General features: G+C 50.7%; 90 protein-coding genes and 5 tRNA genes (2 of these 95 cut by a window edge). 74 read left to right on the plus strand and 21 right to left on the minus strand.

Going from position 1 to position 115,343, the window contains the following annotated elements; translation table 11 throughout:
• The 9 genes from AC6ESO_RS01530 to AC6ESO_RS01570 all read left to right on the plus strand — a co-directional run.
• A protein-coding gene (locus AC6ESO_RS01530) for a hypothetical protein (protein WP_497089864.1) crosses the window boundary here: on the plus strand, positions 1–746 show its 3' end. Its footprint begins 3,700 nt before the window's first position; 746 of the gene's 4,446 nt are visible here — the last part of the coding sequence; its start codon lies beyond the left edge, outside the window; the stop codon is at positions 744–746.
• 29 nt (positions 747–775) lie between these two features.
• Positions 776–1,402, plus strand: a complete 627-nt coding sequence (locus tag AC6ESO_RS01535; protein ID WP_497089865.1) for a CIS tube protein — start codon at positions 776–778, stop codon at positions 1,400–1,402.
• A gap of 3 nt (positions 1,403–1,405) precedes the next feature.
• A complete protein-coding gene (locus AC6ESO_RS01540; RefSeq protein WP_497089866.1) occupies positions 1,406–2,506 on the plus strand; it encodes a phage late control D family protein in 1,101 nt (366 codons plus the stop codon).
• A complete protein-coding gene (locus AC6ESO_RS01545) occupies positions 2,503–3,216 on the plus strand; it encodes a phage baseplate assembly protein V (protein ID WP_497089867.1) in 714 nt (237 codons plus the stop codon). Before AC6ESO_RS01540 ends, AC6ESO_RS01545 begins: the two co-directional genes overlap by 4 nt.
• Positions 3,217–3,246: 30 nt before the next feature.
• Positions 3,247–3,645, plus strand: coding sequence for a GPW/gp25 family protein (locus AC6ESO_RS01550; protein WP_497089868.1), 399 nt, complete (start codon positions 3,247–3,249; stop codon positions 3,643–3,645).
• Between the two features lie 25 nt (positions 3,646–3,670).
• Positions 3,671–6,754: a baseplate J/gp47 family protein gene (locus tag AC6ESO_RS01555; protein WP_497089869.1), complete on the plus strand. Its 3,084-nt coding sequence runs from the start codon at positions 3,671–3,673 to the stop codon at positions 6,752–6,754.
• Positions 6,755–6,803: 49 nt separating this feature from the next.
• Entirely contained in the window at positions 6,804–9,080 is a 2,277-nt protein-coding gene (locus tag AC6ESO_RS01560) for a putative baseplate assembly protein (RefSeq protein ID WP_497089870.1), read from the plus strand.
• A gap of 84 nt (positions 9,081–9,164) precedes the next feature.
• A complete protein-coding gene (locus AC6ESO_RS01565; protein ID WP_497089871.1) occupies positions 9,165–11,231 on the plus strand; it encodes a phage tail protein in 2,067 nt (688 codons plus the stop codon).
• Positions 11,232–11,281: 50 nt separating this feature from the next.
• Positions 11,282–12,970 (plus strand): hypothetical protein, encoded by a 1,689-nt coding sequence (locus AC6ESO_RS01570; RefSeq protein WP_497089872.1) that lies wholly within the window; start codon positions 11,282–11,284, stop codon positions 12,968–12,970.
• A gap of 374 nt (positions 12,971–13,344) precedes the next feature.
• Here the strand turns inward: AC6ESO_RS01570 and AC6ESO_RS01575 are convergent, their stop codons facing one another.
• Complete coding sequence (locus AC6ESO_RS01575) at positions 13,345–15,261, minus strand: MORN repeat-containing protein (RefSeq protein ID WP_497089873.1); 1,917 nt, start codon at positions 15,259–15,261, stop codon at positions 13,345–13,347.
• Positions 15,262–15,266: 5 nt separating this feature from the next.
• Positions 15,267–15,653, minus strand: coding sequence for a DUF4280 domain-containing protein (locus AC6ESO_RS01580; protein ID WP_497089874.1), 387 nt, complete (start codon positions 15,651–15,653; stop codon positions 15,267–15,269).
• A gap of 306 nt (positions 15,654–15,959) precedes the next feature.
• On the opposite strand from AC6ESO_RS01580, the gene AC6ESO_RS01585 reads away from it, so the two are divergent.
• The 3 genes from AC6ESO_RS01585 to AC6ESO_RS01595 are packed head-to-tail and all read left to right on the plus strand — an operon-like array spanning position 15,960 to position 22,265.
• A complete protein-coding gene (locus tag AC6ESO_RS01585; protein ID WP_497089875.1) occupies positions 15,960–18,641 on the plus strand; it encodes an adenylate/guanylate cyclase domain-containing protein in 2,682 nt (893 codons plus the stop codon).
• A gap of 20 nt (positions 18,642–18,661) precedes the next feature.
• Positions 18,662–19,192, plus strand: a complete 531-nt coding sequence (locus AC6ESO_RS01590) for a GNAT family N-acetyltransferase (protein ID WP_497089876.1) — start codon at positions 18,662–18,664, stop codon at positions 19,190–19,192.
• 37 nt (positions 19,193–19,229) lie between these two features.
• Complete coding sequence (locus AC6ESO_RS01595) at positions 19,230–22,265, plus strand: HEAT repeat domain-containing protein (protein WP_497089877.1); 3,036 nt, start codon at positions 19,230–19,232, stop codon at positions 22,263–22,265.
• A 59-nt stretch (positions 22,266–22,324) separates the two neighbouring features.
• Here AC6ESO_RS01595 and AC6ESO_RS01600 read toward each other — a convergent pair whose 3' ends face one another.
• Positions 22,325–22,948: a class I SAM-dependent methyltransferase gene (locus tag AC6ESO_RS01600; RefSeq protein WP_497089878.1), complete on the minus strand. Its 624-nt coding sequence runs from the start codon at positions 22,946–22,948 to the stop codon at positions 22,325–22,327.
• A 233-nt stretch (positions 22,949–23,181) separates the two neighbouring features.
• Between AC6ESO_RS01600 and fdhA the strand changes: the two genes are divergently transcribed.
• The 9 genes from fdhA to queC all read left to right on the plus strand — a co-directional run bounded on the left by fdhA (position 23,182) and on the right by queC (position 31,017).
• The gene (gene fdhA, locus AC6ESO_RS01605; protein ID WP_090977975.1) at positions 23,182–24,399 is read left to right on the plus strand and encodes a formaldehyde dehydrogenase, glutathione-independent; all 1,218 of its coding nucleotides are present in this window, start codon (positions 23,182–23,184) and stop codon (positions 24,397–24,399) included.
• Between the two features lie 850 nt (positions 24,400–25,249).
• Positions 25,250–26,173 carry an eCIS core domain-containing protein gene (locus tag AC6ESO_RS01610; RefSeq protein ID WP_497089879.1) on the plus strand — a complete coding sequence of 308 codons (924 nt, stop codon included), beginning with the start codon at positions 25,250–25,252 and terminating at the stop codon, positions 26,171–26,173.
• Between the two features lie 170 nt (positions 26,174–26,343).
• Positions 26,344–26,796 carry an effector binding domain-containing protein gene (locus AC6ESO_RS01615; protein ID WP_494817061.1) on the plus strand — a complete coding sequence of 151 codons (453 nt, stop codon included), beginning with the start codon at positions 26,344–26,346 and terminating at the stop codon, positions 26,794–26,796.
• Positions 26,797–26,847: 51 nt separating this feature from the next.
• Positions 26,848–27,792, plus strand: coding sequence for a DMT family transporter (locus AC6ESO_RS01620; RefSeq protein WP_497089880.1), 945 nt, complete (start codon positions 26,848–26,850; stop codon positions 27,790–27,792).
• A 52-nt stretch (positions 27,793–27,844) separates the two neighbouring features.
• A complete protein-coding gene (locus AC6ESO_RS01625) occupies positions 27,845–28,240 on the plus strand; it encodes a hypothetical protein (RefSeq protein ID WP_497089881.1) in 396 nt (131 codons plus the stop codon).
• Between the two features lie 8 nt (positions 28,241–28,248).
• A complete protein-coding gene (locus tag AC6ESO_RS01630; RefSeq protein ID WP_497089882.1) occupies positions 28,249–29,052 on the plus strand; it encodes a PhzF family phenazine biosynthesis protein in 804 nt (267 codons plus the stop codon).
• Positions 29,053–29,133: 81 nt separating this feature from the next.
• Positions 29,134–29,616 (plus strand): 6-carboxytetrahydropterin synthase QueD, encoded by a 483-nt coding sequence (gene queD / locus AC6ESO_RS01635; RefSeq protein WP_497089883.1) that lies wholly within the window; start codon positions 29,134–29,136, stop codon positions 29,614–29,616.
• The gene (locus AC6ESO_RS01640; protein ID WP_494817065.1) at positions 29,606–30,319 is read left to right on the plus strand and encodes a radical SAM protein; all 714 of its coding nucleotides are present in this window, start codon (positions 29,606–29,608) and stop codon (positions 30,317–30,319) included. The genes queD and AC6ESO_RS01640 overlap by 11 nt, the downstream gene beginning before the upstream one ends.
• Before the next feature lie 5 nt (positions 30,320–30,324).
• Positions 30,325–31,017: a 7-cyano-7-deazaguanine synthase QueC gene (gene queC / locus AC6ESO_RS01645; protein ID WP_497089884.1), complete on the plus strand. Its 693-nt coding sequence runs from the start codon at positions 30,325–30,327 to the stop codon at positions 31,015–31,017.
• 114 nt (positions 31,018–31,131) lie between these two features.
• Here queC and AC6ESO_RS01650 read toward each other — a convergent pair whose 3' ends face one another.
• Positions 31,132–32,331 (minus strand): GGDEF domain-containing protein, encoded by a 1,200-nt coding sequence (locus AC6ESO_RS01650; RefSeq protein WP_497089885.1) that lies wholly within the window; start codon positions 32,329–32,331, stop codon positions 31,132–31,134.
• Between the two features lie 150 nt (positions 32,332–32,481).
• On the opposite strand from AC6ESO_RS01650, the gene AC6ESO_RS01655 reads away from it, so the two are divergent.
• The 3 genes from AC6ESO_RS01655 to AC6ESO_RS01665 are packed head-to-tail and all read left to right on the plus strand — an operon-like array spanning position 32,482 to position 38,353.
• Entirely contained in the window at positions 32,482–33,624 is a 1,143-nt protein-coding gene (locus AC6ESO_RS01655) for a glycosyltransferase family 4 protein (RefSeq protein WP_497089886.1), read from the plus strand.
• 11 nt (positions 33,625–33,635) lie between these two features.
• Positions 33,636–34,988, plus strand: a complete 1,353-nt coding sequence (locus AC6ESO_RS01660) for a metallophosphoesterase family protein (RefSeq protein ID WP_497089887.1) — start codon at positions 33,636–33,638, stop codon at positions 34,986–34,988.
• Positions 34,985–38,353 (plus strand): AAA family ATPase, encoded by a 3,369-nt coding sequence (locus tag AC6ESO_RS01665; protein WP_497089888.1) that lies wholly within the window; start codon positions 34,985–34,987, stop codon positions 38,351–38,353. Before AC6ESO_RS01660 ends, AC6ESO_RS01665 begins: the two co-directional genes overlap by 4 nt.
• Positions 38,354–38,372: 19 nt before the next feature.
• Here AC6ESO_RS01665 and AC6ESO_RS01670 read toward each other — a convergent pair whose 3' ends face one another.
• The gene (locus AC6ESO_RS01670) at positions 38,373–39,413 is read right to left on the minus strand and encodes a YkvI family membrane protein (protein WP_497089889.1); all 1,041 of its coding nucleotides are present in this window, start codon (positions 39,411–39,413) and stop codon (positions 38,373–38,375) included.
• 65 nt (positions 39,414–39,478) lie between these two features.
• On the opposite strand from AC6ESO_RS01670, the gene AC6ESO_RS01675 reads away from it, so the two are divergent.
• Positions 39,479–40,810, plus strand: a complete 1,332-nt coding sequence (locus AC6ESO_RS01675) for an ArsB/NhaD family transporter (protein ID WP_497089890.1) — start codon at positions 39,479–39,481, stop codon at positions 40,808–40,810.
• On the opposite strand, the gene AC6ESO_RS01680 is transcribed toward AC6ESO_RS01675, so the two are convergent.
• Positions 40,784–41,503 carry a hypothetical protein gene (locus tag AC6ESO_RS01680; protein WP_497089891.1) on the minus strand — a complete coding sequence of 240 codons (720 nt, stop codon included), beginning with the start codon at positions 41,501–41,503 and terminating at the stop codon, positions 40,784–40,786. The two genes, AC6ESO_RS01675 and AC6ESO_RS01680, sit on opposite strands and share 27 nt — an antisense overlap.
• 189 nt (positions 41,504–41,692) lie before the next feature.
• On the opposite strand from AC6ESO_RS01680, the gene AC6ESO_RS01685 reads away from it, so the two are divergent.
• The 5 genes from AC6ESO_RS01685 to AC6ESO_RS01705 all read left to right on the plus strand — a co-directional run bounded on the left by AC6ESO_RS01685 (position 41,693) and on the right by AC6ESO_RS01705 (position 43,623).
• Positions 41,693–42,262 carry a xanthine phosphoribosyltransferase gene (locus AC6ESO_RS01685; protein WP_090978007.1) on the plus strand — a complete coding sequence of 190 codons (570 nt, stop codon included), beginning with the start codon at positions 41,693–41,695 and terminating at the stop codon, positions 42,260–42,262.
• An 89-nt stretch (positions 42,263–42,351) separates the two neighbouring features.
• Positions 42,352–42,672, plus strand: coding sequence for a hypothetical protein (locus AC6ESO_RS01690; protein WP_090978009.1), 321 nt, complete (start codon positions 42,352–42,354; stop codon positions 42,670–42,672).
• An 88-nt stretch (positions 42,673–42,760) separates the two neighbouring features.
• The gene (locus tag AC6ESO_RS01695) at positions 42,761–42,970 is read left to right on the plus strand and encodes a hypothetical protein (protein WP_494817074.1); all 210 of its coding nucleotides are present in this window, start codon (positions 42,761–42,763) and stop codon (positions 42,968–42,970) included.
• Between the two features lie 68 nt (positions 42,971–43,038).
• Entirely contained in the window at positions 43,039–43,428 is a 390-nt protein-coding gene (locus AC6ESO_RS01700) for a TFIIB-type zinc ribbon-containing protein (protein ID WP_497089892.1), read from the plus strand.
• 108 nt (positions 43,429–43,536) lie between these two features.
• Positions 43,537–43,623, plus strand: a tRNA-Leu gene (locus tag AC6ESO_RS01705).
• 72 nt (positions 43,624–43,695) lie between these two features.
• Here AC6ESO_RS01705 and AC6ESO_RS01710 read toward each other — a convergent pair.
• A complete protein-coding gene (locus AC6ESO_RS01710; RefSeq protein WP_497089893.1) occupies positions 43,696–44,559 on the minus strand; it encodes a helix-turn-helix domain-containing protein in 864 nt (287 codons plus the stop codon).
• A 157-nt stretch (positions 44,560–44,716) separates the two neighbouring features.
• On the opposite strand from AC6ESO_RS01710, the gene AC6ESO_RS01715 reads away from it, so the two are divergent.
• The 25 genes from AC6ESO_RS01715 to AC6ESO_RS01835 all read left to right on the plus strand — a co-directional run bounded on the left by AC6ESO_RS01715 (position 44,717) and on the right by AC6ESO_RS01835 (position 80,875).
• Complete coding sequence (locus tag AC6ESO_RS01715) at positions 44,717–47,041, plus strand: glycoside hydrolase family 95 protein (RefSeq protein ID WP_497089894.1); 2,325 nt, start codon at positions 44,717–44,719, stop codon at positions 47,039–47,041.
• 178 nt (positions 47,042–47,219) lie between these two features.
• Positions 47,220–49,517: a helix-turn-helix domain-containing protein gene (locus AC6ESO_RS01720; RefSeq protein WP_497089895.1), complete on the plus strand. Its 2,298-nt coding sequence runs from the start codon at positions 47,220–47,222 to the stop codon at positions 49,515–49,517.
• Between the two features lie 14 nt (positions 49,518–49,531).
• The gene (locus tag AC6ESO_RS01725; protein ID WP_497089896.1) at positions 49,532–51,181 is read left to right on the plus strand and encodes an extracellular solute-binding protein; all 1,650 of its coding nucleotides are present in this window, start codon (positions 49,532–49,534) and stop codon (positions 51,179–51,181) included.
• A gap of 224 nt (positions 51,182–51,405) precedes the next feature.
• The gene (locus AC6ESO_RS01730; protein WP_494817080.1) at positions 51,406–52,329 is read left to right on the plus strand and encodes an ABC transporter permease subunit; all 924 of its coding nucleotides are present in this window, start codon (positions 51,406–51,408) and stop codon (positions 52,327–52,329) included.
• Positions 52,330–52,344: 15 nt separating this feature from the next.
• Positions 52,345–53,244, plus strand: coding sequence for a carbohydrate ABC transporter permease (locus AC6ESO_RS01735; protein ID WP_497089897.1), 900 nt, complete (start codon positions 52,345–52,347; stop codon positions 53,242–53,244).
• 137 nt (positions 53,245–53,381) lie between these two features.
• On the plus strand, positions 53,382–55,079 hold the full coding sequence (locus tag AC6ESO_RS01740; RefSeq protein ID WP_497090470.1) for an extracellular solute-binding protein: 1,698 nt from the start codon (positions 53,382–53,384) through the stop codon (positions 55,077–55,079).
• Positions 55,080–55,161: 82 nt separating this feature from the next.
• Positions 55,162–57,618: a glycoside hydrolase family 27 protein gene (locus tag AC6ESO_RS01745; protein ID WP_497089898.1), complete on the plus strand. Its 2,457-nt coding sequence runs from the start codon at positions 55,162–55,164 to the stop codon at positions 57,616–57,618.
• Positions 57,619–57,675: 57 nt separating this feature from the next.
• Entirely contained in the window at positions 57,676–58,824 is a 1,149-nt protein-coding gene (locus AC6ESO_RS01750; RefSeq protein WP_497089899.1) for an SGNH/GDSL hydrolase family protein, read from the plus strand.
• Positions 58,825–58,920: 96 nt separating this feature from the next.
• Positions 58,921–59,007 (plus strand) — tRNA-Leu (locus AC6ESO_RS01755).
• 494 nt (positions 59,008–59,501) lie between these two features.
• Positions 59,502–60,938, plus strand: coding sequence for an ABC transporter substrate-binding protein (locus AC6ESO_RS01760; protein WP_497089900.1), 1,437 nt, complete (start codon positions 59,502–59,504; stop codon positions 60,936–60,938).
• A 100-nt stretch (positions 60,939–61,038) separates the two neighbouring features.
• The gene (locus AC6ESO_RS01765; RefSeq protein ID WP_497089901.1) at positions 61,039–63,990 is read left to right on the plus strand and encodes an extracellular solute-binding protein; all 2,952 of its coding nucleotides are present in this window, start codon (positions 61,039–61,041) and stop codon (positions 63,988–63,990) included.
• A gap of 20 nt (positions 63,991–64,010) precedes the next feature.
• The gene (locus tag AC6ESO_RS01770; RefSeq protein ID WP_494817770.1) at positions 64,011–64,919 is read left to right on the plus strand and encodes a carbohydrate ABC transporter permease; all 909 of its coding nucleotides are present in this window, start codon (positions 64,011–64,013) and stop codon (positions 64,917–64,919) included.
• 5 nt (positions 64,920–64,924) lie between these two features.
• Positions 64,925–65,797: a carbohydrate ABC transporter permease gene (locus AC6ESO_RS01775; protein WP_497089902.1), complete on the plus strand. Its 873-nt coding sequence runs from the start codon at positions 64,925–64,927 to the stop codon at positions 65,795–65,797.
• Positions 65,798–65,815: 18 nt separating this feature from the next.
• Positions 65,816–67,882 (plus strand): YIP1 family protein, encoded by a 2,067-nt coding sequence (locus AC6ESO_RS01780; protein WP_497089903.1) that lies wholly within the window; start codon positions 65,816–65,818, stop codon positions 67,880–67,882.
• A gap of 37 nt (positions 67,883–67,919) precedes the next feature.
• A complete protein-coding gene (locus AC6ESO_RS01785; RefSeq protein ID WP_497089904.1) occupies positions 67,920–70,523 on the plus strand; it encodes a DUF5696 domain-containing protein in 2,604 nt (867 codons plus the stop codon).
• 2 nt (positions 70,524–70,525) lie between these two features.
• A complete protein-coding gene (locus tag AC6ESO_RS01790) occupies positions 70,526–71,425 on the plus strand; it encodes a carbohydrate ABC transporter permease (protein ID WP_497089905.1) in 900 nt (299 codons plus the stop codon).
• 16 nt (positions 71,426–71,441) lie between these two features.
• A complete protein-coding gene (locus AC6ESO_RS01795) occupies positions 71,442–72,392 on the plus strand; it encodes a carbohydrate ABC transporter permease (protein ID WP_497089906.1) in 951 nt (316 codons plus the stop codon).
• 90 nt (positions 72,393–72,482) lie between these two features.
• A complete protein-coding gene (locus tag AC6ESO_RS01800; RefSeq protein WP_497089907.1) occupies positions 72,483–73,622 on the plus strand; it encodes a GntR family transcriptional regulator in 1,140 nt (379 codons plus the stop codon).
• A gap of 203 nt (positions 73,623–73,825) precedes the next feature.
• Complete coding sequence (locus AC6ESO_RS01805; protein WP_497089908.1) at positions 73,826–74,851, plus strand: carbohydrate-binding family 9-like protein; 1,026 nt, start codon at positions 73,826–73,828, stop codon at positions 74,849–74,851.
• A 6-nt stretch (positions 74,852–74,857) separates the two neighbouring features.
• Positions 74,858–77,476: a transglutaminase-like domain-containing protein gene (locus tag AC6ESO_RS01810; protein WP_497089909.1), complete on the plus strand. Its 2,619-nt coding sequence runs from the start codon at positions 74,858–74,860 to the stop codon at positions 77,474–77,476.
• Between the two features lie 15 nt (positions 77,477–77,491).
• Complete coding sequence (locus tag AC6ESO_RS01815; protein ID WP_497089910.1) at positions 77,492–78,550, plus strand: glycoside hydrolase family 18 protein; 1,059 nt, start codon at positions 77,492–77,494, stop codon at positions 78,548–78,550.
• Between the two features lie 110 nt (positions 78,551–78,660).
• Positions 78,661–78,747: transfer RNA gene (locus AC6ESO_RS01820), tRNA-Leu, on the plus strand.
• Between the two features lie 60 nt (positions 78,748–78,807).
• On the plus strand, positions 78,808–79,401 hold the full coding sequence (locus tag AC6ESO_RS01825) for a 2-phosphoglycerate kinase (RefSeq protein WP_497089911.1): 594 nt from the start codon (positions 78,808–78,810) through the stop codon (positions 79,399–79,401).
• 108 nt (positions 79,402–79,509) lie between these two features.
• The gene (locus AC6ESO_RS01830; protein ID WP_497089912.1) at positions 79,510–79,923 is read left to right on the plus strand and encodes an exosporium protein C; all 414 of its coding nucleotides are present in this window, start codon (positions 79,510–79,512) and stop codon (positions 79,921–79,923) included.
• Positions 79,924–80,056: 133 nt separating this feature from the next.
• Positions 80,057–80,875, plus strand: a complete 819-nt coding sequence (locus AC6ESO_RS01835; RefSeq protein WP_497089913.1) for a divergent polysaccharide deacetylase family protein — start codon at positions 80,057–80,059, stop codon at positions 80,873–80,875.
• On the opposite strand, the gene AC6ESO_RS01840 is transcribed toward AC6ESO_RS01835, so the two are convergent.
• Positions 80,843–81,601 (minus strand): N-acetylmuramoyl-L-alanine amidase family protein, encoded by a 759-nt coding sequence (locus tag AC6ESO_RS01840; protein ID WP_497089914.1) that lies wholly within the window; start codon positions 81,599–81,601, stop codon positions 80,843–80,845. The genes AC6ESO_RS01835 and AC6ESO_RS01840 overlap by 33 nt on opposite strands.
• A gap of 134 nt (positions 81,602–81,735) precedes the next feature.
• Between AC6ESO_RS01840 and AC6ESO_RS01845 the strand changes: the two genes are divergently transcribed.
• Positions 81,736–81,939 carry a YqzE family protein gene (locus tag AC6ESO_RS01845; RefSeq protein ID WP_494817098.1) on the plus strand — a complete coding sequence of 68 codons (204 nt, stop codon included), beginning with the start codon at positions 81,736–81,738 and terminating at the stop codon, positions 81,937–81,939.
• A gap of 13 nt (positions 81,940–81,952) precedes the next feature.
• On the opposite strand, the gene AC6ESO_RS01850 is transcribed toward AC6ESO_RS01845, so the two are convergent.
• The 4 genes from AC6ESO_RS01850 to AC6ESO_RS01865 all read right to left on the minus strand — a co-directional run bounded on the left by AC6ESO_RS01850 (position 81,953) and on the right by AC6ESO_RS01865 (position 86,799).
• The gene (locus AC6ESO_RS01850; protein ID WP_497089915.1) at positions 81,953–82,885 is read right to left on the minus strand and encodes a hypothetical protein; all 933 of its coding nucleotides are present in this window, start codon (positions 82,883–82,885) and stop codon (positions 81,953–81,955) included.
• 136 nt (positions 82,886–83,021) lie between these two features.
• The gene (locus AC6ESO_RS01855; RefSeq protein WP_497089916.1) at positions 83,022–83,960 is read right to left on the minus strand and encodes a YqhG family protein; all 939 of its coding nucleotides are present in this window, start codon (positions 83,958–83,960) and stop codon (positions 83,022–83,024) included.
• Positions 83,957–85,801, minus strand: coding sequence for a DEAD/DEAH box helicase (locus AC6ESO_RS01860; protein ID WP_497089917.1), 1,845 nt, complete (start codon positions 85,799–85,801; stop codon positions 83,957–83,959). Before AC6ESO_RS01860 ends, AC6ESO_RS01855 begins: the two co-directional genes overlap by 4 nt.
• Positions 85,802–86,013: 212 nt before the next feature.
• Positions 86,014–86,799: a hypothetical protein gene (locus AC6ESO_RS01865; RefSeq protein WP_497089918.1), complete on the minus strand. Its 786-nt coding sequence runs from the start codon at positions 86,797–86,799 to the stop codon at positions 86,014–86,016.
• A 148-nt stretch (positions 86,800–86,947) separates the two neighbouring features.
• On the opposite strand from AC6ESO_RS01865, the gene AC6ESO_RS01870 reads away from it, so the two are divergent.
• Positions 86,948–87,679, plus strand: coding sequence for a GNAT family N-acetyltransferase (locus tag AC6ESO_RS01870; RefSeq protein WP_497090471.1), 732 nt, complete (start codon positions 86,948–86,950; stop codon positions 87,677–87,679).
• A 21-nt stretch (positions 87,680–87,700) separates the two neighbouring features.
• Positions 87,701–88,120, plus strand: coding sequence for a DUF1284 domain-containing protein (locus tag AC6ESO_RS01875; RefSeq protein ID WP_497089919.1), 420 nt, complete (start codon positions 87,701–87,703; stop codon positions 88,118–88,120).
• 47 nt (positions 88,121–88,167) lie between these two features.
• Here the strand turns inward: AC6ESO_RS01875 and AC6ESO_RS01880 are convergent, their stop codons facing one another.
• Positions 88,168–89,055: a LysR family transcriptional regulator gene (locus tag AC6ESO_RS01880; protein ID WP_497089920.1), complete on the minus strand. Its 888-nt coding sequence runs from the start codon at positions 89,053–89,055 to the stop codon at positions 88,168–88,170.
• 106 nt (positions 89,056–89,161) lie between these two features.
• Here AC6ESO_RS01880 and AC6ESO_RS01885 point away from each other — a divergent pair, with 106 nt between their 5' ends.
• The 5 genes from AC6ESO_RS01885 to AC6ESO_RS01905 all read left to right on the plus strand — a co-directional run bounded on the left by AC6ESO_RS01885 (position 89,162) and on the right by AC6ESO_RS01905 (position 95,495).
• On the plus strand, positions 89,162–90,442 hold the full coding sequence (locus AC6ESO_RS01885; protein WP_497089921.1) for an adenylosuccinate synthase: 1,281 nt from the start codon (positions 89,162–89,164) through the stop codon (positions 90,440–90,442).
• A gap of 133 nt (positions 90,443–90,575) precedes the next feature.
• On the plus strand, positions 90,576–91,427 hold the full coding sequence (locus tag AC6ESO_RS01890) for a phytanoyl-CoA dioxygenase family protein (RefSeq protein ID WP_497089922.1): 852 nt from the start codon (positions 90,576–90,578) through the stop codon (positions 91,425–91,427).
• A 136-nt stretch (positions 91,428–91,563) separates the two neighbouring features.
• A complete protein-coding gene (locus tag AC6ESO_RS01895; RefSeq protein WP_497089923.1) occupies positions 91,564–92,457 on the plus strand; it encodes a cation diffusion facilitator family transporter in 894 nt (297 codons plus the stop codon).
• 133 nt (positions 92,458–92,590) lie between these two features.
• Positions 92,591–93,703: a hypothetical protein gene (locus AC6ESO_RS01900; protein WP_497089924.1), complete on the plus strand. Its 1,113-nt coding sequence runs from the start codon at positions 92,591–92,593 to the stop codon at positions 93,701–93,703.
• A gap of 121 nt (positions 93,704–93,824) precedes the next feature.
• Positions 93,825–95,495 carry an ABC transporter permease family protein gene (locus AC6ESO_RS01905; protein ID WP_497089925.1) on the plus strand — a complete coding sequence of 557 codons (1,671 nt, stop codon included), beginning with the start codon at positions 93,825–93,827 and terminating at the stop codon, positions 95,493–95,495.
• Between the two features lie 63 nt (positions 95,496–95,558).
• Here AC6ESO_RS01905 and AC6ESO_RS01910 read toward each other — a convergent pair whose 3' ends face one another.
• Entirely contained in the window at positions 95,559–96,389 is an 831-nt protein-coding gene (locus AC6ESO_RS01910; protein WP_494817110.1) for a helix-turn-helix domain-containing protein, read from the minus strand.
• A 180-nt stretch (positions 96,390–96,569) separates the two neighbouring features.
• Between AC6ESO_RS01910 and AC6ESO_RS01915 the strand changes: the two genes are divergently transcribed.
• On the plus strand, positions 96,570–97,961 hold the full coding sequence (locus AC6ESO_RS01915; RefSeq protein ID WP_497089926.1) for a HEAT repeat domain-containing protein: 1,392 nt from the start codon (positions 96,570–96,572) through the stop codon (positions 97,959–97,961).
• Between the two features lie 53 nt (positions 97,962–98,014).
• On the opposite strand, the gene AC6ESO_RS01920 is transcribed toward AC6ESO_RS01915, so the two are convergent.
• The 3 genes from AC6ESO_RS01920 to AC6ESO_RS01930 are packed head-to-tail and all read right to left on the minus strand — an operon-like array spanning position 98,015 to position 101,790.
• On the minus strand, positions 98,015–99,079 hold the full coding sequence (locus AC6ESO_RS01920) for a GerAB/ArcD/ProY family transporter (RefSeq protein WP_497089927.1): 1,065 nt from the start codon (positions 99,077–99,079) through the stop codon (positions 98,015–98,017).
• Between the two features lie 18 nt (positions 99,080–99,097).
• Positions 99,098–100,249, minus strand: a complete 1,152-nt coding sequence (locus tag AC6ESO_RS01925; protein ID WP_497089928.1) for a Ger(x)C family spore germination protein — start codon at positions 100,247–100,249, stop codon at positions 99,098–99,100.
• 32 nt (positions 100,250–100,281) lie between these two features.
• Positions 100,282–101,790, minus strand: coding sequence for a spore germination protein (locus AC6ESO_RS01930; protein WP_497089929.1), 1,509 nt, complete (start codon positions 101,788–101,790; stop codon positions 100,282–100,284).
• A gap of 222 nt (positions 101,791–102,012) precedes the next feature.
• On the opposite strand from AC6ESO_RS01930, the gene ilvB reads away from it, so the two are divergent.
• The 3 genes from ilvB to AC6ESO_RS01945 all read left to right on the plus strand — a co-directional run bounded on the left by ilvB (position 102,013) and on the right by AC6ESO_RS01945 (position 105,848).
• Positions 102,013–103,758 (plus strand): biosynthetic-type acetolactate synthase large subunit, encoded by a 1,746-nt coding sequence (gene ilvB, locus AC6ESO_RS01935; RefSeq protein WP_497089930.1) that lies wholly within the window; start codon positions 102,013–102,015, stop codon positions 103,756–103,758.
• On the plus strand, positions 103,755–104,246 hold the full coding sequence (gene ilvN / locus AC6ESO_RS01940; protein WP_497089931.1) for an acetolactate synthase small subunit: 492 nt from the start codon (positions 103,755–103,757) through the stop codon (positions 104,244–104,246). The genes ilvB and ilvN overlap by 4 nt, the downstream gene beginning before the upstream one ends.
• Before the next feature lie 144 nt (positions 104,247–104,390).
• On the plus strand, positions 104,391–105,848 hold the full coding sequence (locus AC6ESO_RS01945; RefSeq protein ID WP_497089932.1) for an amidase family protein: 1,458 nt from the start codon (positions 104,391–104,393) through the stop codon (positions 105,846–105,848).
• A gap of 307 nt (positions 105,849–106,155) precedes the next feature.
• Here AC6ESO_RS01945 and rbsK read toward each other — a convergent pair whose 3' ends face one another.
• The 4 genes from rbsK to AC6ESO_RS01965 form a co-directional block, all read right to left on the minus strand.
• Positions 106,156–107,073 (minus strand): ribokinase, encoded by a 918-nt coding sequence (gene rbsK / locus AC6ESO_RS01950; protein ID WP_497089933.1) that lies wholly within the window; start codon positions 107,071–107,073, stop codon positions 106,156–106,158.
• A gap of 176 nt (positions 107,074–107,249) precedes the next feature.
• Positions 107,250–107,326: transfer RNA gene (locus AC6ESO_RS01955), tRNA-Pro, on the minus strand.
• Positions 107,327–107,333: 7 nt separating this feature from the next.
• Positions 107,334–107,409 (minus strand) — tRNA-Thr (locus AC6ESO_RS01960).
• A gap of 63 nt (positions 107,410–107,472) precedes the next feature.
• Positions 107,473–107,934, minus strand: coding sequence for an N-acetyltransferase (locus tag AC6ESO_RS01965; RefSeq protein ID WP_497089934.1), 462 nt, complete (start codon positions 107,932–107,934; stop codon positions 107,473–107,475).
• A gap of 144 nt (positions 107,935–108,078) precedes the next feature.
• Here AC6ESO_RS01965 and AC6ESO_RS01970 point away from each other — a divergent pair, with 144 nt between their 5' ends.
• From AC6ESO_RS01970 to AC6ESO_RS02000, 7 genes are all read left to right on the plus strand, one after another.
• Positions 108,079–109,458, plus strand: coding sequence for an aspartate aminotransferase family protein (locus AC6ESO_RS01970; protein ID WP_497089935.1), 1,380 nt, complete (start codon positions 108,079–108,081; stop codon positions 109,456–109,458).
• 18 nt (positions 109,459–109,476) lie between these two features.
• Complete coding sequence (locus AC6ESO_RS01975) at positions 109,477–110,748, plus strand: M20 family metallo-hydrolase (RefSeq protein ID WP_497089936.1); 1,272 nt, start codon at positions 109,477–109,479, stop codon at positions 110,746–110,748.
• Positions 110,749–110,751: 3 nt separating this feature from the next.
• A complete protein-coding gene (locus AC6ESO_RS01980; RefSeq protein ID WP_497089937.1) occupies positions 110,752–112,095 on the plus strand; it encodes an NAD(P)-dependent oxidoreductase in 1,344 nt (447 codons plus the stop codon).
• Positions 112,096–112,121: 26 nt separating this feature from the next.
• Positions 112,122–113,396: an NAD-dependent dihydropyrimidine dehydrogenase subunit PreA gene (preA, locus tag AC6ESO_RS01985; protein ID WP_497090472.1), complete on the plus strand. Its 1,275-nt coding sequence runs from the start codon at positions 112,122–112,124 to the stop codon at positions 113,394–113,396.
• 5 nt (positions 113,397–113,401) lie between these two features.
• Positions 113,402–114,817: a dihydropyrimidinase gene (hydA, locus tag AC6ESO_RS01990; RefSeq protein WP_497089938.1), complete on the plus strand. Its 1,416-nt coding sequence runs from the start codon at positions 113,402–113,404 to the stop codon at positions 114,815–114,817.
• A gap of 9 nt (positions 114,818–114,826) precedes the next feature.
• Positions 114,827–115,048 (plus strand): hypothetical protein, encoded by a 222-nt coding sequence (locus AC6ESO_RS01995; RefSeq protein ID WP_497089939.1) that lies wholly within the window; start codon positions 114,827–114,829, stop codon positions 115,046–115,048.
• 155 nt (positions 115,049–115,203) lie between these two features.
• Positions 115,204–115,343: the 5' portion of a hypothetical protein gene (locus AC6ESO_RS02000; protein WP_497089940.1), read on the plus strand. The gene runs 100 nt beyond the window's last position; only the first 140 of its 240 coding nucleotides appear in the window; the start codon lies at positions 115,204–115,206; the stop codon falls past the right edge of the window.

Here is a 115,343-nt window from a genome sequence, read left to right on the forward strand (position 1 = left end):
CTGCCAGCTCCAGCCAAGCGGGACAACAAAGATCGCCGAACCAAGCTGCATCTACAGTATCGTCTCAGCGTTCAGTATCAGCGCCACCGGCGAGAATGCTTCAGCATCGCGCGATTGTACAAGCTCCCGGTGCGATCGGAGCGGGGGCAGCCGCGGCATCACGGAATCCTGCAGCACAGCGGAACGCAGGTTCGTCGAACTCGCCAACGGCTGCCTCGATACCGGCAATTACTGCATTGGCAACTGCAGCTCAACAAGCCGGCAATCCAATTCAGCGGCAAACTGCTGCACGTACGCAGGCAGCGTCGATGCCGTTCAAGCCTGCTAGTTTGCTAGTAAAGAATCAATCATCGTCGCAGCAACCGATGGCATCGACACAAGCTCCGTTCGTCCAGCGACAGGCGGACTTACAATCACAGAGTAATTCTATGAATCTACCGGCTCAGCCTACGCTTCATTATGCCGCAAAGCCTTCGAATCAGGCAGAGCCTGATTTCACGCGGAGCATCGCTTCTCCGGCAATGCAGCATCATGCTTCGAAAGCCGCAGCCGCTGCTGCTGCGGCGGAAACGGTGAGGCAAAGTGTTGCCGCGATGAAGCCGCCTGCTGCGCCGGCTATTGATGTGAAGCAAGTGCAGCAGATGCTGATGAATATGCCGCAGCTGCAGCCGGATGCAATCGCGGATAAAGTCTTTAAAGTATTCGAGAAGAAAATGAAATTCGAGCAGCGCAGAAGTGGTTACTAGCAGAATGGGTTAGGAGGAGCGAATACGGGATGGCACTGAAGAAAGCGAAAATCATCGTCACAAAGGGCACAGGACAAGAGCAGCTCGAAGTGCTGTTTAATCCTAGCGAGTATTCGCTGGAATCGGCCAACAATTTTGCATGGCAGACCATACCGGGGCTGCAAACTCCGATTGCCCAATTTATTAGCGGCGAAGCGACTACGCTCAGTATGGACCTGTTCTTCGACACGTACGAGAAGGCAACGGATGTCCGTTTACTGACAGCTAAGGTATCCAGGCTGCTCGATGTCGATAAAGATTTGCACGCACCGCCGAGCTGTCGTTTCGTATGGGGCTCGCTGGATTTTAAAGGCGTAGTAGAACGGGTGTCGCAGAAATTCACGATGTTTCTCGATTCGGGTCTTCCGGTTCGAGCTACTTTAAACGTTACCTTCCGCGCCCTGCAAAGTATGAAAGAGCAATATCAGAATATTCCGCGCCAGTCGGCAGACCGTACCAAGCAGAAGATGCTCAAGCAAGGCGACCAGCTCTGGATGATTGCTGCCGAGGAGTACGAGGATCCGGGTGAATGGCGAGCCATTGCGGAAGCAAATGGCATCGATAATCCAAGACAGTTGCAGACTGGCCGCAAAATTATCGTTCCGAGGTTGGACTAGCCTATGGCAGACGTAAAGTTTGATAACAGCACCTATCAATTTGACTCGCTGGAGCAGAAGTACCGCAATTTCTTTGCGCCTGCTTTTGAAATTGTGATCGATGGCAACAGCATGATTCGGCAAAGTGTCGCGATTTCGTCGGTCAAAGTGAATACGACGGTGAATCAGAAGGCCGATTCCTTTCATTTTACCGTTCAGAATGCATTTGACCCGGTCCGCCGTGAATTTCAATGGATCAATAGCTTCCTCGCTGTCGGCAAATACGTTGAAATCAAAATGGGCTATACCGATAAGCTGGAAACGGTGTTCTACGGCATCATTACATCGGTGGATCTGGAGTATCCGTCAGACGGCAATCCGACAGTAAGCGTTTCGGGCATGGATATTTCTTTTCTCATGATGAAGGGCTCCCACTCTAATTCTTGGAAGGAAAAGAAGGATAGCGACGTGGTGAAGGTGATCGGCGCTAAATATGGGGCGAAGCTGTCTGTCGATACAACGACGGTGATGAGGCCGATCATCGAGCAAATTCGGATGACGGATTACCAGTTTCTGAAACAGCTGGCCAAATCGAACGATTATGATTTTTTTGTGGTCGGCAAAACGCTATATTTCCGCGAATCGAAGAATTCCAAGACTCCGGTCATTACGCTGATGTACGGTAAAAACTTGCGCAGCTACTCCACCAGTGTCGATATATCCAATCAGGTGAGCCAAGTTATCGTCAGGGGGTTTGATCCGAAAACGTCCACGGCTATTGAAGCTACTTCCGGTCAAGTCGACATTATCGGCTCGAATTCCCGCACGGGGAAGGACATTATGCGCGCGCTCGCTGATTACACCAAGGAATATGTATACACCAATGCAACGACGATGCAGGAGGCGCAGGATCTTGCCGATGCCATGATGAATGAACGGGCCATGGATCTGGTAACAGGCTCAGGCGAGAGTATCGGGATTCCGGAAATCCGTGCAGGCCGCTATATCAAACTGGATGGGCTTGGCGCGAAATTCAATCAACCGATGTATTTGACCGAAGTCAGCCACTCCATCTCCGCATCCGGATATACGACTAGCTTTGAGGTAGGGGGAAATGCAATATGAGTAACGGCATGTACGGCGGCGGCTCCGGCGGTTCAGGCGGCATAGAAGGGGTTATGCTGGCAGTCGTCACGAATAATAAGGACCCTGACAAAATCGGCCGTGTGAAGCTGAAATTTCCGCATCGCGAAATTACGCAAGAGACCGACTGGGTGCGCTGCATTACCTTTATGGGCGGCAAAGACAGAGGGAGCTTGTTCGTTCCTGAAGTGAATGACGAGGTGTTGGTTGCATTTCACATGGGTGATTTCAATCAGCCGTATGTCATCGGTTCATTGTGGAACAAGAGCAACCCGGCACCGGCGGGTGATGAGAACAACAATATCCGCAAGATTAAATCGAAAGCGGGACATGAGTTTATTTTCGACGATACGTCCTCCAAAGAGAAAGTCACGCTGCAAACGAAAAAGGGCAGCAAGATCGAATTCACCGACAGCACCGAAGAGATCAAGCTGACGGATAAGAGCGGTAAGAACAATCTCACCATTGTGGGCAGCGGATCAGGGAAACTGACCTTAACGAGCTCGTCCACCAAGATCGAAATTTCCGGAACCGGCGACGTGACGATATTGAGCTCGAAAGAAGTCACCATTAAATCGACGCAGATCAAAATCGAAGCTAGTGCAGCACTGAACCTTAAAGGCGGTGGAACCGTCGATATCAAGTCCGACGGTATCGTCAATATCAAAGGCGCAATGGTCAAAATCAATTAAGCTGCGACAGGCAGAAGGGGGACGGCGGTTATGGCATCATTTCTGGGTAGAGGCTGGAAATTCCCCATAGAAGTCGACTCCACTACGGGACGAATCAAGACGGCGGAGAAAGAAGACGATATCGCGGAAGCCATTCGCATTATACTGTGGACGAATAAAGGGGAACGTGTCATGCGGCCTGATTTCGGCTGCGGCATTCACGAGTTCGTGTTCGAGACGACGGACGAAACGACGCTGCGATTATTGGAGACCAGCATTCAAGAGGCGATCCGAATCTGGGAGCCGCGCGTACATGAGGTCGAGGTTCACGCAGAGCATGACGGGGCTGGGGCCGGCAAGCTGCTGCTTCACATTTCGTATGTCGTCCGGAGCACGAACAATCTATTCAATCAGGTCTACCCTTTCTATTTGGAGGAAGGAACGAAGTAGATGACAAAGGGTGGAGCAGGAGACCATGATGAACAATACCCGAAGCGGGGCAGGCGCGCCGCAGGCAATTGATAAGCGCGATCTGGCTGCTCTAGCCCGCTGGATGAAGGAGACAGCTCCCTTCTATACCCCGGAGTGGCGGTTCTCGCCTGAAGATCCGGACCCGGGTACGGCGTTATTCTATTTGGCGGCGAACATGCTGCAAGAGAATGCGAAGCGACTTAACCGGACGCCTGAGAAAAACTTTATTGCGTTCCTTAATATGCTCGAAACGAAACTTCAGTCGGCGCGTCCTGCACGTACCCATGTTGTTTTTCGGATCAATGAAGGCGCCACTGAGCCGGTATGGATTCCGCGTGGGACGCAATTAACGGCTCCGTCACCAAGCGGAGGCGAGGAGCTTCTCTTCGAGAGTGAGCGGGCGATGCTCGTAACACCGGCTAAGCTGACGGATATTATCAGCATTAGTCCGGCACTCGATGCGATCGCATTATCTGCCGAATCGTACACGGAGAAACTTGCCGAAGGAAAAGGCGAAGTGCCGCTCTTCCAGGCAGCTTACGGCATTAACCTGCAGGAGCACGCCATTTACTTGCGTGAGGATGATCTGTTCTTAGCGACGCATCCCGCGACTATCCGTGTGAATCTGTTCCTTTCCGCGAAGAGGTACAAGCAACCTCAGCTGGCTGCTGCGATGGCAGATACGGAGCTGCTCGAATGGACGTATTATTCCGAAGGCGAATGGATGCCTTTTGACGAGATTACGAGTACGGGAAACACGGTTTCCTTACATAAAACAAGGGTTAGGCCGATTGATCCGGTGGAAGTAGGCGGCATTGAAGGCCGCTATATCCGGTGCAGGCTGAAAGTAACCGATACAAGCGCTAATCCGCTGTTGGCTCAAGATTTGGAGCTGGATCAGCTGTCGTTAACGTCAGCCTTCGACCCGAACCAAGGCGTCGACGGCATTGCGCCAACGATGCTTATCCATAATGATATGGAGCTGAGCAGTGATGGATTTTATCCGTTCGGTGAGCATTTTGCGCCATATTCTACGTTCTATATCAGCAGTGAGGAAGCCTTCTGCAAACGCGATGGCAGACTTGATTTAAGCTTTAGGATGAAAACATTGCCGAGTGCCCTGCGCACAGCGCCGGATCCGGAAATTCGCTGGCGCATGATTATGCGTCGTTCCGAGCTGGAGAAGAAAGATCCGCCGAAAATTCGGATTCAACGTGTCCTGTGGGAATATTGGAACGGAAGCGGCTGGGTTCGACTGCCCGGAAGCGAACGCTATGAGACATTGTTTAGCGAGCTGCCCGAGAATGAAGACTTGATCTGCAACGTTTCCCTGCATTGTCCGCAGGATCTAGAGCAAACGTTCGTCAATTCGCAGTTTGACTATTGGATTCGTGTGCGCGTCGTCGCGATGGACAACATGTATGCGCCGGAAATGATCTATGTTACGCCGTGGATGGACGAATTGAAGCTCAAGTACAATTACGAGGACCGTACATTCCCGGCTTCGTCCGCTATCGCATTTAATAATGCGGCGATGCGGGAAGTGACGAGAGAGGCGAGCGGCGGCGGCAAGCCTTTTCGCCCTTTCGAACCAATCGATTGCAGCTATCCCGCTGTTATCTTCGGATTCGATTCGCCTCCGCTTAAAGGACCGATTACGATGCAAGTAACGCTGCAGCCAGCGAAGTGGGACGCATCGAAGCGTCCATGGGTCGAGTGGGAAGCGCTCATTCGCCAAGGTTCATCGGTACATTGGAAGCCTTTATCCGTCATCGATGAAACGAACGGGTTCACAGAGAGCGGTATCGTTCAGTTTGCCGGTCCGCCGGAGCTGCATCAAACGCTGCTCTATGGCAGAGAACGGTATTGGTTACGCGCTGTCAATCGAGATGGCTGCTATGACCTTGAGGATCAATTGAAGCCTGCGGCCAAGCGGCTGGATATGAACGCCGTTCAAGTGCTGCAGCAACGAACCATAACCGGGGAAACGCCGGAACGAACGCGCGGCGTGTATCGATTATCCAGATCGCCGGTCATTGCAGAGGAAGTTTGGGTCGATGAGACTGAAACGATGCCTAAGCATGAACTGGAAGAGCAGCTCTCACAAGCGCCGGCGGATTTCGAAGTTTTATATGACAGCGAAGGGCAGGTACAGCGTGTTTGGGTCAAATGGAGCGGGGTTGAATCATTCCTCACTTCATCCGCAACGGATCGCCATTATGTACTTGACGGCTCTGCGGGAACGGTCACTTTTGGAGAAGGAATAAGAGGTCGCGCCGTCCCGGGAGGCGGACCGGACAGCATTCGCGTGAATTACAAAGTAACGGCAGGGGCAGACGGCAATGTTGGGGCAGGCGGGATTACCGGATTACTGCAATCTATAGCGTTCATAGCCGGTGCAACCAACCCAAGTGCAGCCGGCGGAGGCTGCTATACGGAAAACCTAGATGCAGCATTGCTTCGTGGACCGCAGCGATTGAAACATCAAGGTCGCGCCGTAACGGCAGAGGACTTCGAGTGGCTGGCAAGAGAAGCGTATCCGGGATTGGCTAAAGTGAAATGTCTGCCGAATCGAAACGTTCATCTGGAGCGCAGTCTAGGCTCGATTACGCTTGTTGCTTTATCGGAGCCCGGCGATTCCGGTTACGCGCTGTTTCCCGCGTTGAAACGCCAAATTGAGTCGTATCTGATTGAGCGTGCAGCAAACACGGTATCTCATCAGCCTTCGGTTCAAGTCATAGCTCCTGCATTTCTATACGTATCTGTTACTGTTTCAGTTACAGTTGATTCGCTTGAGGATGTGCTGCCTGCAGAGGCTGCATGTCAAACAAGACTTGCGCAATTTCTGGATCCGATACGCGGCAAGCTCGATGGACGAGGCTGGGAGATTGGCGAAACGCTGCATGAGTCACTCTTCTACTCCCTGCTTAAATCCGTTCGCGCCATTAAAAATATAGATAAACTCTACATCTCCATGTTGAAGGTGGAAGACGGGACGAACATCGAAATTGATCCGTCGAAACAATCCATGTACCCGCATGCTTTACTTTGCAGCGGCACGCATACCGTGAAAGTGACAACAAGCTAATACCTGCGTGCCTTCCGGCACTGATCGAACAAGAAAGGAGGTGCACGTCTTGCTGCCGATACCCAATTTAGACGATCGTCGCTTTCAGCAGATTGTAGAAGAAGCGCGTAAAGCGATTCCGAAGTTTATGCCGGAGTGGACGGATGAGAATGCGCATGATCCCGGCATTACGATGATTGAGCTGTTCGCATGGCTAAGCGAAATGCAGCAGTTCTATATCAATCGCGTACCGGAGCGCAACCAGCTCAAGTTTCTGAAACTGCTCGGCGCAAAACCTCAGCTCGCACATCGCGCGCATACGCAGGTCAGCTTCAAAGGCGCGGATCGGCCGCTGATGCTGCCGAAAGGCACGAAGCTGCAGGCGCAGGATCAGCCTTTCGAAACGACAGAAGCGATTCGGCTGCATCCTGCTCGGATTGACCGTATTATCGTGCGAACGGATAAAGAAGCCAATGATTACACATCTACGAACGATCATGTCGGTGTTTCGTTCTATGCTTTCGGCCCTGACTCACGCCAAGGCAGCAGATTGTATGTCGCCTTTGACCTTGAGCTGATGCCTGGGGATGAGCTGACCATGGCCATTTCCTTGTTCGATGATGGACTAGTTCCCCTGATTCCTATTGATGACGCGAGCAAGGCGATCGTACCTTCTGCTAAAGTGTCGTGGAAATTTTATGGAAATAGCGGTACGCCGCCTGAACTCACCGGTGGAGAGAACGGTCAACAAGACAGTGGGATAAGCGCAATTGGCAGCGGGCATTCCGCATGGATGCCGCTCGAGCTTGTCCATGATGATACGGTTCAGCTGATGTACAGTGGGATGATCACGTTCCGGGTACCGCATGAGATGAGGCCAGTGATGGTCCATCCGGCTAATGACAGAGGACGATACTGGTTCTGCTGCACGGTTGAGCAATCGGGTTACGAGAATCCGCCCCGCATCGAACATATTGCGTTTAATACAGTGAAAGCCGTCCAGCAATACACGTTCAGTGAACTGTTCCAAGCGGATCGGATCGGCGAGGAAAACAACGTCATGATCGTTTCGTCCTATCTTGCCGCTAACGGCTCCATACGCGTGCAATCCCGGCATGATTCGGGCGGCTGGGTCGATTTGACGGAAACGACAGACTTCAAATTGCATCAGAATATAGAAACGGGTGAAGCTGTCGTAACCTTGAATACCGGAGATGGCATTTCAAGCCGAGCAACAACGCTACGGATAATTGCCCAAACCGAAGCGTTCCGCGAGCAGAGTATCATTGGGCAGAGCAACGGATTGCCGAGACAAAAGCTTGTCGTTTACGACTACCCGCTGCAGAATAATCGATTTACGCTCCAGATCGGCCGAAAGCTGCAAGACGGGGGCTGGCTGTGGGAAGATTGGACCGAAGTGGACAACTTCGACAGCTCGACAGCCACGGATCGGCATTTCCTGTTCGACGCAGCGGAGCATGAGATTAAGTTTGGCGATAATGAGCGCGGAAGCGTGCCGCAAGCTTGCGACGAGCCGAATATATGGGTCATTGCCTGCTTGCTTGGAGGGGGAACTCGCGGAAACGTGAAGCCTCATCTGATCACTGAAATCGTCTCGCTTCTTGAGGAAAGCGAACAACTGCTGGGGCAGCTGTCCGTAACGAATCATCAGTTTGCGGTAGGCGGTTCGGAACCGGAATCGCTTGAAGCCTGCATTGAACGTGTTCGAAGAGAACTCCATGAACCGTTTCGGGCGGTTACGGCAGACGATGTTGAGCATATCGTTCGACATACGCCCGGGCTGCGCGTAGCGAGAGTGAAAGCACTGCCGCTCTATATGAAAGGGTTAAAGGATTATCCGCGCAACCAGGCACCGGGCCAACTGACCGTGGCGGTCGTGCCGTATAGTCCTGCAGTTACCCCAACTCCGAGCATCGGATTTCTGGAGAGCGTGAAGAGACATCTGGACGAACGAAGATTGATCACAACGGAAGTCCATGTCATTGCACCTGCATATATCGGGATTACGGTGCATGCGATCATTGTCGTCGAGCCTCATTTTGTCGATGAAAGCAAGCAGATCGTGATGGCGCTCAATAGGCTGCTAAGGCCGCTTGATGGTCGTGATGGATCGAAAGGCTGGCCATTCGGCAGAACGGTGTACAAAGGTGATTTGTTCGGGCTTATGAATGAAATGAAAGGTGTCGCCTATATCCAGGAGTTATGGCTGGATGCCGAAGGGCAAGGCTGGACCAAAACTTCCGGCGGCGATATCGAGCTTCCGCCTTATGGATTGGTATACTCGGCGGGGCATGAGATTGAATTAATCAGCAGAACAAACTTGTAAGTCTGTTTCGCAATTGGAACAGAACAGGACATAAGCACGCTTAAGGGGGGAGACGGGCTGGAGCAGGGGACGCTGTTTTTTTCAATGAATAAGGAAAGTGACTGGGCTGCGAGCAGCAAGGCTAACTTGGAATGGACAACGGCCGGGCTTCGCATTTCACAAACGCAAAAATTCGGCATTCGCGGCACGCTGCATCTGAACGAATTAGACGGCATACGCGATGTGCACGAGTTCGTCATCGGGCCTTACGGCAGACTTTATGTCCTGGATGCAGCCAGTGACGTGTGGCTCTATGACTCGGAATACCATCATTACGAGAAGCTGTTTCCGAGCGGCCATGGACTGTTTGGCATCCGGTCGTTGCTTGCGGTCATCGGCGATACGCTGTTGGTAGCGGATCCGGAGAGGCAGCAATGCTCCGCCTATGCCATTGGTAACTCCCAGACGTACTGGAGCTTAAGCGAATGTAATGGAGTCGACCTCTATCCCATCGCTGCGGCCTCTGATGATCATTATTTCTATGTGGTAACGCCGCTTGCAGTCCAGCGGAATCCGGAAGGAGACCTCATCGTTCCGGCAGGTACGGGGATTGGGATCGTAAAGCTCGATCGGAACGGAAAATGTGCCGGCATTGTCTCGGAGGAGAAATGGGTTCTGCCAACAGCTGTGAAGCTGCATTACTTGTATAAGCGCTTCTATATGGCCGTTTCTAAGGAACGAAGCGTGTATGTGTTCGATAGTGAGGCGCACACACTGCGCGGTTTTTCTCATGAAGGGGAGATGCTCTCTCGCATGTTTTTGCCATCCTTGAAATTTGCCGGGCTGGCTGTTGATTCGATGAACCAACTCTACATTGGCGATTCCAGACATATTGCCGATGAGGGCGAAGATGATCGATTCGTGCTGAACCTCGGCGAAACCGGTGAATTCATTACGAAGGTGCCGGGCTCGAGAGGCAAAGCGGACAAGCTGATGTTCGACGCGCGCGACCGTATGTATATTCTGAATGCCGAAGAAGGCACAGTCACGGTGCTCGAGCTTCAGCCAAGGACGATGGAGCGGATGGAAACGGGGGCTCTCGAAGGCATTTGTCTCACAACCGCATTAGACAGCACGGAAGCAGAAACGGTGTGGCACAAAATGGTGCTGGACGCGGACATTCCGGATGAAACGCAGCTGCGTATCTCGTACTTCTGCTCCGATCAGAAGCAGATGATTATTGGCGGCAGATTCATGGCGATGGATGATTTCATCAGAGATCCGAATCGCGACATGCTGGAGAAAACGAGAACGCTGGAGCCCTTCTGGTCTGCGCCGGTTACCAATCCGAAGGACGCGCTGTTCTTCGATGCCAAAGGCCGATACATGTGGCTTAAGATCGAATGGATCGGCAGCGAACGCAAAACACCGTGCCTCTCCAAACTGCGAGTTGTATTTCCGAGGACGACCTACTTGAGTCATCTGCCTGCCATCTATCAAGAAGATTCGACGGGGTTTACCGAACGATTCCTAGCTTTGTTCGGCACGATGTTCGATAGTATCGAGACGCAGGTACAAGATATTCCGCGTCACTTGGACAGCGAGCTGACGGAAGGGCCGTATTTGAAATGGCTGGGCAGCTGGCTTGGTATCGAGGTGGATGAGCATTGGAGCGATGAGCAAATCCGCCGATTCATCCGCGAGGCTCCGCAGCTGTACCGGTACAGAGGGACCCGTCGAGGCATTGAGAAAATGGTCGAGATTTACACGGGCAGCAAGCCATACATCGTGGAATATTTTCAATATAAAATGATGCGGGAATCCGCGGAGCTCCGCGAGCTGACCGATTTATTATACGGCATGCATCCCTGCAGCTTCTCCGTGCTCGTCACGACAGAACAGGCGAATACCGAGAAACAAAGACTCATGCTGGAGCGGATGCTGAATGAACATAAACCGGCTTTTACAGATGCGCATCTGATTGTGCTTCAGCCGTGGATGTACCTCGATATGCATACCTATTTGGAAGTCAATACACTATTGTCGGAGCCGTCGCTGCTGCGTATCGATCCGAACCGTTCGATGCCAAGCGATACGATTATCGTCGACGTCGACCGCGACAGGCGGCTTGATCTGCATACCCGCCTAGGCTTGGATTCAGAGATGGAATAAAGCATGAACAGCCGAATGATCCTCGACCATATTGATTAGGAGCTGATTAAGTGAAAAAAAGCAGATATTACCCGTTTGAACGGAATCGTTATTTTTATGGGAAGCTGCTGACGGTTCGGGATTTTGAATCCGAGCAGAAATATGTCGGCGACAAGCGCCGGCTGCTGAATCGGCTTCTTGTTGGAAGCGGGGTCGTGTCCGGCATGCATGTCGTGGCGGTGGATGACAAATCCGTTACGGTTGAGATGGGCGTAGCCATCGACTATGCCGGCCGCGAGATCGTTATTCCGTCTCCGACGACGCTAAAGCTGTCCATGATCGAAGGTTTCACGAACAATGAATATAAGAAGAACGTTTACCTCTATGCGGCTTATGATGAGAAAGGGAAAGAGCCGGTGCATGCGATTGCCAATTCTGCGGTTCGTTCCGAGGACGTGAGCGAGTATAATCGCGTACTGGAGAGCTACCGTTTATTTATCAAAGAAGAAGCGCCGGATCCGGCATCCTTCGAGCATGTTCGTCTATCTGAGGTCATCGCGCCAATCTATCAGGATGGACAAGTTCGTATCTATCAGCGTATGCCGAAGTATGCAGGGCAGGAAGCGGTAGTAGATGTAACATTGGTGGTTGAGAAAACGCTGCAAACACCCCGTATTTCACTTGAGTACCAAGTGGTATCTGACGGTCTGACGCCGGTTGGTCTGACGGAAGGTTTGGTTTCGTTCTCGGAGCCGGGGGATGGGCAGGATACCGAATATACCTACACGTATTCCGTGAAAGCGGCAAATTGGGCGAATGGGCGTAAAGCATCGCTTCGTATCGACAGCCAAAGTATCGTCCTAAATATCGGCGACCTGCGCGTGCCGATCGATACGAATCCGACACATGAAGTCGAGATCATTAGCGAGCCGGCTGTAGAACGCATCATGCGCGATTATTTTGACCGGACGCTGGATCAAGCCCTAGATGGCGTTGCCGAGCAAAGCATCTGTCTTGCGAAGATCAGTTTGCTTCAGATGGGACCGACCTACATGATCGAGGGCGTCGAGCGTGTGCCTTTCGGCGAATATGTGTACAACCCGTCATTGCTGCAGCGTGTAGGCGCATTTGGAACGAAGGATCAATTGTCCAAATTTTTCACGTCTTCGGAAGCTTTCACCGTGCCGTTCGGCGAGGAGCCGCTTCTGGATGTGGATTATAATCCGGAACGCAGCGAGTTCTCCTTCAAGCTTGGCGTGCCTCAGCCGCAGCATTTGCAGGATGAGATGGCTACCGGTACCGTAACGGTGGAGCTGGAGCCGAATGCCAAGAGCGGTCTGTATTTCTTCTCGCGCGGGCAGAAGAATTATGTCACAAGCGAGATCGAGAGCGGGCTCGGCGAAGGTCAGCTCTATGTCATGGTCGGCCTCGAAGATAAGGATGTTAACATTACGTCCGATCTGCTGCAAGCGAGCGATCAAGTATATTATGGGTCTTCCGATGTGTTCAAAGGAAGCGAATTCGAGTCACAGCTGCCTAACGTAACGTTTGGCACAGTGGTATATCCGAGCAAAGGAACGTTCCGCATCGGGATGAAGCTGGGCCAAGCGACGGAAGCTTCGGCGATTAAGCTGCGCTGGTGGGCGTTCAAGAAACTTCCGGGAACGGAAGCGGCTGTGGTGGTTGAATCAGCAGCAACGACAGCTGCGAAGGTGATCCAAGCGGGGATGAAGGAAGCAGCGGCATCAACTGATAAATAGATATGGAATGCAAAGGGAAGGGCTGTTTCAAAAGTACGATAGTGACTTTTGAGACAGCTTTTGTTTGGCATGGGATAGCGTGCTCCAAATGCTGCACAATTTGCAACATAATCACCTACCCAACAGCAATACAGCACAAATATTGCCCAAAAGGCAACATTCTCTTAGAATACGAGCCCCCAAAGGCTATAGAGAGCCTAAATGTTGCATATATTACGCAGCATATCTACCTTCTCTACCGTAAATAGTTACTTATGTTGCATTTCATGCAGCATTTATTCGACACGCATGTAATCAGCTGCCACTCCGATCAGTGGACAATAATAAAGGCGGTGCAGAGTTGAACTCTGCGCCGCCCTTTTGCCTTGGAGCTACTATTCGGTTTGCAGCATCGATTTCGTCACGCTGAGTCGGACCGGTATTTTCTCCGCTTTAAAATAAGTAAAGGTGAGATAGAAGTCGTCCAGCTTATAAACCATGATGGATTTGTCGGCATCGATGGTTTCTTTCTTGCCTTCAATCTTCAATGCTTGGACTTGTTTTAGGAGTTCGGCAATAATGAATTTGTTCCAGAGGTTAACCTCGGCTACATAGGCCTCTTCGGGATTCGCTTCGTCCGGCTCCAGCATGAAAGACAGCTGATAAGCGGCATAGGTCATTAACGATGGACCAGCTGATAATGTCGCCGCAGCATCGCCGGCAGGAAGCTCTTCCCTGGCGGTTGGCTGCTCAGTAGTTGAAGACTCTAAAGTGGAAGTCTCGATAGCCTTCGCAGTTTGCTCCGTTGTCGTCGACTTCTCGGCAGATGCCGTCTTCACCGGCTTTGATTTATCGCCATCTGTAGCTTTATCATCACTTACAGGAGGGGGGCTGGTTGCTTCTTTACTATCGCTTGCTTTCGCACCGGTATCTCCGCCTGTTCCTCCATCCGCATCAGCTCCCTTACCTGCTCCAGCGCCAGCATCTGTGCCGCTACCTGCAGTGCTTCCATTTGCATTATCTTGAGCCGTACCGGCACCGTCATCAGCGGGGGTCAGCTCTTCAACAGGAGGATCAACCACTGCTCCTGCTTCTTCGGCGCCTTCCGTGGCTGCTACTTCAGCCGGTGCATCAGCTTCGCCGAGCACATCTTGCAGCTTCTTGCGCGTCAGGCTGATGAAACCGGCCAGGTTGATTTTGCCGCCTTGGAAAAATCCTTTGTACACCGTATTGCCATCGGCATCATTGAGCGCGCCAACACCGTCATAACGACCGTTCTTGTACTTGCCTGCATAGAGCACGGTTCCCGAAGCAATATCGAATGATTGTCCATCGCCATGCTTCACGCCGCTGCTGAAGCCGCCGGTGTAAGCCATCATTCCCTTCTCGGTAAACAAAGAGCCGAGGCCGTTATATAAGCCGAGTTGGAACGTTCCTTTATATTTAACGACGCCATTCGGATAATATTCGGTTCCTTCGCCGGAGAGCGCGCCGTTCTTGAATTCGCCTTCAATCTGTACGGTTTGGTCCGGCCGCATCAGCTTCCCGGCGCCCTCGTACACGTTATTAGCCCAGTTGCCGTCATAAACGACAGCACCTTCTATATCGTACGATTTGCCAACGCCTGCGTAAGCGCCTTGCAGAAAACCGCCGGCGTACAGCATGCCGCCAAGCTCGTTAAAGAGCGTGCCGTTGCCCTCGAATTTGCCCCCGACAAAGTCGCCTTCATAGTGCGTTTTCCCATCGCTGAAGAACATGGTGCCGGGACCGCCATATTGGTCAAGGGCAAACGTTCCGCGATAGAGCAGCTTACCATCTTGATCAAACCGCTCACCCATGCCGTTCTTGAGTCCTTTGGCAAAGTCTCCTTGATAGATTAACTTGCCGTCCTTAGCGTAAAGCTTGCCAGTGCCTTCATATAAACCGGCAGCGATGCCGCCTTCATAGAGAAGGGCACCTTCGGCATCAACGATCTTGGCCGTACCCGTGAAGGAGGTCAAACTTGCTGAGGTCGCTTCGATCTTAGGTGTGCGCGCAAGCAGCTTATTCAGCATCTTCGGAGGCTTAATGAAGCCGAAATAGAAGATAACAAGGCCGACAATGACAATGATGACAACTAGTTTCTTTGCGATGAAGAAACGTCCGAACGGAATGTAATTTTTGACGGATTGTTCGGCTGGATTGAGGATTGATTTGACCCATTTGCCAATGAATACGAGCAGAAACTTAGGCAGCTGCTTGGCGTACTTCATGGGGATCATGAAGAGTTTCTTGAATGGTTTAATAAAAGGTTTGAGGAATTGCTCCAGCATCTTCATTAGGGCACCTGGATGGTGAACTGGCCGGGCACTGTAATTTGAATCATGCCGCCCCAGTTGCACAGACATTTGGAAGAGTTGTTTAATGCCGGCATATTGCCGATTAAGACAGTCGGCGAACCGGGCGCCCAAGGAGCAGCCGTGACCGGAATACAGGGCATTGGCGTCAATACGCCGAGTGCCGCAGCAGTAGCTGTCACAACCTGCGGATTCGCCATCGAGCTGCACATACCGAAGGGCATAATATTGACCATTGGCTTATTGTCCATAATGTTGGCAATCGGCATCGCAGTCATGACCCGATTCGCGGGCAAGACATTGAGTGCACTCGGTGCCAGACCGAATGAGCACTGCAGCATCGCGCCTTGACAAACAAGCTGACCCATAAACGTTCCCCTTTGTCTGATAGACTTTCAATCATGTCTTCCGAACTATAATCGCTCTAGTTAATAGTACTATAAAGCATTTCAAAGCTTCAATAAGAGATGTCGGTTCTTGGCGAATTTATGCAGTTTTTTGATGTCTCCGGTCGTACTTTGTAGTAGTATGGTAATAAATCGCTATTTTTCTCTCTGAAAGGGAGCGTCCTACAGATGAACCAGCAAAGGCCTATCAAATCCTCGAATAGAAGCAGCTACCCCCTTTTATGGTTGACTATACTTTTATGCTGTTTAATAGGGATATCGGTATATTTGTTTCTGCATCGAAACGAGCTTACTCAGAATCCAACGAAGGATGCGGCTTCCCTTTCGAATTTGTCGGCTATTACAGCGGGAACGAGCGGCGATGTCTACGTCATCAGTGATGCGAAGCAGCAAATTCAAGCCATTAACAGCGATGGCAAGCTCAAATATCGGATAAAACAATCGAGTAACAATCGGAGTAATTTTAGCGAATTGGCAGTGGATGAACAGGGCCGGGTTTATGCAATCAATACGATGCTCGATCAATACGGCCTATACGTGGAGTCCGAGGAAATTGTGCGCTATACCGCAGAAGGCAAGTTCGATAAGCAGCTCTTCATGTGGAAAGGCGATCAGACCAGCAAACGAATCGGACAGCTTAGAGCGCTTCAAATTAAAGCGAATCTATTAACCTTTTACATAAGTAAGCCCAATGAAGTGCAGCAGAAACAGCTTTCGCTCGACAACGGCAAGTGGACACAGCCATTTGCATTCAAGCTGCCGCCGAACCGGTTCCTCTCCGAGGTGTATGGAACAGAACCGGGCTCGATTTACTTCACAACCAAGCGAGGTGCTATCTACCAAGTCGCTGCGGATGGAACGAGCAAGTCCCTTTACCCGGTTGCAGGCATGGAGAAAACCCGCAAAAACTTTCCGGAGCGTCTGAAGCTGGACGGTAACGGAAATATCCTATTCATCGATCGATCCGTTAACGCGCTGACGAAGCTAACGCCTAACGCAGCGAAGCCGATCACGTTGCTTCTCGAAGAGCCAGCCTTAGCGGCAGCTGCTCCGGAAGCAGAGAGCCTAGAAATCGCGGATTTTGCCCTGCACGCAGATGGCAGCAGCGAGCTGCTGCTGGCCGACCGGATTATGAAACAGAGCAGCAATGGGGCAGTAACGCCTTCCTTTGCGCAGCTACATTACAGCGGTCAGGAACAAACGCAGAAATGGCTTGTCTGGGGTGCTGCCATTGCCGGCTTGCTGCTCCTAGCGGCAGCGGCACGGCTCGCCTACATCCATATCATGCGTCGACGGATTTCGTTCTTCCTCAAGCAAATGGTCGCCTTTGTGCCACTGGTTACGATTTCGATGGTGCTGCTTTCCAATTCCATCTACGACGGCTTCTCCGGCAAAATGGAGGAGGAAATGAAGCGGGAGCTGTCCGTTCTGGCGCAGAGCGGTAAATACATTATCGATGGCGATCGACTTGAGAAGCTCACCTCGCCGAACGATTTCATGAACGCCGACTATCAAGAGATTAAGCAGCGCATGAATGTGCTGTTCCAGCATGATAACAGCATTGACCGCAGAGGTTTATACAGCACGGTATACAAATACGAGAACGGCAAGCTCTATATCATTGCAGATGATGACGATGGCGTGAATATGTTTAAGCCGTTCCCTTTATCGGAGGACAACCTTCCGGTCGTTGAACAAGGGCAAGTCATGAGTGGCAGCTGGGTAGATGCGAATGGCCAATGGACCTACGCGATTGCTCCCGTATACAACTCGAAGGGCGAGATTGTCGGTATTTACGAGACCGGACGCGATTTGAACGTATTGCGAGCGGAGAATGCGACGATTAACCAAACGATTTTCAAAAATATTACGATCATTACTGTGCTCATCCTCTTCGTATTCATGCTGTCGTCCTACTTCCTGCTAGCGTCCTTAAGGAAGCTGCGCAAGAGTGTGACCGATATTACGAACGGCAACTGGGACGCGGAAGTCCATATTCGCTCGCGCGACGAGGTGGCTGATCTCGGCGAGCAGTTCAATCTCATGGTGCGTCATATCCGGCAATATATCAGCGACATCACCGCATTCAGCGAGGCATCGTTCCGCTTCGTGCCGCAGCAGGTATTCAAGTATTTGGGCAAACGAGGCATTCTCGATGTTCACTTGGGTGACCAGGTTCAACAGAACATGGTTGTTATGGTGACGAAGCTGCGGCAGTTCTATGAGATGTCGAAGGGGTTAACGCCTAAAGAGAATTTCAACTTCATGAACTCTTTCTTAAGCCGATTTGGGCCTCTGGTACGTAAGGAGAACGGTCTAATCAGCAATTACCTGGGGGCTGGGTTTATGACTTTGTTCCCGAGTCGAACCGAAGATGCGATTAAAGCGGCAATAGCCATCCGCAAAGAATTGCTCGTCTACAACGGTCACAGAGCCAAAGTGAACTATATCCCCGTCGAAATCGGGATCGCGATCCATAAAGGGCCGCTCATGCTCGGTATTATCGGCGAAGAGACGAAGATGGAGAGCAATGTCATATCTGACGATGTGACGTTGACCTCGCGCTTGGAGGAGCTTTCGGAGACGCTCGGTGTTTCCATTCTAGTGACCCGATCCGCTCTGGAGTCGATGGAAGCGCCGGAACGGTTCCAATTCCGCTGGCTTGGCCGCGTTCATATCGAGGGAAATCAAGAACCGATTGAACTCTACGATGTCTATGAAGGCGATACAGAAGCACTCCGCTCCGGTAAGGACAAGACGAAGAAGCTGTTCGAGCGGGGCATTCAGCTTTACCAGGAAGGGCGTTTCTTCGATGCGAGGGAAACCTTCGTTGAAGTCATCAAGTGGAACCGGCTCGACAAAACAGCGAAGCTGTACTTCTACCTATGCGATGAATATTTCCAAAGGGGCACTGCTGTCGATTGGAACGGCACGCTGGCCGTTTCATAAGGCAAAAGGAGGATTAACGAATGATGCGTCAAACGATCTTTCAGGTGCGACCGCTAAAATTGGAAGAAGAAGCAAGGGGAATCAGCTCGTTCTTTCTGTCGGATGACTCGTTCGACGATGTCAACCATACACCCGGTGAAATCCAGCATTATTTGACCAATCCGCTAAATGCGCTTACCTCCGATTATGAATACCGTTTCGTTCAAAATGAGCATAACGACATCATCGGTGTGATCGGCTATTTGCAAAATGAACAGCAGACCGGCGGCTACTACTTGGATTATCTCGTTGTCCATAAGAAGTACCGCAATCACGGCATCGCGTCACTCTTGCTGACCGACATGTTTGAGGTGCTGCGATCCAGGGCGGCTCGTTACATATTGACCTATACCTGCGATACGGATATGTATAAGCCTGTGCGCAGATTGTTTGAGCGACAAGGGTTTACATTGGCAGGCCGCTGTCCTGATTATTATTTTGAAGGGGAAGACCGTTTAATTTACAGCTTGAAGCTGAGCCGTGTACGTTACGAGGAAATTATCGGATCATGAGCATAAACAAATTCAGATGTAAAATGGTGCTTATACGATGAATGCAATGCTACTACGATGGATCGGCGTCAAATTCGAGGACCGGCGAAAGCTGGCCATGATGGCGCCTGTTTTTTTTCTGTGCGGGATCTCGGAGATGTTGAACTATAACGGTTATATGACGTTGTTCAACCAGCGCTTCGGAAGTGAATATTTGCCTTATGTGTACGGAGCGGAAGCGATTATCATGCCGCTCGAGGCGTGGTTTATGTCCTGGCTGACGAGCCGTCTCACCAAACCGCAGCTAATGCGCACGCTCTTTGCCATCATGGGCGCCATTATTGGCGTTAATGCTGTCGCTTTGCTTTTGTTTAACAGCCTGGACATCAATCCGCGAGCGTATTATCCGTTCCTGTTCTTAAGCTCGAGCTTCGTCGTGAGGCAGCAAACCATTCTGTTATGGAGTTTGGCGGTAGATCTGTGTCCGACTCAGCAAGCGAAACGGCTGATGCCTGTCTTTGTCTCTTCTGCCGCGCTTGGCGGTATTGCCGCTGGGGTGCTTGCGCAGCTTGTGAGCAAATGGCTTGGCGCAGATGCTGTCTATATGATAGCGCCTCTGTTCCTACTGGCTGGTGGAGTGAACTATTGGAAGTCTATTGCCCACTATCTTGTTCCCCTAACGTTGAAACAGGAGCGCAGTGTGGCATCAGGTGCCGCAGAGGGTGGATTGTCTTCCGGCGATTATCTCAAACGTTCCTTCACCACACCTTATTTGCTAGTAGCTATCGGCATCATGACGCTGATGCCGGCCCTGTATTTCTTGATGGAATATGTATTTCTGAATGTTACTCGTACCATCTATCAGACAGAATCGGAGTTTGCCTCTTTCTTCGGACTTGTAACTACGTTGCTGTTTACGGTTGCCTTGCTGCTCCAGTTAGTCTCGAATCGTTTGATGGCTTGGCTTGGACAAAGTAATATGCTGCCTGCGATCGCGGTTATTTTTACTTGCGGTTTTGTGGCAGCGGCAGCTGCTTTCGGAACATCGTTCATTCTCTACTCGTTGTCGATCGGGTATATGTTCCTCTATCTGTTACTCTATTATTTCGCAGAGCCTGCCAATCAGCTGTTCTTTAAGCTGCTGCCGATGCTCCAGCGAGATGGTTACCGCTATATTGCGCAAGGTGTCGCGGCATCGCTCGGCATTCTGATCGGTGCGCTCCTGCAGTCGCTGCATGCCGAGCTTGGCTTCAGTTTGCGGTTGCTTGCCTGGATCGGTGGGGGCGGTGGTATGCTGCTCGTGCTGCTGACCTACATCGGCAAATCCCTCTATATTCGGGAGTTGATTCGCAGCGTTCAGACGATGTCGGATACGAGACAGGATCTTGCATTAGCCTTCGATGAGTATATGCGCGAGAACAAATCGCCGCTGATGCTCGATCAACTCCTGGCGAACAGCAATGACTACGCCCGAGAGGTTGCGCTTGGGATGATTGGCCGTACGGGCGACGATACGTATTTGCCGAAGCTGCTGGCTTTGGTAGATGACCGCAGTGCTCGTATACGAATCGCTTCGCTAAAGGCGATGAACCTCGAGCGGGCAGAGCTCCAAGCTTTGGTTAAAGTAGCCTCATTTCTCGAAGACCCTGACTATGAGGTGCGAGCTGCCGGCGTCCGTTTACTGGGCAGAGCCGATCATATGCGGCATCAAGCCGTCTATTTTGTCAGGCTGAAGCTGCTGGATTCAAGTCCTAAGGTCGTAGCCGAAGCGGTCAAAGCACTCTATTATTTGCAAAATGAGCAAAGCTTTGAAGCCTGTTATGAGGTCATTCAGCGCTATTTGAAAGAAGGCGGGGAACAGACCGTCTACATCTGCCGGGTCATTGCTGAACTGGAAATGTACAGTTTTCTTCCGGATGTTGAGCAGCTGCTCGGCCATACGGACCCTGCCGTCCGGGCTGAGGCTATTGCCTGTATGGGAAAACTGCGGCATATCACAGCCATTCCGTGGCTGCTAGAGCAGTTGGAATGGGCGGAGCCGGCTTTATATGAAGTTACGATTGAAGCTTTCATTGCCATGGGAAGCGGCGCCATTGAACCACTGAGGGATGTTCTGCCGCAAGCACAGCCAAAGGTATGGAGTGCAGCGATCCGCGCACTTGCTGCTCTTCTGGATGAAGCAGAGGCTCAGTCCGTGCTGCTAGGTGCAGCTCTATTAAAGCTGGAAGAGCTGTGGAAGAGTCGCGATATTGAGGCGGCGCTGTACAAGATGGAGCTGAACACAAGAGCAGAGCTGGCGAGGATGCGATTGACCGAGCACAAGGCATTCCTGCTTGACGGAGTATGGACTGTCATGGAGCGAACCGCAGAAGGTGATGTTGTTATCGCGGTTCGCAAGGCGATCGAGGATGAGGACGAAGAGATCAGAGAGAGCGGTCTTGAAGCATTGGCGGAAGGATCGGCGGACAAACGGTTGACCGCCGCAATGCTGTCATTGTTCGAAGGCTGGAGCGCTCCCCATGCTGACATGCCTCATGATCAAGCTGTCCAGGTGCTGCGTTCAGCCGCCGGCTTACAGGATATGTGGCTGCAGCTGCTCGCTTCCGATGCGCTGCAACGAGAGGAGAACGAACCATTGAGTGGACAACTGGCGTTAATGGGGATGCTGGATAAAGTCGTATTTTTGAAGCAGGTGCCGTTCTTCAGTGATCTATCCTTGGAGGAGCTCGGTTATATTGCCGGCATTGCCGTGGAGGAGAAACATCCGACCGGTACTCGGTTGGTAGCTAGCGGCGAAATCAACAATAAGCTTGGTGTTATTGTGGATGGTTCGGTGCAGCTGCTGGCGGCAGGCAGCAAGAACGGCATGATTGCGGAGCTTGGTCCAAAGGATGTATTCGGCGAAACCTCTGCCATCGATGCCACGCCAGCAACAACGACGGCTCGTTCTGCTGGTGAAGTGCGCATTCTGACTTTGCTGGGCGATGAGATGGCGAAGCTCATTCGGCTTCATCCGGAAATTGGGATGGGCTTACTGAAAGCCTCGCTTGCACGCGTACGTATGCTAGAGAAAATGATAGCTCAATCAGGCTGATTGAGCTGGAAATAGAAACGATATGAAAGGGAACTTGTTGAAAGTTCCCTTTTTGTTATTTATTTTTGACATGTTATCATGTTGAATTTAAATGGCGGTTTACTTTCCATATTCTTATGGGGCTCTACAATTTCGGATATTTCTATCCGACCGCAATTCTCGAATTCTTGCTGGATGGAGTCGGCGTCATAAAAGAACATTTTCATGCCTTCCATAATCTCGTAATAGTCTTTATCCAACTGCTTGCCTTTCCCGTACATAGGAGCATCCTTGGAGATCGTAGTAAAAATCATATATCCGCCTGGCTTTAATTGATCGTAGCAATCTTGAATGAATTTCGCTCGCTCATCACGATTCAATAGGTGAATCAATGCGTAACAAAATATACCGTCATACAGCTTGTTATCAAACGGCATATCCGTAACGGATCCATGAAAAATATCCATGTGGAGGCCTTCCTGACGTGCCAAATCAATCGCTGTTTGGGATATCTCAATCCCGGTAACTTGAATGCCGTTGTCTATAAAAACCTTCGCGTTTCTACCATATCCCACGCCGGGTATTAAGATATCCTTAACCTTCTTCTCTAGGAAAAAGTCTTTGGTTACGATTGCTGAATCTGCAGGTTCGAACCCCCACATCATTTGATTCGCTACGAAACTCGATTCCCAAATTTCATTCATATTCGATCTCCTTTAAGCTTATAGCGGCTTCACTTAGGCGTCGCTGCATCACTTAGAATGGCTGACCATCAGGTTCAGTATATCCTATTGCGCGGGATTGCAGAAATGAGAGCCGTTTATATCGATTGTAAAAGACAGGAGAATAAGCATAGCTTTTCATTCTGCAAGCGATTACAATGATAGGGTGATATTTTTCTGATACTTTATTCCAGTATAAGAGGAGAGGCTGACGAATGGCAGGAAATCGTGCAGTAGTGTATGTGGAATCCGGAAAAGTTGAAGTACGGGATATTTCGTATCCTGATCTGGTTTTGCGTGACGGCCCCGGTGTTAATCCGCTTAATGTCGGCAGAAAATGCGATCACGGCGTCATCCTTAAAGTAATTACTACTAACATATGCGGAAGTGACCAGCACATGGTGCGCGGTCGTACAACAGCACCGAGCGGTCTTGTGCTGGGTCATGAAATTACGGGTGAAGTTATTGAAGTCGGTCGCGACGTAGAGTTTATCAAGAAAGGCGATCTCGTATCGGTGCCTTTCAATATTGCCTGCGGACGCTGCCGCAACTGTAAAGAGCGCAACACTAACGTATGTTCGAACGTGAATCCGGATCGTCCGGGTTCGGCTTACGGCTACGTTGATATGGGCGGCTGGGTCGGCGGCCAATCGGAATACGTGATGGTGCCTTATGCGGACTTCCAATTGCTGAAATTCCCGGATAAAGAGCGCGCAATGGAGAAAATCCTTGATTTGACGATGCTCTCCGATATCTTCCCTACAGGTTATCACGGTGCTGTTAGCGCAGGCGTGAAGCCGGGTTCCACGGTGTATATCGCAGGTGCCGGTCCTGTCGGCCTTGCGGCGGCTCACTCGGCTCAATTGCTCGGTGCAGCTGTTGTTATCGTAGGCGATCTGAACAGCGAGCGTCTTGCGCAAGCAAGAAGCTTCGGCTGCGAAACGGTCAACTTGCGTGAGCATGCGAATTTGGCCGAACAAATCGATCAAATTCTTGGTGTTCCTGAAGTGGATTGCGCCGTTGACTGCGTAGGCTTCGAAGCGCATGGCCACGGTAAATCGCATGGTGAAGCACCGGCAACCGTGCTGAACTCCATCATGGAAGTTACGCGTGCCGGCGGTAGACTTGGTATTCCAGGTTTGTATGTAACCGGCGATCCGGGTGCGGTGGATGAGGATGCTAAAATCGGCACACTCAAAATCCGTTTCGGCCTCGGCTGGGCGAAATCCCATACGTTCGTTACAGGTCAAACGCCGGTTATGCAATATAACCGCGATCTGATGACGGCGATTCTTAGCGGCAGAGCGCAAATTGCGAAAGCAGTTAACGCGACATTGATCTCGCTCGATCAAGCTCCTGAGGCATACTCGGCATTCGATCAAGGTGCTTCCAAGAAGTTTGTTATCGATCCACACGGCTCTGTCCGTCGTTAATCGAATAATCGATAAGCTGCCTCAAAAGTTGATTGTGACTTTTGAGGCAGCTTTTTTTGTTTGGAGTGGGCGGCATGTTCAGGGCCATTCGAAAGGGTTGAACTAGCTAATCTGGACTTGTGTGAGGAGGTGAGAGATTAATGAGAGATCGAAAAACAAACTCACATTGTCGAAACCATGCAGAAATGAAGCTGAGAGTTCAGAAATTGAACTCTCAGTGGTGAAACTAGCCAATTTGGGCACGTATGAGGAGTTGAAAGTTCGAAAAACAAACTCACACTGTCGAAACCATGCAGAAAAGAAGCTGAGAGTTCAGAATTCGAACACTCAGTGGTAAAACTAACTAATCAGGTTCCGCATGAGGAGTTGAGAGTTCGAAAAACGAACTCTCGCCGCCCAAACCATGCAGAAAAGAAGCTGAGAGTTCAGAAATTGAACTCTCAGTGTTCAATAAACTAACACCCAACTCTCAGATCCGTAATCTCTCCCTGAAGACCAGCGCTGAAGGCTGAGTATCGGAAAATTCGACTTTCAGTGGCGATACCGCACAAAAAAGAACTGAGAGTAGGAAAATCCATCTCGCAGCTCCAGAAACCTTCCCAAACTGCCCAAGCCGAAGGTCGAGAGTCGTAAAATCCAACTTTCAGCCCCAGAAGCTATCCCAAACAGCCCCGGCCCGAAGCTGAGAGTTCGAAAAACGAACTCTCAGTGGTTAAACTAACTAATTTGGCTAATGTCAGTTTAGTCGGGATGGCCGCAGAAACTAGTGAATCGTGGCGAAACTTTTAATAAATTATGGTATATTAAGAGAAAAGCGGTTTGTTAGCGGATTCGGGGAGGAAATCTTTCAGTGAGAACGTTCGGTTCAGGCAAATCGATTCGTAAAATGGACAAAAGCACGTATGAGCAAGCTCCAGCCCTACGTGCCAAATCCGATTCGATGGCTCATGTGCAGCGTGCGCTGGCCAGCGGTGCGCCGCTTCAGGCAGCTGACATGCACACGCTGCAACGGTCGATCGGCAACTCGGCTGCTAGGCAGTTGACCGCAGTCAGCGGGAAGCCGATCATGGCCAAAATGACGGTCACTCAGCCAACCGATGCGTACGAGCTGGAAGCGGATCAAGTCGCATTTCGTGTAGCTAGCGACTTGCAGTCCGATTCGAAGGATAGCGATTCCGCAGTACAGCGAACGGAGGAGCAAGGCGAGAGCGAAGAAGAAGAGCTGCAGCTGAAAGCGGACAGCGCCGGAGCGATCCAGCGTGAGGAGCAAGGCGAGTCCGAAGAAGAAGAGCTGCAGCTGAAAGCGGAAAGCGCCGGAGCGATCCAGCGTGAGGAACAGGGCGAGAGCGAAGAAGAAGAGCTGCAGCTGAAAGCGGACAGCGCCGGAGCGATCCAGCGTGAGGAACAGGGCGAGAGCGAAGAAGAAGAGCTGCAGCTGAAGCGTGATCCGTTCTCGGTGATCCAGCGCGCCGCTGAAGGTGCTCCTGCAGAGGCCAGCCCGGGAGTTGAGGAAACGATCAACGAGCTTCGCGGTAAGGGTCAGCCTCTGCCGGATCGCCTGCGTAAGCAGCTGGAGGATTCTTTTGGCGCTGATTTCAGTAAGGTTTCGATTCATACGGATAATGCGGCGGATGATCTTGCCAAGAAAGTCGGCGCGCGCGCATTTACAACCGGAAATGATATCTTCTTCCGCCAAGGTGAATATAAGCCGGGTACAGCAAGCGGGCTTCAGCTTCTCAGTCATGAGCTCACCCATATCGTCCAACAGAACTAATCGTTAAGAAGCGTAAAGCAAACTATTCCGCTTAGGAAAGTTTGCTTTTTTGTTTTGTCATATATCCATAAGAAAGGCAATAAATAGTTACCAAACAAACCCGTGGACATGGTAAACTGATTACGGGTCAACCTAAAAGCGTTACAACACTTTGTGGGAGGTCATTCGCGATGCATAATTGCACTTTAGTTACGAAACCTGCCTTAAACATGGTCGGAATCAGCTATTGCGGTCCATATTCATCGTTTCCGGATGAAGCGATTCATCTGCAAAGCGAGTTTCGCTCCAGAAAGCATGAAATTGAAGGCGAAGTAAAGACAACCGTGCTTTACAGTCCTTATTTCGGCAACGAAGTATTTGCAACGTATTGGGCGTGTTTTGAGGTCCCCCATCTGAAACAGGTGCCGGAAGGCATGGTGCAGTTTACAATTCCGCAGCGCACCTACGCTATGGCAGCATGTACAAATAAACGCATCGGTGAAGGCTACGAGCAGCTATCGGCTTGGATGAACGAGGAGAAGCTGTTAAAGAGGGAAAATGCGGTATCCCTTGAAATCTTTTATATTGACGAACACTTGGAGGAGGAGCAGGTCGAACTGCTGATTCCCATTGTAGAACAATAATGCTTCGTTCAGCTGGCTGCCTGCACCGAATAAGGAGAACTGGAATCAATCATGACAGCAGCCAAATTTTTCACACACCCGTTAGGCATAATTGGAGCTTCCGTCAGCGCAACTTTGCTCTGGGGAAGCTCTTATCCGTTTATTAAACTGAGTTACGCAAGGCTTGGCATCGGATCGCATGATACGCTGGAGCAAATTTTATTCGCAGGCTACCGCTTCACTTTGGCCGGTTTGCTAATTCTGGCTTATATGCTGCTCCGGAAGGAAAAGCTTCGTTATCAGCGAGGCAGTGGCGGAATGGTCGCGTCCATTGCGTTGTTCCAAACGGTTCTGCAGTACATTTTCTTCTACGCGGGATTATCAAAGAGCGCAGGAGTTGTAGGTGCAGTTATTGCCGGGACGATCTCGTTCTTCCAAATTGCATTGGCTCATTTCTTGTACAAAAATGACCGAATCAATGGTACCAAAGGTCTCGGGCTACTTGTTGGTTTCTTGGGGCTGCTGGTGCTTGGTTTATCCAAGCATGACGGCAACAGCGGACTTCATTTCTCTCTGGGCGAAGTGCTGCTTATTGCGGCGACACTGTTTAATGCGATTGCAAATTTACTATCCAAACGCGCTGCGGCTTCCTACAGCATCCCATACATTAACGGCTATCAAATGCTCATTGGCGGGATTGTGCTAAGCGTCATCGGTGCATGGAAGTCGGGCTGGGCTCCGTTTCATTTTGACGGTATCGCGCTGCTTATGCTTCTTCACTTGGCACTCGTATCGGCACTAGCGTTCATGCTCTGGAATAACGTCATGAAATACAACAGCGTAGGCAGTGTATCGATGTACCTGTTCCTCATTCCGGTATTCGGTGTGCTGCAATCCGCGATGTTCCTAGGTGAGCCGCTTTCTGCTGCAGTACTGGGGGCTTTAGCGCTGGTCAGCGCCGGGATTGTTATCGTAAACCGGCGTAAACGCGAGGTGAAGGCCGATCAAACCGCGTAATGGATTAAAGCTTGGCATAACAGTCGGACTGATTGCTGGTCTGCTGCTCGCCATGCTGCTCAAAGGGTTCCAAGCGTTATCCGGCAAACAGGTGTACACGCTGCTGCTGAATATCGATTGGCTGCCGAACATGCCGAATCGGCTGCCGGAAACAGTGGAGCTTGCGCTCCATCTTGTCGTTTCGGTACCGATCGGCATTCTTTATGTGTGGATGACCTGGAGAAGGGAGTTCCAGCGACACTGGATGGTTGGACTCCTAATCGGTTTAATTACGGCGATCACATGGTTTCCGTTAACTGCGTTATCTGACCGAGTTCCCACAACTTCGGACCTGTCGGCACTACTATTGTGGCTGCTCGGTCATATCTGTTATGGATTAGCGCTTGCCTCCATGATTTCTATACAGAGACGAGGCAGGTCCTGCACGGCCAACCTACATAAGAGGTGATTGATACAATGTCCATTCCGATTTCGATAATTGATGCATTTACGTCCGTCCCTTTCCGTGGAAACCCGGCTGCCGTATGCTTGCTTGGCGAAGCGCGAGACGAACAGTGGATGCAAGACGTAGCTGCGGAGATGAATTTATCCGAGACCGCATTCTTACAGCGCAGAGAGGATGGCAGCTACGATCTTCGTTGGTTTACGCCGACCGTTGAAGTGGATTTATGCGGTCATGCGACCATGGCTAGCGCGCATTTCTTATGGGAAAATCAACATCTCGCAACCGATCGAACAGCATCCTTTCACACGCGCAGCGGGCTGCTCATGGCAGACCGGACAGAGAACGGGATCAGGCTGAATCTGCCTTCAGAACCAGCTCAACCGATGAAAGCACCGGAAGAACTTATTCAAGGGCTTGGTTTAATTCCGCGGTATGTCGGAATGAACCGCATGGACTATTTGGTCGAAGTCGACAGCGTTCAGACCGTCCAGACGTTAAAGCCAGATTATGCGATGCTGGCTAAGGTTGAAGCAAGAGGGATTATCGTGACAAGCAAAGGCACGGGGAAACCGGGCGATTATGATTTTGTATCACGCTGCTTCTATCCGGCATCCGGATGCAATGAAGATCCTGTTACAGGATCAGCCCACTGCGCGCTTGCACCATACTGGCAGCGACGGTTGCGCCAGACTACTTTTATGGCTTATCAGGCCTCTCCTAGAGGAGGCGAGCTGTACATCGAGCTCGAGAATGATCGCGTACTTATGTCCGGTCAGGCCGTAACCGTAGTGAAAGGGCAGCTTACCGGTCAGTAGGTAAAAATCCCTATCTAGATACAAGCAGCAACTTATGCTATAATTGCATATTGCAATTGCATAAAGGGGAAGGTGTGGAACGTGACTTACGAGATTCCGAAACATATCGAGCAGTTCGGCGAAGATATACAGGAGCATCAGCTCAGATATCATAACCGACGGGTGATCGTTTCCAAGGAATTTACTTTTGATAGTGCGCATCATTTGCATTTATATGAAGGCAAGTGCAAAAGTCTGCACGGCCATACTTATAAGCTTCAGACGATTATGTCCGGGAAAACGGATCATCGTGGACTAACCATCGATTTTGCCGATATGAAACGGATTGCCAAAGAGCGGGTCATCGACAAGCTCGATCATCGATATTTAAACGAAGCGCTGCCTCCGATGAATACGACGGCAGAGAACATGGTCGTTTGGATTTATGAGCAAATCCACGATGCGCTCCTTGAAGAAGGGCATCATCCGAATATCCGCATTGAAGAAATTCGCTTATGGGAAACACCGACGAGCTATGCGGCTGTAACGCGCGATATGATGGAGGCGGACGAGAATGCCGGATAAGGATACAGCGCCGACTGAGGGGCGCTCCATTCGGCTTCCTATGGTGGAAATTTTCGAAACGGTCGAAGGCGAAGGCACACGTGCCGGGTTTCCGACCGTTTTTGTACGTCTGTTTGGCTGTAATTTGCGCTGTGTTTGGTGCGATACGAAGTACAGCTATCCACCGGCAGAAGCAGAATTTACGATGACGATTGAAGATATTGTGTCCCAAGTGGAGCTGCAATATAAAGCCGAGCATATTTGTATGACCGGCGGCGAGCCGCTGTTATATGGCAGTCGCTCGGCAGCGCTGCTGCAGGCGTTATGTGATATCGAGCGGATCAAAGATGTCCATGTGGAGACAAACGGAGCGATTGACCTTGCACCGTTCCTTCGCGATATCCACTCTTCGAAAGCTCGATATATTATGGATTATAAGCTTCCGGATTCGGGGGAGAATGCGGCGATGCTGCATGATAACTTCGCATTGCTGCGGGAGCAAGATGAAGTGAAATTTGTAATTGCAACGGACCGAGACTTCGATGCTGCTGTGCAAACGCTGAAGGATTATCCGACAGCTGCGCTTGCGCTGTTTAGTCCCGTGTGGGAGAGCATGCCGCCTGCGAAGCTGGTGGAGAAGATGCTTGCAAGCGGACTAACAGGAGTGAAGCTGAACTTACAGCTGCATAAGATCATTTGGGATCCGGCTAAGAGAGGTGTGTAAGGGCTATGAAAAAAGCGGTTATTATTTTGAGTGGCGGTTTGGACAGTACGACTTGCATGGGTTACGCCAAAGAAGCGGGGTACGAGCTATACCCGATCACATTTAACTACGGACAGCGTCATATTATGGAGCTGAACAACGCGCGCGCGGTTGCCGAATTTTATGGCGTAAGCGATCGCTTCAAAATCATCGAGCTTGGATTCTTGCGTGATTTTGGCGGAAGCGCATTGACGGACGATACGATCGATGTTCCTAAGATGGGTGCAGACCCGGTTCCGGATGAAGCCGGCGAAATACCGGTAACGTATGTACCGGGACGCAATTTATTGTTCTTGTCCATTGCTACGTCGTTTGCAGAAAGCGTTGGCGCTGAAGCGATCTACATCGGCGTAAATGCGCTGGATTACAGCGGCTATCCGGATTGCCGACCTGAATTCATCGCGAAGGTGGAAGAGGTTATTGCAATCGCAACTAAAGTGGGTGTAGAGGGTAAACCGATCTCCATTGAGACGCCCCTCATTCATCTGACGAAAGCCGGCATCGTAGCAGAAGGTATGCGTATGGGCGTTCCTTATAACCTGACTACCTCGTGCTATAACGGGGAACCAGAGGCTTGCGGCGAGTGCGACAGCTGCCGCCTGCGTTTGAAAGGATTTGCTGAAGCAGGCACGACAGACCCGATTCCTTATAAATCCTAATAAAAAGACAGTTCATGCAACCAGGGAGCATCCCTGCCGAGTGAACTGTCTTTTATTGTGCAATATTCGGCGAAGGCCAGGCACTAGGCAAGCTACTAGGCAAAGCTCAACTCCTTAAGCTTGCGAGCTCCGTTTGGCTGTTTCATCAGAGCTCCGTGTCCGCTGACGCATCGAGGAATGAAGGGTGACTTTGTTCTTGCCGCTCGTCTTCGATTGATACATCGCTTCATCGGCTTGACTTACGATCTCTGCGATCGACGCGCCTTCACGGCTCGCACTAACGCCGACGCTGATGGTGACCATCGTCTCTTTCTCAACCCGGCTGCGGATGGTTTCTGCCACGACCTCCGGCTTCGCGTTAGGTGCAGCGACAAGACCGAGCAGCTCTTCGCCGCCATATCGGCCAGCGGTTCCAATCCCGGCTGTTTCTTCTTTCAATATTTCAGCGACCTGCTTTAGGACACCATCCGCTTTATGGTGACCCTGCGTATCATTAAGCTTCTTGAAGTTGTCGATATCACAGAAAATTATGGAAATCCGCTGCGTATCTCGAAGCAGCTGTTCCGCTTTCTTAGTGAAATGACGCCGATTGTACAAGCTTGTTAGGCCGTCCGTAATCGACGATTGGAAGGTCATCAACAGCCGTTCCAGCACCCACTCGAACAAGAGCAGGAAAAGAAGCGTATAATAGACGACAGGGAGCAAGTGGCTTAGAATGACAAGCATCGGGACTTTCCCGTGAAATACATAGCCGTCCGCCAAATCGGACAGCTGATAGATAAAATAAACGATCAGGCTGGCTGAATAGTTGAACCTTTGATCAATGCCTCGTAAATTAAGCAAAATGATAAAGTTCAAGATGAGTCCGTAGAAATCAATTGCCAGCAGCTGCGTTTGAACCGCATCGATGGATTCATTCAGGGATTCGGGTGAGAGTGAAAGCTGGGCGCCGGTCACAAGGATCAGCCCGATAAACATAAGCAAGAATGGCATACCTTTCAATCTTGTGCTGGGTCCGGTATACAATTTCATGAAAACAAAGTTTATAATAATAAATGAGAGCAAACTGACAAACGATTGCGTCAGCTCCAGGTAAGGCGAACTCGATTGGCCGGGGAACGATAACCCGATGATGAAGCCGTTCTGCAAGATGACAATCGGAAGAACGAAAATCAGAATGAGATAAGTGCGGTTTCGTCTGTAGCTCTGATATAGCTTGACGGCCATAAAGAGCATGAGAACGAGAATGGTCATTACACAAGCAGATGCGAAAATTTGTCCGGTAGATCCGGCGAGCCACTGTAGAATCGTCATGTTAAGACCACCTAAGAAGAGGGTAAACGCAGGGAGTATGTAGCGTGTAAAGTAATCTTGACTCAACTTTACAGAAACGTATGTTCTAGTATATCATGTTTTTGGCAGGTCGAGAAGTATAATGCAAGTTTGATTGAGGAGGCTTTGCACATGAACATTTTGCAGGCATTGTTTTTTCCTCCGGAGCAACCGGGCGGCGTGTCCTCAATGGTTCCTTACATTCAAGAACGATTCAATAAAATCGGTTGGCCGATGGAGTTATTCTCCCTTCCGAAACGGGTAAGGGGAAAGGGCCAAGAGCCCGTTACGTTCGAAACATTCGATATTAGCCATTACGAGGGTAATCCCATTATCGATAAATATTTGCAAACCTATCGCGATTACGTTTGGTGGACGAAGCTGCGCATTCAGAAATCCTATGATCTCATTCATGCCCATCATCCGATTCCGGCGCTGGTGATGAAACAGCTTTATCCGGACACGCCGCTTGTGATGACGATTCATTCCAGTTACGAACGAGAGCTGATTCTAAACGGCAAAATCATTGAAGGCGGCATGGAGCATCGTTTCTTAACTTCGATCTACAAAGAGCTTGAGCTCAAAGCAGATCGGATCTTGACGCCGTCAGAAGCATTCCGCAGCTATATGCGCCCATATGTGAACGATGCGGATCAAATCCAGGTCATTCCGAACGGGTTTGACGAGAAGCGTTTCAAACCGATCTCCCATGAGAACGAGGTCGTACAGCTCATTACGGTATGCCGCCTTGTCCCTGCTAAAGGGTTGGATATTCTGCTCCATGCCTGCGCGCAGCTGAAGGCGCGCGGACAAAACTTCGTCCTTCATATTATCGGCGATGGACCGAGCAGACTTGAGCTGGAGCAGCTTGCACAGAAGCTGAACTTGTACGATGACATTATCTTCTACGGTTACATGCTGCATCCGGAAGAGTTTATGCCTTTCTTCGATGTTTTTGTACTGCCGTCACGCGCAGAAGCATTCGGCTCTGTGTTCGCTGAGGCAGCGCTTTGCTGGCTGGCACTGGTCGGGACGAATGTGGGCGGAATCGCGGAGCAGATCGATGATGGAATCAATGGTCTATTAGTAGAACCGGAGAATCCGACCGCGCTTGCGAACGCGCTTGAGAAGGTCGTTTCGGATCAAGATTTCCGCTACAATATGGCCCGTGCGGCTTGGAATAAAGCGAAGCGCGTCTACTCGTTACAGCGGGTAATCGCGCAATTGAAGCAGGTTTATACGGAAATAAATCCGGAAGCGGACGCGACAGAATAGGGAGCTAGGACATGGGAGTCTCATTTCGATTTATTCATGCGGCGGATTTGCATGTCGACAGTCCTTTCCGAGGATTGACGGAGGTGCCTCCCCATGTCAGGGAGGGACTTGCGTCCTCGACCTTTCAGGCTGTTCGCCATCTGGTCGAGGCGGCATTGCGCGAAGCAGTTGATTTTGTCGTTATTTCCGGCGATCTCTATGATACAGCCGATAGATCGCTCCGTGCGCAATTATCCTTGCAGCGGGAGTGGCAGAAGCTGCATGCCCAAGGCGTGCGGCTATTTGTTATTCATGGCAATCATGATCCATTGTCAGGCGCACAGGCTAATTTGGATTGGCCAACGTCGGTTCATTTCTTCGGAGCGGATCAAACAGAAGCTGTGCCTGTCTACACGAAAAATGGAGAGCTGGCTGCTCATGTCCATGGCATCTCCTATGGGACAAGGATTGTAACCGCAAATTTGGCGTCACGCTATAAGCCGGTCGACGATGGATCCTATCAAATTGCGCTGCTGCATGGCACGGTGGATGGGCATGCCGGACATGATCCTTATGCGCCATGCAGCTTGACGGAGCTGGTAGGTGCAGGGTTCCAGTACTGGGCGCTTGGACATATCCATCAACGCGCCGTGCTTCATAGTTATCCTCATGTTGTCTATGCCGGCAATACGCAAGGCAGACATGCCAACGAGACAGGCGCGAAGGGCTGTTATCTCGTAGATGTCAGCGATACGTTCGAGACAAAGCTGCAGTTTCTCCCTTTGGATACGATACGTTGGGAGACTTTACATGTCTCTATCGCAGGTATTCAGTCCGAGCAGGAACTGCTTTATGCATTAGAACAAGCTGTGATAGCGGCAGCGGCGAAGGGTGAAGACAGGTCGCTCATGATTAAGCTGCGCTTAGAGGGTCGCGGTCCGTTGCATCGCCTTTTAACGGATGCAGTCGTAATCACGGAGCTGCTAGGTGGAATAAGGGAACGAGTCGGCGGGCTTGATTCAACGTCAGGCTACATACCAGGGACGCAGTGGAGCTGGATTTATAGTTTAGAAGCTGCAACCGGAGCAGAGTTGGATCTGGAAGCTCTGGCTGCAGAGGATAGTTTTACAGGTGAGCTTATTCGCAGCAGCAATGACGCACAAGCGGACGAACTTGCGATGCAGCAGCTGCTGGATGAAGCCCTTCAATCGTTATCAAGCAATGCCAGAATTCGAAAAATGGTGCGCACGCTACAGACGGAGCGGGCTGCAGGATGGTTTGAGCAAGCAAGGGAGCTTGCGGCCGGAATGCTGACCGAGGATGCCGATGCGCAGAGAGGGCCGTCGCCTGAGCAGGAAGCGGGACAAGGAGGCGAGCGAATATGAAGCTTCAAGGACTTCATGTAGAAGGTTTCGGGAAGCTGAGCGACCTTCATTGCAAATTCGATGCGCCTGTTACGATTGTTTACGGACATAACGAAGCCGGCAAAAGCACCCTGCTTGGGTTCATTCGCGCAATGCTGTTCGGTTTTGCTACTAAAGGCAATCCGGCTGAACGGCAGGAGCCTGTAAATGGCGGCCGCCACGGCGGGCGATTGTTTTTCCAAAATAGTGCGGGACATTCTTACGTGCTGGAGCGTTACAGCAGCGCTGCCGGGAAGGTGAATATTCGGCGGCTTGATTTGGATGGAAGCAGCGGAATTGGCGGAAACGGCGGAATTGAAACGCTCACTCAGCCGATATGGGAGCGTTTATTTCTGGGCGGCGTCAACGAGCGATTGTTCCGTGAGCTGTTTGCCATCTCGTTATCGGAGCTGCAGGCTATCGGAATGCTGGAGGGCGATGAGCTCGGCAAGCAGCTGTATCACGCCGGCTGGAATGGCGGCAGTGCGATCGCGAAGACCGAGAAGCTGCTGCAAACACAGTTAGACCATTTATATCGCCCGCGCGGAAGTACGCAGCAAATGAATAAATTAATGAAGGCGCTTGATGAAATCGACATACAGCTTCGTCAATCGGAGGATAGTATCGTCGCCTTTAATGAACTGAGTTCATCGCTTGCAGAGATCGAAGGCGATCAGTCGCATGTGGAAGAGCGGCTTCCCTCATTGCGAGAGACGGAAGCGCTTCTGACAAGAGCTGTTCATCTGCGCCAAGCGTGGATCGAGCGGCTTGCACTGCTACAGGAGCAGGAAGCTTACGGCGATGCGCCGAGGCTGGTTGCGGATGCGCGAGCGAAGACGGAGGCAATAGCGGCGGAGCTTATTCGTTTGCATGCTGAGCGTCAGCAGAATAATGAAATAGGGCAGAGGCAAGCACAGCTGTTGGCTTCATTGTCTTACGATGATCGGTTGATCGCTCGTGAGCATGAAATCGAAGCCTTGCTGCTGTCTGCCGAGCATATAGCTGCGTCCAAACAGAGTGCCGCAGAGCTATTGGCGGAAATGCGGGAGCACGAGGAGACGGCTCGCCGACTGATCCACCGCATTTCCACGACGTGGACTGAAACGGAGCTGCGGTCGTTCCCAATTGGAGTCGCGGACCGGGAGCAGGTACGGGTATACCGTGCTGCGCTTCAGGAAAGCGCGAAAGCTAAAGGGCATGCTGATGCGGAGCTTCGCGCAGCATCGCAGCAGGTTGGGGAAGTGGCTGGACAGCTTTCAGAATTAGATGCGGACAGCGGTGTAAGGGCTCTTGGGACGTCGGCAGCCAACGAGCTGCTTCCGGATTCCTCGGAAACGCTTCGGCTTGCTGCACGTCAGTTCGAGGAAGCCTGGCATGAGCTGGAATTGGCCAGGCTCCGCGCCGCTTCATCGCAGCGTTCAGGTGAAGAAATGCAGCAGAATCAGCGCGAAGAAATGCGGTCGACGCTGCTGCGGGTTGGAAGCGGCTCTTATTGGGCTGTCGTAGCCGTTACAACGGTCGGCGCGGCCGTGCTTGCCGCTGTCGGCGAGCCTGTTGCTGCGGTTGTCGCAGGTGTTGCCGCAGTTGCGCTCGCGACGCCGGCGTTGATGAGCCTTGCGAAGCCGTCTGTCGGCGCTTCATACGGTCGAGCAAACGGGAGAAACCGATCAGGACGCGGTCGCGCACGGGAGGCCTCCTCTGGGGCGGCAGCTGCGGCCGACGCACTGCTTGCCGACGCGGAGAAGCGCGTCGTAGCCGCGGTGCGGCAGCTTGTCCGCGAGCCTGCGGCATTAATAGCTGCGCTGCTGGCACGGGAGCAGCACGAAGCTTCTGCGACGCAGCAGGCCGAGCTGTCGGCGGCATGGCGGCAATCCGCCGCTGCCAGAGATGGCCGCGCCTCGGCCGCGCCGTCACTGCGCGAGGACTTCGCTGGCGGCGCGGCAGCAGGCTCGCCTGCGCATGTGCTCTCGCGCCTGCGCGCTGCCATCGACGCGCGGCAGGACGAGCTCCGCCTGCGCGCCGGCACCGCTGAGCGCCGCGGGGAGCTTGCGCGCCGCCATGCGCGTCTGCGCGCGCAAGAGGACGCCGCCCTCGCCGCGGTGGACCACGCGGCCGAGGCGGCTGCAGCCATCGCGGCCAGATGGCGCGATTGGCTGACCGATTGCGGCCTTCCGGCTTCGCTCACGCCGGAAGCGGCCGCGGAAAGCTTCGATCTTGCCGAGCAGGCGCTGCTGCGGCTGCAATCGTATGACCGTGCAGCGGGCAAGGCTGCACGGCTGCAGGCGGAGGTAGCCGCCTTCGAAGACGCGGCCCTGCAGCTGAGCGCGGCGTTCCCCGCGGCGGCGAATCGCGCGCATGGCGACGCGGCCGCAGCCGTTCGCATGCTGCACGCGGAAGCGGGCCGGCATGCGGCGGCAGCCGGCCGAGCCGGGGAGCTGCGAGCGCGGCTGGCGGAGCTGGAGCAGCAGGCATCGCAGCTGGCCCAGCTCACGCTTGACTTGGAAGCGAAGCGGCAGCAGTGGTTCGCGGCCGCGAAGGTGAGCAATGAGCTGGAATGGCTGGAAGCCTTGCAGCGTTCTGAGCGACTAGCGGAACTGGAAGCGGAACGCTACAGACTGGATGCGGAGCTTACTGCGGGGCTAACAAGTGGACAGCGCGAGAAGCTGGAGACTTGGTATGCCTCTTGCGATGGCAATCAGCTTGTACAGATGCAAGAGGAAGCGAAGCGCGAGCTGAAGCAGCTGGAGCAGCGCAGAAGCGAGCTGCTTGAGCAGAGCGGCCGCAAGCGCCAGCAGCTGGAGCAGCTGGTGCAAAGCAGCGGCAGATCGCGGCTGATTATGGAGCGTGAGCAGGCAACGGCTGCGCTGGAACAGCTGGTTGAGCGCTATGCGGTAGGTGCGATCAGCATGACGATGATTCGCCGAACCAAACGTGTCATGGAGGAGCAGCGTCAGCCCGGAGTTCTACGCGAAGCATCGCGGATAATGGGCCGACTTTCTCAAGGAGGCTACAAGCGGATTTCGATTCCGGAGGGCGAGCAAACGATCTCGCTGGAGACGAAGGACGGTAGGCTGGTAGAAAGCAAACTGCTCAGCAGAGGGACTGCTGAGCAGTTGTATCTGGCGATGCGTTTAGCGCTCGCGGATGAGGCGGCAGCCTCAAATGAACTACCCCTTTTACTGGATGATCCGCTAGTTAACTTTGATCTGACCAGGCAGAGAGCCGCCGTCGAAGTGCTCGGTGAGCTTGCAGAACGGAGGCAAATTGTGCTGTTTACTTGCCATGATCATATGAGAGACTTAATACGTACTATTTTACCGCAAGCCGAATTCATCCATTTATCTTAATGGATCGTACTGAACACGTTCATTCCCCAATCGGAGGCCGCTGCTTAATCAGCAGCACCAGCCAACCCAGGCTGATGAGCCCAAAGAGCGGATAGAGCGTGGAGAGAAGCGGGCCGAATCCGATTTGGCTCGCTACATAACAACAAGCCAGTGTCAGAATTGTGAGCAGGGTCCGGGAAAGTTTGAGCCGTTCCTGCATCTGCAGCGTCAGTCCGTACACATCGGCAATCAGCGTGGTGAAGATTTCGGCAAAAATCAGGAAGATATAGATCCACTGAATGCCATGCCCGAGCTGGCGTGCGATACCGCCCATCGGAATCGCAAATTGCTGAATGCCCGGCATGTATACGGATAATGCGATATGGCCGGCAAGCAGCATGAAGCCGATCCCGATGCCGCCGATCCACGAGCCGTATACAATCGTTTTACGGTCTCGCATTTCTGCGCCAAGCGGTACGAGCACGGCCTGTGCCATCGATAAGTTGAAAGCGGCATAGAGGAATGGGGAGGCCCAAATGGAGACCGGCGAATGGTCGCTTGTCAGGAGCAGCCACCGATCCGAGCCGGGTGTTTTGACCGTATCGATGATGATGAGCACCGTGAAGAGCAGCATGACCGGCACCACGATCGCATTGACCGTCAAGATTGCATTCATCCCTTTGCGCAGCAGGAAGAAGCAGCCGACCATCGTGATCAGCAGGCCGGATTGATAAGAAATATTCCAATTCTCGGAGAAGATGGCGCCTGCGCCTGCGAGCATAACGGCACAAACACCGAACAAAACAATGAGCATGAAATGACTGATCCAGCGTCCAAAGCGATCGCCGAACAGCACTTTATTGACGTCTTCATAGGATTTAGCCCTGACGTCGCTTGCGATCAGCATCATTTTGGCGCCAAGCCAAACAAACATGATCGTAGCCATTAGAATCGTTACGGCACCTAGAAAGCCAAATCGAGTAAAAAATTGCAAGATCTCTTGTCCGGTTGCAAAACCTGCGCCAACTACCGTACCCATATACGTAAACGCGATTTGCATGATTTTACTCGCTCTTTTCATCCTTTTACATGACCTGCCTTTCGTACAATACCTACTAGTAAAGGTATGTCCGACTGAGGACAGGCATGACTATTATCCTTCTTATAAGAGAAAGCGGTGGATTTGCCGGTATGGCTATGGTTGTTGCCATTAGTGTTTTCTCTGCATCCCTCGCGCTGATTGTCTGGAAGCCAAAAGGAATTCACGAAGCCATTGTCGCCTTTCTAGGTGCGGCATTGCTGTTCGTAGCCAGACTTCTTACGCCGGAGGATGCGGCTTATATATGGAGCTTTGTTTGGAATGCGACCTTCTCCTTAATCGGCATTATGCTGTTTACGGCGCTTTTGGATGCGAATGGTTTTTTCCGATGGGCGGCGCTCCATATTGTACGATCCTTTCATCATAGGCAGCTGCGCCTATTAATCGGATTGTGCGCACTCGCTGCGGCAATCACGGTGTTTTTCAACAATGACGGCACGATTCTGATCATGATTCCGATCGTGCTTGAAGTAACGGCACTGCTTCAGCTGTCCCGCAGGAGCCGCATCGCGTTCTTGCTGGGGGTAGGCTTAATGGCAGATACCGCAAGCGCGCCTCTAATGATGAGCAATTTAACGAACATTCTGACAGCGGATTTCTTTCATCTGACCTTCGGGGAATATGCCAGAACGATGATTCTACCGGGGATTGTAGCGATACTGGTGACGATTGCGGTTACGGCAGGTTATTTCGGCAGAAGCATTCGCATGGAGGAAGAGAGACCTCATGCGCCGCAATCCTTTCCTGATCCGACTTCGGCGATCAGCCATAAAGGGCTGTTCTACCTCTCTTGGGTCATTATTGCGTCGATTATGGCAGGTTATTTATTAGCGGATAAAATGGGGGTTCCGGTAGCGGCCATCGCTTTGACAGGAGCCGCTGTCCAGTGGCTGGCAAGTATGGTTGCCGGCCAAGGGAACGTGAAAAAGACGCTCCGAGGAGCGCCTTGGTTGATCGTTGTATTCGCATTGTCGATGAATCTTATTGTTTACAGTATGTATCTGCACGGTGCGGTCAACTGGTTCCCCCACGCAATCAAGCCTTTGACGGATCAAGGACCATTGATTGGCATCCTTGGCTCCGGCGCGCTGTTCTCCCTGCTCAGTGCGGCAGTCAATAACTTGCCTGCAGTGCTCGTATCCTCGCTGGCGATCGAACAGACAGCCGGGCCGCATTATTTGCCGTACGCCAGCTTGCTCGGCACTTCTGTCGGCGCGAAGCTGACACCGATCGGTTCGCTCGCAACGCTTCTGTGGCTGCAATTGCTGCGCAGAGGCGGCATTGATATGTCTTGGCGCGAATACGCCAAATACGGACTGCTGTTAACCGTTCCGATTCTGCTTAGCGCACTCTTAACCTTGTGGCTTATCTTGAAGTAAAAAGAGCTTCATCGAAAGCACCTTTTTCGTTTGGGGATCAAGGTCCAGCTTCAGCAATGCTCCGGCAGCTTGATAAGCGAGTACGCTTGCGGTATGAGTAGTCGGTTTCCCTAAAGCTGCAGTTACGGCGTTCTCGCCGTCACCTACACGAAGCCCGCTTAGGCCGCTCGAAATAGTTTTCTCGAATACTTCCACAAACCGGACTTTCTTATCCGAACCATATCCGACGGAGAATCCGGCATACTCAATAACGGTAATGGTCTCTTTCTCATCATCGATTGTATAATTGTCCGTTTGCTTGCCGAGTCGTGTATCCAAAGTAGATTTGGCATCACCGATGGCGATGCCATGAAGCTTAGGCGCTTTGGCATCCCACTTCGGCTCTTCTTTCACTACAGCTTGCTTCGTTCCGGCCTTACCGGTGGAGGATTCCGTCTTCGCATCCGCGATCGTTGTGTCCTGCGAGGAATTCTCCTCGAATAATGCCTCTTGGCCGTCGCCTTTTGCAACATACGCTTTCTGAGGACTGTCGGAATGGTCGTCGATCAGTGACCCGGCTTGTTCAGCCGTTAACCGGCCCGTATTTGGACTTTCGATTCCCGCGACGCCAAGCGAGCAGCTTGAAAGCAGGAGAAGCATCGTGCAGGCGGCAGCCGTATAGGCGATTTGCTTGGTAGTTAAGCTCGATATCATTCGTGTCACACCTCCTTGATGTTCGTCCAGCATCCGACCGCTTCGTTGTTATACAGTTAGACGTCGGCAATGGAAAAAAGTTGCAAGGATTAGCAGTGGTTTCATGATATTTTTTACCGATTAGTTGCGCTTTTGGTGCCCCATATGATACCTTTAACGGAAAAGATTTTTTTGGTGGAGGGAAAGCGAATGGAACTGCTAAAAGAACGCATACTGCGTGAAGCCTCTATTCTAAATCAAGATGTACTTAAGCTGGATGCCCTGTTAAATCATCAGGTCGACCCGATTCTTACGCAAGAAATGGGTAAAGAATTTGCGCGTCTATATGCTGAAACGCCGATTACGAAGGTGATCACCGTGGAATCATCCGGCATACCGGTTGCTTTTACTACAGCGCTTGCGCTTGGGGTACCGCTCGTATTTGCACGCCGGAAGAAAACACTCATCGCCGATCCGGATGCCTACTGTGAACGTGTACCGTCATTCACGAAAGGCATTGTAACGGACATTATGGTTTCCCGTCAATTCCTAACGCCTGATGATACCGTGCTATTCATCGACGATATCATCGCTAACGGCGATGCAGCACGCGGTCTAATCAAAATTATCGAGCGTTCCGGTGCAACCTTGGCAGGACTTGGCATCGTCGTGGAGAAATCATTCCAGGCCGGTGCTCGTACGATTCGCGAACAAGGCATTCGCGTAGAATCGCTGGTGCGAATTGCTTCACTGGATGGCGGAAAAATTCGTTTCGAATAAGTTCCAGGTAATTTCCATGATCATCATCTTTTCGAGTTGAATGAATTGGCTTATAATGATCGTAAGTGACGGATTGGAGGCACAACTATATGGGACAATTATCTGCTGATTATTTAGTAACCAAATTGTCGGAAGCGAAGAACCATTTCGAACGTGCTCTTGACTGCAAGCATACTGATTTTGATGACTTGTACCCTTATATGATTGAGCATCCGCAGTTTTTCTGGTATAAACGGTATGTTGCATGGTCCGAACTCCTTACGATTGTGAAGCTCTCGACAGAGCTAGAGATGGATTGGAAAGAACAATTCACCGAGAAACAAGCGGAGTATATCACGAGCCGTGTCATGTCTTCCCGGGTTCTGGATGAATGGTATGAAACGAATGATTCGAAAGAGCATGTTAGCTGAGCGCAGAACTAACAAGTGAATCGAAAGACCTCAATGCTGGCATGAACTGCCGTATTGAGGTTTTTTTATAGAAATGGAGCGATCGAGGATGATATCGGAAGAACAGTTGGATCAATTTCGGGTTGCCGGAACTTCGGTGCGTGTAGTGAGAGATGGGATGGAAGCCAATGATGTGCTGGGCATTGTCGTTGCATGGGATGCGGACTCCGTCGTCATTCGCAAGCGCAGCCGCAGAGTAGTAAAGCTTAGCAGAAGCTATGTTTATGAGCCGGTGACTGCACCCCGAACGGAGCTGTAAGCAAAAAGTTGAAACAAAATGCAGGTTCATTCGTATTGTTGTAACAAACGTTACTGGAGGTTATATGAATGAAATGTCCTGTATGTTCAGATGTTCGTATGCGCGAGGTAGAGAAAGACGGCGTTCTGATCGACGTTTGCCCGGATTGTAAAGGGGTATGGCTGGATCGCGGCGAGCTGGACAAGCTTGTACGCGGTGTCAAAGAAGTTCGTGATGATTATGACCGCTTGGAGCGCAGCGTGAATGTCAATCCAGCGTATCCGCCGAATGCGACCCATTACGACCAGGATCGTGATCGCCACCGCAGTCAGGGTCAGGATCACAATTACAATACCGGCAAAGGCTACAGCCAGAACGGGTATGACTCTCACGGGTATGATAAGAATGGTTATGACAAATACGGTAAGCCGCGCAAGAAGAAAACGATGCTCGATGTTTTCGGAGACTTGTTCGATTGATCTATAGTTAGAAAATTTCAACTTTCGTTCTTCTTCTTGACTTCGCCTGAACCGGATGCCATAATAAAAAACGTGATTGCAGCTTGTTTGCAACCACATCTGCCAGATGCGGTCGTGGCGGAATTGGCAGACGCGCTAGATTCAGGTTCTAGTGGTGTAACAGCCGTGGAGGTTCGAGTCCTCTCGACCGCACCAATTATACAAACACAGAGAAGCCTTGCTTATGCAAGGCTTCTTTTTTTTTGCACTTAAGCTGGGGTAGATCCCTTATCGCAAGCCTCGGGGGCCAGTACGGAATTGCCTTGGACTTAGTCCGAAATGCGCGGTGAAATGCCGCGTGAACGAATGGATCGACGTGTAACCGAGCTTCTCGGCAATGGCCGTAATGCTGAGATCGCTCTCCTGGATAATTTGCGAGGCTCGCTTCATTAATTGTCTGTGCTGATAAGCTTTAGGAGTCAGGCCGGTTTCGCGCAGGAACAGCTCGTGAAAGTATGTTCGCTTCAGACCGCATGACTTCCACCAATCCGACACGGGCTCCCGTTTCTCCGGATGGGCATCGAGCCTAGCCAGCAACCGAACGATCCGATAGTCGCTCGGCTGATGCGTATGGACGGCGTTGTACCAAGCCAGCATCCAGCCGTAAAACAGGCTGTTAACCGTTTCTTGCCGATGGCAGCTTAAATCCTCGAATGACTTGGAGATGAGGTGCAGCAGATCGAAGAGCAGCGGATGTGCCTGCAGCGAGAAGACGCTTGGCATGCTGTCCAGCTCTTCGCAAGGGAATGCCGGTGTGGAGGTATGGGGCTGAAACTTCTCCGGATATCGGAAGAAGAAGCGATTTAAAGAACGCGGTTCCTGCTGCTCCCATAGATCGAAGTAGAGATTATAGGAAGATTGCGGATGCTCCGGTGAGAAATGAAAGGCATGAGGTTGACCGGGACGCAGGAAAACGAGCGTTCTTCTGCCGACGGGGTACCGTTTGCCGTCGACTTCCATCTCGCCGGGTCCGTCGGGGAAGAGATGCATGGCGTATACGCTGCAGGTCCGAAGCCCTTCGTTTGAGCTTCCGTCATATTGATAGGGCATGTAGTCCCCAAGGAATGGAGTGAGTTCCGTCAGTTTCTTCACCGCGGTAATTCCTTTCGTTACCGGATTTTCCGTTAACTTTTGGATGAGTGACCAAATACGAATATACCTTTCAATGATACGATAAATAGAGGAAATTCGAAATATGTATCTGCTTTCATGTACGGATGAAAGCATCAACTTCTTCAAGGAGTGAGCGATGATGAAAATATGGTATGACCGTTCCGCTTCGAATTGGGCGCAGGGACTGCCGATCGGAAATGGAAGCCTGGGTGCCGTTGTTTGCAGCGGAGCGGAAACCGAGACATGGCACTTGACGGAAACGACGTATTGGTCGGGTCAGAGTGAACGATCGCCCAGCCGTTCTGAGGGGAAAGCAGGCTTAGCCGCATTGAGAGAACTGTTCTTCGACGGCGATTATGCCAATGGCGAACGACTTGTTGAAAAGCAGCTGATGCCGACGAAAGGCAATTTCGGAACGAATGTGTCCATGTGCGATGTGAAGATCTATTTTGGCCATTCGGAGGAAGGCTTTGCAAGGGAATTGGATCTGGAGGAAGCGATTGTACGCACCGGCTATACTTCAGGGTGCACGCGATATGAACGCGAAATGTTCGCGACGCATGCCGATCATGCTATCGCAGCTCGTTATAGAAGTGATCAGCCGGGTTCACTTTCTTTTTCAGTCGCAATCGAAGGCAGATCTTCAACTTTCCATTCATGGGCAGAAGCGAGCGAAGAAGGAAGCGGTACGCTCTATTTCAACGGACAAGCCACCGAGAATGTACACAGCGATGGCACATGCGGTGTGAATGGGCGAGGTATGGTGAGCGTAATCGTGCGCGGCGGAACGGTGAGTATTCAAGGAGATGCGATAGTCGTAGAGCTAGCTGATGAGGCATGCCTCTATTTCACGGCAGCAACCGATTACGGCAGAGCGGATGAGCAATGGAAGGAAGAGCCTGCATGGAGAATCGAAAATGCGTCCCATAAAGGGTTCGATGCTTTGAAAGCCGCGCATGTTGCAGATTACCGCAAGCTGTATGAGCGCGTAACCATTGAGCTTGCTCCAGCATCGTCTCGATCGGAAGAGCTCGCAACCGTTACAACGGACAAAAGAATGCTGCACATGCGCGAGAATGGCGGTCATGACGATCCGCAGCTGTTCGCCTTGTTCTATCATTATGGCCGATATCTTATGATCGCCGGTTCCCGTGAGGACTCTAAGCTGCCCATGCATCTTCAGGGAATTTGGAATGATGGCGAAGCGGCGCGTATGGCGTGGAGCTGCGATTTCCATCTGGATGTGAACACCGAGATGAATTATTATCCGGCGGAGACCGGAAATTTAGCAGAATGCCATCTGCCGCTGCTTCGCTTCGTGGAGCAGCTGGCGAAATCCGGACGCCAAGCGGCACAGGATTTCTATGGCTGCGAGGGCTGGGTAGCGCACGTGTTCACGAATGCTTGGGGATTCGCGGCACCGGGCTGGCATTACTCGTGGGGGCTTAATGTCACCGGCGGCTTATGGCTGGCGGCACAGCTTATTGAGCATTACGAATTTAGCCGAGACGAAGTTTTTCTGAAGAATCTGGCGTATCCGGTATTGCGAGATGCGGCTGTATTCTATCTGGATTATATGGCGGTTCACCCAGAGACCGGACATCTGGTCACAGGGCCTTCCAATTCACCGGAGAACAGCTTCTATCCGGGCGAGGAGCAAACAGCATCCTATACGATGTCGATGGGGTCGGTCATGGATACGATGCTTGTACGTGAACTGTTTGAATTTCTCATCGATGCCTCTTTGCGGTTAGGGGCTGATGATGAGTTTCGTTCACAATTGATGGCGGCACTGCCTATTCTCCCGCCGCTTGCGGTTGGACGAGGCGGCCAGCTGCAGGAATGGCTGCAGGATTATGGCGAGGCTCAGCCTGATCATCGCCATTTATCGCATTTGTACGGATTGTATCCGGGTAACGAAATTACACCGGATCGTACGCCTGACCTTGCTGCAGCGGCAAGGCAGACACTAGATAACCGGCAGCGAGGCGCAGATTTGGAGGACGTGGAATTTACGCTTGCTCTGTTCGCGGCGGGAAGAGCCAGACTTCATGATGGAGACAAGGCTCAGGAGCATCTGACTTATCTGATCAGCCAGCTCTGCTTGGACAACATGCTGACTTACTCCAAATCCGGTATCGCAGGAGCGGAAGTGGATATCTTCGTCGTAGACGGCAACTTCGGCGGCGCTGCGGCATTCGCAGAGATGCTGCTCCAAAGCCATGCCGGCGAAATCCATCTGCTGCCTGCGCTGCCGCAGTCATGGCCGAACGGCCGATTCGCCGGACTTCGCACGCGCGGAGACGCCGAGGTCGCAGTGCAATGGGAGAGCGGCAGCCTTGTTAGCGTTACCGTCAAGGCGAACAAGCCTCTCGAAACAAAGCTGCGGTATGGTCGCATGGTCATAGACTTACACTTAGCGAGCGGGGAATCCCGTACTTTCAACGGCGTATTGGATTAAATTGTAAGATGAGAGGGAATGAGCGGAATAGATGGAAAATGAAGGTGAGCGGCTGAGGGGAAGTATCCTTTCAGTTGCTTTTCTTTTATATAAATGTCGTGCGGTGGGCCGAAATTTGTACGATAATAGAGTGCAGAGGCGTGATAGCGCTAACATAGATAAAGGGAGGGGGGGCCTGATGAAGAAGTTTTCAAGCGTGTTTCGAAGCTTCTTAGTTTCTTATATCGTCATATTAATCATTCCCAGCATTGCGGGATTCATATCTTATCGCACCTCCATCTCCGTTACAGAGAAGCTGTCGATCCAGAATAACGTTATACAGCTCCAGAAGAGCAAAGAATTGCTGGAGCGGCGGATGGCAGAGGTCGAAGGCTTCACGAGACAGCTCGCCATCAATCCGGACTTAAGCGTATTGATGAATGAGAAGAGCACGGGCGACCAGACGAATGTGTACGGGATCTGGAAAATGCTGCGCAGTGTCCTGACGTTCGGACAAACCAATGATTTTCTGCAGCAGTTTTATATTTATTTGGACAACTATAATGTCATCCTGACGCCGGGTTCTGCCTATTTCCGTCCGGAGCATTATTATGATAACTTCCGTTACACCGACCAGACGCTCGCCGAATGGAAGCAGACGGTGCTCGGGAAAACGCATCGCAGCGAAATCATGCCCCTTCGCAAATTTAATAATAAGGGTACACCGACTGCTGTCGTAACGTATTTGCAGTCTTTCCCACTCGACAGCTTTAGCGGCTCCTCGCCTGCCGTCGCCGTGGTCATTATCGACGAGAAAACGATCGCGAATTTATTGACGGGTATTTCGGACAAATACGGCGGTTGGACGCAAATCAGCGATGCCAACGGACAAACGATTGCTTCGACGGGTACCGGTTTGCCAGATATGAAGGTATTGTCCAAGGACCCTAAATTTGATCCGAAACAAACGAGTCAATTTTACGATGATGACCTCGTCATCACGATCCATTCGGAGACGAACGGCTGGGTTTATCGTTCCGGTATTCCGAGACACGCCTTATTGGAAAATGCGAATCAGATCAAGTTCATGACATGGACAATTACAGGCATTGCGCTTGCGATTGGTCTGCTGGTCGGCTTATTGCTGGCTTATCGCAACAGCGTCCCTATTCATAAGCTGGTTTCGGTCGTGAAGGAGCAGTTCGGCAAGGTGGAGACGGCTGAGCGGAACGAATACGATTTTCTGCACGGGAATATTGCCGAAATGATCCGGAGCAGCAATCAGCTGGAGTCTGAGCTGCACCGTCAGCTGCCGCTCATTCGGGATGCCTTCTTGAAACGGTTGATTTCCGGGGAGCTGCAGACACGGGAGGAGATTTTCGCCGCTGCTTCTCAAGCGAATACCGGCATTTACGGTCATTCCGGGTATGTGTGCATTCTGCATGTGCAGGGTTATACCGGAATGGACAGCGTTGAAGTGCTGAATGAGCTGCATGCCGCACGCCTCATTCTGAAGCAAGCGCTGCTTGATATTGCCGGCTTTATGCTGACAACCGATTGGGGCTCCGACCGCATCGTCATCGTGTTCGCTTGCAAAGAAGCGGAGACCGGTAATGCGCTCGGACGCCATGAGATCGCCGCGCTGCTGGAGCAGCTGTCGCGGCAAGCTTTTGCAGATTACCGCATTACGTTTACGGCTGCGCTCGGCGATCAATTTGGATCGGAAACCGAAGTGAATGTTTCCTACGAGCAAGCGAAGCAGACGCTGGAGCATGCGCTGCACGCGGATCGCAAAGGCGTCGTTTGGTATGATGAAACGAGCATGGAGAGCGCAACTTATTATTATCCGCTTGAACTGGAGCTTCGTTTGATCGGGACGATCCGGGCAGGGGAAACGGACGAAGCAAGACGAATTGTCCGTTCCGTACTTTCGCTTAATACCGAACAGCGCGAGCTGTCGGTCGAGATGTGGCATCAGCTGGTTGGAGAAGTTAAGGGTACGCTCTTGAAGCTGCTCGATCAGAAGACCTTCATGGAATCCGGTATATTCGAACAGTTGAAGGACCGGGTTATTGCCATTCAAGCGCTGGATAAGCGTACCTTCCAGGCGGAAATCGAGGATATTGCCGATGCGATGTGCGCGGTAGTCGTCAGCCGCAAGAATGACAGTCACACGAGAACGGTCGACGGTATCAAAGGTTATATCGGCGAACACTTCTCCGATTCGGAGCTGACGTTATACCGGATTGCGGAGCAGGTGGAGCGGCCGGAGAAATACATTTCGCAGCTGTTTAAGGAAGTGACCGGCTCCAATCTATCCGATTATTTGGAACAGGTGCGGATGGAGCATGCCATTACTTTACTGCGCGAGAATCGATATACGGTCGATGAAATATCATCCCGAGTCGGCTATAACAGCTCCCATTCGTTCCGAAGAGCTTTCAAACGCGTTACAGGCGTGTCACCAAGCTCGTACCGGCAGACTGCCGAGGGTTGAAAGGAGGATTTGCATTGAAGAAGGCTGCTCGTTCTGTTTGTGCCGCAATTGCACTAGTCGCACTCCTCTTCGTACTTCCTGCCTGCGATTATATCAAGCAGCAGGACAAGTCCGCAGCTAAACCGATCCGCATCAGCGTTTTCGCACAGCAGGATTCGGATCAAAATTTGAAAACGAATGAATTCTCGCGAACACTGGAGCAAAAGTTTAACGTCTCCTTCGACTGGAGAACGATTCGGTATGAAGGTGCCAAGGAAAAGAGACAAATATCGCTGGCGAGCGGGAATTATCCCGATGCTTATATCCTGACGAGCTATATCGATCAATTCACGCAGGCGGACGTTCTTCGTTATGGAAAACAAGGGATATTCTATCCGCTGAATGATCTGATCGAACAATATGCGCCGAATATCAAAGCAGCTTTCGATAAAGAGCCAGGACTTCGCGCGCTTAATACGGCGCCGGATGGCAATATCTATGGATTGGCCGCATTCAGCGACTGTTTCCATTGCTCCTATCCTTATAAGCTGTGGTTAAACGACAAATGGCTCAAGAAGCTGCATCTGAAGATGCCAAAGACGACCGAGGAACTCCGCGAAGTGCTAAAGGCGTTCAAGAATGGCGACCCGAACGGCAATGGCTTAGCCGATGAAATACCACTTAGCGGCTCGACGGAGGATTACGGCGTGCGTGTGCTTCCTTTTCTGATGAACGGCTTTGTTTATGACGACGATCGCACGTATGTCGAAGTGGCCAATGGAAAAGTCAGTCTGGCGGCGGACAAGCCGGAATGGCGCGAGGGACTGAAATACGTTAAATCCTTATATGATGAAGGCTTAATCGACGTAGGCGCTTTTACGCAAAATGCGGATGCATATAAACAGCTCGGCGAGAATGCCGGCGCGCAACTATTGGGAGCGGGGACGGCCATGCATCCGGCGATCTTTGTTGATACGGGGCTTGGCAACAAACGGGGCAGCGATTATGTGCCTGTTCCGCCTCTTCAAGGGCCGCATGCTTCTTACGCGGTTTATTATCAGTCGGGCAGCACGCCCGGTGCTAAATTTGCCATTACGGATAAGGCGAGCCCGGAAGCGCGTATCGCACTCATTCGAATTGCAGATTATCTGTATACGCCCGATGGCCAAGCCGGTGCGGAAATTGGCAAGGAAGGTCTCGATTGGCGAAGACCGCTGGATGGCGAACAAGCGCTTGACCCCAATATTCCGGCGAAGTTCGCGAGTATTGTCGTGAAAGAGTCTGATGCTCACCATAATACGAGATGGAGCGGGATGGGCCATTTCTATATGCCGAAATCCTACAGGGACAGCTGGGTGCAGGATATGGACATTTATTCTCCAGCCGGATATGAGAGAAGACTTTATCAGGCGACGGAATTATACGCCGGACATGAGCCTAAAGAATTTTTCCCGATGTGGTCGGTCTGGATCGATTCTTCGAATGCCGATGAAGCAAGTCTGCTGCAATCGAATATTAAACACGAGATCGACGAGAGCGGGATGGCGTTCATAACTGGCCAATTAGATCTCGATAAGGATTGGGATGGATACGTAAACGGGCTTAAGGCACTTGGCTCGAACCGTTACGTTACGATTTTGCAGCAGGCGTACGACAGATGGATTGCGCAAGAAAATACCAAATAATCACTTTAGCCGGCCGCGGCAGATGCGGCCGGTTTTTTTGCGCCTGTTTGCGAGGTAAGGGCGCTCAGATGGCCGTTTTATGGGGAAATGTCCCCCTGATTTCGGGAGATCTGTACGCTAAAAGACGTAATTGTACCTTCCTTGAGATACCGAAAATCACCTATGATCGATCCTGTAGAAAGCGCTGTCACACATCAAGGATGGATTCATAGGAGGGGATTGTTTTGGAAGCCGCTGGCAAACGTCTCGGCGCAAGAAGAAGTTTCGCAAGACATTGGCAATTGTATCTCGTCGTCACGCCACCGCTTTTATTCTTTATTATTTTTAAATACTACCCGATGTTGAACGCTGTTCTTGCCTTCAAAGACTATTACGTGACGAAGGGGATCTGGGGCAGCCCATGGGTTGGCCTTCACAACTTCAGAATGTTCTTTGAGAACCCGGTGTTCAGTACGATCGTGAAGAATACGCTTACGCTTAGCTTCTATCTGCTGCTTGCCGGATTCCCTGTTCCGATTGTACTGGCGCTCATGTTAAATGAAGTACGCGCTCAGAAGTTCAAGCGTTTCGTGCAGCTTGTCACCTTTGCGCCGTACTTTATTTCCACGGTCGTCATGGTCTCGATCATTATGCTTTTCCTAGCGCCGAGGCTTGGATTTGTAAACGTATTCATGAATCACTTGGGGCTGGAATCCGTTAACTTCCTGGGTAACCCGAACATGTTCACATCCATTTATGTATGGTCGGATATTTGGCAGACAGCCGGTTATTCCGCCGTTATCTATTTGGCAGCACTTGCTGGGGTTGATCCAACGCTATATGAAGCAGCCAAGGTGGACGGCGCATCTCGCTTCCAGAAAATTTGGAACGTGGATTTGCCGGGCATTCTGCCCACGATCTCGATCATCTTGATTCTAAATGTCGGTAACGTCATGGCAATCGGCTTCGAGAAAGTGTATCTGCTTCAAAATAAATTAAATATCGCCAGCTCGGAGATTATCGCGACATACGTGTATCAAATTGGTTTGCTGAATGCGAATTACAGCTTTGCGACGGCAGTGGGTTTGTTTAACTCTGTCATCAATCTTGTCCTGTTATTTACGGTAAACGCAATGGCACGACGGTTTTTGAAATCCAGCATCTGGTAACGAAGAGGTGTTTACGTGGCTAAGGTAGCGAATCGAATTAAAGAATCATCCGGCGATAAAGTGTTCCTAACCGTCATTTACATCATTCTGGCCCTCGTGCTGGTGGCGGTGCTCTATCCGTTAATCTACATTTTCAGCAGCTCCTTCAGCAGCCCGGCTGCCGTATCGGCGGGACGTGTCTGGCTGTGGCCGGTAGATATTTCGCTTAAGGGCTACGAATCGCTGTTCAAGAATCCGCAAGTGCTAACGGGCTATGGCAACTCCTTGCTGTATACCGCTGCAGGCACATTAATCAGTGTTATGTTGACGGTCATGCTGGCATACCCGCTCTCGCGGTCAACGTTCTTCGGACGCAATGTAATTATGATGCTTATTACGTTCACGATGCTGTTCAGCGGCGGACTGATTCCAACTTATCTGGTCGTGAAGAGCATGGGCTTGATCGACACAAGATGGGCGCTAATCATTCCCAACGCGGTATGGGTGTGGCAGGTCATCATTGCAAGGTCGTTCTTCCAGCAATCCATACCTGCTGAGCTAGTCGAAGCAAGCGAAATCGACGGCTGTACGGATATCCGCTTCATTCGCAGCGTGGTGCTGTCGCTGTCCAAGCCCATCATAGCCGTTCTCGTTATCATGTATGCGGTCGGCCAATGGAATGCGTACTTTGATGCCCTCATTTATCTCAAAACATCGAGCAAGTATCCGCTGCAGCTGATTCTGCGGAGTATCATCATTCAGAACAACAGCGGCAGTTCCAATATGGACGCTATGAAGCAGGTGGAACGGCAGCAGTTGGCCGAGCTTTTGAAATACTCGCTGATTGTTGTGGCAACACTTCCGGTGCTCATTATTTATCCGTTCGTCCAGCGTTATTTTGTCCAAGGGATGCTGGTCGGGTCGGTTAAAGGCTAAATCCGATATCGGTATTGAAAGGAGTGATGCCGTCTTAAGCGCATCGGTTATCAGGCTGTGCTTGATCTACATGGTGATGGTGAAACAAACCAAGCAGAACAACTAAAAGGGAGCGATTACACGTGTTAAAAAAGAGAATGGTAAGCTTGCTCGCAATTGTCATGATGACCACCATGGTAATGTCGGCTTGCTCCAAAGACAACGGAAACAGTAATACGACTTCGAACACAGAACCGACAAATGCTGCATCGACGAATACGAACGAGCCTGCTGCAACAAACACGGCTACACCTGCAGAGCCGGTTGATATCAAGCTGTTCGCCGTTCAAGAACAGGACATCAACCTTGAAACAAACAAGTTCACGAAATTCGTAGAAGATAAATTCAACATCAAATTTACGTTCGAAGCGATCCCAGGCGACGGCGCTAAGGAGAAACGTCAAATTTCCCTAGCGAGCGGCGACTTCCCGGATGCTTACATGCTAACGGCGTACATCGATCAATTCTCGCAAGCAGATCTGATCAAATACGGCAAACAAGGCGTATTGATTCCGCTGAACGACCTGATCGATCAATATGCACCCAACATCAAGGCAGCACTAGACAGCAATGCAGACTTCAAAGCCTTCAGCGTAGCGCCGGATGGCAACATCTACGGTCTGCCTGCTTACTCCCAATGTTTCCACTGTTCATACCCGAACAAAATGTGGTTGAACACAGGCTGGCTGGAGAAGCTGAAGCTTGAAATGCCGAAAACAACGGAAGATTTCAAAAAGGTTTTGGAAGCGTTTAAAAACCAAGATCCAAACGGCAACGGCAAGAAAGACGAAGTACCGCTCAGCGGCTCGACAGAAGATTTCGGTGTTCGCGTCGTGCCTTACCTGATGGACGCATTCGTTTATGACGACGACCGCAACCATTTGATGATGAAAGACGGCAAAGTAGGCTCCTCTGCTGTAACGGACGAATGGAAACAAGGTTTGACGTACATTAAATCGTTGTTCGACGAAGGTTTGATCGATCCGGGTGCCTTCACGCAAAATGCGGAAGCATTCAAGAAAATCGGTGAAAACGGCGATGCGCAAATTCTCGGCGCAGGCGCAGGCATGCACCCGGCTATTTTCTTAAACATCGATCATGGCAACAAAAACTCCAAAGACTACAACCCGGTTCCGCCGCTTACAGGTCCAAACGGCGTTTCGCTGGCAACTCATGACGGCGGCGGTGTTTCCCCTGGTGCGAAATTCGCAATCACAAGCAAAGCAAGCAAAGAAGCACAAGTAGCACTGATTCAACTTGTTGATTACATGTTCTCCCCTGAAGGCCAAACAAACGGCGCATCCGGTATGAAAGACATTGACTGGAGAGATCCGAAAGACGGCGAAGTTGCACTTGGCGAAGGCGTGAAACCGATGGTTGCTCCGATTCCAAGAGCAGAAGGCGAAGCTCCTCGTAACGCTGGTTGGAGCGGTATGGCTCATTTCTACATGCCGAAAGAATACCGTGACAGCTACGTACAAGGCACGGATATCTACGATTCCGCGAACTATGAGCGTCGTCTGTATCAAGCTACGCAGCTCTACCAAGGCCATGAGCCGCAGGAGCTTTTCCCACTGTGGGCGATCTGGCTCGATCCGGCTGAAGTAGATGAAGCTACAATGCTGCAAACGAACATCAAAACGTACATCGATGAGAACGCACTGCAATTCATCACGGGCCACAAGAGCCTTGACAAGGATTGGGACAGCTACGTGAAAGGGCTTGAAGATTTGAAGCTCAATCGCTACCTGGAAATTTTGCAAAAAGCATATGATTCCTCCACGTTCAAGAAATAAGCATGGCAAGACAACCGGGCGCATTATCGATGCATAGGCGCCCGGTTTTTTTAATGCTAATTATGCAAAGGGGATGAATGATGTGGTTCAGGTTCGGGCAGGCAGAACATTTCGCTTATGGGTGATTGTTGTTTTGTTCATCGTTGCGCAGCTTGCCGTAGTTGCACCTAGAGAAAACACAGCATATGCAGCAAACAATGGGCTTGGCGCTAAGCCTTACATGGGTTGGAGCAGTTACAGCATGCAAGTGTACAGTGGTAATTCATCATGGATCACAGCAGCGCAGATCAAGGCGCAGTCCGATGCCATGCATACGACGCTGCAATCGCACGGCTACGAGTACATCAACATCGATGCCGGCTGGAACGGCGGTATGGACGGCTACGGCCGCCCGGTGCCAAGCACAACGCTTTATCCCAATGGTCTTGGCGAAGTTATCGATTATGTGCACAACAACGGCCAGAAGATCGGGCTATACATGATTCCGGGCTTGGCGCCGCAAGCGTATACCGCGGATTTGCCGATCTATAACGCGCCGGGCTGCTCAATGCAGGATATCGCGGTATTGCCGCTGACAACGGCGGATTACTGGGGTCTGGGCTACAAAATCGACTTCTCGAACCCCTGTGCGCAGAAGTATATCGACTCCATTGCAGATTTGCTGGATTCATGGGGCGTGGACTTCTTGAAGTTCGATAGCGTTACGCCGGGTTCCGGGCATAACGACACGACCATCGATTCACGCGGCGATGTTGCTGCATGGTCGCAGGCGCTTGCACCGCATGGCATCTGGTTCGAGCTGTCCTGGGCAGTCGACCACAATTACGTCGACACTTGGAAACAGTATGCGAATGGCTGGCGTGTCGACTGGGATGTGGAATGCTACTGTACGAATACGGCGCTGACCGCATGGCCGAACATCGCCCGGTTATTCCCGGATGCAGCGACATGGTGGAGGGATGCCGGCCCAGGCGGATGGAATGACTTCGATTCGCTAAACGTCGGAAACGGTGCAATGGACGGGTTGACGCAGGATGAACGGCGCACGGCGATGACGCTATGGGCGATGTCTTCTGCTCAACTCTATACCGGCAACGACCTGACGAACCTGGACAGCTTCGGCATCAGCCTGCTGACGAACGATGAGGTCATTGCCGTCAACCAGGCGGGCCGGCCGGCGCATCCGGTCTCGACGGCAACCAATCAGCAGGTTTGGTATGCCAATAACGGAGACGGCACTTACACGGTTGGCTTGGTGAATCTCGGCAGCGCTGCGGCAACTGTAACCGTGAACTGGAGCGACATCGGCTTGAACGGCGCAGCGAACGTCCGCGACTTGTGGACGCATACCGATCTCGGCTCCTTCAACACCGGTTATAGTTCAGTCAGTTTGCCGGCGCATGGCTCGCGGCTTCTGAAGGTGAGAGCGGCAGGCGGCTCGGTTACGGCCAATGACGACGATACAGGCGTCAAATATACGGGAAGCTGGCAGCGCAGCTACAACCGCGGACTCGGCGACTACCAAGACGATGTTCATTTTACGCAAACAAACAATGATTATTTCGAATACGCGTTCAATGGAACAGGCGTGGAATTGATTACGGAGAAGGATTCGTCTCAGGGCAACATCGATATTTATATCGATAATGTCTTGAAAGGGACGGTCAGTACGTTTAATGCTACTCGGCAGCTTCAGCAGACTGTATTTGCTGTTAGCGGTCTCGCGAACGGAACACATACGCTGAAGGCGGTCAAGAAATCGGGTACTTATTTGCTCTTGGACAAATTGCGCTTCAACGTACCTTCCGACATCGCTGTCAATGACACGGATACAACGATTACCTACTCCGGCGCGTGGACGTATAACGGCAGCAGAGGCTTCGGCGATTATCAGGACGACGTGCATTACACGTCGACGAATAATAACTATGCGCAGTATACGTTTAACGGTACCGGCGTTGAGCTGGTAACGGAGAAGGAAGCAGGGCAAGGGGATATCGATATCTATATCGATAATGTGTTTAAAGGTACTGTGAGTACCTACAATGCAACTCGGTTGACGCAGCAGAGCGTGTATCGGATATCCGGCTTAACGAGCGGCAGCCATACAATCAAAGCGGTTAAGAAATCAGGCACGTACATGCTTATTGACGCGTTCAAGGTCATCTCCAATAAAACGCAAATCAATAATACGGACGCCGGACTTACGTATTCCGGAGCATGGTCATTGAACGGGAACCGGGGGTTCGGAGATTACGACAACGACGTCCATTTTACACAAACGAACAATGATTATGTCCAGTATACGTTTACGGGAACAGGCATTGAGTACATCACGGAGAAGGAAGCTGGGCAGGGCGACGTTGATATTTACATCGATAACGTCTTCAAGGCGACGGTCAGCACGTATAATGCTGCAAGGCTTACGAACCAAGTTGTCTACCAGATTACGGGTCTGACCTCAGGCAGCCACACCTTCAAAGCAGTGAAGAAAACAGGCACCTATATGCTGCTGGATTCACTCCGAGTTACACCTTAATAGAAAGAGGGCGGCTCTTCGCAATTGCGGAGAGCTTGCCTTGTTGGAGGATAAATAATGAATAATATGCTGAATGTAGATTCATATTGTACAGTCCGCGAGGGCTTGCCTCGTTTCCGGAAGAAGCTGAGTCAGAACGAGCCCATTACCGTCGCTTTTCTCGGAGGATCAATTACGGAAGGCTACGGCGCTTCCGATCCCGACCGTTCCAGCTGGCGGGCGGTAACCGAGCACTATTTGCAATCTGCTTATCCTGCTGTGGAATGGACCTTCGTCAATGCTGGGGTTGGAGGAACGAACTCTACGCTCGGCGCGCATCGGTTTCAGACGCATGTCAGGGACGAGCACGACATTGACCTGCTGTTCATCGAATTCGCGGTGAATGACAGTCAGCACCGGGAACAAACCGCTGAAGGAAGAGCAGAAACGATCCGTGGCATGGAGGGGATCGTTTGTCAGTGCCGCAGGCTTTCTCCACAGGCGGACATTGTATTCCTCTATTCCGCGGACGAGAACAACCTAAGAGAGAAGGAACCTTTCTTCATCTCTGTTCATGAAGAGGTTGCTGCACATTATGGTCTGCCATCCGTATCGTTCTTCCGAAGGGTACGTGATTGGCTCTGGGCAGGCGGAGGGACATGGGAGCAGCTTGCGCCGGATCGCACGCATCCGAGTGATGCCGGATATGCTTTCTATGCGGATCTATTGGTGGCATTTCTGGTAGGGGCTTTGGAGGAAAATACAGCTGAGACCCTGGATGTGATTTCATCCGACCTTCCGGTGCCGTTGCTGGAAGGCTCTTATGAGTTCGCTGTTATGCGGGATATGTCCACGGCCTACGATATGAAGCTGCTCCGGAAACAGGAGAGACCGGACAACATGGTCAACTGGCGATATGCTGCCGATCACCTGGCCTCTGATGCACAGGAAGCGGCGTTCAGCTTCGACGTGAACGGGCGGGGAGCAGGGTTGCTGCTCATTTGCGGGCCGGATTCCGGTATGCTGGAATTCGCCGTAAACGATGGGCCGTTCCGGATCGTGAATCCGTTTGATGAATGGTGCCCGATGTTTTGGCGTCCAGTGCCGGTGCAGTTGGCGTTGCATTCACAGGCGGAACCGATGCGAATAACGGTGCGCAATACGGCGATGAAGGATGAGCGAAGCACCGGGACATGGCTGCGAGTGCTTGCGCTGATGGAGCATTGATTGCATTCGTTAAGAAAATATTGACTTTGCCTAAACAATTATGGTATTTTAATAAACGCCGCTTCTGATTTACTGAAGCGACGACAACTGCCAGATGCGGTCGTGGCGGAATTGGCAGACGCGCTAGATTCAGGTTCTAGTGGTGTAACAGCCGTGGAGGTTCGAGTCCTCTCGACCGCACCATCATTCAAACCGCAACCCTTCGATTCATTTCGAAGGGTTTTTTTGTCGTTATTTTGGAGATTGCTTCGCGGCCGAAGCAGTTACGATCGAGAACAAACGAATAGAGTTGGTAGGATATGTTCTTTCCCCAGTTTCCACCAAAAAACCCACCGCCATAGCAGCCCTCCGTAAACGAACTATATACCATATCTAAATGGATTAAATGAAAATGGAGTATATCTAATCGTCGAAAAAAGAGCGATCGCCCCTTTTTTTATCAACTATATTGTCGAATCTATTAAATATTTTCTAAAAAGATATATTCACTATTTACAATTCTGTAAATTAGTCATAAAATGAAAACGCAAACAATTGTCAGGTTATACCTATTTCACATAATCAAGGTATACCTTCAAGCAGAGCGTCCAGAGAGGAGGCCATCCATACTTTAGCAGCTCAGCAAGGGTTTAGATGCAAGTTACTACTTTTTCTAACCAAGGGGAGGACAAAACAAAATGCGTAATGGAAACAAACGTAGTTTGATGGTCTCGGCAGCAGCATTGATGGTAGCTTTTTCGGTAGCAGGATGTGGCGCTAACAACAATACGAATAACACAACGACCAACACAGCTTCCGATGGAGCAGCAAATACAGACACGGCGGCAACGACGAACGAAACCAATGCCACGAACACAGCTGAAACTGCTCCGGCAGAGAGCGCTGGCGATCTGAAAGGCGCAACAATCAAAATCGGTCTATGGTGGGACGGCGCTGACCCGCGTTTGATGGAAGAGAAAGATCGTGGTCCTGCGGAAGACGAGCAAATCGCGTTAATCGAAGCGGCTGAGAAGAAATATAACGGCAAAATCGAATTCGTGAAGTTCGGCGATTACGGTAAATATGTAGAAAACCTGACAACGACGTCGCTTGCAGGCGATCCGTTCGCGGATGTAGTCGTGCTTGAGCTGTTCTGGTCATTCCCGGGTCTCGTAAACAAGAACTTTATCCTACCAATCGACGATATGCTGGATTTGAGCGATTCCAAGTACATTCCTTGGATGAAGAACGGCGGCAGCTACCAAGGCAAGCAATACGGATTCATTGATTCTCCTCCTTCCCCATACGGTATCTTCTATAATAAGAAGCTTGTGCAACAGCTCGGCGTTGAAGATCCATACGAATTGCAGAAGAGCGGCGCTTGGACATGGGATAAATTCCGCGAACTGGCTAAAGCTGCAACGAAAGATCAAGACGGCGATGGCAAAACAGACGTATTCGGATACATCGGCGATATGAAAGTAAGTACGGAGCAATTCGTATACGGGAATAAAGGCTCGTTCGATAAAGACGAGAGCGGCAACATGAAGTTCTCGATGGACAGCGCAAACTCGATCCAAGGTCTTCAATTGGTAGCGGATATGTACAATGTGGATAAATCGATCCTGCAGCCGGCTCCGAAAGACGGCAATGACAAAGCCTTTATCGCTGGCAAAAGCGTCATGTATGGCGGCTTTAGCTGGGAGCTTGGCGGCTTGAAGGACAACATGAAGGATACGGAGCTTGGTTATGTCTTCTTCCCGAAAGCGCCTAACGCGTCGGATTACACATCCTACACGCCTTACGGCAACATGTACATGGTTTCCAAATACTCCAAGAATCCTGAAATCGCTATGAAAATCATGGACGAAATCAGCTTGCACGGCAAAAACAAAGAGCTTGCGGTAGAAAGCTGGAAAAACCAATATACGCCGGATGCCCTTGATACGCGTACGCAAATGTACGACAAAATCGATTACAGCGGCAGCTACATCGCCATTCCGGATGCAGACAAATTGGTCGACAGCGTACTGAAGGATATTACGGAAGGTAAAGTAGCGCCTGCTACAGCCGTAGAGAAAGTCAAAAATCAATTTGATGCAGGCATCTCGAAGCTGCAAGCGGATTCGAAGTAACGCAATCAGCATATTTCATGTAATTTGAACGGGACACCCTCAAATCGGCTTTGATTTTTAAGTGAAGACGATTTGGGGGTCCGTTTTTGTGAGGGGAACTATGAGGCGATCCTATACCAAACTTATTTCGATACTCGTTATCTTATCTGCCATCATCTATTTTGCGGCAACAACGATAGGGGGCAGCTCAGATCGAACGGCTTCCGCCGAAGATCGCCCGCTTGACAGTGCAAGTTTAATGAAGCTGTCGTCTTCGTTCAAGAAAGGCAGCTACGATGAATATTTGTCCAAGCACAAAGACACTCCCGAGCCAGAATCAGACATCCTGATAGAAGCCGAAAGCTTTGATCAGGCATCAGGGATGAACGCAGCCGTTGTCGAGAACTACGAAGGCGAGCAAGGGAAGATGGTCTCGACGGAAGAAACGGGATCGATTTCATGGTCCGTGGACGTGGAGCAAAGCGGCTTATACCAGATCGATATGAAATATTTTACCGTTAAGGGTAAAGATTCGGACATCGAGAGAGGTCTGAAGATCGACGGAGAGACCCCTTTTAATGAAGCGAGAAGCCTTGTCTTCAGCCGCATTTGGAAGGATGAGAAAACCGTATTTGATCGCGATGATAATGGCAATGATTTGGCGCCGAAGCAGATCGAGGTACCGATGTGGCAGGAGTCGCTGTTTGAGGATGCAAGTGGATATTATGAGCAGCCGTATCAGTTTTATCTTAGCAAGGGGAAACATGAGCTGACGCTGACCTCGAGTAAAGAACCGCTGGTCATCGATTATCTGAAATTAACCAAGCCGAGTAAGACCATAGCCTACGAGGAACTGGAGAAGCAATACAAGCAGAAGGGCTACAAACCCGTCGAAGGCTCATTTTTGAAAATTCAAGGGGAAGCCTCTTCGCTGAAATCAACGCCAATGCTCCTCCCTTACAATGACCGCTCAAGCCCGGCTGTCGAGCCCTTCCACGCATCGAAGCTGCGTAACAATGCGATGGGTGGCTGGACCTGGCGTATGCCGGGACAGTGGATAGAATGGGAAGTCGAAGTGGAGAGTGACGGTTTATATCAAATCGCCTTCAAGAATCGGCAAAATTATTTGACTGCGATGTCGGCACTAAGAACACTTACGATCGACGGCCAGCTTCCTTTCAAGGAAGCGCAGCGGATCGGTTTCGCCTATGATTCCAATTGGCAGATGAAGGTGCTGGGTAAGCAGAACGATAAACCTTATCAGTTTTATATGACCGCTGGCAAACACACCATCCGGCTTGAAGTAACGCTAGGCGAGTTAGCGCCTGTACTGCGGACCGTGGAGAACAGCGTATTGAACTTAAATGCGATGTACCGGAAGGTAATCAGCTTTACGGGCGTTGTGCCGGATCAGTTCCGGGATTATGCGCTGGATAAGCGGATACCCGAAATGTCTAACGTGTTCCGCGAGGAAAGCGATCGCCTCTATGCGATTGCCCGCATGATTCAAGGTCCTGATGATGGGGGAAACGACCGTTCAGCTCTATTGAATACACTGGCCTACCAGTTGAAGGACATGGCAGACCGTCCGGATACGGTACCAAGCCGGATTGATGCTTTCAAAAGCAATGTTGGGGCACTGGGATCCTGGATGCTGATGATTAATGAACAGCCGGTTGCCATCGATTATTTGATCGTTTCGCAGCCTGGTGCGGAGCTCCCGAGTCCGGAAGCGACGACATGGGCGAAATTCAAATCAAGTCTAGCTTCGTTCACAGCCTCATTCTATGAGAACTATGACGACTTCAGCAGCAATGACGCAGGGGATAAAGTCATTACCGTTTGGGTGACATCCGGACGCGACCAAGCGCAGATCCTGAAACGATTGGTCGATGATAATTTCACGCATGACACGGGGATTAAAGTGAACCTGAAACTGGTATCCGCGGATATTCTGCTCCCATCCACGGTTGCGGGTAAAGGACCTGATGTTGCGCTGCAAGTCGGCAACGAGGTCCCGGTAAATTTCGCAACACGAAACGCGCTGCAGGATTTGTCCGTATTCCCTGACTTCCGCGAGGTTACCGAACGGTTTAACAGCAGTGTCATGGTGCCGTACGCATATAACGAGAAGTATTATGGGCTGCCTGAGCAGCAGACGTTCCCAGTGTTGTTCTATCGAAAAGACATCATCGAAGATGAATTGCATCTGAAGGTGCCGCAGACATGGGATGATGTGTACGCACTCATTCCGGAGCTGCAGAAGCATAACCTGCAATTCGGTTTGCCGCAGAGAGGACTTAATGCGCAAGGCAATGATGTCGTCACGACGGATATCATTACGCTTCCGCCAAGCCCTACGTTTGCCATGCTGCTCTATCAGCATGATGGAGAATTCTATAAGAATAATGGTATGGCCACCGGATTGGATGAAGAAACGGCGATCGAACAGTTCAAGAAATGGACGGATCTGTATGTAAATTACAAGCTGCCGATCCAAACTGATTTCGCGAACCGTTTCCGTACCGGGGAAATGCCAATCGGTATCGTGGACTATACGATGTATAACAAGCTTTCCGTGTATGCACCGGAAATTAAAGGACTATGGGGATTCGCTCCTGTTCCCGGCACGAAGCAGCAAGATGGGGCGATCCGCCGGGATGTCGGTACGGGAGGCACTGCGGCAGTCATGTTCGAGCATACGAAGGACAAGGAATCGGCTTGGTCCTTTATGAAGTGGTGGACCAGCAAAGAGACGCAATTGGCGTTTGGCCGCGAGATGGAAGTTCGGCTAGGAACGTCCGCTCGTTATCCGACCGCGAACATCGAAGCGCTGAAGCTGCTGTCATGGCCTGTCCAGGACTTAAACACGCTGCTCGAACAAATGAAATGGACACGGGGGATTCCTGAAGTGCCAGGCGGGTATTTAACCGGCCGGAACATTGATAATGCCTTCCGCCGTGTAGTCGTACAAGGCGAAGATCCGCGAGAGACGATGGATTTCTACGTTCGATACATGAACGAAGAGATCAATGCGAGAAGAAAAGAATTCAATCTTCCCTATGAGAAGTGAGGGGACTTCCAATTAGTGCGATAACGTTTAAGAAACTAAGCCATATCAAGACCGAATTGGTTAAGAACAAACATGCGCTTGTCTTGATGGCTCCCTATTTTCTGATTTTTACCGTATTTACGGTCATACCGGTATTCATGTCGGTTATTCTCAGCTTTACGTATTTCAATATGCTGGAATTTCCGCGTTTTGTAGGCTGGGACAATTATGCCCAACTATTCGTCTCCGACGATGTGTTTCTAATTGCAGTGAAGAACACGTTCTTATTCGCCTTTATAACAGGTCCGATCAGCTATGTGGCCTGCTTCTTATTCGCATGGCTGATCAATGAATTGCCGCCTAAGCTGCGCGCCGTGTTGACGCTCATTCTGTACGCGCCATCCATTGCGGGGAATACCTATCTGATCTGGCAGACGCTGTTCTCGAGTGATTCCTACGGTTTCATGAACTCGTTTCTAATGAAGTGGGGCTTTATTCTGGAACCGATTCAATGGCTGCAGGATCCGCGGTATATGCTTCCGATTCTGATGGCCGTTCAATTGTGGCTCAGCTTGGGTACGTCTTTCCTTGCTTTTATCGCCGGTTTACAGAACGTGGACCGGACCTTATATGAAGCAGGAGCGATCGACGGAATCCGTAACCGATGGCAGGAGCTGTGGTTTATTACGCTTCCGGCTATGCGTCCGCAACTGATGTTCGGTGCCGTCATCCAGATTACATCGGCATTTGCGGTAGCTGAAATTTCGATTTATATGATCGGTTTCCCAAGCGTGGACTACGCCGCTCATACGATCGTTACGCATTTGGTCGACTATGGAACGATCCGTTTCCAGATGGGTTATGCATCGGCAATCGCGACGATATTGTTTGCGATTATGATGATTACGAACTTGATTACGCAGAAGCTTCTGAAAAAAGTAGGTGAGTAAGTCCGATGCCACTGAAGTTCCTATTGAGAAAACGGCTTAATCGCTCCTGGTCGGTCGATATTCTGCTCTTTCTTTTGCTGGCAGGTGTCGCTGCATTTATGGCGGTTCCGCTCGTGTACACGATTAACAGAGCTTTTATGCCGCTTGATGAAATCTTTGCATTCCCGCCAAGATTTATCGTTCGTCATCCGCAAATGAAGAACTTCACGGATTTAGTCGGCATCTTCGCCGACTCCTGGGTCCCTTTCTCGCGGTATGTATTTAATACCTTCTTTATCGCGATAACGGGAACGACGGGACATGTAATCATCGCTTCGGCTGCCGCGTATCCGCTTGCGAAAGTGAAATTCCCTTTCCGCAATGCGTTATTCAGCCTCGTGGTGATGTCGCTTATGTTCACGCCTTACGTGACCCAGGTTCCGAACTATATGACGATCTCATGGCTTGGCATGATCAATACGTATTGGGCGATCTTGCTCCCGGCATTCGGTTCCACGCTCGGTCTTTATTTGATGAAGCAGTTTATGGAACAAATTCCGGATGCATTAATTGAAGCTGCGAAGATCGACGGCGCGACGGAATACCGGATATTCTGGCAAATCGTCATGCCGATCGTGAAACCGGCCTGGATGACGCTCATTATCTTCTCGCTTCAGAGCTTGTGGACGAACGGATCCGTAACGAGCCACAAATATATATACAGCGAACAACTTCGTACGGTGGATGCGGTCTTCGGTCAAATCGCGAGCGGGGGAATAGCAAGAACAGGACCTGTTGCGGCTGTGACGCTGCTGATGATGTCTGTTCCGATCGCGGTATTCATCTTAACGCAAAGCAAAGTCATTCAAACGATGTCCACATCGGGGCTGAAAGAGTAAGCAGGGGGGAGCCGGATTTTGACAGCCAAAAGAACGATCGTAACGTTAATGCTGGTTATGCTCATGCTCGGTGTATGCGCTCCTGCGTCCGCTGCCTCATCGGATGGGTACAACTACTCCTACTGGGGAGAAGCGGTGCCGGCGCCGGATCCGTATCGCGCCGCTGAAGTCATCTACGGTCCGGATTTGAATATCGGGCCGATGGTTTCGCCGCAGGATATGTATATATCGAGCGCGGGCCATATTTATATCGCGGATACAGGCAACAGCCGTATTGTAGTACTCGACAAGAAGCTGGACGTAGAGCGCGTCATTACCGAATTTGATCATGCAGGCAAGAAAGATACGTTTAACCAGCCCGAAGGGGTTTTCGCCGACGCGAAAGGGCATCTCTTCGTGGCAGATACGCAAAATCGGCGAATTATTGAGCTGACTGGCGAAGGCGAGTTTGTTCGTCAAATCAACGAACCCAAGTCTACGCTTATCCGCGAAGGGTTTCAATTTACGCCGATCAAATTGGTCGTAGATAAAGCCCAAAGGTTATACCTAATTAGCCGCGGTTCCTATGAAGGGATCATGGAATTTGATTCCGATGGTGTGTTCAGTGGATTTATTGGGACGAATCGAGTGAAGTTCAGTCCAATGGATTTGTTCTGGAAGCGCATCTCGACCAAGAAGCAGCGTGATCAGATGGAACAGTTTATTCCGCTGGAGTTCAATAATATCGCCATCGACGATGACGGGTTTATGTATACGACAACGGTGGAAGAAAACTCGAACAGTCCGATCAAGAAGCTGAATCCATCCGGTGTCGATATATTGCGGAGTAAGGGCTATTTCCCGCCTAAAGGGGATATTGGCACGATGGAAGTGGGAAGCTTCCCGGGAAGCTCCATCTTCGTCGATGTCACGCAGGATGCCGGCGGCATGTATAATGCCCTGGATTCGAAGCGCGGACGCATCTTCACGTATGACAAAGACGGGAATTTACTCTATATGTTCGGCGGATTAGGCGCGGAGCAAGGGAAATTCCGTACTCCTTCGGCCATTGGGTTGCAAGGTGACCGCGTCATCGTACTGGATAAGGATAACAATCGATTGACTATTTTTGAACCGACCCGTTACGGAAGTTTGATTCGCGACGCGGTTACTTCGCTCTATAACGGGAAAGTGGAACAATCGACTAATGATTGGGAGCAAGTGTTGAAGCTGAACAGTAACTTCGAGGTTGCGTACATCGGCATCGGGAAATCGTTGCTCAAGCAAGGCGATAACAAAGCAGCGATGACGTATTTCGAGCTGGGCAACAACCGGGAAAACTATTCAGAGGCCTTCAAGCGCTACCGCAAAGAAATCGTCATGGATCGCTTCGGCACAATCGTGCTCAGTCTGGCAGTGGCAATCGGTATTGTTGTTGCGATCGTTAAGTTTGCCAGAAGAAGAGCTGCGAGCGGCTATTACAAGGAAATCGGCCCGCTCAAGAACCCCTTCTACACGATGCTGCATCCGTTTAATGGCTTCTGGGAGATGAAGTTCGAGAAGCAGGGAAGAATCAAGATTGCTGGTTTCATCTTGTTTCTGCTGGTCTTGCTCACCATTGTGAAGCGCCAGTACAGCGGTTTTGTTGTCAATTTCAACAATCCCGCCGACCTGAACAGCATCAATGAGCTGAAATACATCATCCTGCCGTTCCTGCTCTGGTGTGTGGCCAACTGGTCGCTCACAACGTTGATGGACGGCGAAGGCAAATTTAAAGAAATCATAATGGCTACAGGGTATTCCTTAATGCCGTTTGTCATTATTTATTTGCCGCAAACATTGTACAGCAGGGTTATCACGGCAGATGAGAGCTCCTTCTATTATTTGCTCGATACCGTTGCGATTGTTTGGTTCATCGCATTGCTGTTCGTTGGAACGATGACGATTCATCAATACTCGGCTGGCAAAACGGTTCTAACGATGCTGCTCACACTTGTTGTCATCGGGATCATGTTGTTCCTGGGCGTTCTGTTCTTCAGTATGCTGCAGCAGATGATCAGTTTCATCCTATCGCTCTATCACGAGCTTTCGTTTAGAGTACGATGATTGCCGAGGAATCTTGTTTATTTGGAGGGGAACGGTTGTGATTCATAGAAAGCATGTCGTCATTGCTGCCCTCTGCGGATGCTTGGCAGCTGGCACTGCCATTATCAATTACGCTGATGGGGATGCGGCAAACGTTGGCGGAGCGGGAGACAAGTCAGTTAGATCAGCAGCAGCACCCGGTGGAGCGAAGTCCCTGAAAGGCGAGGTGTCCATTGCCTCTCTGAAGCTAGCTGCGGATACGGCCGCGCACACGACGAATACATCAGAAGAGCTGGCTTTACTTAAGCAGATGGAGCAGTTGTCGGAGACGGAAACACTTGCCTTGTTCATCAATAAAGAAACAGCAGAAATTGCAGTGAAGGATAAACGCGACGGATATGTATGGTTCTCGAACCCGGTCGGACATGAGAAGGATTCGCAGGCATCACCGCTCTACAAATCCGAGCTTTCATCGCAGCTGCTGCTTACGTACTATAACGAGAAGGGCCAAGTCTATCATTTCAACAGCTATGATGACAGTGTCCAGAAAAAACAGTTCGAGATTTCGGCTACTAAGAGTGGTGTAAGAATCGTCTACAAATTCGGTAAGGCTTCCGGCGGTACCGATAACATTCCGGCAGTAATTAGCAAGGAACGTTTCGAGAAGCTTATCTTGGACAAGCTGCCGGATGACGATACGCGTAAGCAGGTTACATATAAGTTCCGTTTCAATCAAGAGAAGCAGGTCTACGAAGTCCGCAATTTGCAGGATAACGTGAAGCAGGAGCTTGCAGGTTATCTGACAGAAGCGGGTTATACGAAGGAAGCTGCTGCCCAGGATAATCAAGAGAACGGCGCCGAGGTGGCAGCTTCCGATGAGCAAGCTGCTTTTACAATCCCGGTTGAATACGCCTTGGACGCGGATCAATTCGTTGTCTCCATCGCTGCGAAGGATGTCCAATACAGTCCGGACTTCCCGCTTGCCTCCGTCCAGGTGCTGAAGCATTTCGGGGCGGCAGATAATAAGAAACAAGGCTATATCTTCGTACCCGATGGTTCAGGTGCGCTCATTCAACTGAACAATAAGAAGTTAAGCGCCGAACCTTTCAAAATGCCGGTTTATGGTGAGGATGGCAGCTTTGACGTGAAGGAGCGAGTGGTGACAAGCTCGCCCGTACGCTTGCCGGTGTTTGGGATGAAGCAGAATGATCATGCGCTGCTTGGGATTATCGAGGATGGCGATGCGTTATCGAGCGTGCTTGCCGATATTAGCGGCAGACATGATAGCTATAATAGCGTCAATTCGGAGTTTCAATTTGTCGCGATGGACTATTATACGCTGAGCTCAGGGACGAAGACGAGCTCTGTCCCTATGTTCCAACAGCAAACTTATCAAGGCGATCTTCGTGTCCGGTACAGCTTCCTGTCAGGCAGCGCTGCCGATTATGTGGGGATGGCAGGCGTGTATCGGAATTATTTGACCGACAAGTACAAGCTGAAGAAGCTGGATGAGAAGGCTGATGCACCCTTCATCCTCGAGGTTGAAGGGGCGTTCCGCAAGAATAAATCATTCCTTGGCATTCCCTATTCGGCAACGGAATCGTTAACGAGCTATGATGAGGCAGGCTCCTTGCTTAAGCTGCTGAAGACGCAAGGGATCGATGATATTGCGCTTCGTTATGTGGGCTGGTTTAATGATGGCATCCGTCACAGCTCTCCGAAGGATATCGAGCTGGAAGGTGCTCTCGGCGGTAAGAAGGGGCTTCAGCGTCTGATCGCTTATACGGAGCAGAATGGAATCGGTTTGTATCCGGACGTGGCGTTTCTTGAGAAATATAAGGGAGCCAAAGACAGCGCGGATTTGCTGGATCGCCGCAGTGCAGCCGTCTATAATTACAATCCTGTCATGTATGTGAAGGACAGCGATTCCTTCTCGCATTACAAGCTGTCCGCGAACAAACTGCCAAGTACGGTAGATGCGTTTACGGGCGATTTCAAGAAGTTTGGCATAAACGGCTTGTCTTTGAGGGATATGGGGAATGAAGTGAATTCGGACTTTGACCCGGAAGCACCAGTCGACCGCCAGGCTGCACGAAATACGATCTTGCATGAAACGGACAAGCTGAAGCAGGGAATCGGCCGGCTCATGGTAAGCGGAGGCAATGCGTATACACTCCCTTATGCCGACATCGTCGTCAATGCACCTACATCCAGTAATCGATTAAATATTACCGATGAGGATGTCATGTTCTACCAGATTGCGCTTCACGGTTATGTGGATTTGGCAGGTGCGCCGTTCAATATGGATGATTATCAGAATCCGCGCGTATCGATGCTCAAGGCGCTTGAAACCGGTTCGAATATCTATTACGCCTGGTACTATAACGAGGCATCGGTTGTCAAAGATACCGCTTATAACGATCTGTACGCGCTCCATTATGCAGATTGGTTCGATGAAGCGGCAAGCTTATACAACGAAGCAAACCCGATATTGAAACAAGTGCGGAATCAAATTATTACCGGCCATCGCACCCTTGCCAATCGGGTTGTCGAGACTACGTTCGAGAACGGCATGTCCATTATCGTGAACTACAATCCAACGGCAGTACAGGTGAACGGCATGGAGATCGGCGCCGAAAGCTACCGGTTAGGCGGTGAATGACGATGTTTAAAAAACCAATGACACTAAAACAGAAAAATGCATGGTTCGGTGTTCTGTTTGCATCGCCGCTCATGTTCGGTATGATCCTGCTGTTCATTTTGCCGTTGATTCAATCGTTTCGCTACAGTTTAAGCTCGCTTGATATGGTAGAAGGCGGCTTTAAGGTTACGTACGAAGGCTTCGATAATTATACGAGCCTATTTACGTCCAATCCGGATTTCCCTCGGACCTTGGCGGAATCGCTTGGCAACATGGTGGTGAACGTCCCGCTCATTCTTATATTCAGTTTGTTCGCAGCGGTGCTGCTCAATCAGAAGTTTGTCGGGCGTCCATTCGCCAGAGCCATCTTCTTCTTACCGGTTATTCTGGCTTCGAGCGCCATTGCGAATCTGGATATCAGCAGCTTTGTCGGCGGTGGCGCAATTCCGTCTGGCAATGGAGGAGACGGGGAATCGAATGCCCTGCAGAGCTTCGAGTTAAGTAAAATGATGATCGAATCCGGGTTATCGCCGGTTATCGTGAATTATATTACGGGTGCGGTCGATCGGATTTACGAGATTATCAGCTCGTCCGGCGTGCAGATTCTTATTTTCTTAGCAGGCTTGCAGTCCATCTCGCCATCCTTGTATGAGGCTTCCAAGATTGAAGGCGCGACAGGGTACGAGAGCTTCTGGAAAATTACGTTTCCGATGGTTACGCCGCTCATTCTTACGAACTTGGTCTATTCGATCACCGATACGTTCAGCAGCAACCAGATTAACTTGTTGATCTCGGAAACGGCCTTCAAAGTATTCGATTTCGGTCTTAGCGCCGCGATGTCGTGGGTGTTCTTCCTATGCGTCGGCCTGATTCTTGCCGTTTCAGTCGGCCTAATCTCACGCAAAGTGTTCTACTATGACTAAATGGGGAGGTGAGTCTATGAAATCGCCTACAGCTTATGCCGATTTATTCGTAAGACGGTACAACCCGGTGGAGAAATCGAAAGGTTTCGCGTGGAGACTGATTAGAGCCGTCCTCATTCTCGGATTTTGTTTCGTGATCTTGTTTCCGCTATTCTTGCGAATCTCCATCGCCTTTCGCAGCAAGGTCGATATCTACGATCCGACGGTGCTCTGGATTCCCAGACATTTTACGCTCGATAATTTCAAAATCGCGATGGAGTCCTCGCATTACTTGACTTCGTTGCTGCATACGGTTTACATCACGTCGAGTACGACGATCATCCAGATGGCTTCCTGTACACTGGCGGCCTACGCGTTTGCGCGACTGAAGTTTAAAGGCAGCGACATTCTATTTGCACTCGTCATCTTCACGATCGTTGTGCCGCCGCAAACGATCATGATTCCGCTTTACCTGACGTATCGCTACTTTGATCTGTTTGGTCTCATTCACTTGTTTACCGGCAAGAAAGGATTGAATTTGATCGATACGTTCTGGCCGTTTATTATTTCGGCCGGTACAGCAATGGGACTAAAGAACGGACTCTATATCTATATTTTCCGTCAATTTTTTAGAGGGATTCCGAAGGAAGTCGAGGAGGCTGCGCTGGTTGACGGCGCAGGGGTGCTTCGGACATTCTCCCGCATCATGCTGCCTAACGCCATTCCTGCCATTATCACGGTGCTTCTGTTCTCCGTCGTCTGGCAATGGAACGACAGTTATTACGTCAGCTTGTTCCTGAAACAGGTGAAAGTACTCTCTACGAGCCTGATGGATATGGGCGTTGGCATTAAGGAACCGGACCCTGTGTACACGTCCATGCTGCTTAATACAGGTGTGCTCCTGACGATCGCGCCGCTTATTGCCATGTATCTGTTTGTACAACGGTACTTTGTGGAAAGTGTAGAGCGGACGGGGATTACAGGCTAGCACGTAATCCGTATAAAATCTGTTGGATTAGTAAGACAATAATAGCTATACTGAAAAAAATAGAACTAATTAGGCTGAGGTGTGAATTCTGTGCTGAGCGACAATAAGCCGTTATACAGTAAAATACTCGGAGTTTTGCGCGAACGCATCTCTCAAGGGGAATATATTACCGGTCAGCAGCTTCCGACGGAACTTGAGCTAGCGGAGCAGTTCGGCGTCAGCCGCATTACATCCAAACGTGCATTGATAGAACTTGAAAGAGAAGGTCTGATCTATCGGAGAAGGGGCAGCGGCAGCTTCGTTAAGAAACAAGATGAAGTTCGTCCTGAATTGGAAGTAAGAGAGGCCTCTCCTTCCAGCCGAATCGTTTCCATGATCCTTCCGTTTGTTACCGCTCACAATACGCTTGAGCATATGCAGGGTGCGGCCAAATACGTAGAATCCAAGGGGTACTACCTCAGTATCCATAATAGCGACTGGAGCAGTGAACGAGAACGTGAGCTGCTGCATTCGCTGCCTAAGAGAGGGACGTCGGGCATTATTTTGTACCCGGTCAGCACGCAGAAGAATTTGGATGTCGTTCATGCGCTTCATCTTAGCGAGTATCCCATCGTAACCGTCGACCAATATTACAGCCTGCTGACAATGGGGAGCGCCGTTTCGGATAATTATGAAGGCGGTTACCAAGCGGCATCTACGCTCATTGAGCTGGGCCATTCACGTATTGCTTTCATATCTACGATCGGCATTCAGTACCGCAGTACAGTGCGTGATCGCTTCTTCGGCTATAGTAAAGCGCTGAGCGATCACGGACTTCCGGTGGATATTGAACTGATCTTCAGCGACCTGCCACGTGAAGCAGAGGGTGCTCCGGCGACTCGGCGGGAATTTTACAAGGATTTGTTAGGGAAACTGATGAAGCTGCGCGTGACGGCGATTCAAACCGAACATGACATGGTCGCTTATGATTGTATGAAAGCGGCTATCGATCTGGGGATCAAGATTCCGGAGGAACTGTCGATTGTAGGTTTCGATAACAACGATATGTCGCAGCAAGGCGATATTCCGATCACAACCGTCGAGCAGAATTACGAGGAAATCGGAAAGCGTGCTGCTATGATGATCATCGATCAATTAGAGAACCATGTCATCCAACGCGAACGCGCTGTTATTCCAGTGAAATGGATTTCAAGACAGTCGATCGGACCCGGACCTGACCTGAACGATTAAGTCTAGGGTTGGTATTCGCCTCCTAGTGAGCCTAATGCTCGCAAGGAGGCTTTTTTGCGTTTAAGATATATCTTGATCTTGAAAATCTATTATTTGTTATATCTAATATTTACATATTCTATGCGAAAACGGTATAATAGTTGTGAAAAATGGAATCTACGTTCGAGAAGATATAACATAATTCGAGGTTGGAGGCTGGATCAATGAATTTCAGCGGAGTACCGGAACCACGCATCAAGAAGTATGCACCGGAGCATTACATGTGCCGCAGAGCGACTGAACCCCTTGTATTGGATGGCAGGTTGGATAAACCCTTTTGGGCAGAAGCGCCATGGACGGCTGAGTTCGTTGATATCGAAGGCGATTTAAGGCCGAGGCCAAGCAAACGGACGCGAGTCAAAATGTTATGGGACGACGAGTACTTCTATTTCGGCGCCGAATTGGTGGAAGATCAAATTTGGGCCACATTGACGGAACGGGACTCCGTTATTTTCTACGATAATGATTTTGAGATTTTCATAGATCCTGACGGTGATTCGCACCAATACTACGAATTTGAAATCAATGCCCTGAATACCGTATGGGATTTGCTGCTGGTGAAGCCGTACCGTGACGGCGGGCCGGCCGTTAATGCATGGGACATTGCGGGGCTGAAGACAGCGGTTCACATCGATGGAGAGCTCAACAATCCGCTCGCTGCTAATCGCTCCTGGAGCGTTGAAGTGGCCATGCCTTGGAAGAGCTTACTGGAATGCGCCGCTGAGGGGCGTCGTCCGACACCGGGACAATTCTGGCGCGTTAATTTCTCCCGTGTGGAATGGCAGGCTGAAGTGAAAGACGGACGCTATGAGAAAGTGATCAATCCGGCTACCGGCAAGTCATACCCGGAAGACAACTGGGTCTGGTCGCCGATGGGAATCGTCAATATGCATTACCCGGAACTATGGGGATATGTTGTATTTGCCGGTGAAGAGAGCACCGATAGCTTCATACTGCCGCAGGATGAAACGATCAAGTGGCAGCTGCGCAAGCTGTATTATCGTCAGCGCAATCATTTTGCGGAATTCGGTGTGTTTAGCGGGGATCTGGCCTTGCTTATGGGGGAAGACACGTGGATGATCCAGCCTCATATGGAATGGACTTCACGGCTATTTCAACTATCGGCGCCTTCCATGGATGGCAGCTCAACGTTCTATATTCGGGAAGATGGGAAGCTATGGAGGGAGTGAGGCGGCATGTCCTTAACATCTGCAAGGTTTTCATTAGATGAAGAAGCACGCATGACGATCGAGCGCAAGTTCGAGGAGAAGCAGCAGCTAGCCAGTGCGAGGAAGAGAGAGCTGTTCCGTGTATTTGAGGAAGACCTAAGCGATGAAGAGCGTCTGGCACTTAAGTTTCTTTACGCCTATATGCCACTGAACGACATGGCCGATTACGAGGGCAGCTTGTTCCTGAGCCATGTTCGTAAGACGTTGGAGATTCGCCGTCGGATGCCTTGGGGCAATCGAGTGCCGGATCATTTGTTCCTTCATTTTGTGCTGCCCTATCGCGTCAACAATGAGAACATCGAGGATAGCCGGGGCATTTTGTTTGAGGAGCTCTACAATCGCGTGAAGCAGCTGTCCATGGAAGATGCGATCTTGGAAACGAATCATTGGTGCTACGAGAAAGCAACGTACATCGGCAATGATCCGCGAACGGTCTCGCCGCTGACGCTGATTCGTACAACGCTCGGACGGTGCGGGGAAGAGTCGACTTTGGCCGTTGCTGCGCTGCGCAGCCTCTGTATTCCGGCGAGGCAGTGCTACACGCCGCGCTGGGCACATTCGGACTCGAACCATGCTTGGGTGGAAGCGTGGGCGGAAGGCAGCTGGCATTTTATCGGGGCATGCGAGCCTGAGCCGCGGCTAAATGAAGGATGGTTCAGCGCGCCGGCTAGAAGAGCGATGCTTATTAACACGCGCGTACCTTCGCAATATCCGGGGCCGGAGTCGATTACCCTCGCGCACGAATGGTACACGGAAATTAATTTGCTGGACGGGTATGCACCAAGTCGGAACATAGCAGTAAGAATTCAAGACATGGAGAGTCGTCCGGTATCAGGTGCTGCCGTGTCGTTTCAAGTTTATAATTTCGCGGAATTTACGCCGATCGCCAAATTGACGACAGATGCTAATGGCGATGTATCGCTTACAACAGGCTATGGAGATTTGCTTGTTCGCGCCGTATACGGATCTATGTGGGGCGAAAGTAAACTATCCGTATCTAAACAGGACTCGTTTACGATTACGATTAATAACCAAGAGCAGCAAGATGGCATCGTCGAGTTTGATATGGTTCCTCCGCCGGAGCTGCCTGCCGATGAGTCGTCAGCTGTATCGGAAGATGCGCTGCAGCAGCATCGCAACCGACTGCAGCAAGGGGCAGCCATTCGCAAAAGCTTCGAGGATACGTTTGTTAGTGAGGCGCGCGCGGGTGAGATTGCTGAAGAGCTTGGTCTTCCGGCAGAGCGAGTATGGCCTGTTCTTCGCAAGGCACGCGGGAACAGTCATGAAATCGCTGCTTTTCTGCAGGAGCAGACATCAGCGTATGGAGAATGGCCGTTGCGCTTGCTTGAGAGCTTAAACGATAAAGATTTGACCGATACGTTCCGCCCCGCGTTGCTCGATCATTTGACAGGCTCGCTGCCTTATGCGGACTTATTTGAAGAAGACATATTCTCTCGTTATGTACTGTGTCCGCGTGTGTTGTTCGAAATGATCGGTCCTTATAAACAATTTTTTCAAGAAATATTGCTTGAAGAAGAGGCTGCGGACTATCAGCTGGACCCGACTAAGCTTGTCCGTCATCTGCTTCTGAAGTTTGAGGTAGCCGAGGATATGACGTACTATCAAGGGTCCGCGATGCCTTCCGGCAGCTATCGCCTTCTGAAAGGCGACCGTATCTCACGTGACATTCTATACGTGGCGCTTTGCCGGAGCATCGGTATTCCTGCGAGGCTTCATCCCAGTGAGCGTAAGCCGCAGTACTGGCTGAATGATAGCTGGCATGATGCGCGTTTCGAACAAGTAAGCACTCTTACTCCGACTGCGGTAATCGGCGAAGTGCTGCTGAAGCGCGATCCGGCAGCTCCGGCTGAGGCGGAAGAAGCAGCCTATTTCCGGAACTTCTCCTTTGCTAGACTGGAGAATGGCTGGTATCAATCGTTATTTTATCCACATGGTCAAACCGATGTGTACGATCAGCCGTTTGAGCTAGAAGTGGGCCGCTATCGGATGACCGCTGGTACGAGGCTGAAGGACGGTTCCGTGCTCGTTCGCTTTACTTATTTTACAGTACTGGAAGGTGCGCGTGGGGAACTGCCTTTGTCGTTCCGATATCCGAGAAGTGAAGTTCCGGTCCTTGGGGAGGCTGACCCGACTTGGCGGTTAACTCGCCAGGATGGAACATCAGCAACACTGAGCGAATTGACACAGGGCAGAAGCGCAGTGTTGGCATGGATCGAGCCGGAGCGCGAGCCTTCCAAGCATTTGCTCCGAGAAATAAAAGAGCTTGTAGGTGCTTATGATGCACTCGGCATGCCTATTATCATGGCTGTCGGTGAGGAAGGCCGGACGGCATCTTTTGAACCAGCTTCCTATGAAGGCTATCCAGTTGATTTCTCTTTCGTTCACGATCGTGATTTCGTTATCCACCAGGCAAGCGGCAAGCTGCTAGGGTCGGATACGGCTTCCCTGCCATTCGTTGTGGTCTTAGATAAAGAAGGCGGCATTCGATATGTAACCGCGGGCTATAAGCTGGGGATCGGTAGAGAAGTACTTCAAGTAGGGACACGTCTAACAGATGAGAAATAAGGAGGAAAACTACCTATGACATCAACATCTAATTATTATTCGGTAGGATATGTCGGCGATTCATGGCTTCCGAAACTAACCAAAGAAAATGCATTGAAGCTGACTCATATTAATATTGCTTTCGGCCATGTAGTTAATGATGAAATCTCCATTGGCCATTTGAAGCATTTAGCCAGTCTGCCAACGATCAAGTCCTATAATCCTAATTTAACGATTCTATTGTCCGTTGGTGGATGGAGTGCGGGCGGGTTCTCCGAAGCTGCCTCTACGCCGGAGGGCAGGAAACGGATGGCTGAAACAGCTGTAGCCATTCTGGACAGCTATGCGATCGATGGCATTGATTTGGATTGGGAATATCCGTGTTACGGCGTAGCGGGGATCGCCTCGAGCCCGGCCGACAAAAGCAATTTCACGCTGCTTTTGAAAGAACTTAGAGAAGCACTGGATCAACTAGGCGCACGAAAAAACCGACATTATTTGCTGACCATCGCGGCGGGAGCGGACCAATACTACATAGACGGGACCGAGATGGATCAAGTTCAGCGCTACTTGGATTACGTGCAATTGATGACCTACGACATGCGCGGCGGTTTTCAGACTTTGACCGGTCACCATACGAATCTGTTTGCGTCAACAGGTGATTTGTTCCGCATTAGCGTGGAGGCTTCTGTTCGCATGTTTATTGCAGCCGGTGTGCCTCGCGAGAAGATCGTTATCGGCGCGGCCTTCTACTCGCGGATGTGGAAGGATGTTCCGAACGTCAATAACGGCTTTCTTCAGATGACCGCTGGAGCGGGCGGCTACGGGCCGGATTTCACCCGTTTGGCTAACGACTATATTGAGAAGAATGGTTACACCCGATTCTGGGACGATGAAGCGAAAGCGCCATTCCTTTACAATGGCAATCAGTTTATCTCGTATGAAGATGAGGAATCGCTTCAGCACAAATGCGAGTTTGTTAAGAATGAAGGACTAGGCGGGGTCATGTTCTGGGAGTACTGCTGCGATACAACTTTCCGATTGCTGGATGCGATCGACAAGGGTTTGGGTACCACTAGTACGGTTACAACATAATGCGGTTACAACATAATGCGGTTTCATATTCATGTTTGACACTGCTATTCTATTCATGGTAAAGTATTTTTACTGCTTCAAACAATAGATTGAAACAGGAACTGCCAGATGCGGTCGTGGCGGAATTGGCAGACGCGCTAGATTCAGGTTCTAGTGGTGTAACAGCCGTGGAGGTTCGAGTCCTCTCGACCGCACCATACTTTCAAACTTACCCCAGAGGATTCTGGGGTTTATTTTTTTATAAGGGGAACAGGGAAATGGTTATTCTAATCAGTGGCAACAGCCGCACGGGGAAGACGCTAATGGCTCAAACCTTGCTTGAGGATTATCGCATTCCCTATCTGTCCATTGATCATTTAAAGATGGGGCTGTATCGTGCTGATCCAGAGTGCGGATTTACACCTTTAGACAGTACGGAACGAATTGGTGAGAAATTGTGGCCGGTTATCAAAGGAATCATCATGACGAATATCGAGAATAATCAGAACCTCATCATCGAAGGTTGCTATATCCTGCCTCACTATCTCAATGACTTCGAAGAAGAATATGCGAAGAAAATCATCTCTGTGTTTCTTGGCTTCTCGCGAGCTTATATCGATGAAAGCCTTGTATCTCACATTTTCGGGTATCAGAATGTAATTGAGGATCGGGGAGATCCGGAAGAAGAGGATTTCATTACAGCCTATATCAACGAACAAGATGCGTTCAGAAGCCAATGTCTGGGCACCGGTGTTGCCTACTTTGAAATTGCAAAGAACTATGAGCATGAGATCGTCAAAGTGTACGATTATATAGAACTGCAAATTAAAGAAGTCACTACAAAACACAGTAAAACTGCCGGTTCACAATGAACCCGGCAGTTTTTTATTTCACTTAAAGGATGAAAGACAACTCGTCCACACCAAAGCAAAATGATTTTCATAGAATAACCTATCTGGTAGGAAAGGAGTTGATCATTCATGGTGAAAATCATTGACTATAACGTTAGCGTACCTGCAGTCGTTACGAACCAAGTGGATATTCCGGTTCCGCAAACACCTGCCAAAACGATCCTCGCTGAGCTTGGTATCTTCATCGCTCCCGAGCATCATAACAATCGTGTCGAGCTGATTGCGACAATTGGCGCAGCAGGTACTGACGGTGTTGTAGATGTACTGTTCCGTGTTTTCCGCGGTACACAAGAAATCTATTACGCGCTGCAAGGTTTCGAAGCAGGCTACGAACATTTTGGCGTTGTCACGCTTCAAGTCATCGACATCAACGTGCCTACCGGCGCACACGGTTATTCGCTTTATGTAGAGAAACTTACTGCTTCTAGCGAAGCTGCTGTCGTTGGCCCAATCAATCTTAGCGCAACCGTTTACGCGGTTTAAGAAATTTCAGCATGCTTGAAGGACGAGGACAGCCTCGTCTTTCTTGTTTGATTCTTTTACATATATTTCCCTTTATTTACAAACAATGAAGGTATGGTAACTACCTTTATGTACAGAAGGAGAAATAAAAAAGATGCAACATAAAACTATGCTGGCGGGTATTATCACAGCCGCTGCATTATTACTGGCTCCAACTACCGGTGCAGCAATGGCTTCTCCGGTAAACGAGAACAAAGTAGAATTAAAAGGTCATCGGCAGGTAGCGATTGTCATCGATGATTTTGGCAACGGAATGACGGGTACGCCGGAGATGATGGAGCTTCCTGTACGTTTTACCGTTGCTGTCATGCCATTCATGCCGACAACGAAACAAGATGCAGAGCTTGCATTCAAAAGAGGCGACGACGTGATCGTCCATATGCCGATGGAACCCGTTCGAGGAAAGCCGGAATGGCTCGGGCCGGGTGCTATCACGACAAGCATGAGCGACGCTGAAATCCGCAAACGGGTAGAGGCAGCTATTGCCGACGTTCCGCACGCCGTAGGAATGAACAATCATATGGGTTCTAAAGTAACAGCGGATGAACGAGCCATGCGGGCGGTGCTGTCCGTCGTCAAGGAACATGGCTTGTTCTTCTTGGACAGCAGAACAACCTATAAGACGGTGCTGCCAAAGGTGACGGCCGAGCTCGGCGTGCCGCTGCTATCCAATCAAGTTTTCTTAGACGATGTGTACACGACGAATCATATCTCCAAGCAGGTCGGAGTGCTTCGTAAATATCTGGAGACCAATGACAGCTGCGTCATAATCGGCCATGTTGGTCCTCCCGGTAAACTAACAGCCGCGGTGCTAAAGGATGCCATTCCGCGGCTGCAGTCTACGACCAGCTTCGTGAAGTTATCTGAGATGGTGGTGCCTTCAGCGGAGAAGGATATAATTCCGCACTCCTGATGAAATCGCCTCAGCCAATTGAAGCTGCATGCGAGGGTTCAGCAGCATACTGCGGTCGCCCTCGTGGCTTAGAAAACCCAGCTCGACGATAACGGCAGGCTGTTTCACGACATTCAGCAAATAAAACGGCGATCCTACACGGGGGAGTTGGTGCGTATTGTGCTTGCGATTTAATGCATCTTGGATGCAAAACGCGAGCAGCGCACTTTCTCCCTCGTTTTGATGAAGAACGAGCGGACCGTGCTCTGTTTTGTCCGGTGCCCAATTGACATGGATGCTGACGAGAATCTTCGTCTGAATTTCTTTCGTTAATTGGCTGCGTTGCGACAAATCGCGCCGATGCCGGGAACGTGATGGGTTCCAGCGATTATCATCGCTTAAGGCATAGTCGGCGTCGCGATTCATAATGGCGCGAATGCCGTTTGCGCTCAGAAGCAGGTACAGCTTCTTTGCTACGGCTAAGTTAATATCTTTTTCCAGAATATCCTCATGGTGTGCGCCGCCATCAATTCCACCGTGACCGACATCAATAAGGACTTCTGCGGTCGGAAGCGCGCGTTGATAATTCGGCGGTGCTTCTGCTTGCAGATGGCTATCGGTCGCGGGCGCATCCAGCGGATAGGCTGCCAGTATACCATTCGAACCCCATGTAAACGAGCAAACGACAACAGAACAGAACATCAGGAACAACCGAGTCCGCACTCGTTTAGTTCGGCACTCCAGCATGCTGTACCATACCTCCAATTCCATAATGGCTATCGTTAGCGTGGCACAGACCAAGGAAACTCATTCATGTTTGAAGTAAATGATTAACGGGGACACTGTAGGTACACTAGAAATTGCTGAAGGAGATGAAGGACATGGCTGTTGAGAAACCCGAAGAATACATTAAGTTCATGACCGGTAAAATGATCGAAATCATTGACAGGCCGCAGGAAGCGCGGAAAGAAAGACGCAAAATAGCCAAAGCATCCAGAGAGCCTTGGCTGACACGTTGGTTTGGCATGGGAGGATTAGGTGTGATGCAGCTGTTCCGTTCTTCTAAGCCTCGAGAAGAAGGCTAACGCCTCAGCCACGTCAATTATAGAAGTGGCCTTCTTGATTTAGCAGCTCGATCGGGATATAGCGGGTACCTACGGAATCAAAAGCGACATACAAGCTGTGATTATCCCAGTTATGGTACCCGATTGCCGGATAAACGAACAGCACCGTTTGACGGAACAGCTCAGCGGTAAAGCGAATTTGATTCCGATGGTTAAGCAAGTCAGGCAATTGTTTGATTTGCTCCTTGGACAAAGGAGATTTGGTCAGCCAAGGCAATCGCTCATAAGGATCGAAACCTTCATTGGCTTTCGCAGCAGACAGTTTCGTAAGGGAACTTGGCGTCGTCTTCGTTGCACCGCCTAATGCAGGCTTGTCCGCGTCCGACGAAGCTATTGTCTTGAGTTGCTCCTGCCATAGCTGGTCGGTAATCGGCAAGGCTTCTCCTGTCCAGGCATCCAAATAATACGTTTCCTGATTGGCCGCCACATACTTCCAAACTGCAAGCACGGGTGATACGTAAAGCCGTTCCAAATGGAGCGGTTTTTTTATGGCTTCCGCGAAGGTGGTGAACAATCCTTGTCGCACCAAGGAGCTGTACAAGGTATTGGCGTCGAAAGCGGGATGTTCGCCGGCGCCGTATTCGCCAAGGATGAACCCGCCTTCAGCGGTTGCGTGGACAATCATATAACCAACGGGCAGACGATCGAGTCGAAACGTAACCAACCACCCATGGGTTCCCGGTCCGAGGGGGATGATGGTAGCGGTCGCTTTTTTCCAGGATTGGAATTGAGGCTGAGCCGACAGGGCATTCGCCCAGAATTGAACTTGCTGCTGGAGCTTAATCGCATGCTGCTCGCTTGGGGCTATTTTGAAAGAAATTGCGGCTGCTGAGACCTGTGTGCTCGTCAAGAGGAACGCGGCTGCTAAGACAAGAATCGATATCCGCCTTATGTGCATCATCTGCATCACCTGCTGCTTCCTGTAGGATGGGAAAGCCGTTTCACCGTCATTGTACCTTACCTTCAGTTGAAAAGGATGTAGGAACGTGTCAAGGGATTGGGACAAGCTCCGTTCTATTTTTGCCGGATAAAGAGAGATCTTGTTAGCCAATGCCTTGGAGGTAGAAAATACCGCAGTTAATGGCAGAAGCCGTGACGCGAGGCTCATATTGCCAGCGGATTTCTTCTTGTCTGCGCTCGAACTGTTCGGTAATGAGCTGCTTATTCTCTTCTTCGGCCGAGGCCAGAAGAGGCTCATAATAATGATTGATGGTCGACAGCTCATCGGCCAAACGTTCGGCCGCTGCCTGTGCCCAAGAGTAGTCATAGGTGCGAAGCTTGCGCTCCAGCGTTTGCTCGGCAATAGTAGCCGCCTTATTAAGGGAGAGGGCGTTTTTGGCTGTGTGCACATTAGGCGGCAGCTTCGGAGTCATGCGATGCGTCATAAGCCGATCGTGGAATTGCTCAATACACTGCCCGGTTGCCAGCGAAACGCCGAACGAATGGATTTCTTCGCGTTTCATGTCGCATGCGAACTCTACTTTCATATTAACCCCAAGCCAAGCGCTGTAAGCAGTGGAGTGAAGCGGGTGAGCGCTTCGTTTCTCCGGTTCTTGAAACAAACACAGATAGCTGCCGCCGCTGCGGGCAGAATCGAACAGCTGATTCAATCGGCGTGAGCCATAATACAAATCCTCGCGTGGTACGCGTACATTCGTATTCAAAGTGCCGTGAATATGGCCGAAGGAGCGGCTTAAAGCAGCATCTGCCGCTGTATTCGCGGCATTCGGGGCAGGGGGAGGCGGGGCTGCTGCCTGCGCCTGCTCATATTTCTGCTTATCGGTCACGAGCAGCATGGACATCGTTTCCGGATCGGCTCCCGTTCGGTCAACGAAGCTCCAATAGTAGGGTCGATTCGTTAGATCGCGATCGGCCCGCGGCGATAGCTTAACTTGAAAATGGGCCGGCGATTTCTCGACAATTTGGCAGTTGGTCGTCTCTAGATAGCGTTGAACAAACTTGTGTATTTGACGTTCATTCATGGTCTCACCTCAATCGTCTGTCCCACGGCGTTCATAACGGCATTAATGGCGCCCATATCAATCGGCTCCTCCAATTCAACCTCGTCCCGAATGCGGCTGAGTGAATTGCCAAGCTCGTCGATCTGTTTGCGAAGCTGATCCTGATTACCGCCGGATTCCAGCATCAGGCGGGCAAGCCGCTGTTCCAGCGTTTCGCTTTTCTCAAACCGCTCAAGAATATGATCAAGTTCCCCGATAACGAGCTCGAACAGATTGATTTTCTCATGCAGCAGACTGACGATATGCTCTTCGATTGTGCCGATCGTGCAGAGATTATAGATGCGTACGTCGCTCGTTTGCCCCAGCCGATGGACGCGTCCAATCCGCTGTTCGACCCGCATAGGGTTCCAAGGCAAATCGAAATTGATCATGTGATGGCAGAACTGCAGATTGATTCCTTCGCCGCCGGCCTCAGTTGCAATAAGCACCTGCGCACGTCCGCGGAACAGATCCATCATCCAATCCTTCTTGCCGCGGTTCATCCCGCCCCGGTAAGGGACGGCAACCATATTGTTAGAGCGGAAATATTGGAGCAGATATTCCTGCGTAGCCCGATACTCCGTGAAAATGATCACTTTATCGTTCATCTCACGAACAAGCTCCATCGTTTTCTCCGCTTTCGTATTCGCTTTAATGCCGCGAATAACTTCAACCAGCTCCCAAATTTTCGCGCGGAGCGGAGAATCTTCCGCCGTCTTCTTAAACATGTTGACGAGCGTTAAGAATACGGCATCACGGCTGCTGCAAACTTCTCTTTGCAACGTGACGAGGGAGAGCAGGCTCGACCAATCGCCTTGGCCTTGGCTCTCGTCGACCCGATCCCGAACAAATTTGGTGACGGCGTCATATAGAGCCTGCTCCTCTGTCGAGAGCGAGAGCGGTATATTCTTCACGATTCGTTTCGTGAATTGAATGCCGCCATCGCCGCGGCGATTCCGGATCATGACGGAGGATAGCGCTTCGTGCAGCTGTTCCTCATTCTTCGGCAGACGCTTGTCCACGACGAAGTTCGCGGCAAATTCGCTCTGACCGCCTAATTGCCCCGGTTTGAGCAGCGTAATTAAGTTATACAGCTCGTCCAAATCGTTCTGAACCGGCGTCGCAGTGAGCAGAAGGCAATATTTCTTGCGCAGCAAATTCACGAATTGATAGTTGGTTGTCTTCTTATTCTTCAGCTTATGCGCTTCGTCGATGATGATCATATCGTAGTCTTGTCCAAGCAGCTTCTCGCGATGCGGTTCGCGTTTCGCAGTATCCATCGAAGCTACGACAACGTCATAGGCCCAAGAGTGATCCTTCTTCTGCGCAACTGCGGATATGCCGAATTTGCTGTTCAACTCCCGTACCCATTGCAGCACAAGGGAAGCGGGAACGAGCACGAGCGCGCGCTTCACAAGCCCGCGCACCATATATTCCTTCAGCACTAAGCCGGCTTCGATTGTTTTGCCAAGTCCGACCTCATCGGCAAGAATGGCTCTGCCGCTCATTTCATGCAGCACCTTGCGAGCCGTGCTGATTTGATGCGGCATCGGTTCGAAGGAAGGGAGGCTGCGCAGGCATTGCAAATCATCGAAGCTCTCAACCAGCTTCGACTGTTCGGCTTCAATAGCCAATTGGTACATCGTCCACTCGTCCCAAGGACCGTTACGGTCGACGCGTTCTTGCAATTGATGCAGCCATGTGCGATCAAATTGCAAATCTACGCTCGGGTGCAGCTTGCGTTTAACAGCAGAAGCTGAGCCCGGGCTTGAAGCGGGGCCTGAAAGATTTTCTCCGTTTACGGGATCATAGTTCGATTGCATAGGTTGGAGGAGCTCCTTTCTCTGACCGATCGGAAAGCATCGACTTTCGGACTTGCAAATGGCAAATGGTTATCCTTCGTAGAAAGTAGTATTTCCTTGCAGCTGCGATTTCATAAGATAAAGCTTGAAAAAGGTCGAATTTTCTGTAGAACATAAAAAAAGAGAAGCCATGAGCCATGGCTTCCCTAAAGATTTTGAGGAAAAATCGCGGACTAGGATTCTTCCTTTTGAATTTTGCCGGGATTGTTAATCTTGTAGGCGACGGGATGTTTCGTGAGTTTCTTGGCGATGATTTTGCATTCGAACGTAATCGTGTCCCCAACAGCAAGCTCTAGTTTCTTCAGCGTGTTGCTGTGGCTGGACCAGGCGGCGCCTAGTTCAAGAGCAGGCTCTGCAATGGACACTTCCTCGTAAATGATAACCTCGTCATCCGTATCGGAGAAATTGTTCGGAACAGTCGTGAACTCTTTAACCGTTGCACGCATTTTCACTTTCTCCTCAGGAAGCTCAAGCTTCGGCGCTTTTTCTTTCTTCGGTTTCTTCGCGGGTTTCTCCTCAGACTTCGCTGCCTTGGTTTCAGTTGCAGGCTCTTCAATGGCTGAAGCGGCTGCTACGGTAACAGATGCGGCCTCGGTTATATCTTCCAGATCAGCTTCAACTGCTTGCGCGGTAACCGCGGCTGCTTCTGAGGCATCATCCGTATCAACGGTTTCATCTTCGATTGCTGTCGTTTGTCTTTGTCCGAAGCTTGCCGTTTGCATCTCCTTCAAGTAGGAAGGATGAATGCAGTGCTGTTTGTCATCGAGCTCAAGGACGGCAGTCATTTTGTCGACAAAGCCAACAATGGAGCAGACGGTATGAACACCGTTATTTTTGTAGAGAAACGTTTTCGATTTGGAAGCTTTCTCGGAGAGCAAGCCCCATTCTTTCAATTTCTGTATTTGCTCTTCTTCATTCTCGAAGGGAGTATATGTAGGGGGTGCGATCAGTTGTGCCATTTTTTCTCCGCCTTTCTTAGTGGATGCTTGTCTCATTTTAACATTTTTTCAGTGCGGGATGAAGTAAAGAAGTGTTGAATAATTAAACATACAGTTGTATATTTATACTTAATTTCTTGAGGGGAGTGTGACCATACCATTGAACAAAATGATAGAAGAACTAACGCTCGATGCATGGCCGTCCTTGCAGACGGTCGTATATGACGGGTGGTTGCTTCGGTTTGCAGGCGGTTATACGAAACGGTCCAATTCCGTCTCAGCGCTTAACTCCGGCGACGATTACCAATTAGAAGAGCGGATTGCAGCATGCGAAGCGTTGTATAACGAAGCCGGTCAGGATACGATTTTCAAAATAACACCTTTCGGTCCTCCGGACTTCGATCAAATTCTGGCACGGCGCGGGTATGCCATCGCAGACCCATCCCGTGTTATGATAATAGAAAGCTTAGATAACGTGCCTGCACCGGAACTGCATGGAATTAAGAGAGAAGACGCGATGAGCGAAACGTGGCTTGCAACGATGTGCGACATGAATAGGATCATAGACACGGATAAACAACTCGCGGCTCAAATTATTACGAGCTCGAAACAGAAGCAAGGTTATTTCGCATTAGAAGTAAACAAAGAGCCCGTCGCATGCGGACTAGGCGTAATCGAACGAGGTTACATAGGTTTGTATGATATCGTAACGGCGGAAGCACAGCGCAATCGGGGGTATGGGGAGCAGCTGATCCGGCATATGCTTCATTGGGCGAGAGAGAATGGGGCAGCGAAAGGCTATTTGCTTGTCGTCCAGAGCAATGCGTCCGCGAACCGGCTGTACCGGAAATTGAATTATCAAGAGAGTTATCCGTATTGGTATCGAGTTAAGAAGAGGTAAGCCGTATTAAGGTGGGATAAGATGACGATTCAATTGCGAGGGCATCATTTATTATGTTTATTGGGTTTTCGGGGGATGGGGTATTCGGCGGACTTCTCGGCGAATATGACGATCGTGTACAACAAGCTGCGGGATGAACCGGCTTCTCGAATTGCCATTGTTAAAGGTCCCGACGATCTATGCGCATGTTTTCCTTCGGATGTGGAGCCGCACTGTCAGAATGTCTCCGTTGCGAACCATGACGAGCGCATCTTGCAGAAGCTCGGGTTTGACTATGGGATGGAACTGCTCTGGTCAGACGTTATTGAGCGGATAAGGACGAACGTTGTTCCCGAAGATATCAATACGCTGTGTTATACCTGCCAGTGGCGAAGCTACGGTGTTTGCGAAGCAGGTGTTCGATTAATTAAACAAGGGGAGTGGCTTCCGCCGCTTCCGTAAATCCACCTAAGCGGTCTGTTCTTAACAAACCGTTAGGTGGATTTTTTTTATGTTAACGGCAGCATCGAGAGGAAGCGATTGGAGGCGGCCGAAAGCGGGACGCCTCGCAAAGTAGCGATGCCGATATAGCGCTCAGGCAAAGGCGGGTGGAGCGGGATCTCAATGAGCTCGCCGGTGGCCAATTCATCCTCAATATAGTTGCGAATTACGAAGGCAAGTCCGAATCCTCGGGTGGCGAATTGCAGAAGCAGATCAATACTGCCAAGCTCAAGCTCCGGGTGAAGCTGGATGCCCTGCGCGGCAGCCCAGCCGTTGAGGTGGCGTCTTGTACTTCCTCCGGGCTCTAGCATTAGCAAGGGATACCGGTGCAGCTCTTGCACATCTAGCGGAGATGAACCTGTTATGTCGGCGTACTTCTTGCTGCCTACCAAACAATCCTGCTGGGAGAGACTGCGCTTTATATCGATTTTGGCATTGCCTGCAGGCAGATTAATAATACCGAAGTCGATCTTGCCGTCAGCCAGCAGGTCAATCGTTTCCGGCGTCGTCCGATTGGTGACATGGATGCGTACTTGCGGGAAATGTTGATGAAATTGCTCTAAGTAAGGCATCAGGTAATGTTTGCATAACGTGTCACTCGCCCCGATTCGGATTTCTCCGCTCTCTAGGTTGTGCATCTCTGCGATCCGCTTCTCGCCGGATTCGATGAAGCTGAATGCCTGCTCGATATAACGGAATAACACCTCGCCTTCTGCTGTCAGGATAACGCCTTTCGCTGAACGAAAGAATAGCTGTCCGCCGAGTGCGCCTTCCAGCTGCTTTAAGATATGAGTGACTGCAGGCTGCGTAATATGCAGCTTCTCAGCCGCGCGCGATAGACTGCCTGTCTTGGCTGTCCAATAGAAGCTTCGATACCATTCTGAATTAATAGTCATTCGTTCACCTAATATCTGATATTAGTAATATCAATTATTTTGATGCCAGTAGTTCCATTATAATCAAGTTTGCAAGGAAGGATCAACATTTGGGAGGCGTGACTCTATGACGGTAACGGCCATTGTAGGTGCAAATTGGGGAGATGAAGGCAAAGGTAAGCTGACGGATGTACTGGCAGCGCAGTCATCGTATGTGGTTCGTTTTCAAGGAGGCAGCAATGCGGGGCATACGATCATAAACAGCTATGGGAAATTTGCTTTGCACATGCTGCCATCCGGCGTGTTTTATCCGAATGTGACGAACGTGATTGGCCCGGGGACGGCTGTTGACGTGAATATGTTAATGCGAGAAATCGAAGAGCTGCAAGCGCGCGGTGTGCCGAAACCGAAAGTGGCCGTATCCGAGCGGGCGCAGGTTGTGGTGCCGATCCATGTGCAATTTGATGGTCTGGAGGAAGAGCGCCTTGGCGAGCACAGCTTTGGCTCGACCAAACGCGGAATTGCGCCTTTCTACGCGGATAAGTATGCGAAGCTCGGTATTCAAGCAGCGGAGCTGTTCGATAAGGAGCGCCTCTATCGGCGCTTGGATCTAATGCTGGCCGCGAAGAACGTGACGCTGCAGCACTTGTATGGGCAACCGCCCGCGCAAGCCGACGATTTCATCTCGGAGCTTATGGCGTATGGAGAGAAGCTGCGTCCCTATCTGGCGGATACGACAAGTCTGCTGCATGAAGCGTGGATGAGAGGCGAGTCCATTCTGGTCGAAGGCCAGCTTGGTGCCCTTCGCGATCCCGATCATGGCATTTATCCTTACTCGACTTCCTCTTCTACCTTATCCGGCTTTGCCGCTGTAGGAGCTGGCATTCCACCTTACGCAATCGGCCATGTCATAGCGGTCACCAAAGCTTACTCGAGCTGTGTAGGTGCCGGGCCGTTCGTAGTAGAGCTAAGCGGCGATGAAGCTCAAGAGCTTCGATTGCGCGGTGGCGATGCAGGCGAATTCGGTGCGACAACGGGGCGTCCGAGACGAGTTGGCTGGTTCGACGCCGTTGCGACAAGGTATGGCTGCATGGTACAGGGGGCAACCGAAGTTGCACTTACCAATCTCGATGTGCTTGGCTATCTGGAGCAAATTCCGGTCTGTACCGGTTACCTGCTGGCAGATGGGACAACGACGACGCGTTTTCCCGTTACAGCGCAGCTTGAGCATGCCACACCGATCTGGACCTCGCTGCCCGGTTGGAAATGCGCGATATCGGATGCGAGAACCTTCGACGAATTGCCTCATGAAGCGCAGGAGTATGTCCGTTTCGTCGAAGCGACGATTGGTGTTCGCGTGTCTACCGTGTCCGTAGGGCCGCGCCGAGAGCAATTGATTCATCGCTAAGCTGGCAGCACATGGCTACAGCCGGAAGCCTGTTCGAGATCAGCGGTAGGAATACTCTTCTGGGAGTCGAAATAGGAACATTGTAATTATGTAGTCGATTCTCATTTCATAAGCGGGAGTGTGCGTAGCTGTTATGCAGGATTTCAAAGTAACGAGCCAGCAGAAAGCGTTCTTCGACACGTTCGGGTATTTGGTATTTCGGGGGTTAATGCAGGACCGCATCATGGAGATTACGGAAGAGTTCGATGCTGTTTTCACGAAGCATGGGGGAAACTTCAACGGCAAACCGCATACCTTCAAGAAAACATCGACGATCGTCGCATTTCTCGGTCACAGCGAGAAACTGGCTTCGCTGCTGGACGATCCGCGCGTGCACACGATTTGCTCCACGCTGCTTGGTGACGACTACAATTATTTGACGAGCGCAGGCAACAAATATGTCGGAGACACGGGCTGGCATTCCGACACCTCCATGGATAAGCAATGGCCGGGTAATCTTAAGAGCCTCAATGTTTCCTTCTACTTAGACCCGGTTACGAAAGAAACAGGTGCGCTGCGAGTCATTCCGGGAAGCCATTATATCGGCGATCAGTTTACAGAAATCTTGAAGGAGCAAATTCACACTTCTGATATGCAGGCACAGTGGGGCATTGACCGTGCTGACCTTCCGGCGGTGCCGCTCGCTATTAGACCCGGGGACTTGCTCGTTTTCAACAATTATATGAAACATGCCGCTTTTGGCGGCGGGAACAATCGGCGCGTGCTGTTGATTAATTTCTCCAGACATTACACGGAAGAACATATGGCTGAGCTGCATGAATATGTGAGTACATTCGCGCCTTATTGGGTGGAGGAGCTCCATGGCGAGGCTGTGCTAAAGGGTGCGAGCAGTGAACGGATGCGCCATCTGCGGCAAATTCAAGAGAATCAAGCGCATTTGCCTGAGCTCGCCAGACAAGCGAAAGCAGCCGCAAGCGAGCCATAATCGTTTCAAGCAAAACAGGCTTTTCCGACTTGTTCGGAAGGGCCTGTTTTGCGCTTCCGTACCTTGCGTTTGAATGTCATAACGTGTAATATCTCCATTATTATGAAGTATGGCAGAGGGGAATGAAGAGGGACACATGGAAAGCAAAGCATCAATCGTCGCGATGTGGATCTCTCTGATCAGCAATGTGCTTCTGACTGGTATCAAACTAATTGTCGGTATATTGTTTCAGAGTCAGGTATTAATTGCGGACGGTATTCACAATGCCGGGGACGTTATCGCGACCGCCACAGCGTACAGCTCGATGCGCGTGTCGGGTAAACCGCCGGATGAGGATCATCCTTACGGACATGGCAAGGCTGAGGTGCTCGGAGCGGGAATTGTTGCTTTTATCCTCATTGCAGCAGCTTTATATATGGGGTACCATGCCGTTCTTACATTCTTCGAGCCGCCGACGGAAGCGCATCTCATCGCACTTGCCGCCGCGATTGTTTCCTTGATCGCCAAGCAGATTCTATATATCTATACGATGCGAATCGGTAAGGAATCGAAGAGTAAGGCGATGCTGGCTACAGCCTACGATCATCTTGCGGATGTCTATGCTTCCTTGGCGGCTTCTGTCGGGATTGGTCTGGGGTGGTTGGGTGAGAAAATCGGCAGCAGCTGGCTCAGCTACGGCGATCCTGCCGCAGGGGTTATCGTATCGCTGCTTGTGTTGAAGCTGGGTTTCGATATGGCACGCGAGACGGCCGATGTCCTAATGGACAAGAGTCTAAGCCCGGAGAAAATCGAGGATATTACGGAGCACTTGCGCGAAGTTCCCGAGGTGAAACGGATAGATCGACTGCGTGCGAGAGAACATGGCCACTACGTATTAGTGGATGCCAGGGTCGCGGTTCTGGGGACGCTAACCATTCAAGAAGGCCATGATATTATCAGAACCATTAAGAAGAAATTGATGGACGCACATCCGGAAGTGGATGAAGTGCTCGTCCACTTGAATCCATGGTATGAGGATGATAATGGATAAACGGATTCGGTCTGGACGATAGCGTCCAGATCGTTTTTTATTTTTTTCTGCAACCTTTCTATAGATAGGCACGTCTGGAGATCATGTAGGGCCCTACAACCAATAGAATTGATCGCGAAGGGAGCACGAATTAGTGAACAAGAAGAAACTCATCATTGTAGCAACGATAGCGGGGCTACTTGGAACGACAGCAGCAGTTGAGGCATCCGGTTTTATGAAGAAAGTGAATGGATTCCTGCGCGGTGACATTGATGTTACTGTAGACGGTAAAGCAACATCCTTGGAGCCTGTCTTTATCAATGGCCAAGCCTATCTCCCAGCGCGCGGCGAAGCGGCAGCGCTTGGTTACGAGCTGCACTATAACGCAAGAGACAAGGTTCTGGAAATCACCTCTAAAGATCAACCGGAGGAAGGCGAGTCGAATTTGATTAATGTGTCCGGCATTATCGAAGATGTTCGTCCTACACAAGACGGTTCTGTACAGATCAGTGTTCTTGGCAGAGGCCAAAACAACTGGATCGTGCTGACTGTCGATAAAGAAACCGTACTTACGAATCAAGAAGGCAAGCCATTTGCCGCTAAAGATTTGAAAGCAGGCTTGGAGCTTACAGCTGAATACGGCCCAATCGTTGCGATGAGCTACCCAGGTCAATCGCATGCAGTGAAGGTTGCAGTCGGTTCCGAGCGTCTGGTTAAAACAGATGTTATTCAATCCGTTGAGAAAACAAGCGACGGCTGGCAAGTGAAATTTGGCGACGGTAAAGAAACTACGCTGGTTCTTAACTCCGGTAAAGAAACAACGATCCGCGATGCCGAGCGTCAACCGATTGAATGGTCGGCTTTGAAAGCTGGCATGAAAGTTACGACTTACTACGGTCCTGCAACGACGAAGAGCATTCCGCCGATCAGCGCGCTTCACTTCCTGGTGGTGACAGAGCAGTCTGCTGCATTGTCCCCGGCGCAAGTGACTGAATATCGCGAGCTTGCTTGGAAACAGCTTTCCGATGATCAGAAGAAACATGTGGTAACGAAGAAAGACGAAGCAGAAGTAACAATCGTGCCTGCTTCCGATGCAGCACTCTTCCCACAGGATGACAAGAAGAAAGCATACGAGGATTATGTAGCTAAGAAAGGCAACGTAGTGCTTGTTACTTATAAAACAGACGATGACCAGCTTCTTGGGCCGCTAACACTGGGCTTTAGCTCCGATACAAAGGAATACTTCGGTAACCGTATTCGCAGATAGTTGTTGTTCAGAGGAGGATTGTCCTAAAGTCGCCGGAAGGCGACAGAGGGACAATCCTCTTTTTTGTCGAATAGAAGAGAGGAAGAAAAGGATGATTATCCATTAGGAGGAAGTAATTGTAATGCTGCAGCAAATCTGGAAGTACCGGATGCATTATTTGCTCGTAATCCCGCCGTTCCTGCTTTGGTTAATGTTCAAAGGAATTCCATTCTTTATGATGCTGTACGGTTCATTCGTCAATTTTGTCATCTTTAAAGGGCTGTTCAGCAGCGACTGGACTGGGCTGGCCAATTTCCGTTACCTCTTCAACCTGCCGATGTTTACGTCCATATTTAGCAATACGTTATCCATGAAGCTTGCATATACGGCAGTCAGCGGCATCATCGCGCTAGTTGCGGCTCTCGCGCTAAGCAATATTAGATTTCGCAGGCTCAGAGGCGGATTCACCACCTTGCTTCTGATCCCTTACTTCATTCCATCAGCCATTATCGTCTATATGACGATGCTCTCCCTATCACAGAGTCGTTCACCGTTTGGGATCCAATCCATGCCGCTCGCTCATTCGGAGCTATTTCCAATGGTGCTTGTTGCTGTAGAAGTGTTCAAAACCTGCGGTATTCCCATACTTATCGCATTAACGGCGATCGGCGCAAGGCAAGCGGCGATGGCAAACGGCAGCATTCGCGAACGCAGCAGCTATTTGCACCGCAACGTCATCCCGGCAATGAAGGCAGTTACCGCGTTCATGCTCATGCAGCTAGGTTCGCTTCTGACGATGGATTCGGAGCTGCAGCGGCTGCTGGTCAATCCGCTAGTAGCGGAGACAGGCGAAACCTTGGATAGCTTCGGCTTTCGAACCGTGTTTATGAATGCCGATTACAATCTTGCTGGAGCGTTGGCGGTCTTTCAGTTTGTCGTTCAGTTTAGCTGCTCCTTGCTTGCCTATTTGCTCATTAAAGGGCTGTTTGTACGTGATTTATTTACATCTTCCAGTGGTGCTGCTGCCATCCAATCCACCGGAAAAGGGAAGAATATCGCGGGCATTCTCATCACCATCGTGCTTTCCTCAGCCGTGTTAATCATGTTGTACTTGCTGTTCATTTATCCGTTTACGTTCCAATTGTCCGGTTCCGCACTACATACTTTGTTATCTCCTTACCGGTATATGCTCTATATGGTTATCGACTTAATGGCAGTCATCATCTTCATGCTGATTACGGCGGCGCTTGCTTTCCCGCTAACCGTCAAGGATTTGCCGGGCAAGGGGCTGTATAAGCTCTTGCTGCTGGTTTTGCTGACGATCAGCAGTTCGACGTTCCATGAATTTATGTTTTATCGAAACTTACATATGAGCAATACGATCTTCCCTTTATTCTTCACGGGTTTCTTCTCGATTCTGCCTATCTTCATCTTGAAGAGCGTCTTTAACAGCAAATATAGCAATCGCAGGGAAGAGGCAGCCGCGGCGGGCCGAGGGGAAGCGTTCATCTTCTTCAGCGTCTACATCCCTGCGATCTGGAAGCCGCTGCTTGCTTTGGGAGCTCTTCATTTCGTCATGCTGTGGAACTCGTTCACTCAGGCGTTCATCCACCTGACGAATCCACAGACGTTTCCGCCGCTCATGACGTTTGTGAATGCAATGAATGAGATCGGCGAAGCCGGACCCGTGTATTCGCAAGCGGATCTGCTGCTATCCGGCGCCATCCTATCCCTGCCACCCTTGTTGATCCTGCTGCTTATGCGCAGATGGCTGACAGGCGAGGTAATGGTAGCTACGATGAAGAATTTGTAGGCCATGCAACGACTAAGGCGCTCCGATCTGCAGCTTCTAACCTGCAGCGGAACGCCTTTTATTTTACGAGTGGACTGTGCGATATTCGGTCGGGCTTTGCCCTGTTTCTTTACGGAAAAATTTCGCGAAATGATTCGTTTCCTTAAAGCCGATTTGATCGGCGATCTCCTTAATGCTCTGCGTCGTACTCGACAATAGAATCTTCGCTTTATCGACGCGCTTGCGGCTGACATACTTGAGCGGCGGCACGCCGAAATGTTTCTTGAAATAGGCGATAAAATAATTCGGGTGCAAATGGGCTGCCTTCGCCATATCCTCGATTCGCAAATGGCCGGCCATATGGTTGTCGATATATTCCTGGATGAATTGAATCCGCTTCAGATCCTCCGAGCGATGCTGCAAAATCGTAATCGGCACATGCTCCAAATACCGCGCAATAATCTCCAGCATAATCGACTTCTCCCGCAGCCTTGAGATGACCGAATCGCTTTGACGCAGACTGACCAGAAGCTTGAACAATGCGGTCATTTCTTCTTGATCCGCAAGTCCAATGCGCAAGGGAACGCCGATCCATTGGAATAAGTCGAAGGGACCGATCGATGCCGTGAAGTGGCACCAATATTTGAGGAAAGGCTTCTTTCCTTTAATAACGGAATAAGCTTGTTTAGTGAAAGCGGGCATTAAGCAGAGCTCGCCGGGGGATGGGAGCATCTCCTGGTTGTCTACCTTCAGCCAGCCTTCTCCTTCTACAATATAGTAGAATTTATTGTATTCCGGCACGTAGTCCATATCGACCCACTCGGTGGTCACCTGTGTTTTATAAGCGGTGATGACGTCGATTTGCAATGCGCGCAAGAGATCGGTTAAGGCGTGATCGGCACGTAATATCGTCATTGGAAGTCTCCCAGCTGTAAGGCATTTGAATGATTTTCTCTTATCATAGAGCATTTCGAGGGTTCATGAAACCGCAATCTTAGTTTTAGCACCTTCATTCTTATTTCTAGCCATTACAACGCAAGCGGCATCCTCCTATAATCAAGTTGAAGAAGTAATCCTATAGGAGGCTCAACAGAAATGACGACTGCGCAACCCCTTTTGTTGACAGATGAACAAATCAAATCGTTTATCACAGATGGCTTTCTTATTTTGAAAACCGATTTCCCGCGTGAATTCCACGAGCGATTAGTAGAACAACTAAATACGATTTACGATACCGAAGGCAATCCGGGAAACAACATTTTACCGCGGATCCGCGACTTGCAGCGCGTGTTTGAGAACCCGGTTATCACTGGGGCGCTGACAAGCGTGCTTGGCCCGAATTATCTGCTCCATACGCACAGACACGGTCATTACAACTCCGTACCGAAGCCGGGCGGCTGGCACAAAGACAGCTACTGGGGCTACAACCGTCTGCGCAACCATCACCCATGGTGGGCGATGATTATGTACTTCCCGCAAGATACGCCAATTGAGCTTGGACCAACCGGTGTTATGCCGGGAACGCATTATCAGGACAGCCGCAACTTTGTTTCGGATGAAACGGCAGAGGAAGCAACTGCAAACGGTGAAGCGGGTACTTTCGCGCTGATCCACTACGATATTTGGCATCGCTCGACGCCGAACTTGATCGGCAAGCCGCGTTTCATGCTGAAGTTCGAATTCATGCGCACCGAAGCTCCGCAATCGCCGACATGGGATAATCAAGAGCCGTCTTGGGCAGCTGTAGCCGGGGATGAGAGCAACAATCCAATCGCTGAAGAGGTTTGGAACTGGATGTCCGGCCGTACCGCGGCGCTTGCCAACACGAAACCGGCGGAAGCAGCAGAAATCGCAAAGCTAACTGCAAGTTTGAGTGGCGACCAAGAGCCGGAAGCGCAGAATGCCGCTTACGAGCTTGCAACAAGAGGGGAAGCAGGCATTCAAGCATTGCTTGGCGCGCTTGAGCAAGAGAAGAAAGTGTCGCGTATCGCTTCGTATGGCTTGTCCGTAGCCGGCGAAGGAGCCGTTGAAGGATTGCTTCAAGCCCTTCGCGCCGAGAACGAGGATGTCGTAAACCATGCGATCTTCGCTTTGTCGGAGCTTAGAGGTCACGCAGATCGTGCGGTCTCTCACGTAGCCGCTCAGCTGGACCATCCATCCGCGAAAGTCAGACGCACGGCAGTTGATGCGCTTGGTATCATCAGCGCAAATGCAGGCCTGGTCGTTCCTGCTCTAATCAAAGGCTTGCAGGACGAAGATACACAGGTTCGCTTCACAGCAGGGCTGTCGCTTGTACGGATCGGTAAGGATGCAGCGGCTGCCGTTCCTGCCCTGGCAGAGCAGCTGTCGCATGAGAACCGCTATGTCCGCGGTCATGCACTTGAAGCGCTGCGCTATATCGGCACGAAAGAAGCGCATGAAGTGCTGATTCACGAGCTGTTCAATACACGCTGGTGTTCGGATACAACGCCTGCGAGCACGTTCTAAACCAACAAAAATCCCTCAGACGAGGGATTTTTTGTTTTTTTATTAGGATGTGGCTACACGATAGCCCGTTTAATGCGATGGATGATCCAAACCAAAACAGGCAGGGCAAAGTTAAACAGTAGAAAGATCCATGGTTGAATCAGATACTCAAAGCTGAAACTGGAGGTAGACAGCATACCGATTAAGATCAAGCCAGCCAGCACCCAGGTGACATTCTTCCAATTGCGGAAGTTCATCCACTGCGCAATTCCATAGCTCGAAATAAACAAATGGGATGCAAGTTTAATCATAATGCCAAACTGCAAGAAGAACGTTATCACCAAATCGAAGTTTTGGATAAAATCCAAGATGGAGATAGATTTCATGAACATGAAATGCGGGTGGTACATATCTGCCGCACTCGCAGCCCCGAAGAGCAAAATGACGGCAATCGACATCAGGCAGCCCCATAGCATTCCGAAGCCGACGGCGCTTAATACGCCTGATAATACCGTTTTCGAATCTTTAACGAATGCAGTCGCCATCATGACTAGGGAGGTTTCACCGATAAAGCAGAATACAATGGCTGCTCCGTTCACAATGCCTTTGCTGCCTTCATTATAAATTGGCAGTAATTGATTGTAGTCCATATGTGTGCTATTGAGCATAATAGGTAAGAAAGCGGCTACAAAAAGCATTGGGCCTATCACTTGGCTGCATCTTCCGATCGTCGTTATGCCGCCTTGTAGATTAAAGTAGAGCATTAACAGGATCTCAAAGACGATGATAACTAAGGCCGGTGTTTGGTAGAGCAAATTTGTGCTTATGAAATCAACGGTTGCACGGAGCATAACTATGATAACGAACATCCAGAAACATATGTAGGCTAGTGAGATCATTCTGCCCAGCCATTTGCCCAAGATGATTTGGATGTATTGCACCATGGTTTGGTTTGGATAAGCCAAACTAACTTTAACCATTAGGAAAGATCCAATTACAGCTCCTATGCCTGCTAGTAGATATGCAATCCATATGTCCTGCTTTGCCTGTTTCAGTGAAGGTCCAAGGGCAAAATAGGTCAATAAGACAATCTCCGAGATGAAAATCATCCAGAACAATTGTGATTTTGACAGTTTCATCTCCATCGATCCTCTGCATTAATATTTCGGACCGGTACCGACTTGTCCGACCCCGTTTATGGTCAGCTTGACATGGACAGAGACCTCTACATGCGAGAAGGTTTGGCCCCAGTTGTCACGCAGGCCCCGCCATTTGGCAGGATGCTTCCAAGCGATTTGATTACCAATTCCGAAAACGTCGGTTCTGTAGGTTTGTTCGGTTTGAATGACTTGACGAGCTTTCTTCTGCATTTGATCGCTCATTTTCCTTGCTAGTTGTTCCTTAACTGAAGCTGATAGGAGATACTGATTCGTATTATTTTCACGAATAAGCCCCTTACCGGTCAGGTTGACTTTGATTTTGACAGACTCGCCGCTGAAGGTAACCGATATTTTGTGCTTCAATTTTTGCAGATCGAGGGTGATGGTGTCTTTCTCTGATGAGATCGGCAATGTGATAAGCAAATGAGGAATCTTTCCCGCAATCCAAAGTGCAAGCAGAGCATCGTCGCCTTTTAGCATATGGATCATTCTGGACTGCTGATCAAATATCGCGATGTCCTGAAATACCATTTGACGTTCTGTGCCATTCATCTGCGTAGATATTACAGGAAGTATGAAGCATCTGGAAGGATTGTTCTTATCTTTCTGCAGGTCGAAAATATTCTCTGCAAATCCGACAATTTTCGTAGTGCGGGTCGCGTAAAGCGATGAGAATCGTTCCATTGCATATTCGCTTTCCAGAAAACGCTGCGCGCTAATGCCTTTAAGAACAAAGATGCTTACCCTTGTATTGCTGTCTGGATTTCGAATAAGTTCGTCAAGCCACGGTGTGAAGCTTCGTTTAGCTGCTTCCTCGCTGATAAACAAAGCGATCCTGTGCCCGGGGAACATCTTTCTGGACAATTTCTCTTGAATGTGAAATGCCGCATCCGAGATGTTTTTCCCTGAAGCAGAAACAACCGTATAAGGTTTCCCCTGTGATCCTCCACTAGGTGTTCCTTGACCTGAACCGCCTTCCCGCAGCACCGGAATCTGGACGCTTACTTTGATTTTCCCATCCTCTGTTATATCCCAGCCGGAGCCTAAGACATAAGATAGCTCATTCGGCTCCCTTAAATCCCAGCAGCCCGTAAGTAAAGTCGAGACGAGGATGAATAACACGAGAACAAGGTTAACTTTAATCGTCATAGGGAAGTCACCTTTAAACAAATTGATAACGCCTAGCTGTTTGAACGCCCGATTCTCATCCATTTAGGGGCACGAATGATCATATCCAGCATTTGCGTCCACAAACGTGGGGCAACGGGAGAGAAATAAGGTACGCCAAAAGACTTCATACTTACCAGATGGATTAATATCCCCATGATGCCAACGGCCATCCCGAACAGTCCAAGCGTTGATGCGAGAACCAGCATGACGAAACGGAGCAGCCGGAAGGCAATTCCGAAGCTGTACCTGGGTATAGCGTATGAAGCGATCCCTGTGGCAGAAACAACAATGACAATGGGGGCGGATATGATTCCTGCTTGAACGGCTGCCTGACCGATTACCAATGCCCCGACAATGCTGACAAGCGGCCCGATTCGGTTGGGAAGCCGGATACCAGCCTCTTGCAGTCCCTCGAATACAAGCTCCATCAAGATTGTTTCGATCGCCGTAGGAAACGGAGACGTTTCCCTCGCAATCGCAATGCTGCTCATCAAGACAAACGGGATCATCCCCTGATGAAAGGTTGTCAGCGTGACATATAACGCCGGTGCTAGCAGCGAAACCAAGGAGAACGTGAAACGGACGATACGCATGGCATTGACGTAAATAAAGCGTTCGTAATAATCATCCGCTGCCTGCAGTCCTACCCAGAATGTCATGGGTACAACCAGTGCGCAAGGAGCGCCATCCGTCAGGATGGCTACTTTGCCTTCAAATAAAGAAGAGGTGATGACATCCGGGCGTTCCGTGTTTTGAATTTGCGGAAACGGGGAGAACGGTGAATCCTCTAAATATTCTTCTATGTATTCGGATTCGAGAATGGCTGCCGCTTCAATCTTCGCTATTCTTGCCTTCACTTCCGCTAACACGGAGGGATCCACATAACCCTCCATATAGGCGATTACGACACTGGTGCGGGTGATCTTGCCAAGCTCGAGCGTTTCCAGTTTTAATAAATGACTGGGGATCCGTTTACGGAGCAGCGTCAGATTGACCTGCAGGCTTTCATTAAAGCCTTCGCGAGGTCCACGTAGAGTAGATTCTAAGCTAGGTTCTTCTACACCGCGATTTTCAATCTTTTTCATGTCGACCAGCAGAGCTAGCGGTTCATGATCGACAAGCACGGCAATTTGCGCTTTTAAGATAGGTTGAATCACATCAAGATAGGTAGTTGCTGTCTTCGTCTGCAGGACTGAGAAATACTCCAATTCGCAAGCTTGAGCCAAATTGTGAATCCTCTCCATCCCCTGCGGCAGTCCTTCATAGAGCAGCGGTTTCAATACGGTCTGCTCGAATGAGCGCGCATCCACCATGCCGTCGATGTAAATCATGAGCAGATTCATTTTTCCCTGAACCGTGAATTCACGAAACACAATGTCCGAGCATTTATTGAAAATCTGTTTCAGATAGCGATGGTTTTCTTCGAGTCCGATTGCAAGCGGGTTATGAAACTCTGGTGGAGATTCCGGCAGGTCACGATGCGGAGGATGAGGTTTGCGTTGCTGTATACCTCGTTTCATAAGCATGCGCCTGAATTTCCTTTCTGTGGCAAAGTAGACAGTTTGAGTTTTCCCAATACAGGAATCCTTATGCAATCCATCCGGTATCGATAGATAGCATCTATCGTCTTCATAGAAACAACGATATTGATCAATCATTATGAATCCCATAGAATGGGGCAACAGGAGCTAGAACTGCTTCGGACGGCAGTGTCACTACAGCTTAGATGGGAGGATTAAGAAATGATAGATATAGAGACCCAACAACCAAACCATGAATGGATGAATAGGCTTAGTAAGAATGATAGGGTAACCGGATCCGAGGCTCTTGTAAGAAGCTTGCTGCTTGAAGGTGTAGAGTGTGTGTTTGGGATTCCGGGAGGGAGTGTCCTAAACATTTATGATGCTTTTCATGAAATGCCTGAGTTTCAACATATCTTATCTCGTCATGAACAGGGAGCCATTCATGCTGCAGACGGCTATGCGCGCGCAACTGGCAAAGTTGGGGTATGCTTTGCGACTTCGGGACCTGGGGCGACTAATCTGGTTACGGGTATCGCTACCGCTAATATGGACTCTGTTCCATTGGTTATTATCACGGGCAATGTCTCGACAGCCTTAATTGGAACAGATGCATTTCAGGAAGCGGATATCACCGGCATGACAATGCCGATTTCGAAGCATAATTATTTGGTTCGCGATGTCAATGAGCTGCCGAGGATCATTCATGAAGCTTTTTATATTGCTTCCACCGGACGGAAAGGGCCGGTATTGATCGATATTCCAAAGGATGTATCCATTGATATGATGGAATTTCAACATCCGGTAGGTATTCCTGAGATACGAGGATACCGCCCGGACATCCAAACGGACGTGGCGCAAATCGAGAAGTTGCTCCGCGCTATTGAAGAAGCCGAACGACCTGTCATTCTGGCCGGCGGCGGCGTTATCTATTCGGACGCATCCAAGGAATTACTCGAATTTGCAGAGAAAACCCGGATACCGGTTACGACGACGTTGCTTGGTTTAGGCGGATTTCCAAGTGCGCATGAATTATGGATCGGCATGCCTGGGATGCACGGAACCTATACAGCCAATAGAGCTTTGCAGAATTGCGATCTTCTCATAAGTATTGGAGCGCGCTTTGACGATAGAGTCACGATGAAAACCAGCGGATTCGCTCCCAAGGCAAAAACGATTGCACATATTGATATCGATCCGGCGGAAATTGGAAAAATCGTCGAAACGGCAATTCCTTGTATCGGCGATGTGAAAACCGTGCTTCAACAGGCAAATGTTCATGCGAAGCCAATCCAATCAGAAGCGTGGCTGTCAGAAATACAAGAAAATAAAAATAGGTATCCGCTTCGTTACACGAATTCTGAACTAACGTTAAAACCGCAATTCGTCATTGAAATGATTAGCGAGACGACGGGTGGCGAAGCTATCGTCACAACGGACGTTGGCCAGAATCAAATGTGGGCCGCTCAATTTTATAAGTTTAAGCACCCGCGTTCGTTAATTACCTCAGGCGGACTTGGAACAATGGGATTTGGTTTACCTTCTGCAATAGGGGCACAGGTAGGTCAGCCGGATCGGCTTGTGGTGTCCGTCAATGGTGACGGCGGGTTTCAAATGTGTGCACAAGAGCTTGCGATTTGCGCTGCTCATAACATTCCCGTGAAAATCGTTATTCTGAATAATCAGGTCCTCGGCATGATACGACAATGGCAAGAAATCATTTATGATAATCGTTTTAGTCATATGGAGCTCTCTGGCAGTCCGGATTTCGTGAAATTGGCAGAAGCCTATGGCGTTATAGGGCTCAGGGCAACCAATCAAGAAGAGGCTCGCCGGGTATGGAAAGAAGCACTGGAAATACAGGGGCCTGTACTAATCGATTTTGTTGTTAACCAGGAAGAGAATGTATATCCGATGGTTTCCCCCGGTTCCACGATTGATGACATGATTATGGGGGATGAATCATGAAACGACATACGATTTCTGTTCTTGTAAACAACCATCCGGGCGTATTGCAGAGAGTTGCCGGATTATTCGGGCGCCGCGGATTTAACATTGAAAGCATAACAGTCGGCCAGTCGGAAGCAGCGGGATTGTCCCGCATGATTATTTTGACGTCCGGGGATGATAACAGGCTCGAACAAGTGCGGAAACAGTTAAATAAGCTGATCGATGTTATTCAAATCGTGGACTTAACCGCGTATCCGCTGGTTGATCGCGAGCTTGCACTTATCAAAGTAAGTGCGCCGTCCGAAGTGAAACCGCTGCTTATAAGCATCGTTGAATCTTTTCGTGCCTCGATCGTCGATATGGGCATGGATAGTCTGATCGTACAGGTTATTGGAGATCAAGATAAAATTCATTCATTGATTGAATTGCTTAGACCGTATGGAATCTTGGAATTAACCCGTACCGGGGTGACGGCTATGAATCGAGAAGAGGGAAGTAACAAGTAATATCGGAGTTGCAAGGACATGAAGCCTAGGTGCGGGACTCTACCGGATCTAGGCTCTTTTCTTTCCACAAATTTCATAGCGATCATGTACAATAGAACTAGATAGTGTGTGAGAGGCGTTTATCCATTGCTGGAGGGGAAGAAGATGAGCATTGAAATCGTAGAAGCAACCATAGCCGATATGCAGGCCGCGATGGAAAACGGTGAAATCACATCCAGAGCATTAGTTCTGATCTACATGGAGCGCATTGCTGAGCACGACAAGAATGGCCTCACCATCAATTCCGTGCTCGAGCTTAATCCCGATGCTTTGTTCATTGCAGATGCATTGGACGCCGAAAGAGCGCTTCGCGGGCCTCGAGGACCGCTGCATGGCATTCCTATCCTGCTCAAGGACAATATTAATACCGGCGACAAAATGCATACAAGCGCGGGCTCGCTCGCGCTTGCCGACCTTTATGCAGGTGAAGATGCTTTCATTGTGAAGCAGCTTCGCGAAGCAGGCGCAGTTATATTGGGCAAGGCGAACATGACCGAGTTTGCGAACTTCATGACTGAAGGCATGCCCTCCGGATACAGCTCGCGAGGCGGACAAGTACTGAATGCTTATCATATTTCGTCGCCAACCGGGGGGGCAAGCGCTGGTTCGGGCGTTGCGGTTTCTTGCAATTTCTGTATGGCGGCAATCGGCACGGAAACCTCAGGCTCCATCATTAATCCGGCCAATTTGAGCTCAACGGTAGGAATCAAACCGACTGTCGGACTAGTTAGCCGCACAGGGATTCTTCCGCTCTCCAATAGTCAAGATACGGCGGGACCGATGGCTCGGACGGTAACGGATGCTGTTGTGCTGCTGGACGCGCTTGTGCAGGTTGACGAGGCGGATCCGGCAATGGGGAGCAGCTTAGGGAAACGTCAAACGAAGTATGCCCCGTTTCTTCAATTAGGCGGACTGGAAGGAGCTCGAATCGGCGTCCCGCGCGATTATTATTTTGAGGAATTGACGCCGGAGCAGCTGGAGATCTTCGATCAAGCGCTACATACGATGCGTGAGCTGGGTGCCGAGATCATCGATCCTGCCAATATCCCGACTGCCAGAGAAATCGCATACTCCTCTGTCATCCTCAACGAGTTCAAAGCTTCGCTTCATGCCTATCTTTCCGCGCTGCCGGCAAGTGCACCGGTACACTCCTTAGCGGAGATTATCGCGTTCAATGAAGCGCATCCGGAAGAAACGTTGAAGTACGGTCAATCCTTACTGCTGCTCGCTCAAAATAACACTTCCGGCACATTAACGGAGACCCAGTATCTCAAGGACCGGCTGACGGATTTGCGGCTTTGCCAAGTCGAAGGCATCGATGCCGTTATGAAAGAGCATCGTCTGGATGCGCTGTTGTTCCCGGCCGACTTTGGCTCGCGCATAACGGCGCGGGCCGGCTATCCGTCCATTATCGTACCGGCCGGCTACACCTCCGCAGGCGTCCCGTTCGGCGTGACGTTCTCAGGGAAGGCCTATAGCGAACCGAGGCTCATCCAGTTGGCGTATGCCTATGAGCAGGGAAGCAAGGTACGCAAGGCGCCTTCATTGAAGAGTTTTATATAGGGTTGGGGAGGGACTGTCTCAAAAGAGCGCTTGGCTACTTTTGAGAGGGTCTCTTTTTTGTTGTCGATTGTAGTGATGATTTGGTTTGGGGCAAAAGAGAGGTACTGGTTACCGCTCATGAGCGAAAAAGAAGCTCTCCTAGGGATCTACATTGGCGGGAAAGTGGGGGAATGGGCTAATGAAGCACACCTGGGAGTCTACATTAGTGGAAAAGCGGGGGAATGCGAGAAAGAAGCTCGTCTAGGAATCTACATTGGCATGCCAAGAAGGAGCTAAGCGCGCACCTAAGCCGCTTAGCTCCTTCTCATCAAACAAACGAACTCAAGTTCTGAAGCGTCGGCATGCCGTCCTGCGCGCCGAATACGGTTACGGAGAAAGAGGCCGCTTTTACGGCCAGCGGCAGCGTTTGGTCGAGCGACCAGCCGCTCGCGATGCCGAAGCACAGCGCTGCATTGAACGAATCTCCTGCACCGGTCGTGTCTACAACCTTCACGATCGAGGCAGGCACGGTGACGATGTCATCGGCAGTCGCGCACGAGATGCCATGTTTCCCGCGCGTTACAATCAAGGTTTGCCCGGGGTATTGCTTCTGCCAAGCGGTCATGCGCTCGAACAACTGCTCCTCCGACGTAATCGAAGTGCCGCAATAGAGCTCGAATTCCGTCTCATTTGGCGTAAAATAATCCGCCATCGCAATTTGCTCTTCCGTAAGCGGAAGGGCAGGGGCCGGGTTCAGAACGGTGCGAACGCCGGCTTCGCGTGCAATCCGCAGCGCCGTCTCTACAGCAGGCATCGGGATTTCCAGCTGAACGATCAGCAAATCCGATTGGCGGATCAGCTCGGCATGCGCCGTGATGCTTTCGGCGGTATTTTGCCCGTTTGCGCCAGGCACGATCACAATGCAGTTATCCTCTGAGGTGTGCATGATGGTCGCTGTGCCTGTAGATGCACCTTCCAGTACGGAGATCGCCTCCGTCTGCACACCGAATTGCCGCATCCGTTCCATAATTTCCGATCCGAAGGCATCCCCGCCAACGGCTCCGATCATCTTGACCTCAGCGCCGAGCCGTGCACAGCCGACGGCCTGGTTCGCGCCTTTGCCGCCGGAGATGTAGTGGATCTCATCGCCTTGCACGGTTTCGCCGACCTTCGGCATCCGCTGCATTTTCAGAACGAGGTCCATATTCAAGCTTCCTGCTACCGATATCTTGGGCTGCTTTGCCACAATGGTCATCCTTTCATGCATAGCTGATGTAAGCGTTTCTATCATTTCCTGAATATAGCATGTGCTAATTTAAAGCGTCAATGCGCTGGACCGACATATATGCAATAAAAAAAACCTTGAGCATAACGCTCAAGGTTCTCTTCTATAACTCTATTCTATGATACATTATGTATATATGGTCGGGACGACACGATTTGAACATGCGACCCCCTGGTCCCAAACCAGGTGCTCTACCAAGCTGAGCTACGTCCCGCGGTAAGTGGTGCCGGCGATAGGAGTCGAACCCACGACCTACTGATTACAAGTCAGTTGCTCTACCAACTGAGCTACACCGGCGCGTTTTTACCGAAACACAAGACGTATCTTACCACAGAAAAAATAATTTATGCAAGTCCCTTTTTAAAAATTTTTATTGGCCCAATGGATTTTACATTGCTCATCGATTGCGAAGCCGAACTTGGTGTAGAAATGACGGAGCCTGTCCAGATGCTCCTTATGTTCGGCAGCCTGCATACGTCCCTCGATATAACGAATATTCTCCTCCACAGCCCGCAGCAGCAGCTGTTCCATCATTAACGAACCGTAACCTTGATTGATTTTCTCCCCCAAAATGCGAATGTACTGTAGAAGCCAAGCGCGCTGACCTTCAATCGGAGTGATGTACATATTGAGATCATTAAGATGACGTTTGGTCGCGATACCCGATGCAAACACAATTCTCGCATGGATATCAAAACCCTTATTCGGGGAGTACAGAATGACGGAATCGCCCTGCCTCGTTTGCACAATTCGATGTACATAACAGCCGTCGTTGGAAATGAGCTCAATCTGCCTATGAATGCAGTCTTCGATCATCATCATTGACCTCCCGGTATGGATGAGCATTACTGTATGTACATATTATTGTCCAACTGAATAAGAAATGACAACCCGTTGCCATATCGACGAAAGAGGCGGAATAAACTGAACTAAGAAGTAGAGTGAGATGGGCGAAGGGGTGGGAAAATGAGCGGCGATCAACCGATATCCGGCGCGGAGGAGTTGCTTTCGAAGGATCGTAAGTATGTATGGCATCATATTTCGCCTCATAATGACAACCCGCTGATTTTTGTTTCCGGGGATGGCTGCTGGATAACGGATGCGGAGGGCAAAAGGTATTTCGACGGCATGTCGGGCCTCTGGTGCGTCAATGTCGGCCATGGCAGAGAAACGATTGCGCGGGCTGCCTATGAGCAAATGAAAACGATCGCTTATTCGCCGATGATGCAGTCCCATGTTCCGGCGATCGAGCTGGCTGAGAAGATCAACGAATGGCTCGGCAGCGATTATCGTATTTTCTATTCCAATTCCGGCTCGGACGCGAACGAAGTAGCTTTCAAGATTGCTAGGCAGCATTTTCATCAAAATGGGGAGCCGACGCGCCATAAATTTATTGCCAGGCACCGTGCCTATCATGGCAGCTCCTTGGGTGCACTCAGCGCAACGGGCCAAGCACAGCGCAAGCTGAAGTACGAGCCGCTTGGTGCCGGCTTCGAGCATGTGCCGCCGCCGTATTGCTATCGCTGCCCGTTTGGACAAACCTATGGCAGCTGCAAGCTGGAATGTGCCGAAGCGATTGAGGACGCGATTAATTGGGAAGGCGCCGATTCTGTCGCAGGCGTCATTATGGAGCCGGTCATTACAGGAGGAGGCATGATCGTTCCGCCGCCTGAATATTTGCCGAAGGTACGCGAAATTTGCGATAAGTACGGCGTACTGCTCATTATGGACGAGGTTATTTGCGGATTCGGCCGATCGGGTGAGCGGTTCGGCCATCATAATTACGGTGTCGTGCCGGATATCGTCACGATGGCGAAAGGGCTGACCAGCGGGTATTCGCCGCTCTCGGCAACGGCTGTGCGTGCGAGTTTGTACGACAGCTTTAAGACGAAGGAAGCGAACAGTCATTTCCGGCATGTGAATACGTTTGGCGGCAATCAAGTGTCATGCGCGGTTGCGTTGGCGAACTTGGCCATTTTGGAAGAGGAGCGCTTGGTGGAACGGTCGGCGCATTTGGGACGAGAGCTCGGCCGGCGGCTGCAAGTTCTGCGGGCGCATCCACATGTTGGCGACATACGATTGTTCGGCTCGGCATGTGGGATTGAGCTTGTGGAGGATCAGGCGTCGAAGCTCCCGGCGTCCGCAGACAAGATGCTTAGTGTCATTGGGGAATGCAGGCGCCGCGGCCTTCTAGTAGGGAAGAACGGCGACACCGTTCCGGGCTTCAACAACATTATTACGCTTTGTCCGCCGCTGATAACATCGGATGACGAGCTTGAATTTGTAGCAGAAACCGTGATTGCGGCGATCGAGGCACTAACTTCTGCCACACCAGCAAGCGTATAAGGAAGGAGTCGAGGAAGTATGACAGCATCCGGGAGCTTGGCGATCAACAGCGGGCGATTGCATCGCAGAATCGATGAATTGGCACAAATCGGCAAGCTTGGCGATACCGGTGTATGCCGGCTCGCGCTGTCGCAGGAGGACTTGCAAGGTGTGCTGCTTGTCAGAAGTTGGATGGAAGAGGCAGGGTTGCAGACCCGAATCGATGCTTTCGGCAATTTGTTCGGGCGGCTTGCAGGCAAGGATGCCGGGAAGCCTTTGCTCATGGCCGGTTCGCATATCGACTCGCAGCCCTATGGCGGAAGATTCGATGGCGTCATCGGCGTGCTCGGCGCGCTGGAGGCTGTGCTGACATTGAGCGAACAAGGCATTGTGCCGGAGATGCCCCTCGAAATCGCGGCCTTCTGTGATGAGGAAGGCTGCCGATTCAATAAAGGTTTGTTTGGTGTCCGCGGCATCACAGGCAAGCTGGAAGAAGGGGAGCTTGAGCGGACAGACGCTGCAGGTGTGACTAGACGGGAGGCGCTGCTTGCTTTTGGAGGTGATCCGGATGGTTTCGAAGCGGCTCGTTATCCTGAAGGCGCTGTCGGCGCATTTCTGGAACTTCATATCGAACAAGGGCCGGTGCTCGAAGCGCTGGGGCGTCCGATCGGCATTGTTAGCGGGATATCCGGACCGCTCTGGCTGACGGTCGAGATGACGGGTTTTGCAGGACATGCCGGCTCCGTGCCGATGCCGATGCGCAGGGACGCTCTTGTTGGGGCAGCCAGCGTCATTACGGCGCTGAATGCGCTGGCTCGCTCCGAGCCGGGGGCTCCGACAGTGGGAACGGTCGGCGCATTGACCGTATTCCCGAACTCTCGCAACATCATTCCCGAGAAAGTAACGTTCACGATTGATCTTCGGGATATCGATATGGAGCGCCGGAGAGAGCGGGAAGCACAGCTGCGGCGGATTCTGGAAGAGGCAGCAAGGGAGCATGGTTTAACCTACACGGTGCGCGAGGATACGAACAGCGAAGCGAGATATTGCGCGGAGCGAATCAAGCAAGTGATGCATGAAGAAGCGGTTCAGCTGCTTGAACACACGCCGCCTGAGCTGATGAGCGGCCCGTTTCACGATTCGCTGGCGATGTCGCATGTATGCGATTATGGGATGATTTTTGTCAGGTGCAAGGATGGAATCAGCCATAATCCGCTGGAGTATTCCACACCGGAGGATATCGAACTGGGCGTGGAGCTGCTGTATCGCACGATTGTACGCATGTCTACGGTCGAAAGGGAAGGGGGATAAGCCTTGTTTATTTCTGCTGAAGCGTTAAAGCGTAATTTTGCCGAAGTTAAGGCGGGCATGCGGCCGAAGGAAGCCGCGGAAGAATCCAATCGCTGTCTCTACTGCTACGACGCCCCCTGCATTCAAGCTTGTCCGACAGGCATCAACATTCCCTCCTTCATCAAAAAAATCGCAACAGGCAATCTGGCCGGCTCGGCTCGGACCATTATGGATGCGAATCCCGTAGGCGCCAGCTGCTCGCGCGTATGCCCGACAGAGGAACTGTGCGAAGGGGCATGCGTGCTTAATCATTCCTCCAAGCCGATAAGGATCGGCGATTTACAGCGTTACGCAACCGACTGGGCGATCAAGAATGAACAGCAGTTATTCACTGCCGGCAAGCGTAACGGGCGGTCTGTAGCTGTCGTCGGAGGCGGGCCGGCAGGATTGTCGGCAGCGCGGGAGCTGGCTCGGTTCGGGTTTGCCGTGACGGTGTTTGAAGCGAAGGAGCAGGCCGGCGGATTGAATACGTACGGAATCGTGTCGTTCCGGCTGCCGCAGCCGATTGCGCTGTGGGAGGTTGAACAGGTGCGCCGGCTAGGCGTCGAGATCCGCACGAATACGGCAGTCGGCCGCGATATCTCCGCAGAGGAACTGCTCGCCGGTTATGATGTGGTTCTGCTCTCAGCAGGCATGGCGAAGGTGCCGATGTTAGGCATCCCCGGCGAAGAACTGACAGGCGTATATGATGCCATTGAGCTGGTAGAGTTAACGAAAGTGTCGCTCACCGCAGAGCTTGGCGGCCGCAATGTCGTGGTCATCGGCGCAGGCAACACCGCGATCGATGCGGCAACCTGCTCCGTGCGAATGGGCGCCTCTCACGTGGAGATCTGTTATCGTCGCTCGCAGCAGGAAATGACGGCGTACGAGTTCGAGTATGAGTTTGCCAAGAGCGACGGTGTCGCTTTTCGCTGGCTGACCGCGCCGGTCCGCATTATTGGAGACGAGCAGGGGCGGGTGAAAGGAATCGAGTGTATCCGCATGCAGCTCGAGTCCGCTAAGGAAGGCGGTAGGGCGAGGCCTGTAGCCGTACCCGGCAGCGAGTTCATCATTGAAGCAGACGCGGTCGTAAAAGCGATCGGACAGTCCAGACATGTGTCGTTGATCGATCAGTTTGAACTGGCGCATAAACGTGGAATCGTGACGGTGGATCCAGCTACCTATTTAACTTCAAACCCTCGCATTTACGCGGCAGGCGATATTATTTTTGGCGATGGGCAAGGGGAGGCAATGGTCGTCTCGGCCGCTCAGCAAGGGAAGCTTGCAGCCTATGCGATCTATCGTCAGCTAGCGGTGGACAATGTTTGAATTCCAAGGAGAGGCAGGGCGATCGAATGGCTGATTTGCGGATTAATTTGGCTGGCATCGAATCACCGAACCCGTTCTGGCTTGCGTCTGCTCCGCCTACGAATACCGGGTATCAGGTGCAGCGTGCTTTCGAAGCGGGTTGGGGCGGGGCGGTGTGGAAGACACTTGGCGATCCGATTATCAATACGTCATCTCGTTTCGCCGCTGTTCATTTTAACGGGCAACGGGTTGCGGGATTCAATAATATCGAGCTGATTACGGATCGGCCGCTCGAAGTGAATTTGAAGGAAATCGCGGAGACGAAGAAGCTGTTCCCTGACAGGGCGTTAGTCGTGTCGCTGATGGTGGAACCGAAGCGGGATAAATGGCATGAAATCGTCAAGAAGGTGGAGGCCGTCGGCGTCGACGGTTTGGAACTGAACTTCGGCTGCCCGCATGGAATGGCCGAACGGGGGATGGGCTCTGCGTCAGGTCAGCAGCCGGACTTGGTTGAGAAACAAACCTACTGGGCGAAGGAAGCGGCACGCACGCCGGTAATCGTGAAGCTGACGCCGAATATCACCGATATCACGGCGACTGCGCTTGCGGCTGTTAGAGGCTGCGCGGATGCGATATCGCTTATCAACACGATTAACTCGCTCGCTGGCGTCGATCTCGATACGTGGAATACGATTCCGCATGTAGGCGGGAAGGGCTCGCATGGCGGATACTGCGGTCCTGCGGTAAAGCCGATCGCACTGAACATGGTAGCTGAATGTGCGAGGCATCCGCGTATCGATGTGCCGATTTCCGGTATCGGCGGTATTTCCGATTGGCGGGATGCTGTCGAGTTTATGCTGATGGGCGCTACCGGCGTGCAGATTTGCACCGCTGCGATGCACCATGGTTTTCGAATCGTCGAGGATATGATTGACGGACTGAACAATTACCTCGACGGCAAAGGGATTGCGAGCGTCAGCGAGTTGATCGGTCGTTCGGTGGAGCGCTACACAGAGTGGGGAAACCTGGATTTGAACTACGCCGTGACTGCGAAGATTGATACGGAAGTGTGTATCTCGTGCAACAAGTGTTATATCGCTTGCGAGGATACCTCTCATCAATGTATCGATCGATTAACGGATGACGCGGGCAGGAGTTACTTGAAGGTGCGGGAAGAGGATTGCGTCGGCTGCAATTTATGCGCGATCGTCTGCCCTGTCGAAGGTGCTATCGAAATGGTCGAGCAGCCTGCTTCCGGTATCTCAATGACATGGAATGAACGTCAAGCAGCCATCGCGGCGCTTGGGCGAAAGGAGGCATGAGCAGGATGGCCAAAATCATACAAAACGGTAAGATCGTAACTGCAGCGGACATCAGCCGAGCGGATCTGCTTATCGAGAACAGGATCATAACCGCAATCGGCAGCGATCTGCTTCGGTTAGCGCCCCAGGCGGAAGTCATCGATGCGGCGGGCTGTTATCTGTTCCCAGGCGGCGTTGATCCCCATACGCATTTGGATATGCCCTTTGGCGGTACGATTACCGCTGATGATTTCGAGACCGGCACGATTGCCGCCGCATATGGCGGTACGACGACGATTATCGACTTCTGCCTGACAGACAAGGGGAAGCCGCTCAGCAGCGCTATTCGTACATGGCATGAGAAGGCGCAGGCGAAAGCGGTCATCGATTACGGGTTCCATCTCATGATTAGCGAGATTACGGATGAAGTGTTGGAAGAGCTGCCATCCATCATCAACAACGAAGGGATCACCTCGTTCAAGGTGTTTATGGCTTATAAAAACGTACTTCAAGCCGATGACGGCATACTGTACCGCACATTGCTGAGTGCTAAGGAGCACGGAGCTTTGGTAATGGTACATGCGGAGAATGGAGATGTCATCGATTATTTGATCCGGCAAGCGTTGGCCGAAGGGCATACGGAGCCGATCTATCACGCTTTGACGCGACCTTCCGTACTGGAAGGCGAGGCGACCGGGCGAGCCGTCCGGCTGACCGGATTTGCGGATTCGCAGCTGTACGTCGTGCATGTCACTTGTGAGGAAGCGGTACGGCAAATTGCGGAAGGGCGGCTGGATGGCCTTCGCATATGGGGCGAGACTTGTCCGCAATATTTGCTGCTTGATATCACATACCTAGAGAAGCCGGATTTCGAGGGAGCGAAGTATGTCTGGTCACCTCCGCTGCGCGCGAAGGAGCACCAGGAGGTGTTGTGGAATGCGCTGAAGAATGGACAGCTGCAGACGGTCGGCTCGGATCAGTGCTCCTTTAATTTCAGCGGACAGAAGGAGCTCGGCTTAGGCGATTTCAGCAAAATACCAAACGGCGGCCCGATCATCGAGGACCGATTCAGCTTACTCTATTCCGAGGGAGTCGAGAAAGGCAGGCTCAGCCTCAATCAATTCGTTGACATCATTGCGACCAGAGCCGCGAAGCTATTCGGGATCTTCCCTCAGAAGGGGACGATCGCCGTGGGCAGCGATGCGGACATCGTCATATTCGATCCGGCCGTAAAGCGGGTTATTTCTTCCGAAACGCATCATATGAACGTCGATTACAATCCGTTCGAAGGGGTAGCTGTAACAGGAGTTCCGGTATCTGTTCTTAGCCGCGGGGAGTTTATTATCCGAGATCGTCAGTTTGTTGGGAGTCCGGGAAGCGGGCACTATCTGCGTCGCAATAAGTATGGGATTGTCAGTGAAAGCGTGAGCGGGAAAGGGTGAATCGGCACCATGTCGGAGCACAGTGAGTTTCTGGCGGAGAAAGCAGCAATCGATGGGTATTTGGAGCAAGGATATCGCATTTCAGGCGTTATTGAGGGTTTGAACGGCGACAAGCTGCTGCTTGCTCCTCCGGGTGAGGCAGGGAATGCCAGGCCTGCGACGCTCCACCTGCGTAATGCCAATGCACGGAAATATTGGTCCACTCTCTTACTGACCCAAAAACAAGGATAACTTGCGCAGCGTCTCGGATTATTCCGAGGCGTTTTTATTGTGCTTTTTTCCGGACGATTACGGATCATTCAAGGAATTTGACAACTGACGATTGAAATAGATAGTCATAAGCTATGTTCACAATCATGTATCTCCGGAGAAGGTGATTAATCGTTATGGGCAACATTGACAAAAGGAATCGTCTGGATGAAGAAGTCTTCACCTATCGAGTGACAAAAGACAACAAGGTGTTCATTTCGTACAAAGGAAGGCAGGTTACATCGTTGGCAGGTAAAGAGGCGGACAAGTTTCTGTC

The organism is Paenibacillus rhizoryzae, assembly GCF_059686995.1.

Excerpts from the sequence above, each read along its gene's own strand:
- AC6ESO_RS01535 (WP_497089865.1), top strand. The coding sequence starts at position 776 with ATGGCACTGAAGAAAGCGAAAATCATCGTCACAAAGGGCACAGGACAA.
- AC6ESO_RS01540 (WP_497089866.1), top strand. The coding sequence starts at position 1,406 with ATGGCAGACGTAAAGTTTGATAACAGCACCTATCAATTTGACTCGCTG.
- AC6ESO_RS01545 (WP_497089867.1), top strand. The coding sequence starts at position 2,503 with ATGAGTAACGGCATGTACGGCGGCGGCTCCGGCGGTTCAGGCGGCATA.
- AC6ESO_RS01550 (WP_497089868.1), top strand. The coding sequence starts at position 3,247 with ATGGCATCATTTCTGGGTAGAGGCTGGAAATTCCCCATAGAAGTCGAC.
- AC6ESO_RS01555 (WP_497089869.1), top strand. The coding sequence starts at position 3,671 with ATGATGAACAATACCCGAAGCGGGGCAGGCGCGCCGCAGGCAATTGAT.
- AC6ESO_RS01565 (WP_497089871.1), top strand. The coding sequence starts at position 9,165 with ATGAATAAGGAAAGTGACTGGGCTGCGAGCAGCAAGGCTAACTTGGAA.
- AC6ESO_RS01575 (WP_497089873.1), bottom strand. The coding sequence starts at position 15,261 with ATGCTGGAGCAATTCCTCAAACCTTTTATTAAACCATTCAAGAAACTC.
- AC6ESO_RS01580 (WP_497089874.1), bottom strand. The coding sequence starts at position 15,653 with ATGGGTCAGCTTGTTTGTCAAGGCGCGATGCTGCAGTGCTCATTCGGT.
- AC6ESO_RS01590 (WP_497089876.1), top strand. The coding sequence starts at position 18,662 with ATGATGCGTCAAACGATCTTTCAGGTGCGACCGCTAAAATTGGAAGAA.
- AC6ESO_RS01595 (WP_497089877.1), top strand. The coding sequence starts at position 19,230 with ATGAATGCAATGCTACTACGATGGATCGGCGTCAAATTCGAGGACCGG.
- AC6ESO_RS01600 (WP_497089878.1), bottom strand. The coding sequence starts at position 22,948 with ATGAATGAAATTTGGGAATCGAGTTTCGTAGCGAATCAAATGATGTGG.
- fdhA (WP_090977975.1), top strand. The coding sequence starts at position 23,182 with ATGGCAGGAAATCGTGCAGTAGTGTATGTGGAATCCGGAAAAGTTGAA.
- AC6ESO_RS01615 (WP_494817061.1), top strand. The coding sequence starts at position 26,344 with ATGCATAATTGCACTTTAGTTACGAAACCTGCCTTAAACATGGTCGGA.
- AC6ESO_RS01620 (WP_497089880.1), top strand. The coding sequence starts at position 26,848 with ATGACAGCAGCCAAATTTTTCACACACCCGTTAGGCATAATTGGAGCT.
- AC6ESO_RS01625 (WP_497089881.1), top strand. The coding sequence starts at position 27,845 with ATGCTGCTCAAAGGGTTCCAAGCGTTATCCGGCAAACAGGTGTACACG.
- AC6ESO_RS01630 (WP_497089882.1), top strand. The coding sequence starts at position 28,249 with ATGTCCATTCCGATTTCGATAATTGATGCATTTACGTCCGTCCCTTTC.
- AC6ESO_RS01640 (WP_494817065.1), top strand. The coding sequence starts at position 29,606 with ATGCCGGATAAGGATACAGCGCCGACTGAGGGGCGCTCCATTCGGCTT.
- queC (WP_497089884.1), top strand. The coding sequence starts at position 30,325 with ATGAAAAAAGCGGTTATTATTTTGAGTGGCGGTTTGGACAGTACGACT.
- AC6ESO_RS01650 (WP_497089885.1), bottom strand. The coding sequence starts at position 32,331 with ATGACGATTCTACAGTGGCTCGCCGGATCTACCGGACAAATTTTCGCA.
- AC6ESO_RS01655 (WP_497089886.1), top strand. The coding sequence starts at position 32,482 with ATGAACATTTTGCAGGCATTGTTTTTTCCTCCGGAGCAACCGGGCGGC.
- AC6ESO_RS01660 (WP_497089887.1), top strand. The coding sequence starts at position 33,636 with ATGGGAGTCTCATTTCGATTTATTCATGCGGCGGATTTGCATGTCGAC.
- AC6ESO_RS01665 (WP_497089888.1), top strand. The coding sequence starts at position 34,985 with ATGAAGCTTCAAGGACTTCATGTAGAAGGTTTCGGGAAGCTGAGCGAC.
- AC6ESO_RS01670 (WP_497089889.1), bottom strand. The coding sequence starts at position 39,413 with ATGAAAAGAGCGAGTAAAATCATGCAAATCGCGTTTACGTATATGGGT.
- AC6ESO_RS01675 (WP_497089890.1), top strand. The coding sequence starts at position 39,479 with ATGACTATTATCCTTCTTATAAGAGAAAGCGGTGGATTTGCCGGTATG.
- AC6ESO_RS01680 (WP_497089891.1), bottom strand. The coding sequence starts at position 41,503 with ATGATATCGAGCTTAACTACCAAGCAAATCGCCTATACGGCTGCCGCC.
- AC6ESO_RS01685 (WP_090978007.1), top strand. The coding sequence starts at position 41,693 with ATGGAACTGCTAAAAGAACGCATACTGCGTGAAGCCTCTATTCTAAAT.
- AC6ESO_RS01690 (WP_090978009.1), top strand. The coding sequence starts at position 42,352 with ATGGGACAATTATCTGCTGATTATTTAGTAACCAAATTGTCGGAAGCG.
- AC6ESO_RS01695 (WP_494817074.1), top strand. The coding sequence starts at position 42,761 with ATGATATCGGAAGAACAGTTGGATCAATTTCGGGTTGCCGGAACTTCG.
- AC6ESO_RS01700 (WP_497089892.1), top strand. The coding sequence starts at position 43,039 with ATGAAATGTCCTGTATGTTCAGATGTTCGTATGCGCGAGGTAGAGAAA.
- AC6ESO_RS01715 (WP_497089894.1), top strand. The coding sequence starts at position 44,717 with ATGATGAAAATATGGTATGACCGTTCCGCTTCGAATTGGGCGCAGGGA.
- AC6ESO_RS01720 (WP_497089895.1), top strand. The coding sequence starts at position 47,220 with ATGAAGAAGTTTTCAAGCGTGTTTCGAAGCTTCTTAGTTTCTTATATC.
- AC6ESO_RS01740 (WP_497090470.1), top strand. The coding sequence starts at position 53,382 with ATGGTAAGCTTGCTCGCAATTGTCATGATGACCACCATGGTAATGTCG.
- AC6ESO_RS01750 (WP_497089899.1), top strand. The coding sequence starts at position 57,676 with ATGAATAATATGCTGAATGTAGATTCATATTGTACAGTCCGCGAGGGC.
- AC6ESO_RS01760 (WP_497089900.1), top strand. The coding sequence starts at position 59,502 with ATGCGTAATGGAAACAAACGTAGTTTGATGGTCTCGGCAGCAGCATTG.
- AC6ESO_RS01765 (WP_497089901.1), top strand. The coding sequence starts at position 61,039 with ATGAGGCGATCCTATACCAAACTTATTTCGATACTCGTTATCTTATCT.
- AC6ESO_RS01775 (WP_497089902.1), top strand. The coding sequence starts at position 64,925 with ATGCCACTGAAGTTCCTATTGAGAAAACGGCTTAATCGCTCCTGGTCG.
- AC6ESO_RS01790 (WP_497089905.1), top strand. The coding sequence starts at position 70,526 with ATGTTTAAAAAACCAATGACACTAAAACAGAAAAATGCATGGTTCGGT.
- AC6ESO_RS01795 (WP_497089906.1), top strand. The coding sequence starts at position 71,442 with ATGAAATCGCCTACAGCTTATGCCGATTTATTCGTAAGACGGTACAAC.
- AC6ESO_RS01805 (WP_497089908.1), top strand. The coding sequence starts at position 73,826 with ATGAATTTCAGCGGAGTACCGGAACCACGCATCAAGAAGTATGCACCG.
- AC6ESO_RS01810 (WP_497089909.1), top strand. The coding sequence starts at position 74,858 with ATGTCCTTAACATCTGCAAGGTTTTCATTAGATGAAGAAGCACGCATG.
- AC6ESO_RS01815 (WP_497089910.1), top strand. The coding sequence starts at position 77,492 with ATGACATCAACATCTAATTATTATTCGGTAGGATATGTCGGCGATTCA.
- AC6ESO_RS01825 (WP_497089911.1), top strand. The coding sequence starts at position 78,808 with ATGGTTATTCTAATCAGTGGCAACAGCCGCACGGGGAAGACGCTAATG.
- AC6ESO_RS01830 (WP_497089912.1), top strand. The coding sequence starts at position 79,510 with ATGGTGAAAATCATTGACTATAACGTTAGCGTACCTGCAGTCGTTACG.
- AC6ESO_RS01835 (WP_497089913.1), top strand. The coding sequence starts at position 80,057 with ATGCAACATAAAACTATGCTGGCGGGTATTATCACAGCCGCTGCATTA.
- AC6ESO_RS01840 (WP_497089914.1), bottom strand. The coding sequence starts at position 81,601 with ATGCTGGAGTGCCGAACTAAACGAGTGCGGACTCGGTTGTTCCTGATG.
- AC6ESO_RS01845 (WP_494817098.1), top strand. The coding sequence starts at position 81,736 with ATGGCTGTTGAGAAACCCGAAGAATACATTAAGTTCATGACCGGTAAA.
- AC6ESO_RS01850 (WP_497089915.1), bottom strand. The coding sequence starts at position 82,885 with ATGCAGATGATGCACATAAGGCGGATATCGATTCTTGTCTTAGCAGCC.
- AC6ESO_RS01855 (WP_497089916.1), bottom strand. The coding sequence starts at position 83,960 with ATGAATGAACGTCAAATACACAAGTTTGTTCAACGCTATCTAGAGACG.
- AC6ESO_RS01860 (WP_497089917.1), bottom strand. The coding sequence starts at position 85,801 with ATGCAATCGAACTATGATCCCGTAAACGGAGAAAATCTTTCAGGCCCC.
- AC6ESO_RS01865 (WP_497089918.1), bottom strand. The coding sequence starts at position 86,799 with ATGGCACAACTGATCGCACCCCCTACATATACTCCCTTCGAGAATGAA.
- AC6ESO_RS01870 (WP_497090471.1), top strand. The coding sequence starts at position 86,948 with ATGATAGAAGAACTAACGCTCGATGCATGGCCGTCCTTGCAGACGGTC.
- AC6ESO_RS01875 (WP_497089919.1), top strand. The coding sequence starts at position 87,701 with ATGACGATTCAATTGCGAGGGCATCATTTATTATGTTTATTGGGTTTT.
- AC6ESO_RS01880 (WP_497089920.1), bottom strand. The coding sequence starts at position 89,055 with ATGACTATTAATTCAGAATGGTATCGAAGCTTCTATTGGACAGCCAAG.
- AC6ESO_RS01885 (WP_497089921.1), top strand. The coding sequence starts at position 89,162 with ATGACGGTAACGGCCATTGTAGGTGCAAATTGGGGAGATGAAGGCAAA.
- AC6ESO_RS01890 (WP_497089922.1), top strand. The coding sequence starts at position 90,576 with ATGCAGGATTTCAAAGTAACGAGCCAGCAGAAAGCGTTCTTCGACACG.
- AC6ESO_RS01895 (WP_497089923.1), top strand. The coding sequence starts at position 91,564 with ATGGAAAGCAAAGCATCAATCGTCGCGATGTGGATCTCTCTGATCAGC.
- AC6ESO_RS01905 (WP_497089925.1), top strand. The coding sequence starts at position 93,825 with ATGCTGCAGCAAATCTGGAAGTACCGGATGCATTATTTGCTCGTAATC.
- AC6ESO_RS01910 (WP_494817110.1), bottom strand. The coding sequence starts at position 96,389 with ATGACGATATTACGTGCCGATCACGCCTTAACCGATCTCTTGCGCGCA.
- AC6ESO_RS01915 (WP_497089926.1), top strand. The coding sequence starts at position 96,570 with ATGACGACTGCGCAACCCCTTTTGTTGACAGATGAACAAATCAAATCG.
- AC6ESO_RS01920 (WP_497089927.1), bottom strand. The coding sequence starts at position 99,079 with ATGAAACTGTCAAAATCACAATTGTTCTGGATGATTTTCATCTCGGAG.
- AC6ESO_RS01925 (WP_497089928.1), bottom strand. The coding sequence starts at position 100,249 with ATGACGATTAAAGTTAACCTTGTTCTCGTGTTATTCATCCTCGTCTCG.
- AC6ESO_RS01930 (WP_497089929.1), bottom strand. The coding sequence starts at position 101,790 with ATGAAACGAGGTATACAGCAACGCAAACCTCATCCTCCGCATCGTGAC.
- ilvB (WP_497089930.1), top strand. The coding sequence starts at position 102,013 with ATGATAGATATAGAGACCCAACAACCAAACCATGAATGGATGAATAGG.
- ilvN (WP_497089931.1), top strand. The coding sequence starts at position 103,755 with ATGAAACGACATACGATTTCTGTTCTTGTAAACAACCATCCGGGCGTA.
- AC6ESO_RS01945 (WP_497089932.1), top strand. The coding sequence starts at position 104,391 with ATGAGCATTGAAATCGTAGAAGCAACCATAGCCGATATGCAGGCCGCG.
- AC6ESO_RS01965 (WP_497089934.1), bottom strand. The coding sequence starts at position 107,934 with ATGATGATGATCGAAGACTGCATTCATAGGCAGATTGAGCTCATTTCC.
- AC6ESO_RS01970 (WP_497089935.1), top strand. The coding sequence starts at position 108,079 with ATGAGCGGCGATCAACCGATATCCGGCGCGGAGGAGTTGCTTTCGAAG.
- AC6ESO_RS01975 (WP_497089936.1), top strand. The coding sequence starts at position 109,477 with ATGACAGCATCCGGGAGCTTGGCGATCAACAGCGGGCGATTGCATCGC.
- preA (WP_497090472.1), top strand. The coding sequence starts at position 112,122 with ATGGCTGATTTGCGGATTAATTTGGCTGGCATCGAATCACCGAACCCG.
- hydA (WP_497089938.1), top strand. The coding sequence starts at position 113,402 with ATGGCCAAAATCATACAAAACGGTAAGATCGTAACTGCAGCGGACATC.
- AC6ESO_RS01995 (WP_497089939.1), top strand. The coding sequence starts at position 114,827 with ATGTCGGAGCACAGTGAGTTTCTGGCGGAGAAAGCAGCAATCGATGGG.